This is a genomic window from Sporomusa sp. GT1 (assembly GCF_014634905.1).
In the GTDB taxonomy this organism is placed as follows: Bacteria; Bacillota; Negativicutes; order Sporomusales; family Sporomusaceae; genus Sporomusa; species Sporomusa sphaeroides.
The window spans coordinates 1-115,343 of the sequence record NZ_BMBX01000007.1 but is presented as its reverse complement, the minus strand read 5'-3'; the positions used below and the strand labels follow the sequence as shown (position 1 = coordinate 115,343).

Here is a 115,343-nt window from a genome sequence, read left to right as displayed (position 1 = left end):
GCCAGCAGAAGATAGCCATCAGGATAATCTGACCAACCAAAATGGTCAACAGAGGAAGCGCCAGGTTAACGAGTTCCCACAATTTAAGACCATTGATTGCCATTGTCAGATAGACGGCCAGTGAAATGTCGGAAATAACTTCAAGCGCACGGCCGTTGATTTTGTAAGACTTGGAAAAATCACCAATATTACGGACGAATGCAGCCGCAATCATGGCACCGATATAGGCAGGCAGCGTAATGCCGGCTTTGGTCAGATAGAAGCTGATAATGGAACCAATACCCATGGCAAAGATTACCCAGCCAAGAGTTTGCATTAAGGTTTCGCCGCTGAAGGTTTCTTCTTCTTCCACAAGCAGGCTGTCGTCTCCGTCTGTAGGAGCACCATGCAGCTTAGGTGTAGGGATGTTGTTCTTTTTAATCAGCCATTCACCGAATGGTCCGCCCATCAAGCTGCCGGCAACCATACCGAAGGTTGCGCAGGCGATAGCAGCAGTGGTAGCACCTTGTACACCCCACTCTTCAAAGAGCGGTCCAAAGGCGCCGCCGGTTCCCAAGCCGCCCATCAGGGTTACCGCACCACTGATAATGCCTAAGAGAGGATCAATACCGGTAAGCTTGGCCAGCGCAATGCCGAGAACGTTTTGCGCTACTGCCAGTACAACCGCTAACAGGAAAAAGATAATTAAAGGCATGCCGCCTTTTTTAAGCAGTGTTAAACTGGCACCCATACCAATTGTACAAAAGAACATAATCATAAGGGCTGTTTGCATTGTGCCATCCAGTTCAAACCCGAGGATCCCCTGGGTACGCAGGAAGGTGGACAGTGCAGCGAAGATCAAACCGCCGATAACAGGTCCTGGTATGCTAAGACGCATAAACAGAGGCACGCGATGTCTGATAAAATTACCGATAAAGTACATTACGAGGGCTAAAGCAACTGTTTGAATCATGTTGAGTTTGTAGACTAAAAGGCCTGCTACAATTTTAGATTCCATTAAGTAACCTCCACTCTTTGAATTTTCGAATCACAAGCCGGCATTAAGGCTTCATAATTCAATTCTCATTATAGACAAGCATTCCGTAAAAACTACAAGAACTGACAGAAAATTATATTAGAAAATATTGATTTGTTTACAATATTCAGAGAGAAAGCAAATGTATGCAGTACGCGCATTTCCTGATTCTGTTGCGGCGGTTTTGGGCCGAAAAGCAGTGAGTATGTAAATGCCAGCTATGATGATTGGCAGGAGGTTAGTCAAACCTGCAGGATGACTTGCTATTGCGAGATTAATATAAGCATTCGCGAAAAAAAATATGCAGAAAAATTGTTCCATGGACTTTGCAAATGCCATTTCCGGGCGTATTATACTATACATAGGCACTACTATTATTTTTAGGGACTGGGGGTATTTATGGTAAATTCGTGGAAAAGCTTTGTGGCTGGCGCCCTGACTATGCTGGTGGCCGGCATGATTGGTTATCTAGTTTTTACAGGGATGGAAAAGGGTACTCCTCCTGAGCAGAAATCAGCAGACACCACTGTTCCTGCTGATATAATTAACATTACACCTTTGCCGCCCTTATTAATTCTTAGCGGAACCGAGGTGCCTTTTGAAGGTAAGGTGGAGCTGCGTCAAGCCATTGCCGGAAAAGCTGCCCAAAATATATCGATTGTCAATTTTCAGGCCACAGGGGAGCAGGCCCAAAAATCAAGTATCAGGATTGTCTGGGAAAATGGTGAGGTTGAAACCATTTACCCTGGTACCAAGGATAAACAGTTTTCACCTGAGCGACGGGCTGTGGAAATTTCCGTAACCGGCTACAGTATGCGTGAACGGCGTATTTTTCAGGATTCGCGCCGTAAGGGAACATTAACCTGGGAAATACGTTATGAGCCGTTTCAATAGTAATTAACCACCGCCTGCAGCGGCAGGCGGTGGCTTCACGTACTAAGGATAAATAATGGGGTGACAGAATGGATGTACGGGCCGGAGGGCTGGTTAAAAAAATAGTGTTCTTGCTTTTGCTTGCTTATTTTTCCACCACAGCTTCAGCCGGGTATGCGATAACCCCGCTCAGGGTAGCGGTTATGCCGCCCATGAATACGGCTGATTATCACCCGCAGCAGGATATTCAAATCCTGCAGGACACCATAAAAAAGCCTTTTAAATATCCTTATTATACCTTGCTGCCTGCCGACATGACGGCCGAGGCCGCGCAAAGCCTGCTGACGGAGAATAAGCAGGCAAGATTATCTGACGAAACAATCCTGTCAGCCGTTGCCGACGCGCTGTCGGCCGATATTGTCGTGGTTGTTGAGCTGGACCGCGCCAGGCAGCAGCGGTTTTATTCCCATAGGCTTGACGATACCTATGTTCAATCAGATATAACAATAAAATGCTACGCGTACTCGGCGGCAACAAAACAATATGATATAATGAAGGCAAATAAAAATTCCGTGGAAGGGGAGAGTATCCAAACAAGCCCGGAGGTAATCTTTAAGGACCTTGCTGAAGAAATACTGATTAAATTACCCTACAAACGGATTCCGCCGGCTCAGGGTTCCCATTCGGATACAGTGAAGAAGAGAGAGGGGTGATGGCTTGTTAGCCTGGCGACAGTGGATTTGTTTATTGGCGGTACTGGTCATCTCTATGGCTGCAAATACTGCGGCGGCACAGTATCAAAATGGTATACCGGTGCTGCTGTATCATCATGTAAGTGAGGACAAGCGCGACCTGCCCCGTCTGACAGTGACACCGGCGGAATTTGAACGCCAGCTGGCATTGTTGAAACATGCCGGCTTTCAGACCATTTCACCTGGGCAGCTATTAGCCTATATGAAGCAAGAGCCGGTGGTGCTGCCGGAGAAGCCGGTGCTTATTACCCTTGACGACGGTTATGAAGATAATTATACCAACGCATTTCCGATATTAAAGCAATTTGATTTTAGTGCGGTAATTTTTATGGTCGGGGTCAATATTGACAGGGAAGAGCGGCTCTCAAGCCGGCAGATTGGGGAAATGTCGGCTGCCGGTATCAGTTTTGGCGGTCATTCGGTGACCCATCGTGATATGACGGTTTTAACAGGACCAGAGCTGGTGCGGGAGACCAAAGACATCAAGAAGCTGCTGAAAAAAGCCGCCGCCAAGGATGTGGACGTATTCTCCTATCCTTATGGCTCCTATGATCTTGCTGCCTGGGAAGCGGTGGCTGCAGCCGGGTATCAGGCGGCTTTTACCGTACTGCCCGGCCTGAACAAACCCGGCAGGGACAATGTGTATTTGCTCAGACGTATACCGATATATGACAATACCGATTTTAATGCGTTATTTAGGCTGCTGGATGCCAATCAACCCAAGACCAAGCTGCTGGAATACTCGCCGGAATACAGCGAGTAGGCATAGCGAAAATAGGCGGCACGCCAAACCGGACTAAATCGCAATAATAAAGGGGCGCTGAACTATCAGCGCCCTTTCCTTATGCTAAAATATCTCCAGTCCGACAGGGCAATGGTCGCTGCCCATGATGTCAGGATAAATGACAGCCTCTTTTACCGAATCCTTTAGCCGGCTGGAGACGACAAAATAGTCAATACGCCAGCCGATATTGCGTGCTCTCGCATTCATCATATAAGACCACCAGGTATAGGCATTTTCTTTGTCAGGATATAAAAGGCGGAAGGTATCGGTGAAGCCGGCCTGTAACAGACAGGTCATTTTTTCTCTTTCTTCGTCGGTAAAACCGGCGTTTTTGCGGTTGGACTTGGGATTTTTAATGTCGATTTCCTGGTGGGCGACATTGAGATCGCCACACATAATGACAGGCTTCAGTTGATCAAGGCGCAGGAGGTAGGCCCTGAAATCATCTTCCCACTGCGTCCGGTAACTGAGGCGCATAAGCTCGCGCTGGGAATTGGGAGTATAGACATTGACCAGATAGAACTCTTCAAATTCCAGGGTAATAATCCGGCCTTCCTGATCATGCTCCTCCATATTCATGCCATAGGCAACCGACAACGGTTTTAACCGGGTAAAAATGGCGGTGCCGGAGTAGCCTTTTTTTATCGCGCTGTTCCAGTATTCCTCATAGCCGGGCAGCACCAGCTCAGACTGGCTTTGCTGCATCTTGGTTTCCTGAACACAGAAAATATCGGCCTGAATGGTATGAAAAAAATCTTCAAACCCTTTACCGAGACAGGCCCTAAGGCCATTTACATTCCATGATATTAGTTTCATAACAACCTCTTTCTTCAGATTCCGGATTTGACAGGGTGCTAATAACGCGCACAATGCCGACTGCTGCAAATCCTATGATGATAATTCTCCATGGCACGTGGCTTCTCCTTTGTGGCCGGAGGTTAACATTTGTACAAAAAAGAAGGTATTGGCCGTTTGGTGTCGAAATATACTAATTCTTAACAGCGGCAGCTATGTACTGCAAACTTTTGCTCTTTATCCTGAGACTAACCTGCTCAAAGACTCTTGGTTGCTGTAAGGGAGGTTATGCCCCTGCAGGCAAGGGTGAGCGGTTAAGTACCTGGAAGCTGGGCAGCTAACCTTCGGCTGGGGTTACAACCCTGCCTGAAGCTAAGTCTACTTTATAAGCAGACATAATTATAGCCATATCAGGAGGTAACGATGAGTCAGAAGATACGTATTGGAATTGTCGGCTATGGCAATCTGGGAAAAGGTGCAGAACTGGCAGTTCAGCAAAATACCGACATGGAACTGGTGGCCGTGTTTTCCCGGCGCCGTCTGGAGAAAACCCTGAGCGGTGTACCGGCGCTGCTGGTGGACGAAGCCGAAGCATACCGGGACAAAATTGATGTTATGCTGCTTTGCGGTGGTTCGGCCACCGACCTTATTGAACAAGGTCCCCGGTTCTCGTCCTTGTTCAATACTGTTGACAGTTTTGATACCCATGCCAAAATTCCCGCCTATTATGCGGCCATGGAGCAAAGTGCCAAGGCTTCAGGCAAAGCTGCCGCCATCTCGGTTGGCTGGGATCCGGGCCTTTTCTCGCTTAACCGTTTGCTGGCAGGGGCGGTTTTGCCGCAGGGAACTGATTATACGTTCTGGGGCAAAGGCGTTAGCCAGGGACACTCGGATGCAGTTCGCCGCATTCCGGGAGTTAAAACTGCAAAACAGTATACGGTTCCCAAACAGGAAGCTATTTCCGGCGTACGTTCCGGCACCTTGCCGCCGGTAAATGCACATGAGGTGCATGTCCGCGATTGCTATGTCGTTGCCGAACCCGGGGCCGATCTCGCGGCTATTGAAACGGCAATCAAAACCATGCCGCATTATTTTTCCGACTATGAAACCCATGTTTCTTTTGTATCAGAGCAGGAGTTTGAGGCCAGTCATGCCGGCACTCCCCATGGGGGCTTTGTCTTTCGTACCGGCCAAACCAGCCCTGATGTCAACCATGTGATGGAATTTGCCCTGAAGCTTGACAGCAATCCCGAGTTTACCGCCAGTGTCCTGGTGGCTTATGCCCGGGCCGTATTCCGGCTGGCCCAGCACGGTGGCCGGGGAGCTTACACGGTATTTGACATTCCTTTTGGCTGGCTCTCACCCAAGTCAGCCGCTGAACTGCGGCAGGAACTGTTATAGTCCGCCAGGCAGGTGCCCCAGTAAAAAATGCCGATAAAATAAAAAACGGCAGCCGGTCTATCCATTTGATAGCCGGTTGCCGTTTTTTTATTTTAGGCTGTTATGCAATACCGATAATTTTAAACCAGGTAAATATCGCCAAACTAATAATAACAGCACCCACAAAACAAGTGACAACCGCGTATTTCACCTGGTCCAGCACGGAAAAATAACCGGTTCCGAAATATAAGGTGTTTACCTTGGAATGGGGCGGCAGCGTAATCGTATAGGTCATAGTCATGGCCGAAGCCAGAGCAAGCGCTACCGGGTTCATGCCCAGCGTTTTGGCCAGGGTGATGAATGCCGGTATCAGAATAGTTACCCTTACCGTCTTGCTGGTAAAGATAAGATGGCTGTACATGCTGATGAATACCACAATGACATAGACCCAGAAATGGCTCATATTTTGTAGTCCGAGCCCGTTAACCAGTTGCGTTATCAACCATTCCGCACCCTTGGATTTGTCCAGGGCGCCGCCAACCGCGTAGGCACCGGCAGCAAAAATCATCAAATCCCACTTGATGTTGGCTTCTTTCCAGGTAAGCAGTCCCAGCTTGGGCAGGAGACAGAGCAGTGCGGCCAGAACAGCAGTCTGCTCGGTACTGATTTCATAGCCGACCCAGTGCTTATGATAATCTCCTGTTGCCCATAGCACCACTGTCAACAAGAAGATAACCATGGCTTTTTTCTCTGCAAGGGAGAAGGAGCCGAGCTTTCTTAGTTCTTCCTCCAGTGTGCCGATAGCTTTTTCAAAATTAAATTCATCCTTAATTGAGAAAATTTTGAGTCCGAGGAAAAAGACAATGATCATGGTGATAATTGCTGTTGGCATAGAGGCCAGCAGCCACTGCATATAGCCGATGTTTCCCCCGGCCTGCGAGTTAATAAATCCGACGGCAATAATGTTGCCAGCCGTAGCCGTCATAACTCCCGAGGTGGCCAAAGCATCTGCCTGTAAACCCTGAAGCATCATAACCCGGCCCAGATTGCTCTCACCGGGAATGGCCTTGTAAACCTCCAGTAAAATAAGGCAAATAGGAACCATCAGTGTGGCCCGGGCCGTTGTGGACGGAACAAAGAAGGCGAGTACAAAGTTGATGACGATCAGCGTAAATAATGTCATCTTGGGTGTTTTTCCGAACTTGGTTATCATCCATAATGCAAACCTTCTTCCCAACTGGGACTTAACAATAGCAGAGGTGAGAACAAATGCCGACACCATAAGCCAGATAACGTCATTGCCCAGCATGCCAAAGGCATCCTTCTGGTCCTTGACGGCTCCTATCAATGGCAGCAGTAAAATCGCTAACATCGAGGTAAGGTAAATCGGAATAGGTGTTGTTACCCAAAGGATCAGAGCAGCTGTAAAAACAGCTAATGAACGCTGTGCCGCCAGCCCCAGACCTTCCGGTGTGGGCATAAGCAGCAAGAAGAGAAACACCGCAATGGCGAGGGGAATTCCCCACTTTTTCATTAATCGCTCAACCTGTCCCGGCTTTTTTTCGGGCGAATCGCCGGAAACTTTTCCTGTTTTTTCTTGAGACATTACACAAGCTCCTTTCTGTTTTGTTGCGTCGCTATTTTGCTGCCTCCTTTCTGGCATTCAGCTTGCGTGACGCAATCAAGCACCAAATTTTTGTGAGAATCCCATGAGATCAATTAATATGTGAAAATAATTGTTGCCGGTAATTCTGCCTAATCCACCGTGAGAACAGGACGTTTCACCATAGGTTACTTGTTTATCCGCCCTGACCCCTTTGCCCCAAATTACTGCCGGCACCGGGTCGCCGCTATGCTCCTTTACTGCGCAGGGAGTGGAATGATCGGCGGTTATGGCAATAAGGGTATCTGGCGGGATATTTGCCTTGATCTGTCCGACCATTGTATCGATTTGCTCAATGATGTTTTTTTTCTGGTCCCACCGGCCGTCGTGTCCGGCTAAATCCGTAGCTTTTATATGTACCAGTACCAGATCGTTATCCGCCAGCAGCTCAAGTACCGCAGCCGCTTTGAGTTTGCCGTTAAAATCATACGAGCCGGTGATGCCCGGATGGGTATAGTTTTGCATGCCTGCCATTTTGGCTATTGCCTGCACGGTTGCTTCACCTGATACGGCTGCGCACCGGAGTCCTTTAAAGCGCTCCCTCAGCGGGGTACAGTAAGTGACAATACCCGCACCCCGGGTTAGGATGGCGTTTGCCGGAAGCTGTCCTGACATAATCCGTTGCCGGTTAAGCGGATGTTTACCAAGCACCTCCCTGGCAATGGCAAGATATTGCTCCACGGCCTGTGCCGTCCTTATCGCCGCATCGGTTTTATCAAGCGGTTGTACCTTTTGCATCGCCATGCCTTCGTTATTTCCGCCCGGATCGGAATCCGACACCTGGGGCGACAGGCCCTTTCCCCTTAATACCAGTACTGCTCTGTGATCGGTAGCTGGCGCAAAATTAGCAATGATATCTTCGTTCAGGGAAATGTTATCCAAAAGACGCGCTAATTCAGCTACTCCGTCCCTGATTCTGCCTGCGCGTCTGTCGCTTACTTTACCATCCTGGTCTACTGTCGCAAAATTGCAGCGAAAGGCGACATCCCCGGGGAATATTTCGAGTCCGGCACCTAATGCCTCAATGGGTCCCCGGCCGGAGTACACTTCGTTGGGGTCATACCCCAGCATGCATAAATGTCCCACATCAGTCCCGCACGGTATGCCTGGAGCGTACGGGTCAACCAAACCGGTCAAGCCTTCACTGGCGATTCTGTCCAATGTAGGGGTTGCAGCAGCTTCGAGTGGCGTGAGTTCCCCTAGTTCGTGTATCGGTCTGTCACCTAATCCATCTATGCTGACAAGTATGGCCTTACGTTTCAAGTTATCTTCCTCCTGTCCAAGCTTTCTGGCATGCTCTGCGCTTATTCATGGGTGGCACAAAACGCAGGAGGCAGCTTTTTTCTGATTAATTTAATTTTAACTGAAGGATTATAGCTAAACCATGCATAATAATTAACCAAAATGATAAGGTGAATATTATCAAGGAGGCACTATGACGATTCAGCAGCTCCGAACTTTTTGTGCAGTAGTGGAAGATAAGTCGTTTCACCGGGCGGCTGACCGCCTGTATATGGCCCAGGCCTCAGTGAGCCAGCAAATAGCTGCTTTAGAAAAGTACTATGCTGTTTTGCTTTTCATCCGGAGCGGGAGGTCTTTTTCCATTACGGCAGAAGGGCTTTCCCTTTATAAATGGGCGAAAGAAATACTTGCGCTGATTGATGCCATTCCCGATAAGTTTAAGGAATTGCACAGGCAGTCAGAAGGTAAGCTGGTTCTTGGAGCCTCCACCCTTGCCGGCAACTTTATTCTCCCTCCTATCCTGAAGCAGTTTAAAGAAACCTACCCCAAAGTTGAATTATCGGTTCATATCGGGTATGGTAACGAAATGGTGGAGCGGGTACGAAACGGGACTTTAGATTTGGCCATTGTCGGCAAAAACTTAAACTGGGTCAATGAAGCTGAGGTAAAATTTCTTCCGGTAGCAATCGACCATCTCTCTTTAATTGCTGCCCAGGGACATCCCTTAACGAAAAGAAAAATAGTGTATCCCCAGGAACTTGTCGGTCCATATACCTTTATCCACTCCCGCCCCGGTTCTGCCATGAGGTCAATGGTTGAGGATTATTTAAAACAGGAGAATGTCACACCTAATTCGATACTTGAAATGGGGAACCACGAAACAATCAAAAGAGCGGTGGAACAAGGACTGGGCATTGCCCTTATCAGTACGGTTTGTATTTCACGGGAAATTGCGAGCGGTCAATTGGTGAATATCCCCTTACTTAACCTTAGCAAGGTTTCCCGGCAATTTATCCTAGTATCGAAGCAACGGCAGGAATATAACAATGTAGAAAGATCGTTTATTGACATCTTAGCCGGACTGATACCCCCTGACATAAAAGCCTAAGCTCTAGGCAGAAGGGGGGCTGTCACAGTAAGATCGGCAATAAATAAAAGACGGCAGCCGGCTATAATCGCCGGCTGCCGTCTGTATGCCAAAAGGACGTGCTGCTTTATGTTTGCGGCACGTCCTTTTATTGATTGTTTGCTTGTTACGCTGCTGTGGATCAGGTTACCGGGGCGGGGTTAAACAGACACAGGTCATTATGAATACCCCAATGGTCGGCCCAGGTTTGTTTGCGGCCGCTGGCAACCTCCAGCAGCAGGCGGAAAATTTCCCAGCCCACCTCTTCAATCGTGGCTTCGCCGGTAGCAATACGTCCGGCGTTTACATCCATAATGTCAGGCCATTGCTCGGCCAGGGCATTGCGGGTGGCTACCTTGATTACCGGTGCCATTGCCAGGCCATACGGTGTGCCGCGGCCGGTGGTAAAGACCTGCAGATGGATGCCTGATGCCAGCTGTAAGGTACCGCAGACAAAATCGCTGGCCGGTGTGGCCGCATAAATCAGACCTTTTTGGCTGGCTTTTTCACCAGGCGACAAAACACCGTCGATGGCGCTGGAACCTGATTTGGCAATAGAGCCCAACGCTTTTTCAACAACATTGGCTAATCCGCCTTTTTTGTTGCCTGGAGCCGGATTGGCGCTGCGGTCGGCTTGGCCGAGGGCTAAATAGTTGTCATAATACTTCATTTCGCGCAGCAGGGCGCGCCCTACTTCCTCATTTACCGCCCGGGGGGTCAGCAAATGAATGGCATCCCGCACCTCGGTGACTTCCGAGAACATGACGGTTGCACCGGCACGTACCAGCAAGTCTGCGGCATAACCTACCGCCGGATTGGCGGTCACGCCGGAAAAGGCGTCACTGCCGCCGCATTGCAGGCCAATGACCAGATCAGACACAGGACAGGTAACCCGCCGGCGCTGGTTTAATTGCAGTAAGCGTGCTTCAGCCATCGCGAGAATGGCGTCCACCATTTTGCTGAAGCCCTGCTGCTCCTGCAGCACCAGGATACTGGACTTGTCATGGCCGGGAATCACCTGTTCGGGCAGCAGTTTTTCACAGCCCAGGCCAACCACCATTACCTGGCCGCCAAAGTTGGGATGCAGGGCCAGATTGCGGATTGTGCGGATGGGGACAACGGCTTCCGGGGCATTAATGGCCACCCCGCAGCCGTAATTATGATTTACCGCCACAACATCATCAACATTAGGGTATTTTGGCAAAAGCTCTGTTTTGATCTTGTTAACCGCATAATTGACAACCCCGGTGACACATTGAACACTTGTGATTATGCCCAGCAGGTTTTTGGTGCCGGCACTGCCGTCGGCGTTGCGGAAGCCTTCGAAGGTACAGCCTGCTAATGGCGGCAGCGGCGCAGGCACTTTGGTGGCCAGCGGCAATTCCTCCAATTCAGGCGGAGTGGGTAAGGTCACTAACGACTCTTCAATCCAACTGCCCTGGGCAATCGGGCGAACGGCATAGCCGATAATTTCGCCATAACGGATAATGGCTTCACCCTGAGGCAGGTCGGTTAAAGCCACTTTATGGCCCTGGGGTACATGTTCTTTTAGCGCAAGCCCGCAGGGAAATACCGTGCCTTCAGGCAAACCGCCGGTATTGACAATAATGGCGACATTGTCTGCTGTGTGCACCTTGATGTAGAGCGGCGCTTCTGGGGAAATCGATGACATAGCAATTCTCCTTTTAGCAAGTTAATCAAGCTATTCTATTACAGGTTTACGGGGAACGGCTTGCATTGTTGTTTGTTGTACCTATTTCTCTTGCAATAATTATGCCAAGCCGGAATTTGCTGCATCTCCGGCAGGGCAAGCTGACTAAAAGCAACAAATGTTGTTGTTTTGTTGCAAAAGTTGCGTTAGAATGAGCATAGTACTTATACTGGCAAGGAGTTGCTGTATGGTTAAAATTGCGTTTATTGCTCCGGATAAACAATTGTTTTTACAGGGCAGGAAAATCATCCATGAACTGGGGATAGCAGACCGTGTGGTCATCTATCTGGCAAGGCTTAAACGGGCGGTCCGTCTGGCCAAAGCCTTGGAACAGCAGGATGTTTCTGTTATTATCAGCCGGGGCGGTACCGCCAGGGTTATTATTAAAGCCCGGATTCAGATTCCTGTTGTCGAGATACCCATCAGCGGCCAGGATTTGGCGCAGGTTTTTTATGAAGCCAAAAAGATTACCGCCTTGGACCGTCCACAAGTGGCGATGGTGGCTTTTGACAATATGGTCTATGATATTGAAAGCCTTTCGGCGATACTGGGCATCAACCTGACCATCTATCGCCTGGAAACAAGTGAGGACATTCCTGCCCGGATCGCGGAAGTGGCCCAATCGGACGCCGATATTGTGGTAGGCGGCATCAAGACAGTGCTGCTTGCCGCCAAACAGGGGCTGACCCATCATCTTATCCGGTCAGGGGAATTTTCCATCAGGACGGCTTTTGCTGAAGCCGAGAAGATCATTCAGGCCAGAAAGATAGAAAAAGAACAGGCGCAAAAATTCAAAGCTTTAGCCGATTATTCCCTGGAAGGCATTATTAGTATTAATCCGCAAAAGACGGTGGAGGTTTTTAATCCGGCTGCCGAAACTTTGCTGAAAATTTCTGCACCGGAGATTGTCGGCAAGCAAATTGATCAGGTGCTGAGCGGCATCGAGGTGGACCTCTGTCTGGCCAAACGGAAGCGCATTACCGGCCAAACCGTGCAGCAAGGCAGCATTTGGCTTACGTATAATATTGCGCCTGTTATTGTTGACAGCCAGCTGACAGGCGCTATCATTACTTTTCAGGATATTACGCATATTCAGGAGCTTGAGGCCAAAATCCGCAACCAGGTGCTTGCCAGGCGGTTTGTCGCCAGCTATCGTTTTACCGATATTATCGGCAGCTCCCCGCAGCTAAAGGAAAGCAAGCGCATTGCCCGGGAGATGGCGCTGGTGGATAATGCCACGGTTTTGATTTTTGGCGAATCGGGAACAGGCAAGGAATTGTTTGCGCAAAGTATTCATAATGAAAGCTGTCGCAAACACGGACCGTTTGTTGCCGTCAATTGTGCCGCCTTGCCTGCCAATCTGTTGGAAAGCGAGCTGTTTGGCTATGTCGAGGGAGCGTTTACCGGCGCCGCGAAAAAAGGCAAACCGGGGTTATTTGAAATGGCGCACCGTGGCACGATTTTTCTTGATGAAATATCGGAAATGGATAAATACGGACAAAGCCGCCTGCTAAGAGTATTGCAGGAACGGCAGGTTATGCGGCTGGGTGACGACAAATATATTCCGATAGATGTCAGGATTATTGCTGCCACAAATAAGAAGCTGGGCGATTTGGTCAAAGAAGGGCAGTTTCGCCAGGATTTGTTTTACCGGTTTAAAGTGCTGACCTTGAACCTGGCGCCGCTGCGCAAAAGGAGTGCCGATATTGCCTGCCTGGCACAGTATTTCGTCCGTCAGTTTACGGCAAAGTACAATAAACAAGTGGAAATAGTACCGGCAGTATACCGGTATTTACAGGAGTATGACTGGCCCGGCAATGTCCGGGAATTAATGTATTTCCTTGAGCGGCTGATTATTATTTGCAACGAACAGGTCATCACCGTTGATGTGGTGAAGCAATACTGGGATGACCGGGAGGACACCGGCCCCGATGCGGCTGTGACGGTCAGAAGGCCGGAGGTGGCGGAAATTGTAGCGGCTTTGGAAAAGTGCAATTCCAATATCTCGCGCACGGCAGAACTGCTGGGGATGGACCGGAGTACCTTGTATCGTAAACTCAAAAGCTACAATATTGAAACAAAAAAAACATATTAGTCCTATGGAGCTGCCGCGATGGCCGGGCTGCCCCACAGGGCTTGCAAACGGAGTAGGAGAGGAGTCCTGTAGTTGAAGTGGCGCAAGAATCTCTGGACCCTGGCTTTGGCGGTTATGCTGTCAGGGGCCAGCTATACCATGCTGGTACCCTTCCTGCCTTTATATCTTTTGGATATTGGCGCAAGTCCGGAGAATGTAAATATGTGGTCAGGTCTGGTGCTTTCCAGTTCCTTTTTGGTGTCGGCTTTTCTGGCTCCCTACTGGGGACGGTGTGCCGATAAAAGCGGGCGGCGGCGGATGCTGCTGCGGGCAGGGTTTAGCCTGGCCTTTGTCTACTTTTTAGGGTATTTGGTTAGAAATCCTGTTGAATTATTGATTGTCAGACTGCTGCAGGGGGTTGCCAGCGGGTTTGTGCCGGCAGCTATGGCCATCGTGGCGGCGTCAACGCCCAAAGAGCATATGGGCTTCAGTCTGGGAATTATGCAGACAACCCTGCTGATTGGCGGTATTGTCGGCCCCTTGCTGGGAGGGAGTCTGTCACATATTTTTGGTATGCGATTTTCTTTTGTTATTGCTGCGGCGATTATTTTCGGGGGAACCGTTATTGCCGGGATGCTGGTGAAAGAGCCGGAAAATAACGCAACTGCCGTACAGGAAGGCGGTATGCTGGATGATTTGAAGACAGCGTTTGCCAATCGCCAGCTGGTGCAAATGCTGTGTTTGCTGTTCGCGGTGCAAACCGTCGCCATGCTGTTGCAGCCACTGATTGCCCTGTATATATCCGAATTGCAGGGGACAATGGAAGGGGCTGCGCTGACAGCCGGCATCGTGTATAGTTTGGCCGGTATTGCCGGGGCGATTGCAGCGCCGCTGTGGGGACGGATCGGCCAGCGGCGGGGGTTTGCCCAAGTATTGACCATCGCCTTTCTGGGGGCCGGTATGTTTAGCTTTTCCCAGTATTTTTCCGCCGATATTTATCAGTTTAGCGTACTGCAATTCCTGTATGGATTATTTGTTGTCGGTGTTTTTCCCGCTATTAATACCATTGCCGTTTCCTGCACCGATCCGAATTCGCGGGGGCGGGTATTTGGCCTGACGACAACAGCCAACCACCTGGGCTCGATGACCGGGCCGCTGATTGGCGGTATGGTCAGCTTCTGGATTGGCATCAGGCCGGTGTTTCTCATTACCGGGGGCGTACTGCTGGCGCTGGGGGGGCTGGTCTTTTTGAACTGGCACAAAAGGGATGACGCCGGCGAGTGTCCTGTGGCCGCTGAAAGAGAAAAATAATATTTGGTGCTTTTTTCTAATGAAATTATAAAATCGGCAGTTCATAATACAATCATACCCGAAAAAAAGTGATGAGAGGATGGTTGATTGTATATGAACAAGAATAAAAAATGGTATGTGGCCCTTGGTATTGCCGCCATGATTACGGTAAATGGTATCGCAATGGCGGCGGTAACTGCAGACCAGCAAGATATAGCAAATGGCAAAAGAAGCGGTATTGCCCACAAAGCCGACAGACCTGACCGGCATGGCATGAAAGGTTTTAAAGAAAGCCAGACTAAGTTATTGGCTTTTCTGAAAATGGATGAAGCAGCGTTTCGTGCTGCCATGAAAGAGGGCAAAACCCTGGCAGCTATTGCGAAAGAGCAGGGGGTGTCGGAACAGTCACTCCAAAATTTCCTGATAGAACAAATGACCCAGCGGCTTGACGAAGGCGTAAAAACAGGTAAGCTGACAGCGGAAAAAGCTGAGAAAATCAAGGCCGATATGCCTGCCCGGGTTGCCGATATGATTAATGGCAAAGGGCCTATGCATATGGGACCGGGACATATGCGGGGGCATGCGTTTGACAACAGCAAACTCTTAGCACTGCTTAAAATGGATGCCGCAACCTTCAAAAATGAGCGGCAGGCCGGGAAAACCTTAGCAGCTATTGCGAAAGAGCAGGGGGTGTCGGAACAGTCACTCCAAAATTTCCTGACAGAACAGATGACTCAGCGGCTTGACGAAGGCGTAAAAACCGGTAAGCTGACAGCGGAAAAAGCTGAAAAAATCAAGGCCGATATGCCTGCCCGGGTTGCAGCTATGATTAATGGCCAAGGGCCTATGCATATGGGACCGGGACATATGCGGGGGCATGCGTTTGACAACAGCGAACTCTTAGCACTGCTCAAAATGGATGCCGCAACCTTCAAAACTGAGCGGCAGGCCGGAAAAACCTTAGTGGCTATTGCCAATGAACAGGGCGTTTCTGAACAGGAGCTTAAAGACTTCCTGGTTGCCCAGATGACTCAGCGGCTTGATGAAGGCGTAAAGGCTGGTAAACTGACGGTGGAGAAAGCCGACAAAATGAAGGAAAAGATGGAGCAACGGGTGGATAACATGATTAACAGCAAAGGCCATATGCATAAAGGCCATGGCCTCAAACCCGGACCTGAGGGACAGCCTGAATAACAGTGAAAAGAGCACCTGCAGAAACTGCAAGTGCTCTTTTACATGTACGCCTTTAATCCTCAATATTTTCGTTAATCCACAGATTCGCCAGCTGTACAGCGCCGCGAAAACCCATCAAGGGCGGTTCATACGGGTGCAGCCGCCATTTTATGTCCGGGTTGGAAATTTGCAGCTCCGGATTGCGGTCCGCCCAGGCCAGCGCTTCGCCGCTGGCCATAAGTATACCCTGCTTGTGTTCCCGGACGGCCCGCGTCCACTCGGCCTCCGCAAAATAGGGGATATCCCCGCTGGCCATCCCGGGACAATCGCACCAGCAGGTTCCTTTGGCAAAGGCAAGTTCGCCGCAGCCAAAAGCAAGAATGCCTTTGACCACATCTGCGTGCCCGCCTAAAGACAGGGCGGTTTCAGCCGGATGCGCTCTAACCATGTGCGCGAAGGCCGGCATAATAGCTGCAAGCTGCTGCCGGCAGAGCTCCTGCTGGGCCCTGAGGAAAGCGGAATCGGCCGTCAGGCCGGCCAGTTGCGCGATTTCCTCCAGCCACCGCCTGGTTCCGTCAAGGCCGTAGGGCCGCCCTAAAAGATAAGGGGTCCCGAAGCGCTGCTGCAAATGCCTGGCTGCAGGTTCACCCTCGCGCCGGATGACAAGGTTAATATGGGCGCCGCCCATCTGCTCAATGTCGGCAACAGACGCAGCCGAGGTCAGCACGCACAGCGGTTTGATGCCGAATGTGCCCTCCAGTATCCGGACCAGCTCGAGCGCGTCGGCCTGAAAGCGAAACAGATCAGCACAGGAGCCAATAATATTAAACGTCGGCTGTGGTGTCGGCCGTACTTCCACCGGCAGCGTTTGGGCCAGCAGCAGCAGCGCTTCCTGTACGCCGCGGTGCTGGGTGATATTAAATCCGCCGTAGCCGAAGGGCAGCAGGCGGACGTCAGGATATTCGGGCTGCAATTCCTCACAGAGAGCAGGAAGATCTGTTCCGATCACCTCGGGAATCGACGAGGGCAAAAGGAAAATTACCCGCGGCTGATCGCGTTTTATCACATTGTCGAGGGTATGGTTAAGCCGCTCGGTACTGCCAAGGGCGATATCCGTTTCGTCGATATGCGTGGAGTAAAGCCGGCAGGCATCATGTACGCCGGCGCGCTTGAGCGTTACACCGCTGTAAAGCATATGTCCCATACAGCCAAATTCCACCAGGGCGGCGTCACGAATGGTGGCAAGTGTCCACAGAATACCCATGCGGCCCGAAGGCAGCGGCTTAAAACGATGCAGACCCATAGGCGGTCCCTCCTTTTCCAGCGGCGTCCATTTCGTTCATTACGCCTAAGATTCTTTTTAACAGATGACTGGTCCGGGCATAGCCCACTTGTCCGTAAAAATCAAGCAGCTCCGGTACGCAGGGAATGGGTTGGTGGGCAGCAGGCAGGTAACCAAAGCATAAATCCGGCGCCAGCTTTTTCAAAACCGGCAAATCGGCTTGGGCATTTACCATCCGGCAGACCCAGGGATTATGGCCCAGGGAGTTAAGCTCCCGGGCATAGTCCCTGTCCTCCGGATAATATTCCTCCAAATGTAAAAGCAGCGGTTCCATGCCAAGCCCGGTAAGATAGACGGCCAGCGGCAGGGGAATGTCAATGCGGGGACAAAATATATACCGGAGGCCTTTAAGCCTAGCAGCTGCCTGGTTTTGCCAGGCCAGGGCCTCCTGCCGTTCCTGGGCAAAGGCATCGCCCCAGGCAAGGCCGAAATGTTCTGCCAGGGCGGCATAAGCCTTGTCGATGCTTTCCACAGCATATAGTGTATGCAGGGCAATATAGGGTATGCCAAATTCCCGTTCCATTCTGGCGGCCAGCGGCTGCATGAAGGGAGAAACCACCAAATTCAGGACAGCGTCCGACGCGCTTTGGAAATCCTCCAGGGAGGCGCCCGGTGCCAGATAGCGCAGCTCCAGGCCTTGTCCGGCAAGCGCCGGCAATAGGGACGGCAGGGGGATATGTTCTTCCCCCGGAGCGCGGCCCAGCACGTTAACACGGCTGGAGTCCGGTGTTTTTGCCGCCATCAGCGTGCCCATCGCTTCCATCGTTTTCCACGAACCGGGCGGATAGCTGATGTTTTTGAACTGGCCCAGCAGCACGAAGGTGACGCGGGCAGACAATTCCGGCTGCACTTCCCTGACAATTGCCTGGATGTCCTCCCCAATCAGCTCCGGCACGCAGGTGACAATCAGCAGAATGGCCTTGGCCCCGGCTTTGTCCATTGTCCGGAGGGCAGCGATCAACCCGTTCCGGCAGCCGAACACCACCTCCTGCGCATCCAGCACATACAGCCAGTGCAGCTCGCCCTGCGGGCCCTCCGGCCGGGGGTTGAACAGCCGCGAGTGGGTGGTGCATTCCGGCATTCCCACCAGTAAAGAAGACAAGCCTCTGATATTTTTCACATTTACCGACGCGATGCGCATCGGGCAGTGGTTGCCGGGGGAAACAGCGGGCGTCAGGAATTTTATGCCTGTATTGGACTTCACTGCCGACAGGCGTTTCAAGTGTTTCAACCCGTTTATCGCATTTCGCCCCCTTCCAGCAGCAGTTTGGCAAGCGATTGGTAATGGGCCGCCATCGGGCAAGCCGGGAAAGCCTCCACCACCGTTTTGCCCTGCGCTTCGGCCTGCTGCACAAACGGATCGCGGGGCAGCCGGTAAATGACCGGTGTTTGGATCTCTGCCGCCGCCTTGTCCACCAGCTCCTGTTCGTCCGCAATGTTCTTGGCGTTAAGGATCAGCCCCCGCAGCGAGGCGTAGCCGCGCTTGCCAAAGCTCTTGACGGCGTGGGCGATATTGGCTGCGGCGTAAAGGGCCATCATCTCGCCGGAGGTGACAATGCACACCTCGTCGGCATAGCCGCCCCGAATGGGCATGGCAAAGCCGCCGCAGACCACGTCGCCCAGCACGTCGTACAGCACTACGTCCGGTTTGTAAACTTCGTAGGCATCCAGTTCCTCCAGTTTTTCAAAGGCTGTGATGATGCCGCGTCCGGCACAGCCCACGCCGGGAACCGGTCCGCCTGACTCTACACACAGCACGCCGGTGCTGCTTTTGACCACAAGGTCGTCCAGCGCTGCGTCGCCGTTTTGCCGCAGGGTATCGAGCACGGTGGCAATGTTTTCCCCGCCGGTCAGAGTGCGGGTGGAATCGGCCTTAGGGTCGCAGCCGACTTGCAGCACGGTCAGCCCCAGCGCCGCCATGGCTGCCGCCACATTGGATACGGTGGTTGATTTACCGATACCGCCTTTGCCGTAAATTGCAATCTTTTTCATCTGGCACCTTCTTTCATGTAGGAATGTTATCTTTAATCAGGTCGTAGGAAATGCAGGTGGGCCGACCGGTGCGGGGTTCTGTAATGATCCGGGCGTCGATGCGGAACGTATCCCGCAATACCTCTGCGGTCATTACTTCCTCAGGTGAACCGTGGCGGACAATGCTCCCGCAGCGGATGGCCACCATGTAGTCGGCAAAGCGGGCGGCAAGGTTGAGGTCATGGAGCACCATTACAATGGTGCAGCCCTGTTCCCGGTTCAGACGGTAGAGCAGCTCCAGCACTTCTAGCTGGTAGGACAAATCGAGATAGGTAGTCGGCTCATCCAGCAGAATCAAATCGGTCTGCTGTGCAAGGGCCATGGCGATCCAGACCCGCTGGCGCTGCCCGCCGGAAAGGGTGTCCACCGCCGTGGTTTCCAGCTCTGTAAGCCTTGTGGCCGCCAGCGCCCAGGCAATGATTTTTTGGTCCTCTAGGGTTAGCTTGCCTAAGCCCCGCTGGTAAGGAAAGCGGCCGTAGGCCACCAGTTCGCCCACCGTCAAACCGGCCGGGGACTGGGGCGACTGCGGCAGAATGGCCATTTTTTTGGCTACTTCCCTGGTTGTTAAGTGCCGGATATCCTTCCCATTCAGATATACCACGCCGTTTTTCGGTTTCAGGATGCGCCCCGCGGCCTTTAACACCGTGGACTTGCCGCAGCCGTTTGGACCGATGATGGTTGTAATTTTTCCCTGCGGGACCTGCATATTCAAACCATCCACTATCAGGTTATCCTCGTAGGCAACGGACAAATTCTCTGTTGCGATGCTGTTCAGATTGGATCATCCTTTCGTTAGCGGCTTTTCATCAAAAGATAGAGGAAGTACGGTGCGCCGATAATGGCCACCATGATGCCGGTGGGAATTTCCGCGGGCTGCAGGATCATCCGGGCTGCGGTATCTGCCGCCGAAACCAGCACCGCTCCTGTCAGCGCACAGGTGGGCAGCAAAATCCCATGCTTCGGGCCTACCAGCCGGCGCGCCAGATGGGGTGCAATTAGTCCCACAAAGCTGATGCTGCCGCTGACCGCCACGCAGGCGGCGGCCAGCGCGACCGCAGCGGCAAGCAGCCTGCGCCGTTCCCGCTCCACTGCCGCGCCCAGGCTATGGGCCACATCGTCCCCCAAATTCAGCACATCCAGCACGCGGGATTTGAACAATACATAGGGAATTAGGAGCAGCAGCCAAGGCAGCAGGGCCAGCACGAATTTCCAGTTGCTTGCCCAGATACTGCCTGCCTGCCAGGTTGCTACAAAGTCAAACTGAGTGTCAGCCAGCTTGACTACCAGCACGGTGGTCAGGGACGAAATGCCGGCCTGTACTGCCACCCCGGTTAAAATCAGGCGCAAGGGCGCTACACCTTCTGCTTTCTTGAAGGCCAGCGCATAGATAATCACCGCCGTTATGCCGGCGCCAAACAGTGCCAGAAACGGCAGCGTGAATACCGACAGCAAGGATTGGGTCCCGAAGAACAGCACATACATGATGACCATCAGGCCCGCGCCGGCGTTAATGCCGAGCAGGCCCGGGTCGGCCAGCGCGTTTTTGGCGACGCCCTGGATGATGCAGCCGGACAGCGCCAGCCCTGCCCCCACCAGGATGGAAATCACAATCCGGGGCAGCCGGAAATCGAATAGAATCAGGTTTTCCCTGGCCGTGCCGCCGCCGAACAGCGTACGCAGCGTATCCAGCGGCGCCAGTTTTGTGTAGCCGGTGTTCATGCTGATGATGAAAGAAAGTATGAGCAGCACCGAGCAGCCGGCAATCACGGCCGTGTGGCGCACAGCAATTTTTCTTTTATAGGTTTGGTTTGCCTGCAGCTGGTTTGTCATCATAGTCCCATCCTTTGCTTGCGGGCAAGATATAAAAAGAAAGGGACGCCGATTAGCCCGATCAGTGCGCCGATAGGGGTTTCAAAAGGCGGGTTGAGCGTCCTGGCGCCCAAATCGGCCAGTACCAGGAGCAGTGCGCCCAACACCGCCGAGGCCGGGATAACCCGGCGGTAATCGACGCCCACAAAATACCGCGCCAGATGAGGAATGATCAGGCCCACAAAGCCAACGGCACCCACGACGGCAACGGAGGCGCCCGCCAGTATCAGTACGGCCAGCAAGCACAGCACCTGATTCATCATCGTATTCAGCCCCAGTCCCTTGGCTACATCCTGGCCAAGGCTCAGCAGGGAGACGGAGCGGGCAAGGGCGAGGGCTCCCAACAGCGCGCCCAGTATCCAGGGCGCCATAATTTTGATTTGCTCCCAGTTGGAACCGGCCACGCCGCCGGCCGTCCAGAACATCATATTTTGAGCGACATTGAAATACAGGGCAATGCCCTGGCTGAGCGCCGCCAGCAGCGCGCTGACCGCGGCCCCCGCCAATACCAGCCGCATTGGGGTAGCGCCGCCGCGGCGCAGGGCAGCGATGCCGCCCACCAGCGCCGCACCCAGAGCCGCGCCCAAAAAGGAAAACAGGATAATTTGCAGATAGCCCAGGTGCGGAAAGAAGGCAAAGCAAATGGCCAGGGCAAAACCTGCGCCGGCGTTCAGGCCCATTAGTCCCGAATCGGCGAGGGGATTGCGGGTTGTGCCCTGCATGATGGCGCCCGCTACGGCCAGAGCAGCGCCAGCCAGGGCGCTGGCAATAACGCGGGGCAGGCGGAGATCAACAATAATCAAATGCCGGGTATTTTTTGCGTCAAAATGAAACAGGGCCTCCCATACCGCAGACAGCGGAATTTCCGCCGCCCCTTCAGTGATGGAAAACGCCATGAGCAGGGCCAGCAGCCCCGGTCCTGTTACGATGATGAGCCACGCTGTCCACGGGCGGCCTTTTTTACTTATTTGAGCCGTCCGGGCCGGTTTGGATGTCATTTTCATAGCCGGATTTTGCCTCTTTTCGTCAATGATAAAGCGTTCTTAACGAGCAAAAACAGGCACAGGCTATATAAACAGTCTGTGTCCGTTTTCATTATTTCTCTGAAAATATCTGTACCAGTTTGTCGGCCGCAGCCCGCATGGCAAGAGGTCCAAAGGTATTGAGGGAATCGTCAAAATAGATGACCTGTCCATTTTTCACCGCTTTCAGGGACAGCCAGACGGCGGAGGCTGCCTGCGCTTTTACAAATGTCTGCGCAGCCTGAGTGGAATCCTGAAAAACAATATAATCGGGATTCATCTCAGCGACAGCCTCCAGGGATAAGGTTTGATAATCATCCGGATAGCCCCGGGGCCTGGTAATTCCGAAAGTTTCGTAATACTCCTTGTTGCCGCGTGAGATAAATGATTTCCCATCTGTGCGGAACAGGGCAATCGTTTTGTTATGGTGGCCGCTCAACTTATCTTTGGCAGTGGCAATAATTGTCTCAGTTTCTGCAATGAAATCCCGGGCAAAGGCTTCTTTGCCGACAATTTCAGCGCAGGCCAGGGTCTGGTCCTGCCAGGAAGCGTTAAAATCAATTTGAATGACAGGCGCAATCTGCGCTAATTGGTCGTAAATTTCAGCTAAATGGCCCTGACCTTTAAAAGTAACAATAACATCCGGATTTGCTGCTAAAATTGCCTCCAGGTTCAGCTCGCGGGCACTGCCTAAGTCCATAATGGCGGCTGTGCCTGCATAGGGTTTAAGCGTCTCCCATTCTGCCAACGCCTTCATTGCGTTTCCCTTCGAAGCACCCATAGATGCAATTGGCGGTGTTCCCAGGGCAAAAAAGTATTCCAGATACAGGGAATGAAGAATCGCTATTCTTTGCGGCGGCTCTTTTAAAATAACTTTATTTCCGGCTGCGTCTGTAATCGTCCGCGGCCACGCGGCTTGTATCGCCGGCTCAGTGCGTTGTGCCGCCGGCTTGCCTGGCGCAGTTGCCGCAGGAGTGCCGGCGCAGCCGGTTAGCAGGCCTGTCAACAGCGCGAGTGAGACGATCAGTCCGATTAATCTTTTCATGCTGTTCCTCCGATATGAGTATGGTTGGAATGAACCCGCCCTGGATCGATTCCCGAATCTGCTGCCTTGCTCGTTTAGAACTGCATGGTTGCCGACAGCTTAACGGTGCGGGGGCCGCCTAATGTGGCAAAACCCTCCATGCTGAAAGCGCCTGCCCAGTATTTTTTGTCAAACAGGTTTTCCACACTGAGCCGGTAGGTGACCGGGAGGTTATTGATTTCGGTTTTATAGCGCGCACCGATGTCATACCGTACCCAGCTCGGCAGTTTGATGGTATTGGCATTGTTAATATACTGGGAGTCGGTGTACACGGCCCGCAGCGACAGCGTCAGATCCTTATTCCAGGGCGTGTCCCACTCGACACCGGCGTTCATCGTCCATTTGGGTATGCCAAAGGGGGTGTTGCCTTTCGTTGCGGCATCAGTGGCGTTAGTTATTTCACCCTGCAGATAGCTGATACCGCCCAACAGGCGTACATTTTCAGCGATTTCGCCAAAGGTGTTCCATTCCACGCCCCGGCTTTCCTGTTCGCCGTCATAGGTCTGGGTTTTTTGATTGAGGCTGTTGGTAACAATCATTGTGTTGGGCCGGTTGATTTGAAACACAGACAGCGTATTGGCGAATTTGCCTTTGTCCCATTTGACGCCGATTTCTTTTTGTTTGCTGATATACGGTGCCATTAGCTGGCCGGAGTTCGTATAGCCTAAGGTGGCGCCGACCTCCGCACCGGGGGAAAGGGCTTCCATGTAGTTGCCATAGAGTGCAACCGAGTTGCCCCAGGGTTTGACGACAAAGCCGACCAGCGGCAGCGTTTTATCGGCGTCATGCTCGGCGGTCCGGGCGCCGGTGACTGCATTGAAATTCTTCGTTTTGACGCTTTGCCGGCGCACGCCTAAGGTGAGCTGGACCTTGTCCTCCCGGAAGGAAAGGGTATCGGCCAGCAGATAACTGGTCAGGTCCGAGGTAGCTGTCTTGCCGCCTTTGCCTGTCCAGGCCACCTTGTCAAATAAATCGGCGAAGGAGAAGGAGTCATCATAAATACTGATAGGGTAACCACTCATGTAAGGGGTAGTAACATAACGGTTGAATGTACTCGAATACTCATTATTAAGAAAGCTGGAGCTCAAAACCAACTGATGCTTGACCGAGCCGGTCTGGTAATTGCCGCGCAATCCCAGTTCGGAAGAAGTGGCGTCGTTCCAAAAGTATTGTTTGAATAGATTGCGGGGATAGGCGGTTCCATCGGCTTGGACAAGCAAAATATGATTGCCGTTGACGAAGCCGGTAGCTCTGGAGGCGGCCTTGCCAAAGCTGAAGTAGGAGGTTAGGTTTTCCTGCAGGTCGTATTCGCCTTTAAACAAAATCCCATTATTCCGGATAGCGCCGGTAGTGCCTTTTAGCAGATTGGTCGAACCGTGAGGTGCTTTGATATTATTGCTCTGCAGCTGATACATGGAGATGAGGCCGTTTTCATAATAGTCCTGGGAGCCGTAAGCATCCAGGGACAGGCGCCAGCGGTCATGGCGGTAATCCAAACCCAGTGCGCCCAGCAGCCGTTCTCTCGACTGTCCGTCTGTTTCGGTGTTGCCGTCAGCGTACATGCCGCTGATGCGGATGCCCCATTCCTTATTTTTGCCGAAGCGCCGGCCAAGATCGAGATGTCCGCCCCAGTGGGACGAAGAAGTATAATTTGTCGTAAAACTGGTGACATCCTCGGCGCCGGCGCGTTTGGGAACAAGGTTGATTGCGCCGCCCACCGAGGCATTCACGCCGCCGTAGAGCAGGGAACCGGGTCCTTTGAGCACTTCAACCCGTTCGAGGAATTCAACGGGAACACGATAATATGGCGCCAATCCTGGCATACCGTTAAAATAAAGGTGTTCCATAGCTACGTCCAGGCCGCGGATTTTATAATATTCAGCAGCCTGGCCGGTGGGGGTGGTGAAGCGGACGGACGGATCGTTGATCAGCACATCGTACAGTGTATTGGCCTGCTGGTCTTCGATGATCCGGGCGGTGTAGCTGGTGACGCTAAAGGGCGTGTCCATAAAGTCCCTGTTGCCCAGTACGCCGAGACTGGCGCCGCGGGCTACCTGTCCGCCGGCGTAGGCCGGTGAAAGTGTTTGACGGCTGGCGGTTACTTCAATTCCCTCCAGCGTAAATTCATGCTGCTTGGCAGTTGGTTTAGCCGCCGTTTGGGTATCGGTCTGGCCGGCTGTGGGAACGATTTCCGGCGTATCTTCGGCATAGATAAATGCCGGCGTGTGCCAGAACAGGCTGCTGCCGACCAGGGCGTACAACAAGCGTTTTCTGGCTGGGGACAATTTTTTTTTCATACTGTCAACTCCTTTGCGGGTGGAAAAAGAGAATCAGGTGCTAGTTTCCGATTAATGCCTGTACAATAATGAGAGTGAGTATCAATATCAAATACCTAGTACTTATAGAATAGCAAATTAAAAAGGTGGCGTAAATGGAGAGATTCCAAGTAAAGGGCCTAAATAAATGGCGAAATTTCAGGTAAAAAGTTAAGTAAATGGAGATATTGCCAAAACAGTCTTATTCCAGCTTCCAAAAAGTTTGACATCCACTGCTAAAATTACTATAGTTATAGTAGATGATATTGATTATCATTTATTATCAGGCCATTACCTCTATAATAACGCTGCAGGTGTTACTGCCTGCCAATAAATATGTATAGCAAAGAGGGCCACAGGTGAGCAGGGAGGGAAAAAAATGCATGTGGATATTAATCAGCTGGCGGGAAACTTTACCCGCAATAGATTCCAAATTGTTGATGCGGTCAGAGCGATTGTGCCGCCGGGGGGAAGATGTTTTGGCATGTTTACGCCGCCGGTCTCGGGTTTGATTTTTCCCCTGAGGGGGCGGGCGAGAATGTTTTTTGACGGTGTGCCCTATACGATGGAACCGGGGAAAATTTTTCACGGCGGTCCGAATATATCAATGGACAAAGAAGTTGTGGGGAGTGCTGAATGGAATTATATGGTCATCCATTATCAGGTGGACAGCAGTGCCAAAAACGAGTTTCCCCAGGCATTTTCCCATTATCAGATTGATACAGGCTACAGTCCGCGCATTCATGATTTGCTGCAGCGCTTGTATGATGTTTGCATAACGCCCGGCAATCTGTCGGCGTTGCAGGCCCACTCGCTGTTTCTGAGCATTCTGGATGAAAGCCTGACCTGCGCCGGCAGCCGCCATAGCGAACCGGGCCGGGAACTGGTGGAGCAGGCCGTAGAATATATTAAGCATCATTACATGGAACCGCTCACTGTGGCTAAATTGGCCAGAAAGTATGGTTTAAACAGCAAACAGTTTGCCTATTTGTTTCAAAAGCATACCGGTATGGCGCCGCTTGAATATCTGATTGAGCACCGGGTGCGGCGCGCCCGCGAGATGTTGTATACCACAGCCTGCTCCATTACGGATATTTCCGCTTGCGTAGGTTACTCCGACCCTTATTATTTCAGTAAGCTATTCAAAAAACGTACAGGCTTTTCGCCCAGTACACTGCGCCCGGCCAGCTGCCGCTCCTGAGCTTCTGGCACTTTAACCAGGCCCTGCTTGGCTTGTCCGGCAGGCTTCTGCCACCCCAAAGTAGTGGTCTGGCAAGTAGTATCAAAGGGGATTGATGCAAAAAAAAATAAACCCGGCGCAATGGCCAGGAAAAACAAACAGGGACAGGCATCGTGTTTTGCCAAACACGATGCCTGTCCCTTATTCACCGCGCAGATATTTCTCATTATCCAAGGGGCCGGTCATCCAGCATCCCCCTAAGCCCAAAGCCGTTGCGGCCAAAAGCATGTTTTCCATTGCCGCATTGACGCTCTCTTCTACTATTTATCCACATATGAATTGAGCAACGTATATATTGCGGCTGTTCTGAAAAAAAATTAGCCCCAGAAACTGCCGGCGCTTGCCATGTCTGGTCACGGTATCCGTGAACCGGTAAACCGGTCGGGATAATCACTAAACAGGCCGTCGATATTCTGCGCACAGCTAAAATCAAATTCTTCCCGTGTATTTATCGTATAACTGTTAACGCCGATGCCTGCTTCATGGGCTGCCTCAATCCAGTTCCGGCTGAGGTAATGCCAGTGTGGATGGAGGTAGTCGGCGTTTGTTTGTTTAATCAGGCTGAGGACATTAACAGGATGGTCGGCAAATAGAACCCCAGTTTTAAACCGGTTGTCGATTTGTTTAATCTTAACTAATGACAGATGATAGAAAGAGGAGATTATAACGCGGTTATACATATCAAAATCTTTAGGGCAAATACGCTTCAGCAGATAGATAATTTGCTCTTCAATTCCTTTATAAACAACAGGGCCATTTTTGATTTCAATATTTAACAGAAGCGGTGTAGTTACATACCACCGGCAAAATTCCTCCAAAGTGGGAATGGACTCACCGGCAAAGGCCGGAGCAAACCAGGATCCGAAGTCCAGTGCTTTGAGTTCGGCTAACGTGAAATTTTTAATCCAGCCGGAGCCATTACTGGTACGGTCAATAGAGTGGTCATGACAAATTACAAGCTGACGGTCTTTGGTTAACTGAACGTCAAGCTCAATCCCATCAGCCTTACAGGCAAGCGCCTGACGAAAAGCCGCCATGGTGTTTTCCGGGGCATAACCCCGGGCACCACGGTGCGCATAAATGAGCATGGTAACACTCCTCGTTTCGCGACTTACGGGTATAAGCGGAGGCTTATATTATAGACCATATCTCCGTTGGCGCTCATTACCCTATCTGCGGTTATAACTAATTTTACCATAATATTGCTATGCAGGAATAAGTTAAAAAAGAATTGTCCGGCCGGCGATTTTATTTTTTGCCGGCAAGACTTTGTTGGCTAAGAGGTGTCAGTGGAACGGGGTTAATCTCTTTTTTGCGCGCGCATAGGTATTTGCCTGTTGGTGTCAAATCTAATAGAAAATCTGAATTGGATTTCATATAGCACCGGCTGCCGACATATGGTGTTAAGGGCAACTGTATGTTGGAGGGTAAAATATGAGCCATGTCTTACTGGGAATCGGTATGCTGCTTGGCGGTATTTTCGTCATGCGCTATGGTTTGAAGAAAGCCTTGTGGCATCAATTACAGGCGGCATTAGCCAGGCTGACAAACACCCCCTGGCGCGGTCTGGTGCTGGGAGCCGTTGCTGCCGCCCTGCTGCAAAGCAGCACCACCGTCTGTCTGATCACCATCGGACTTGTTGGTGCCGATTATATGACTTTCCGGCAGGCGCTGGGGATTGTGCTTGGAGCCAATATCGGCACCTGCTCTACCGTACAACTGGTGAATATGGCTGTACCGCTGGAGTATCTGCTGCCGCTGCTGCTGCTTTCCGTTCTGCTGTGTGTGTTCCGCAAGCTAAGATATGTGAGCCTGGCGTGTGCCGGACTGTTTGGCATGCTGGCCGGGGTCGATTTGCTGGTTACCGGCATTTCTGCCATGACACAGCTTCAGGCCATGAGCCAGTATCTGGTCCTGGCCCGGGAACAGCCGTTGTACGGCATCTGGGGCGGGGTGCTGGCGACGACGGTATTCCAATCCAGCAGTGCTGCTACGGCTCTCCTGATGCTGATGACCGACAGGGGGCTTGTTGATATCACGACCGCCGCCTATGTGGTATATGGCAATAACATTGGTTCCTGTATATCTTCCATCGTTTTCAGCGCTGCCGCGCCTACGGCGGCCAGGCAGGTTGCCTTGTCGCATATTCTGCTCAATGTGGCGGGAGCCGCGGTTTTCTTTCCGGCGACAGGGCTGTTAATTGCCGTTGCCGGCTGGTGTGCCACAGATTTCAGCAGCCAGGTTGCGGCCATTCATACGATATTTAACGTGTTGTCTTCGCTGCTGGTGCTGCCCTTTTTCAACCGGTTTGCCGGCCTGATTCTCCTGTTGATTCCGGAACCCAAGGCCAGAATCAAATAAAAATGCCCTGTTTGCCATGTGTGGATGGCAGACGGGGCATTTTTCTGTTACCCGGAGTTTTCTTTGGCCGTAAGCTTGGCCAGCAGGAAGAAATGGACGTTTTCGAAGCCTTTTTCCTGGCGCAGGGCCTGAAAAATACCGCATTGTTCGGCCAGCAGGCTGCCGATAATAATTACCCCCGGTTTTTCCTCCATGGCTTTGAGGATGGATTCGCGGCTGTCAGCTGTGCTGCAGACAGCAAAGCCGTTTGCGGTAAAGGCGGCAGTCAGGTGTTTGAGGGTGGCTTGATCATCATTAACCACCACAATGTTTTTGTATGAATTGCCGAGGGCAATCAGGTCCGTGATTTCCTGTAAGAGCAGATCCATATTTACCGGTTTGGTGAGATAGCGGTCAACGCCGATCAGTGAACTGCGCCGCTGGTCTTCCATGGCTGAGAGAATAACAATGGGGATATGCATGGTATCGGGATTGGTTTTGAAGGCGGCGGCCACGTCGAAACCACTCATATTGGGCATCATCACATCAAGGACAATCAGATCCGGGATCAGGCCTTTATATTTAATGGCGCTATAGACGGTATCCAGCGCGTGGAGACCGTCGGCGGCTTCGATTACCTGATAGCCGGCTCCTTCCAGTTCCTGAGCCAAGAGGACCCGTATGCTGGAATCGTCGTCGACAATAAGAATGGTTTTGGTTTTTTCCGGAGTAGGTTTTGCGGCCGGTGCCGGGCCGTTTGCCTGCTCGGGCGGGGGTTCCTCGCCGGGGCCGGCGGTTGCCGGTGCTGCCTGGACAGAGACAGGCAGGGTAAAGAAAAAGCTGCTGCCGACTCCGGGCTTGCTTTTGATCCAGATTTTTCCGCCATGGTGTTCGATAATCTGTTTGCAAATAGGCAGTCCCAGGCCTGTCCCCTTGGGTTTTTCGGTAAGGGTATCACCGATTTGCTTAAACTTTTCAAATATAATTGCCTGGGCTTCGGGAGCTATGCCGCTGCCTGTATCGGTAACACTGACGGTGACCTGGTTTTCCGTATGTTTGGCACGGCAGACAATGGAGCCGGCTTCGGTAAATTTAACGGCATTGGAAATGAGGTTGAGCATTACCTGGAGCAATCTGTCGTGATCACCCATAACCGGCGGCAGCTTGCCGGGGATATCGACGGTAACGGTGAGGTTCGGCTTTGATGACCACAGGGATTCGGAGGTCTTAATCGCCCGTTCCATGAGGTCTGGCAGCGACAGGGCTTCGGTTTTCCATTCCACTTTGCCGGATTCCATTTTGGCCAGATCGAGCACATCATTGATCAGGTTGGTTAACCGTTCGCCCTCGGTCACAATAATATCGATATTGCTTGATATCTGCTGCATGGTTTTGGCAGTGCGGCGGTCATCGGCCGGTACCTGGGGAAATATTACTTCATTCAGCTTTTTCTGAATGATTTTTGCAAAACCGAGTACCGAGGTCAGCGGGGTTCTAAGCTCATGGGAGACGGTGGAAAGAAAGCTGGATTTTAATTCGTCCAGCTGCTTCAGTTCGGCATAAGCCTGCTGCAGCTCAAGGGTGCGTTCATTGACCAGGGTTTCCAGGTTCTGGTTGTTGATGCGGAGTTTTTTGCGCATTTGGTCAAATGCCTGGGCGAGAAAGGCGATCTCGTCTTTGGTGTGGACAACAATTTCTGTATCCAGGTCGCCGGCAGCCAGGCGATTGGCGGCTTTGCCCAGTGAAGCCAGCGGTTGGGTCAGGGAAGTGGTAAGAAACCAGACAACAGACACGATAACCAGCCAGCCCATGAAAAAGGCCAGGCCGACATGCCGCAGGGTATCTTGCATAATGGTATCCACAAAGCCTTTATTAGCGCCAACATACCATATGCCGATAATTTGACCGGAGTCATTTTTCAGCGGCCGGTAGACTGTCTGGTATTTAATGCCGACGACATTGGCTTCGCCGAAAAACTCCCGGCCATCCCCCAGGACCACTTGGGCCACTTCGGGTGAAACCTTGGTGCCGACAGCCCGTTTACCGTCGCGGGCGATAGTGGTGGCAACCCGGGTATCGCCGAGAAAAATCGAACAAGTATCCCCGGTTTGCTGCTCTACTTCATCGACAAAGAAAAAATTTTCATTAATCAAGGTGTCGCCTTTGTAGAGTTTTCCGTTTCGCACCTGCCAGGAACCGGGAAAGCGGCTATCCAGCAGTGCGGCAGCCAAAGTGGAATCGGTTTTGACTTTTTCGACGGCCACCAGTTCAGTTTCCTGGCGAATTTGATATGTCGTCCATAATGCCGTGATGAGGCAGCCTAAAATGACTGCCAGGCTGATGAAGGTAATGAACCGCCACCTGATAGAGTGTGGCATAGCGTATTCCTCCCCTGCTAAAAATCACCTGTTAAGCAGTTTTATGGCTTTGTACAAGACCGCATCAGGATCAAAGGGTTTGAAAATGTATTCATCGGCCCCGGCCTCCAAGCCTTTTTGCCTGTCGGTTTCCTGTCCTTTGGCGGTTAACAGCACGACATAACTGGAGGTTTGCTGCTTGATCTGCCGGCAGGCGTCGTAACCATTCATTTTTGGCATCATAATATCAAGGAAAATAATTTCAGGCAGATGGTGTAAGGCCATGGCAAGCCCTTCTTCGCCATCTTTGGCAAAAAGCAGTTCTGTGCCATTGTCTTCCAGTGATTCCAGCGTCTGTTCCAATAAGGCCCTGATATGGGGTTCGTCATCGACGATCAGTATTTTCTTGTTGTTCACACTTGCTCCTCCTCAAATGGCAGCTTGGCGCCGGTTTTGGGTTTGGTGCCCGGTAAGGGGGTGATGAGGGTGTTCCACCATTGCGGGTTGCTTGTTACGAGAGTTGCCAGTGTGTCAACAACCAGCCTGTCCAAATGGCCGGCCTGGGCTTCGGCAAACAAGATTTCCAAGGCTTTTTCCGTACCTACAGGAGTACGGTACGGGCGGTCTGATGCCGTGAGCGCTTCAAAGACATCGGCTACGCTGATTATTTTGGCTTCAAGCAGTATCTCTTCTGTCAGTAAGCCGTTAGGATAGCCGCTGCCGTTCAAACGTTCATGGTGTTGATAGGCGATATAGGGAATGCGGTGTAAATGAGCCGGAAAGGGTATTTGCTTCAGAATTTTATAGCTTTTTTCGGCATGGCTTTGGATTTGCCGAAATTCTTGTTCAATTAAGTTGCCGCGAGGCACACACAGGGCTTCTTCTTCCTCAGGCAGCAAAAAGGGCTGAAGGTCTCCTGTCAGATCGGTATATTTTCTGGAGGCAAGGTTCCTGACAGACTGGGAATCAGCAGGCGACAGGTTGTGGACTTCATTTAATGCAGTGATTAGTGAGAATTCTTTGTCCAGACTTTGACCGGTAGTTGCCGTAATAAAATCAAACCGGGTTCTGATTGCCAGCATTCTATCCTGGGAAAGCCGCGTTCGCTTGGTCAGTACGGCTTCCGGTACACCGATTTTGCCGATATCGTGCAGCAAGGCGGCATATTTAATTTCCTGAAGCTTGATAAATGGCAGTTCTTTTTTGATGGCTGGTGAGGCTTCGCGCATTTGGTTCAGTTTGGTGGCAATGGCCAGGGAAATGGCGGCCACTCTGGTTGAGTGACCGGCGGTACAGGCATCGCGCTCGTCAATGGTAGCGCCTGCCGCCAGGATGATGGCATAGGCCATGTTTTCCATTTCCTTAAACAACCGGGCTGTTTCAAAAGCCTTGGCTGCCTGGGCGGCGATGACTTCTGTCAGTTTCATATCGGCAGCGGAAAAACAGAATTCCCCGGCTTTGCAGCCCAAATTAAGTACCCCCAGAATACGGTTGTCAATCTTGAGGGGGACACACAACAGCGGTTCCCAGCCGCGGGAAGCGGCTGCCAGGCGGGGGTCCAGCCGGGCATCGTCAATCACTTCCGGTTTGCCGGTAGCAAAGACCAGGTGGGCCAGCCGGCTGGCAGCCGGGGTAAGCTGACAGCCGGTTCCACCAGAGTCATAGCTTGCCACGACTGACAGCTTCTCGGTGTAAGGGCAGACCAGCAGCAGCGAACCGGCTTGGGCTCTGATGAAGCGGTGCACTTCCGACAGGACGATTTCTGCCAGCTCAGCAGGATCAAGGCAGGAATCCAGTTTGTCGCCTAACTGGTAAAGCAGTGCCAGTTCCCGGTAACGGGTCAGACTGTCCTGGGTAATACAGCGGCGCTCCCATTGCGCTTGCGCCAGGCTGGAAAGCAGCAGCCCCCAGAACCTGGCGGGGCTGTTTGACGGCTGTATACTTTGGATGCGGATTATACCGATGGTTTGATTATCAATAACAATCGGACTTTGGCAGACAGGGCCGCAAGCGGTTGCTTCACCGTATGTAAAAAACAGAGTATCGTTGCTATCATAAATTTCAATACTGACAGGTGATGGAATCCAATGAGTGTGATCCAGCAGCTGCCGGAGGAACTGCTTGTCCAACAGCCGGTTGAGTTTAGTGGTCGAAAGAGGATTCATCCACGGACAGCCCCTTTATCCAGAATATTTCGTTATCCTATGCCGTAGTTAAATATTTCTACTTGATGAAGATTTTACCTCCAAAGATTCATTGTTTTTTATAATAAAGCAGAAAAGATTTGCAGGAATAAAGAAAAAGTACCATTTCTCAGGCAGCTTCTAACTGTAAAAATCTATTTTACGGGAGAAAGGAAAATCGGCAATTTTCGCGAATAAGTAGTTGGATAATTTAATATCTTCTTATAGAAGGGGCTTGATAAAAGCCCATATGGAGACAAGAGTATGTTTGCCGAGAATACCATATATATCGTTGGCAATTCCAAGTCGCCGCAAAATAATCCGATTACGCAACAATATGGACAATTCTTTATCGGTTTTGTTGTTGACCGGGAAACCGGTGAGATTATTACCTGCGGCAGTTCGGCGACAATTGCTGTCACAGCCGAGTTTATTTGCAGTTTGTTTACCGGTAAGAGGTTGTCTGATGATTTTCAGGCTATTAAACAACATGTCGAAAATAGGTATTTCGGGTCATCACAAAAAGCTATTCTGGTAGCTTACAAGGATGCGCAAAAGAAATTTTTCCGGATAATGAATGGTCTGATGATTGATCTCAACGAATAGGCTGCCTCAAATGCCTGACAGTAGTAAATAAGGCTGCTTTGTTTATTTGCGCATGCCGGCAGAAAGTCACGCTGGGCGCAATCGTAAACAAGATCCAGCAAGATAATCCTTCAAACAGGAAGGTTTTATTTTTGCTGGATTTTTGTCGTTTTACCTGATAATCAGTATTTTGGAGGAATGTAAACAGTGAAAATCGCAGATATCAAAATTGGCAAGGTATGTATTCCGCTCAAAAAGACTTTTAAAACGGCCCTCCGCCAAGTGGATTTTGCCGAAGACATTATTATTAAGGTAATAGCTGACAATGGGGAAATTGGGTTTGGGAATGCGCCGCCGACAGCAGTCATTACCGGCGACAGTCAGGACTCCATTATCGCTGCCATTCGTGACACCATCGGGCCAAGAGTAATTGGTATGGAGGTTGACAATCTGGAGCAGATTATGACAGCTATTGATACATCGATGCTGCATAATAGTTCGGCTAAGGCGGCAATGGATATTGCTGTTTACGATTTATTCGGCAAACTGCATGATATGCCGCTGTATAAGTTATTTGGCGGCTACCGGAATGTTATTACCACCGATTTGACCATTAGTGTTAATGCTCCGGAGGAAATGGTGCGTGATGCCCTGGAGGCGGTGGCGGCAGGTTACACTGAACTGAAGCTAAAGGTTGGCACTGACGCTGCGCTGGATATTAAACGGGTGCAAGCCATTCGCGAAGCTGTCGGCGGTGACATTAAGCTGCGTCTTGATGCCAACCAGGGCTGGGCGCCCAAAGAAGCCGTGAGAGCCATTCACAAATTCGAGGCTTTGGGGCTGGATATTGAACTTATTGAGCAACCGGTAAAAGCCCATGATTTTACCGGACTTAAATATGTAACAGACCGGGTGGCAACAGATATCATGGCCGATGAATCGGCCTTCGGGCCCTACGAAGTCTTTCAACTGCTGACCATGGGAGCCTGTGATTTGCTTAATATTAAATTAATGAAAGCAGGTGGTTTGCACAAGGCTGTTAAGATTGCCGGCATGGCTGAGACGCTTAATATTCCGTGCATGATGGGCTGTATGCTGGAGAGCAAGGTGGGAATTAGCGCCGCTGCCAGTCTGGCAGCCGGGAAAAAAATTATCAGCAGGGCCGATTTGGATGCTGCCGTGCTGCTGGCTGAGGACCCGGTTGTGGGTGGTGTAAGCTTTACGAAAAATCAGCTTATCCTTCCCGAGGCTCCGGGATTGGGGATTACCGATGTACTTGGCTGGCAGGAAATCAGGGGTTGATGCGGCTTAGTTGCTCGCAGTGCGGAATTTGACTGACGAAAGGAGGAAAGGCTTTTTCGTGGCATGGCTGCTCTGAGTACTTTAAAAATATATAAGGAGGCAATTTTATGGGTATTGTGATTTCTTTACTCGTCACTTTTTGGGTTGGCTTTCTGATAGTCAAAAAATATAAGCCACAGCCTGTGCTGTTCATGGCCGGGCTAATTCTCATGTTTGCAGCCGTTGCGCTGGGGCTTGGCGAAATTTTGCCGGCAAAGAGCAGCACCGGCTCTGTTCTGTTTGATGCTTTCGAATTTATTAAGCAGACAATGAGTTCCCGGGCGGCCGGCCTCGGTCTTAATATTATGGCGGTTGGCGGTTTTGCCCGCTATATGGACCATATTGGCGCCAGTAAGGCGCTTGTTAAGTTGACAATCAGACCATTGCTGGCACTTCGCTCTCCCTATCTGGTTATGGCTGGTGCGTGGGTAGTTGGAATGTTTTTAGGCTTATGTATCAACAGTGCCTCCGGCTTGGCTATGTTGCTGATGGTTACCGTTTTTCCCGTACTTATCAGCCTTGGTGTCAGCCGCTTGTCGGCCACTGCTGTTATTGCGACCACACTTTGTCTGGACTGGAGCCCCAGTGATACCGGTACCATTCTGTCAGCCACCACGGCAGGACTTGATCCTGTCCTATACTGGACTAATTATCAGATTCCGATTGCCATCGCTGTAATACCGGTTGTGGCAGTACTTCACTATTTTGTGCAAAAATGGCTTGATAAGCGTGACGGACATGTTGTACAGGCAACAGAATTAGCGGCAACCGAAACAGCGGAAGATACCCCACCGATGATTTACGCCATACTGCCTGCCTTGCCGCTGGCCCTTATTCTGGTGTTTAGCAGTTTGTGGATCAGCTGGATTAAGATGGATATTATCAAAGCCATGTTTATTGGCGTAGCTATCGGCATGATTTTTGAATATATTCGCCACCGGGACGGCAAAAAAGTTTTTGCCGATGTACAATCTTTTTTTGACGGTCTTGGTATGCAAATGGCCAATGTTATTACCCTGATTGTAGCCGGTGAAACCTTTGCCAAAGGACTTATGACCATTGGAACCATTGACTCGATTATCGCTTCAGCCCAAGCTTCCGGTTTTGGTGCAGCAGGTATGATTCTTGTTATGGTAGGCATTATTGCCGTTGCCTCCGTTGTTATGGGCTCCGGTAATGCCCCTTTCTTTGCCTTTGCGGCCTTGACGCCGACCGTTGCCGCAAAGATGTCGGTGGCACCGGTTGTGATGCTGCTGCCGATGCATTTTGCCGCAAGTGCCGCCCGCGCAATCTCGCCGATTACTGCTGTTATCGTAGTTTCCTCAAGCATGGGCGGGGTATCGCCCTTTGATTTGGTGAAACGCACGGCTATTCCTATGCTGGGAGCTTTGCTGGTTATTATCGTTGCTAACTTTTGGCTTTTCTATTAGCGGGTTTGAAGTGCAACCGGCAAAAGCGGTTGAGAACTCGAAAAATTCCGGCTTTAATTATTGAGAAAAAAACCTATGCAAACTTATTTCAGTTGTGGTAACATGTAAGCGGAGCAAAACAATTCCGTCATGATAGCCGGTATTCCTGGAAACCGGACTGGCGGGCAAGTGAGCGCAAACAAAAAACGACTTATATCCCGGAGAGGAATAAGAACGGAGGTAATGAAAATGGAAAAGACGCAATCCCTGCGTTCGGCAGGCAAATTTGGTGTACGTCAGATTGCTATTATCGGCATGCTGGCGGCTATCTCGATCATGCTGGGTTTATCCGGTTTCGGCTTCATCCCGCTGCCTACGGCTAAGGCTACCATTATGCAAATCCCGGTCATTATCGGTGCTATTTTAGAAGGACCGCTGGTCGGCGCTATGATTGGCTTACTGTTTGGCCTGTTCAGCATTATTCAGAGTATAACCACACCGAATATTCTTTCCTTTGCTTTTATCAATCCTTTAGTGTCGGTGCTGCCCCGTGTGCTTATCGGTGTTACCGCGTATTATGCCTATAAGTGGACGCGGAGTGAGCGCGAGGGTGTGCGCATTGGTGTAGGGGCTGTGGTAGGCTCGCTCACCAACACCTTTGGTGTGCTGACCATGATATATGTGTTATATGCCGCTCAATTTGCTACCGCACGAGGCATTAGCCTGGAAGCGGCAGCCCAGGTGATTTACGGTATTGCCCTGGTTAATGGTGTCCCGGAGGCAATTATTGCCACGGCGATAACGGTACCCATTGTCCTGGCGATTAAAAAACGGCAGAAAAATTAATACCCGTTACAGCAAAGCCCCATAGCCTGTTAAATCAGGTTATGGGGCTTTTTAGCATGTACTCATGCTGCGAAAACTGTAATGCCGGTTTACATACGGGAAAATGGGCAGACTATTTGAGAGAAAACGGAGGTGATCCCATGCTGTTAAGCTGGATGATGATGAAACTGATGGACCCCATGGCTGACGAGGTTATGGCGAAAATGTTTACCGAGGATTATCCGGATAATCCGTTTCTGATGGTGACAGTGGCTGAAAAATTATCACCGCGTGCTATGATGGAGGCTGCTATGCGTGCCGAACTGGGTACGGAACTGACCCGTCCGTTAGGCAGTCCGCTGGTGCTGTCGCCATGGGACAAAGTACTGCTTAATCCCAAACAGCTGTTTCAATTACCCTATCCTGACTATAAGCAGGTTGCAACCAAGACCGTAATTGGTCCTGCTGCCAAGCGGCCGTTAGAGCTGGATATTCCCATTATGATTACCGGCATGTCTTATGGCGGCTCTTTGAGTCTGCCGATGAAACGGGCTTTAGCTCAAGGGGCGGCCCTGGCGGGAACGTCAACAAATACCGGAGAATCGGCAGTTACTGACGAAGAGCGGGAGGCCGCCAGATACCTGATCGGCCAGTATCACCGGGGAGGTCAGTTAAGCGGACAGGAACAACTAAGCCGGCTGGATGCTATTGAGATTCAATTAGGCCAGGGGGCCTGGGGCGGAGCTGTGGATGAGTCTATGGCTGCTGACAAAATTGGGCGGCATTTGCGGCAAGCCTGGCATTTGGAAGAAGGTCAGGGAAACACCGTCTATGCCCGTATGCCGGGCAAACAAACGCCACAAGACTATATTGCCATGGTAAATGAAATGAAAGCGCAATATGATGTACCGGTAGGAGTAAAGATTGCCGGAACCGATTACATCGAATACGAATTGGCCGTCATTGCCCAAACGCAGGCCGACTATATTGTTGTTGATGGTTCGGAAGGCGGTACGTCTGCCTCTAATCCCACCCTGCAAGACAATGTGGGCCTGCCGACCTTCCATACACTTGTGCGGACTGTGGATTGGCTGGAAGAAAATAACCTAAGGTCCCGGTTTAGTCTGATTGTTGCAGGCGGACTGACAACACCGGGACATTTTCTCAAAGCACTGGCGCTGGGGGCTGATGCCGTATATATCGGCACAATTGCCCTGATGGCAGCCCTGCAGGCTCAGGCGGCAAAAGCCCTGCCGCAGGCTCCGCCCACCCAATTGGCCATGTATACCGGGCAATTGGCTGATAAACTGAATGTTGAGCTGGCCGCCAACCATCTGGCGAATTTTCTCAGATCCTGCACTGCGGAAATGCAGCTTGCCGTCCAGGCTGTCGGTAAGCAAGCATTAGCAGCCCTGGATCGCAGTGACTTAGTAACAGTAGAAAGGGACTTGGCAGAGTTTGCCGGTATTCGCTATGCCGCCAGCCGCAGGCAGTATCGGCAGCCGGTTGCGGTAGAAGGCGTACAGTATCAACCGCAGGAACTGCAATTGCAGTAAACAATGGAACTGTTTTTCACAGGCTGCTGCCCGAATATTTTGTATTTTACAGAAAAATCATAAAAAATTGAATAATCATGCAAAGTTAAGACGCTATTATGCAAATAAAGCGTCTTTTAAAATTTTCCTTAAAAAAATCCACTTTGGGAAAAGTATACAAAAAACATTCATTTGTTTACTGGACGAAGAAGCAAAGTACGTGTATATTATACAATAGTTACATTTTTATGGATAAAAGCAAAAAGTTAAAGGAGGATGGTAAGACGATGATAATAACCAGGGGAAGTCCTGTATGAAAGAATTTGTCTGTTTTATGCAAGCAGGCTTGCTGCGAACAGTTAAAATCTAATACGCTTACAGAACATACATAGCGGGGGAAAAGAGGAGGATGCTACATGGCAATAAGTGCAAAACAGTACTGTGAAGAACTATATGAGCGGGTTGTAAAGAGAAACGCCTGTGAACCGGAGTTTCATCAGGCGGTAAAAGAGGTTCTGGAATCTTTGGAGCCGGTGCTGGAAAAACATCCGGAGTACATTACGATGGGAATTATTGAAAGTATTATTGAACCTGAACGGCAGATTGTATTTAGAGTTCCCTGGGTGGACGATTCCGGCCAGGTACAGGTTAACAGAGGCTTCAGAGTGCAGTATAATAGTGCGATCGGTCCATATAAAGGCGGCTTGCGCTTTCACCCTTCCGTATATCAGGGAATTATTAAGTTTTTGGGTTTTGAGCAAACCTTTAAAAATTCATTGACAGGCTTACCCATTGGCGGTGGCAAAGGTGGTTCCGACTTTGACCCCAAAGGGAAAAGCGATATGGAAATTATGCATTTCTGTCAAAGCTTCATGACCGAGCTTTACCGGCATATTGGTCAGGATGTCGATGTGCCTGCAGGCGATATCGGCGTTGGCGCGCGGGAGATCGGCTATATGTTTGGCCAGTATAAACGCATTGCCAACGCCTACGAAGCCGGCGTTTTAACCGGCAAAGGCCTGACATACGGGGGCAGCCTGGGAAGAAAACAGGCCACAGGCTACGGGCTTGTGTACTTTGTAAATGAAATGATGAAAGCAAAGGGCATGTCCATTGAGGGGAAAACCGTGCTTGTTTCCGGTTCTGGTAATGTGGCCATCTATGCTGTGGAAAAAATCGGCGAATATGGTGGCAAGGTTGTGGCGGTAAGTGATTCTAACGGCTATATTTATGACGCCAACGGCATTAATGTGGAAACCCTGAAGCAAATTAAAGAAGTGGAACGCAAACGGATTTATGAATATATAAAATACCATCCGACAGCTAAATATTATGAAGGCTGCTGCTCCGGTATCTGGACAATTCCGTGCGATATTGCGCTGCCCTGTGCAACCCAAAACGAAATTAACGAAGAGGATGCCAGGATACTTGTTAAAAATGGCTGCAAGGTCGTCGCCGAAGGGGCCAATATGCCAACCAATCTTGAGGGGACCAAGGTATTCCTGGACAATGGCGTTCTGTTTGGGCCGGCCAAGGCGGCAAACGCCGGCGGGGTTGCGACTTCGGCGCTGGAAATGTCACAAAACAGCATGAGACTCTCCTGGACTTTTGAGGAAGTTGATGCCAAGCTTAAAGATATTATGATTAATATTTATAAAAATGCCAGCAAGGCCGCAGCCGATTATGGCTTACAGGATAATTTGGTTGCCGGTGCCAATATTGCCGGATTTGTTAGAGTGGCGGAAGCCATGAAAGCCCATGGAGTAGTATAAAAGAGCAGTATTTTGCTACAATAAATAAAGGAAAATTGCTGCTGCATAACGAATCAGAGCCATAATTCCTCCTGTTAAGGGAGAGATTATGGCTCTTTATTTGTGGAGGGTAATAGTATGAGAAATGTTAAGATAGTGGATTTGACAGCAACAAAATATGAGGAAGCACTGGCGGTTTTTCGTCGCAGTGACTGGGATGAAACTAGCCTGATGTATGTAAAGGCCGAGATGAAGGCCTTTCTGAAAGGCGATATTGCAGGCTATGTACGGGCCCATTTTGTTGCCGCAATTGTGGATGACAGCATTATCGGCGTGGCTGCCTGGGCGCCGTCGATGTGCGCTTTTTCCGTGTATGAGTTATCCTGGGCGACCGTCCTGCCGGAATGGCGGCATCAGGGCGTTAATACCCTGATGCTGCAGGAACGTATTGAGAAAATCAAAGCCCATCATGGTGAGGGACGGTTTACTGTGCTTGTATATACCTGGGTCAATCCGATGTATGCCCGTGCCGGATTTGTACCGGTTACGGCCAACGGTGAGCGTTTTGTTGACAATAAGGGAAAATGCATGATGCTGGCCCAGTTTGCAGGGTGATTACAGAAAGTCGGCCTGGCCGTTGGTAAACGACTTTATCCGGGCCAGTGACTCAACGCGGTAGCCGGCGTCGGTTAATTTCTGCGCGCCGGGCTGAAATGATTTTTCAATGACAATACCGATGCCTACTACGTTAGCGCCGGCTTGTCTGACAATATTGGCCAGGCCGGCAGCGGCTTCGCCATTGGCTAAGAAGTCGTCAATGATCAGGACATTATCATCTTTTTGCAAAAACTGTTTTGATACCATGATGGTGTTGCTTTCCTGCTTGGTATAGGAATAGACTTTGGCGGTGTACACATCATCGCTTGCTACCTTGGGTTTTTTCTTGCGGGCAAAAATGACCGGCACCTTCAGCAGCAGACCGGTCATTACTGAAATGGCGATGCCGGAGGATTCGATGGTTAGTATCTTGTTGATGGCTTCGCCCTCAAACCGCCGGACAAATTCTTCGCCAATTTTCATCATGAGTTCCGGGTCGATTTGCTGGTTCAAAAAAGAATCAACTTTTAGTAACGAATTATCTAAAATCAGACCGTCGGTCTGAATTCTTCGTTTCAATAAATCCATAATAGCCTCCTATGTGTATGCGGACATTGTCAGTATTGTAGCAATCTGCTGCCAGGTTGTCAACAAATATGGAACAAAATTCGACATCTTTATCCGATGACTAACTCGCTCTAAGACTCCCACCTCTCCAGGTGGGAGTAAGAGCGACTAAGTCCCTGGATAAGGGCGACTTAGCTTCAGATGGGGTTAAAACCCACCTGAAGCTAAGTCTACTTTACCGGAGGCCTAAGTTTCGCACCAATTTGAGACAGGGAGTCGTTAGCATATGAGTTATCAAGTAATTTTATTTGATTTGGACGGAACACTTACCGATCCGAAAGTAGGTATTACCAAATCGGTGCAGTATGCACTGGCGAAATACGATATTCATGAACCTGACCTGGATAAGCTGACTGCGTTTATTGGCCCGCCGCTGGTAGAATCCTTCCAGGAGTTTTATTCACTAACTAACGAACAAGCCCATGCGGCAGTGGGGTATTACCGGGAATACTTTACCAAGGCAGGCATGTATGAAAATGCCGTTTATCCGGGAATTAAAGAACTGCTTGCCCGGCTGGCGGCTGTGGACAGGCAGCTTATTGTTGCCACCTCAAAACCGACGGTTTTCTCGGAACAGATTATGGCGCATTTTGGCCTGGACCGATTCTTTAGCTCCATTGTCGGCAGCAATCTGGATGGTTCCCGCATTCATAAGGCCGAGATTATTGACCATATATTAGCTTCCCTGCCGGGCTTTGACAGGCGGAATATCATCATGGTGGGCGATAGAAAACATGATATTCTTGGCGCTAAGCATAACCGGATTGATTCTGTTGCCGTTAGCTATGGCTATGGCGGACTTGCCGAACTGGAAGCGGCACAGCCTACTTATATTGTTTCCACAGTGTATGAATTGGAAAAATGTTTGTTAAAAACTGTTTAGCATGGAACCTGTCATTTGGCAAAAACTATAGGTAATCATTTGGACAAGGAGGCCAATCTGCATGAAACACAAACCGCATGGCAAATCGACAAAATCTTTGCGGCGCAGGTTCAAACGCATGGCCGCCGCTGCCGCAGTAGCCGGTGCTGCGTTTGTGACATCGGCATTCTTGCCAGGCATGCCCGCTACAGCTCACGCCTCAGCGGCTCCCGATGCAGCCACACGGCCTGATGCTGCTGTGCAGCAAACGGTGAAAACGCCTAAAGGACAGTTCAAAGTGCAAACAGATAGTAAAACCCCGTTGAAGAAAGCTGCCAGAATGCAGGCCAAAGCGGCAGCGGCAGAGCGCGCCCAACAAGCCCGGCAACAGGCTGTGGCGGAAAACGCGGCAGTGCCAAAGCAGGCTGTCAAGCAGGTTCAGGCTGCGCCGGCGGCTGCGAAACCGGCAGCCAATGCTCCTGACAATTTTCAGGATGTTTTGCATGTCAGAGCCACTGCCTATGCACCCGGTCCCCATGATAACGGACAGTGGGGCGATAAAACGTATATAGGCACAACTGTCCGCCCGGGCATTATTGCCGTAGACCCTAATATTATCCCGCTGGGCTCACGCGTATATCTGGAATATCCTGACGGCACCGGCCATTATGCGGTGGCGGAAGATACCGGCGGGGCCATCAAAGGCAACCGGATTGATATTGCCATGAGTTCGGTAGCAAAGGCCTATGATTTTGGCATTAAGAATGTTAAGGTGTATGTTGTCGGACAAAAGGCATAAAACCTGGCAGATTACCGGAGAAAAAACTGCAACCGGACAATTGACAACAATTATCCGGTTGCAGCTTTTTCCCCTCAATTAATGGATGGATTTCTTTTTTAAGTTACCACCCATCACATCATGCACTTCGCTGATGGTAACAAACGCGCTTTCGTCTTTTTCTTCCACTATTGTTTTGAGTTTGGCGATTTCCAGCCTGGTTATAACCGAATAAAGCACTTTTTTGGGAGAGCCTGTATAGGCCCCTTCGCCTTGGAGAATGGTCACTCCCCGGCCCAGCCGGGCCATGAGTGCGGCGGCAATTTCGGTATGGTTGTCTGAGATGATGAACACGCCTTTAGACTCATCCAGGCCCTGAATGGTCAGGTCAATTACCTTAAAGATGACAAAGTAGGTGACCAGCGAGTACATGGCTTTATCCCAGGTAAAGACAAGACCGGCACTGCCCAGGATAAACAGGTTGATAAACATGACCACTTCGCCTACGGAAAAGGCGGTTTTTTTGTCTAAAATAATGGCGACAATCTCAGTGCCGTCTAATGAGCCGCCGTTTCTAATGATGATTCCCACACCTAAGCCCACAATGATGCCGCCAAAGATGGCGGCTAAGAATAAGTCGTCAGTTAACTCCGGAATGGGGTGGAAGACGGAAACCCAGTAGGATAAAGAACAAATCGAGAAAATCGTGGAAAAGGCAAAAGTTTTTCCTATCTGGACATACCCTAAGTACAGGAAGGGCAGGTTGAACAAAACCAGATATGCGCTTAGTGACAGGGAGGTGAGATGGCTGGCCATTATTGACAGCCCGACAACCCCGCCATCAATGATTTGATTTGGCACTAAGAATATTTCCAATCCTATTGCCGTTAAAATAGAGCCAAAAAATAATGACAGGTATTTTTTCGCAGCTAGTATTTTGGGATTCCTGCCTGGCAAACTAAAACCTCCTTGAATAATAGGAATAGTGCCATGATAACAGATACTGACAACTTGTCCATGTGCAATTTTACCAAGTACAATATTTTCCAGAAATATAATAAATTAGTAAAAAATGTATACTGGGCTAAAAATATTGTAACAATGTTTTTGCAGAAGTGTCAACATATTAGAATAAAATTCGTTGTTTTTTTACAAAAAAATTGCGTTATAAGGCTGAAAGCACACAAAAAAGCTGTAACCGGCAAAGGATGAATATATACCGGTTACAGCTTTGGCGTTGTAGTTGAAAATGACTAGTTAGGAGTAGGGGCGTTTCTCTGGGGAAGTCCGGCAACGCCGTTGACGGGAAGGGAAAAGGTTATAGTTTTCGCCTCGGTTTGCAGACCTGCATTTTGTGTAATTGCGGTCATGATGTCCTGGCGCTTCTGCGTTTCTGTCAGAATGAACAGCATATCTTTTTCGTGCTGGATGGATATGCCGAAGAATTTCTCAGCCTTTTGCAGCCCAACACCTCTTGTGTGTAAAATAGTACCACCGGTTGCTCCTGCGGCTTTCGCAGCATCCATGACCTCATGAGCATAACCCTGGTTGGTGACAGCAATAATTAAATCATAATTATGTGGAATCTCCATAGCTATCCCTCCTTGATTTTGGGGAGCATCCTGTGTTTGTATCTTCGATGCGGCGTCTACAATACTGTTTATCGTGATGCAGAATGCAATGCCTTTGCCAGGCTTGCCAAGGTGTGTTTCCTCATTAAGATTTTTTAAGATAGTTCGTGATAGTTCGAATGGCATTGGGCAAAACAAAACATCTTTTTCTGTTTCACCGAGGCCCAAATAGGAGAGAAACTTTTTATCTGCGGTTCCTTTTCCCAGAGCCAGCAAGTCAAATTTTATGCCAGCATCAGCAAAAAGCTCTGACATTTTTTGGCCTTTGCCTCTGTTTACAATCGCCACTACAAACACCAGTGATAGAGTTTGCGGCATGTTTTTATTTCTCCTTTCGAGCCGTCAGGTTATTTTCTTGCTCGCATTCCGTGAGGTTTGCATCTTTTTGGTCCTCTGTCAACTCTATTATATTATCATGTGTTGTATGCAAATCCAAGTCATTCTTATTATTTAGAGCAGAGGAATTTTCATCACCTTCGGCATAGGGCAATGGGGCGGTGGCACTATCGCTGCCGTCAGGTTCATCAAACGAAGTTGCGAATAGCAAATCGGTATGCAGATTTTCCTCCAGGTTTTTGTTGTGCATAAGCTTCATGTTGTAAATAACCCCAACGACCTGTATGGTTATCAATGGCATCATTGCCACCATGGCAATAATGCCAAAGGCATCTGTCATGACATTGCCGCCGACAGCTTCGCAGATACCCACGGCAAAGGGGAGCAAAAACGCCGCAGTCATGGTGCCGGCCGCAACCCCGCCGGAGTCAAAAGCAATGGCTGTAAATATTTTTGGTGTAAAAAAGGTTAACCCCAAAGCCAGCAAATATCCGGGAAGTAAGAAGTACCAAATGCTGATTTCGGTTAAAATTCGTACCACCGATAATATCAAAGCAGCACTTGTTCCTAAAGACAAGCCTGTCATCATCATTTTTTTGGAGATGGAGCCGCTGGTTATATCCTCAACCTGTTTGTTGAGTACATGAACGGCAGGTTCGGCGTAAACGACAAAGAAGCCGATGATTGCGCTCAGAGGAATCAGAATCCAATTATAAGGAAGGGTGGCAAGTTCTTTGCCGATATAAGTGCCTGCAGGCATAAAACCGATATTGACGCCAGTCAGGAAGATGGAGAGCCCGATCAAGGTGTAGACAATACCGATCAATATTCGTATTAATTTTGTTTTTGACAATTTCAAGCGAATGAACTGGAAAAGTATAAAAATAACCACAATGGGCAGAAGGATGGTTAAGACTTCCTCAAATAAGAGGACAAAGCCATGACGATAGGAATCTAATAATTCGCCAAGATTATTTACGCTGGCATTTGGTTCAAAGGCGAACCCGGAACCTGAGGCATCAAAAAACATACCCATAACTAAAACCGCTAAAACAGGACCGATGGAACATAACGAGCAAAGGCCGAAACTATCTTCTTCCGAACTTTTACCGCCTCTTACTGCGGAAATACCGGCGCCCAGGGCAAGAATAAACGGTACTGTGATCGGCCCGGTGGTTACGCCGCCGGAATCAAAGCCGACAGCCAGAAAATCGGGTGCCGTCAGTGCGGCGACAATGAACAATATCACATACGATACAATAAACATATAGGACAGTGAAAACTGGAATAGAATGCGCAGTAGTGCTAACACGAGAAACACACCTACGCCAAAAGCCACCGAACTTACCAGAACCATATCAGGCACCGCCGGTACCTGTTTGGTTAGTACCTGCAAATCCGGCTCGGCTATGGTGACAACCACACCCAGAATAAACGCGGAGCCGACGATCAGCCAGATGTTTTTTGATTTGGTTAATTCTGCGCCGATGGCTTCCCCGATAGGCATCATGGCAATGTCGGCGCCCATGGTAAAAATGCTCATGCCGATAATGAGCAGGAGGGTGCCTGTAAGAAACAGCATCAAAGACCAAAACGGCAGAGGAGATATCGTAAAATGCAAAGCAAGTACAATGGCACTGACTGGCAAGACCGATTGCGCAGCCTCTTTCAATTTTTCTAATAAGTCTGTCGTCATTAACAACTTCCTTTCCTGTTTCAACCATTTATGTGCATATCGTGATTGTGTGTTGTAAAACCCAGCCTTTAGGTAATTTACTCAATAAAATATGCATAAATTCATACAAAATATAATCCGCTCCCTTGATTAGGTAAAATCTTCGCCAACTAAAGCTACTATCCCACTAGGGCACTGACCGCATGTTTTTCCTATAGCTTCCGGCAATAGCAATGGATAAATTTCTGCCCGGCAAACTAACAACCTCCTTTAACTATAAAGTGGTATGTTTATAATAACACGGATTGGTAAAATGAGTAAAGAAGTCTCTTGGCCAAATTTACTACGTACTAGGTGGGTTATTTCACGAAAAAGATAAGCGAATTTTCGGTAAAGGGTAATAGGGGAGGACGAATAAGGGGTGTGTATTTGCAGGAAGTACAAATGGTGAAAAAAATAAAGATAATTAGTAATTGTGATGGTTGGTTATCTTGAAAAAGCCTGGGTAATGTAATATAATGTAGAACTAGAAGAAACAGGATTAAAAAAATACTATAAAAGTATATAGACAGTATACTTTTTGCCTGATTTTTCAAAAAACCAGGCAGTCTAATTTTTTCTGGTTAAGGGAGACTTAGCTTCGGATGGGCTGAAAACCCCCATCTGAAGCTAAGTTTACTTTATCCGATGACTAACTCGCTCTAAGACTCCCACCTCTCCAGGTGGGAGTAAGAGCGACTAAGTCCCCGGATAAGGGCGAACTAACCTTCAGATGGGGTTAAAACCCCACCTGAAGCTAAGTCTGCTTTATAAAAAATCGTTGCTTTTATTAGCCGGCCAAGTGCGAGCCTGGCAAAAAGCAAGCGGTTTATGGGTCAAAAAAAGGGAGGAGAAATTGGGTAATGCGTAAAACAAGTGTAAAATTAGTAGCCGTACTAACTGTTGTGCTGTTAATGGCAGGAGTTATGGCAGGCTGCGGCGGGACCGCTTCCAATGACATCAAAATTGGTGTTCTAAATGAAATGACTGGCGGTAACGCAACCATGGGTACTTCTTCTGCTAATGGTGCCAGAATGGCTATTAAAGAAGCCAATGCCAAAGGCGGAGTGCTTGGCAAACAAATAACCGCCGTTGTTGCCGATAATAAGAGTGAACCTTCTGAAGCCGCCAACGCTATGACCAAACTGGCAACTCAGGACAAGGTAGTCGCCATCACAGGTATGTTTGCCAGTTCGAACGCCATTGCTGCCTCCAGTGTAGCTGAAGCAACCAAAGTTCCGCTTTTAGCAGTAGGGGCAACCAATCCGAAAGTAACTGTGGATGAAAAAACCAATAAGGTAAAAGACTATACTTTCCGCGTCTGCTTTATTGATCCGTTCCAGGGGACGGTAGGAGCTAATTTTGTCCTCAATAGCTTAAACCTTAAAAAAGCCGCTATCTTAGTGGATAATAGCAGTGATTACAGCAAAGGACTGTCCACCTTCTTTGAAGAGGCCTTTACTAAAGGCGGCGGCGTGGTTTTGTCCAAAGAAGCCTATTTGCAAAAGGACCAGGATTTCAAGACTATTTTAACCAAAATAAAAGCCCTTAATCCTGAAGTGCTGTATGTGCCCGGATATTATGAGGAAGTAGGCAAAATTGTAAAACAAGCGCGCGAATTGGGCATTACTGTTCCCATTATCGGCGGTGATGGCTGGGATTCGCCTAAACTAATAGAAATTGGCACAGCCGCCGCGTTAAATAACACCTACTTTACCAACCACTACTCGGTGGATAACACCAGTCCCACCTCACAAGCTTTTGTTGAAGCTTACAAAAAAGAGTATGGATTAGTGCCGGATGCATTGGCTGTTTTGGGTTATGATGCCGCCAATCTGCTGATTGACGCCATCAAACGCGCTAACAGTGTGGAGCCGGCTAAGATCCGTGAGGCGCTTGCCGCCACCAAAGATTTTGCTGCTATCACTGGTGCGACGACCTTAAATGCCACCCATGATGCAGAGAAAAATGCCGTTATTATTGAAATGAAAGATGGCAAGCAAGTCTTTAAAGACACCATTAAGCCGTAGCCAGGTTCTGCGGATAATCATGCTTTCAGAAAACAGGCCGGGAATATTCCCGGCCTGTTCATATTGACGGTATTTACAGGACTCTGTTATAATTAAGGAAATTTTGCATAATACGGTTAAGGTGCCGCCGGCTAGTATCTTGTGTCACTTAAAATTTGAGATTAGATGGTGACACAAGGTACTACTACCGGGGGAGAATAGGGAAGTCTGAGTATGGCCACACCATACATAAGCGCGGGCCCGCCACTGTACCGGAGGAGAGCTTACACAGGCCACTCGTCAAGGGGAAGGCGTAAGTATTGATGAACCGGGAGCCAGGAGACCTGCCTTACACCGTTTTACATCCTTCATGGAAAAGAAGGCTTTTTTGGGATTGCCCAAAAGAGCCTTTTATTTTTGCCCCCTGTTTTTTGCCTAAGGTTTGGCGCAAGCCGTGTTTTCTTTACTTAACATAATTGGAGGTTGCTATGAGTTTACTGCAAGATACCTTAGTGAAAATTACTGCCCCGGATACTGTGATTATGCAGCAGGTACAGGATAAGCTGGATAGTCTGATCAAGCCGGCAGGCAGCCTTGGCCGGTTGGGAGACATGGTCAGACAGTATGCAGGCATCACCGGTGAGACCGAGCCGCGCCTGCCCCGCAGCTGCATGGTGGTAACATCTGCAGATCATGGAGTTGCCCGGCAGGGTATCAGTGCCTATCCGGTGGAAACTACTATGCATATGACAGCCAATTATCTTATCGCCAAAGGGGGCAGTGCCAACGCTTTTGCCAATTTCAGCGGTTCTGACCTGGTGGTGGTGGATGTTGGGGTGGCAGGTGACTTATCCTATGTTCCCGGACTGTGGCACCGGAAGATTGCTTATGGAACTCAGGATTTTACACAAGGGCCGGCCATGAGCCGGGAGCAGGCTGTACAGGCAATCGAAACCGGGATTGAGATTGTCAACAGTAAGGTGAGTGAAGGCTACAATTGTTTTAGCCTGGGGGAAATGGGCATTGGCAATACGACGGCCAGTGCTGCCATTGTCGGTGCGTTTACCGGCCTGGAGCCGGACAAGATTACCGGGCGGGGGACCGGCATATCGGACAGCCGCATGCAGGTAAAACTTGCCATTGTCCGCCAGGCGTTGGCGGTTAATAAACCGGATGCCAAAGACGGGCTTGATGTATTGGCCAAGGTTGGCGGGTTTGAGATCGGAGCCCTTGCCGGGGTTGTTCTTGGTGCTGCCGCTAATCGCTGTGCTGTCATAATTGACGGCCTTAATACCACGGCGGCGGCTTTGATTGCCCATGCCATCCAGCCTGTAAGCAAAGAATACCTGTTTGCGTCCCATTTATCCGGTGAACCGGCCCATATCATTGCCTTGCGCTGTCTGGGGCGGGAAGCGTTTGTCGACATGGGGGTCCGGCTGGGAGAAGGCATCGGCGCTTCAGTCGCCATCGACATGTTGAAGGCAGCCGTTACCTTGCTTGATAACAGTAACCGGGGAGGGCAGACTCATGTTTAACGATATTCTGGCAACCATCAAACCCTTGGATGAGCAGGCGATGGAGCGCTGTCAACTGCGATTGGATAACCTCACCAAGCCGCTTAACAGTTTACATTCTTTTGAACATATCGCCCGGCAGCTGGCTGGGGTTACAGGCCATCCCCGTCCCCGCAATCTGGAAAAAAGCATTATCATTATGGCTGCCGACAGCGAAGCCGCCCTGGCAGCCAGAGGCAGATATGAGCAGACACCAACCGTCCAAAAGATTAGTAATTTTTGCCAGGGCCGGTCTGTGATTAACAGCTTTGCCGAACATGCGCAGGCCAAGCTGGTCCTGGTGGATATCGGCGTTGCCGCCGAGCTGCCGCCATACGCGCAAGTCCGGCATGAAAAAATTGCTTATGGTACGGCAAATATGCTGCAAGGTCCGGCATTAACCAGAACGCAAACAATACAGGCCATCAAGGTGGGAATCCAAACGGCTTCAGAGGCCATCGCCAGCGGTGTGCAGGTAATCGGACTGGGTGAAATGGGCATAGCCGGCACAATTTCCGGTTTGGCGGTTGCCTCCTGCTATAGTGAACAGCCGCTGGAAAACCTCACCGGCCGTGAGCGGGTGATTATCCGGCGGTCCTGGGTGGTAAATGAGCCTGATAAACAGGATCCTCTGGATGTATTGACAAAAGTAGGCAGTTTGTCAATGGCAGGCCTGGTGGGAGTAATTATTGGGGCGGCTGCCGGGCGGGCCGCCGTAGTGCTGGATGGCCTTGTCACCAGTGCAGCCGCCCTGCTTGCCGTACAAATGGCGCCGGCGGTGAAAGCCTATCTGATTGGTTCGCATTTTGCCGCCGAGCCGGGACATAGGGAAGTTCTCGGTTTGCTGGGACTTCCGGCCTATCTGAAGCTGGACATGAACCTAGGTGAAGGGACAGGCGCCGCATTAGGAATGTCGCTTATTACCGCTTCGCTCCATGTAATCAATGATATGAAAACCTTCGGCGAAGCCGAAGTGGCCGTGGCGCAGGACGGACCGGGCGCTTTGAAACAAAACAAGGCAGTCAGAGATTAAGTGTAATTTTCAGAGGACAACAGACAAGAGCTGTTGTCCTTTTTATGCATTTTATCCGATGACTAACCTTCAGATGGGGCTAAAACCCCACTTGAAGCTAAGTCGACTTTATCAGTAACCGGTGCAGATGTATGTAAATCAAAATGGTTTGTAATTTTTTGTATTATCTCAAAATTAAGTGAATGGGAAATATAAATTTTTTTTATTTATAAAAAAATAACGACATATCTCAACATGAATCTCATTATTTTTCGCTGAAATAAGAACCTGATATGACAAAATATCCAACCATGTGATAGAGTTCTCTAAAATTCTATGCAGAGCAAACTTTATGTCGAAGAACCAGGACTAAAGTCCTGAAGGAAATTTTACATAAAAGGTAAATTATGGTGGATATGTCTTTAGCAATACAAGCTTACCGGCAGAAAGTGCCGGCGGCCAATTCAACGTTCGAAAATAGGAAGATAATGATTATTTTAGTAAAAGTATGAGGTATTTTATGAAGCTACAAAAAATAAGCAAAGCAATCATTTTTTGCACTATCTTAGGGATAAGCGGCAATGTGTCGGCCACACCGGACACGAATGAGATATTGCAGCAGCAAGAAAGCATCATTCAGCAAAAAGAACAGGAGCTTGGCGCAAAACGCGCGGAAGCGGAAATGGCAAGGCAAAGCAGGCAGCAGATGACAACTTTGCATAAGCAAACAAACAATCTTGCTGTCTTTACTTTGCCGGAAGAGCAAAACAGTTTTAAAATAGAGCACTTTTATTTAAAAGCAGACCGGTTTGCCCATAAATTTGGCTGGATCGACGAGTACCTTCAGCAATTCGCCGGTCAGAAAATTGGTGTACAAGGCATTAATATGCTGATGAACAAAATCAATACCGAGATCGTTGACCGCGGGTATGTAACAACCAGAGTGTATGTGGAAGAACAGGACCTGTCACAGGGCAGGCTGTTTTTTACGCTGGCACCAGGAACAATCGCCGACATCCGCTTTGCCGAGCCCGGCACCTGGGGAACCTACGGCAACGCTTTACCCATGGGCAAAGGCAGCCTGCTCAATATCAGGGATATTGAGCAGGGAGTGGATCAAATGAAGTACATTCCTTCCCAGGATGTGGATATCAAAATCGAACCGGCACAGGAAATGGGAAAAAGCAACCTGGTCATTCATGTCCAAAGGAGTAAACCATGGTCGCTGGTCTTGACGCTGGATGATTCCGGCACCAGAGAAACCGGCAAAATGCAAATGTCGGCGGCGTTGGAGCTGGATCAGCTGCTTTCCGCCAATGATCTATTCTATATTTCCTGGAATAGTGATGCCGAGCAAGCCGGAGAACGAAAAGGCACACGGGCAAACAGCCTCTTTTACTCCATCCCTTTCGGCAATGACCGTGTTTCCTACAGCCACTCCCATAACGAATACCGTCAAACAGTTACCAATGCTGTACTTCCCTTTGTCTCTTCCGGGGAATTTACCAGTGACCAGCTGAGTATCAGCCATTTATTACAGCGAAACCAAACCAGCAAAACCGATTTAGAGTTGGCTATCCTTCATAAAAAGCGCCGCAGCTATATTAACGGTACGGAAATAGAAGTGCAGCGGCAGGATACTACCGCCATACAAACAGGGGTGTCCCACCGGCAATATATCGGCAAAAGCGTTTTAGACACATCCGTGAAATGGCAAAAGGGCGTACCTTGGTTTAAGGCGGTGCCGGGACCGACTGATAGCCTGGCAGGTGAGGCTACAACGCAGTACAACATGTTTCTGTGGGGTCTTAGCATTACCGCGCCTGTTGATTATGGAAAATTTACCGGGCAGTACAATTTGAGCATTCGCGGCCAGGCGACCGGCGACCGCATTTACGGTTCCGAATTTCTCAGTATTGGCGGACGCTACAGTGTCAGAGGCTTTGACGGGGAACAAACCTTATCTGCTGAAAACGGTATCGTCATCAGAAATGAACTTCGTTTTCCGCTTGCGCCCAGTCATCAATTGTATACAGCTGTTGACTATGGCAAAGTGAGCGGTCCGGCAACCGAATACCTGTCAGGCACTGAACTGGTAGGCGGCGCCATCGGCTTCCGGGGCAAAGTCAGTGCCCTTCAATATGACGTATCGGTAGGCCGGCCGCTTAAAAAACCAAAAGGTTTTACCACTGCGAAGCAGGTTTATGGCTTCCAGTTAGTAACACAGCTTTAAAATACAAATAAGGACGGAATCAGGACATGAATTTTTTAAGTAAAGGCAAACAAAAAATTATTGCCTATCTAATCATTGGGGCCTTGCAATGCCCAACCCTTGCCGGGTATGCGGCGGCAGTTGAGCCGGATGCGTCGGCTGGTGCTAATGCGCCCGCAGTAACCGGGCAAAATGGCGTTCCTGTCGTTACTATCGTTAAGCCCAATGAAACCGGCCTTTCTCATAATAAATTTACCGATTTTAACGTAGGCATTCCCGGACTGATCTTCAACAATAATGCCGGCAATACCGCTGTGGCCTCAAAACTGGCCGGACCGGTGGGTCCCAATACCGGCCTGGGCGGTCAGGCAGCCGCCATCATCCTCAATGAAGTAACAGGCGGCAATATTTCCAACCTAAACGGGATGATGGAAGTGGCCGGGACCAAGGCCGCCATTATCATTGCCAATCCCAACGGCATTACCGGCAACGGCTTTGGTTTTATCAACACCAGCCGGGCTTCTCTGGTTACCGGCACCCCCAATATTGTCGGCGGGCATATCGACAGCTTTACGATTACCGGCGGCAGGGTCACGGTGGAAGGCAGCGGCAATGCCCCGGAGTTGGATGATGCAACAGGCAAGTATGTACATGAGCCGGTATCAAAGCTGGATATTATGACAAGAGCCGCTGCCATTAATGCCGATTTGTGGGCGCAAGATGAAATCAACATAATCACCGGCGCCAATACGGTAAACTACCAGACACTAGCGGCAGCACCAATCGAGAATCCGCTTGCGGACAAGCCGGACATAGCCTTGGATATTGCCGCCTTAGGCGGTATGTATGCAGGGAAAATACAACTTGTCGGTACGGAAAAAGGGCTGGGCTATAACATACAGGGCGATATCTATGCCAATAACAGCTTGGAAATTACCAATGACGGCAAAATTACGTTTATTCAAAATGATAAGCAGTATATTGAAGACGGCGAGCTGTATACTGACGAAACCGGCATTGTTTCTGACGGCGGCATCCGGATTGCCGCTGCCGGTGACATTGAAAATAAAGGACAGCTTGTAGCCAGAAAAGACATAACCATCAGTGCCGCAGGCGCTGTAACCAATGAGGGAATCATCCAGGCCGGAGTGCCTTATGAAGAAAATGAGGATAATCCCGACTCTGTTGAAATTACTGAACCAGCCGACCTGATAATGACCGGCGGCGGTAAAATCGTCAATACCGGCGTGCTGGAGGCCAGCAGCAAGGTCATGGTTACCGGCGAGGATACGTTTTCTAATTCCGGTCAGGTTACGGCAGGAACCGACCTCAATATTACCGCTGCCGGTGCGGTTACCAGCACCGGCGTGTTAGCCGCCGACGGCGCCGTTACTCTAACCGGTGACAAGGTAAAATACACTCCGTTGGGCGTTACCGGCGCCAGCGTTCAGGTCATACAAAACAATCCTGACCCTGAGCCGGAAGAACCCCCCGACCCGGAAGAGCAAGGCCCGGTGACAACCGCCCCGGATACGCCCGCCATCCCTGACTTACCGGACATCGCAGAGAATTCTGCGCCTGCTGCCACCGTCCATGTTGCCAAAGACGATAACCTGCGCCTTACAGCCGACGCCAATGCCGCCGGCCAGTACCGTCCAATCATTGACAAAGCGGCCAATGGCGTGGATTTGGTGCAAATCTCCGAAGCCAATGCAAACGGAGTCTCCCGCAATTTATATACCGATTTTAACATCAAGTCGACCGGCCTGATCTTGAATAACTCCGAAAAGTACGTAAAGACCGAACTCGGTGGCTATATCGACCGTAATATGAATATTGCCGGTAACGGAGCCAGTGTAATCTTAAATGAAGTCACCAGTGCCAATAACAGTGTTTTAAACGGTTATCTGGAAGTCGCCGGCAATAAAGCCAGTGTGGTTATTGCCAATGCCAACGGCATCAGTGTGAATGGCTTGGGGTTCATCAATACAGCCAATGCCGTTCTGGCTACCGCCAAAGTCAGCCAATGGGAAAATAGCAACATTACCTTTGGCGCTCCCACAAGTGATTTACTGCTGCAGGGCGACGGCCTAAATGCCAGGACCACCACCGGCCTGAGCCTCATCACCCGGCAGTTTACCGCAGAACAATCGGAAATCTGGGCGAACAACCTGGACATTGCCGCCGACGGTACACTGAAAAATACCGGTAAGATTTCGGCAGACCAAAATATAACCGTCCGGGCCGGCCGTTTTACTAATACGGAAAACGGCTATATAGAAGCCGCCGGCGATATCGCGGTTGCCGTAAACCAGGACGTAACCCAGGATGCCGCAACCCTGCTGGCCGGCGGCGATATTACCATTAGCGGGCAGCAACTGCAAAATAAAAACAACTCGATGATAAGCGGTAAAGGCAATATCGCCATTGCCGTTGCCGGCAGTGTTGACAATACAAAATCCATTGTGCGGGCAGAACAGAATCTTGCGCTGCAGGCCGCCGATTTTGCCAATACCGGTACGGCCCTGGTTTCCTATGGCCAAAATGGGCAATTCGACCTGCAAAATCAAATGGTCAATGACAATGCGACCATTATCGGCAATGGCTCAACCTTTATCCGGGCAGGTGCTGTGGAAAATACCAATCATGCAATTATAAACACCGGCAAGGATGTAAACGTACAGGCCACCCGGGACATCGTACAAGACCACGCTGTCTGGACTGCCGGCGGGGATGTCGATATGGAGGCGGCTTCCTTTAGCAATACCAACAATTCCTTCCTGGCGGCCGATGGTAATGTAACAGTAAAAACCAGCGGCGATATCCTGAATGATGCTGCCACCATCAGGGCCGGTCAGACAGGCAGCTTTGCCGGTGATAATATTACCAATCGGAATCAGGGCGCCTTCCTTATTGACGGTGCTCTGGCCGGCAACGCCAAAAAGACCTTTGCCAACACAACGGGCCTGATTGCTGCCGGCAGCACCGCGTCGGTCACTGCCCAAACCATCAACAACACCAAAAATTCCGTTTTCTATGCCGGCGGCGACCTTACGCTTACCGCAGCCGGCACGGTATTAAACCAGTCGTCCGACATCGAAAGCCGGGGCAATATCAATATTAAAGCCAAGGAGCTAATCAACGAAAAAGAAATTTTTGAAACCGCCTGGATCGTAACCAATCAGCGGATTTCCTACAAAATTCCCTATTCGCATATGGGCGGCGACTACTATAACGGCATGAGAACCTTTAACCGCATTATCCATACCGGCAACATTACCGAGGAAACCGCCGGATCCCATATCCTGGCCAATGGAAATATTGATATTGAAGGCAATGTTGCCAACCGCTACAGCACCATTTCCGCCGGTAAAGACCTGACCATTACCGGGGATAAACTGGAAAACCTGGGTTATCAGGGCACCATCCACCATGACGATTACGGCAACAATACGTACTACTGGAAATACAAAAAACACCGGAGAGCCCACATACGCTGCCGCATGAAATATGGCACAACCATACTGCCCTACGAAGACCACAACGTCTATGAACAGGAAGTTGAACGCTTAAGCGTTCTCAGTGCCAACGGCAAAGTAACCCTGAATGCCACCACCATCGACAACAAAACCGTTGAAGCCGGCGGTGAAGTCATAACCTTCAAAACCAAAGACATCAAAGCCGACCTGACCGATAAACTGAGCGGGGCCGGTAACACAGAACTGGATATCAGCAATCTGAAAATCAATACCCTGATTTTTACGCTCAATCAGGACCCCAGTGCCAAATATCTGGTTGAAACCAACAAACAATTTGCAGATTATCATAACTTCCTGTCCAGCGACTACCTGCTCGACCGTGTAAAAGCCGACCCGGCTAAAGTAGCTAAACGCCTGGGTGACGGGTACTATGAACAAAAACTGGTGACCGAGCAACTGACCGGACTCACCGGCAAACGCTTCCTCGACGGCTACAGCTCCGACCTGGAACAATATAAAGCCTTAATGGAAAATGGGGCGGTTGCCGCTGAGGAAATGGGCCTTACCATCGGCGTTGGCTTAACCGCCGAACAAGTGGCTTCCCTGACCAGCGACATCGTCTGGCTGGTGGAAGAAACCATTAACGGTCAAAAAGTATTGGTGCCGGAAGTGTATTTGTCATCCCTAAGAGCAGAAGATCTGAGCGAAAGCGGCGCTCTCATCATTGGCGGTGATATCGAGCTTTACGCCAAACAGGACATCACCAACCTCGGCACCATCAAAGCCGATAAAACCGTAGTGGCCGACGCAGAAAACATCACAAACCTGTACGGGAAAATAAAAGGCAATGATATCAACTTTACTGCCCAGGAAACCATCCAAAACATCAGTGGCGAAATCCGCGGTCAAAACGATGTTTCCTTAACCGCCAACGATATCGTCAATCAGACTGAAACCAAAACAACAACATACCGGGAACTGGAGCAGACCGTAATCGGTGATACTGCTCTCATCACAGCCGGCTTAGGCTCTTTGAGCCTGGAAGCGAAAAATGATATTGTTAACCACGGGGCTGCGTTAAGCGCGGGCCAGGACGTTACGCTGAAAGCCGGCAACAATATTGACATTGCCAGTGTTGCCGCCGAAAAACATGTAGCGGTTACCTATCCGAAATCAAACGTAGTCATAGACACCGTAACCCATCAACAAAGCGTCATCGGTGGCAGCAACATAACCATAGATGCCGGGCAGGACATCAACATGAGCGGTGCGCTGACTGCCGCCGAAGATAAGACCACCCTTACTGCCGGCCGGGATATTACCATCAGTGCCGTAAAAGATCTGGACAGCCTGGACAGCAGTGTTGGCAGACGCGGCGGCAGCTACTTTACCCGTGACAAAACCGTGGACGAGACCGTAGTAGGCACTCAGCTCGGCGCAGGTCAGGACATCACCGTCCAGGCCGGCCGTGATCTCACCGTCAAAGGCAGCGGCATTGCCAGTGAACAAGGCAAAGTGGAACTTACAGGTGAAAACGTCAGCATTAGCGGCGAAACCGAATACCACGAACGCCTGCACGAAGAACACCGGGAAAAAGTAGGCTTCCTTTCCTCCACCAAGACCGACGTCTATGACCGTCAAACCCTGGAAGCAGTAGCTGGCAGCAGCATTTCCGGCGACAGTGTGGATATCACCGCCACCGGTAAAGACATAATCATCAGCGGTTCCAGTGTTGTGGCCGATAACGACGTCACCCTCAAAGCCAAAGAGAACGTCACCATCACCTCCCAGGAGGAAACCAGCAGCAGCGACTATCAAAAGCAAGTCAAGAAATCCGGACTGTTATCCGGCGGCGGTCTCAGCTTTAGCATTGGCAAAGAAAAACAAAAAGACACCTACGCCAACCAAAATATCGAACAAGCCGGCAGCATCGTCGGCAGCATAGACGGCAATGTGACCATAGAAGCCGGTAAAGACGTAACCGCTCAAGCCAGTGATGTCATCGCCGGCCAGGACATCAGCCTGACAGGTGAAATCGTAACCATAGAAAGCAAAGACAACACCTACAACGCCCAGGAAAAACACGAATACAAAAAGAGCGGCTTGACTGTGGCCATCGGCGGTAAAACCGTGGAGGCCATCAATAAAGTAGTCGCACCGCTTGAGCGCGCCACCCAGGTAAAAGATGAACGCCTGGCCGCCCTGTACGGCTACAAAGTCTATGACGAACTGACAGATAAAAACACACAAAAAGACTTGGCAGGCGTAAAAGACCCCCAAAAGAACTTTACCGTCGAAGTCAGCCTTGGCAGCCAAAAATCCGAAAGCAAATCCCAAAGCAGCACCACGCTGGCCCAGGGCAGTAATGTAACAGCCGGGGGAGACGTTACCATCCAGGCCACCCAAGATGACATCAACATCCACGGTTCCAACGTCAGCGGTGAAAATGTCACTCTGAAAGCCCAGGAAAACATCAACATCACCGCCAGCGACAATACCAACACCACAGACCAGACTTCGAAGAGCAGCAGTGGCAGCATCGGGGTCAGCATTTCCGCAGGGGGAATCAGTGGCATCAATGCAGGGTATAACAAAGCCAAAGGAGAAGTTAAAGAAAATAGCACCGCCTATAATCCCAGCAGCGTAACCGCCAGCGATACCCTGACCCTGGAATCCGGCAAGGACACCAACATCATCGGCTCCAAAGTAAGCGGTGACACCGTAAAAGCCGATGTGGGAGAAAACCTCAATATAGAAAGCCTGCAGGAAAAAGAGAGCTATGATGAAAAGAACAGCTCCAGCGGCCTGAGCATCAGTGCTGACATTTCCAAAAATGACCTAGGGAAAACCGTTACAGGCAAACCTGGTATGCAAGGTTCTGCCAACAAAGGTAAGATTAAGTCCGACTACCAAAGCGTCACCGAGCAGGCCGGTATCTATGCCGGTGAGGGCGGATTTGATATTGAAGTCGGAGGTAATACTGACCTGAAGGGTGCGGTCATTAGCAGTGAGGCTGATGCGGATAAGAACAGGATCAGCACCGATACACTGACTTGGTCGGATATTGAGAATAAGGCGGAGTATAGTGCGAGCAGTTCGGGAGTAGGCTATTTAAGCGATAAAGGAGTTAGCCCTGTTCCTAGTATTCCAGTTAGTGGTGAAGCTGAAAGCACAACCAAATCAGCCATAGCTGAAGGCACCATTGAAGTAAGGTCAGGCAATACGGATATAAGCAAAATAAATCGTAATACCGACCAAGCTTTGAATGCTTTAGGTAAAATCTTTGATAAAGAAAAAGTTGAAGAACAACAAGAATTAGTTAACCTGTTTAGTCAAGAAACCAATAAAATAATTGGTGATTTTGCTGAACGCATGAGGGAAAAGGCATCAACGCCAGAAGAAAAGGCAAAATGGGGTGAAGGTGGAGAATATAAGGCTCTTCTCCATGCTGTAGCTGCAGGAATTACCTCTAGCCTTTCTGGAAATGGTTTTGCCTCTGGAGCAGCAGGGGATGGTCTAAGCCAGCTTGTTCAAGGTGAATTATCTAAAATCACCGACAAAAATCTGCGGCTTATTGCCAGTTCTATAGTTGGAGCGGCAGCAGCTAAAGCAGTAGGTGGCAATGCCCAGGTTGGAGCCGGTGCAGCCTATAATGGAGTTAAGTACAATGATTATGCCCATAGGACCCATCGTGAAGGTGAGATAGTTCATACAAAAGATGGATTCTTCATGGTAATAAACGGAGTTGATACTGCTATTGAACCGCCACCAGAGGGAGTATATTTCTGGGAGCAAGATGCAAATAACCCTGATTACGGTTGGGATTATCAAAAGGGAAATGGAATAAGCTCAGTAGATACCTATTTCCCTGGAGTAGTCCAGTATCAAACTATCTTGTTTGAGTTCAATGGCAAAGCAATAGGAATTGCTATTACCGATGATACCGATGCCCAGAAGAAAGAGTCAATCCTTGCTAAAGCGCGAGAGTGGGCAGAGGGTGTAATTGCATTAGGCTTGGGATATTCTGGTGGTAGCCTTGCAGGGGGAATTGGAACTGGTGTAAGGACAGCAGAAGAAGCGGCAGCAGCTGCAAGAGCAGCAGCTAAGGCGGCAGAGGGGTCGGGTAAGGCTACACGAGACATTTTATTGGAGAATGTTTCTAATCAAAAACTCAAAAACGCAGTAGATCAAATCTATCGTCCTGGTGCTAGTGTTGGTGATGGTGGATTGGCGGACGCTATTAAACATGAACTAACAACTGGTCAATTAGTGGGTGGAAAAAGCCACATCCAGAAAGGTATTGAGAGGGTAAAAAATCTAGAAAATATCTTGTCTAAAGAAAACCTCAGTCAATCAGACAGAGGAATTGCTGAAAAGTTGCTAAATGATTTAAAAGATGCATTGAAGGGAGCTGCGTCGTGACGTATGATTCTTTAGTTAGAGAGTTAATTGTCGAGTTACCTGAATTTCAAGAAGCCTATGAAAAAGAAGTTGAGTGGTGGGATGGCCAGGAACCAAGTCCGCACAACTTTTTTGGAGATGTAGTTACACCATATCTTCTGAACCTGTTGAATAAAGAAAAAAACGAAGAAATTACTACCCGTATTTTCAGATTTTTTACAGATATGGCTTCTTCCGAAGATGTGAAAATACAAGAGGTACTGGCTCAAAGTGTTTTGGAAAGATTAGGTGATGAGAAAGTACTTCTAGCAAAAGCGTATCCTTTTATGAGCGACAATGTTCGGAAACTCAGCAGAGAAGCGGAAAAGTTCTGGGGAAGGTAATTGGTAATATAAAATAGGCCAGCGGACGTATGATATGCTCCCCTTATGGTCAATGTCATTAAGTTAATGCCTGAAAAACACAACCATCCAGATTAAGATGGTTGTGTTTTTCTTAAGGGGGGACAAAAGGGGACGCTCCTTTTTTGTCACGCTATGATATTATATATGTGTAAGAAATATAGTAAGATTCTTTTAGAGGAAACCGGCAGGACAAATATAAGCGAAGAAGAAATACGATGAAGAATAATGTAGTATACAGGTGGGCGAGAAATTCGCGAAATAGTAAGCTGGCCTAAAATAGAACGAGAGTACGTAATTCGTAAGTTAAAAGAAAAGAAAGTTTACCTATTCGTCAAATTGCAAGGACAGAGGGGACGTTCCTTTTTTGTCACGCATATGATATTATATATGTGTGACAAATATAGTAAGATTCTTTTAGAGGAAACCGGCAGGACAAATATAGCGAAGAAGAAATACGATGAAGAATAATGTAGTATACAGGTGGGCGAGAAATTCACGAAATAGTAAGCTGGCCTAAAATAGAACTAGATTACGTAATTCGTAAGTTAAAAAGAAAAAGAAAGTCTACCTATGCGTCAAATTGAGCGGGCAACAGGAATATCACGCGGCGTAATAACAATGGTTGTCAAATAAGGACCGTCCGAAACCACTGAAAAACCCTAGTTTTTAAATTGTCAGGCTAGCAATCCGCCTTGATTATGGCCCCCCTCGTGCCTTTTAAGGAAAAAGCAAGTAAAGGATAGCAATATTGGAGTTGCCAATGCTGCTATCCTTTTTAAATTAACCGCCAAAGCCGTCAACTTAGCTTGCAGGTTCACACTTTTTAGACCATACCCACGGGCACGGTCTAGCCCATGAAATCGTTTCATTTCCCCATTCTTCCATTCATGGCTGGCACGTTTTTTGTACTTTTCCTTAAAGGCGTCGGTCTGGGCTACCTGACTGTATTCATAGTATTCACTAGCATGGAGTCCGACCCTATATTTTCTGGGGCCTCTCTCTTTACCGGCACACTCAGCTCGTTTTGTACATTGTTGGCATACTGTTTTATCAAAGGTGTACCGATAGCATTCATGGCCTTTTTGGGTTTTTGAGTACACTTTTTTAACCGTAACATTGCCCATTTCACAAATCCATTGGTCACTATCTTTGTTATAGCTGAATTTGTTTTCGTCAATTTTATATACGCTGGCACTAACGGGAATAATGGCTTCCACTTGGTCTTCTTTCAAGGTATCCAAAATGGCTTTACGAAAGTAGGCTTTATCACCATAGGCTTGCTTTATTGTCAGTCCGCAAGCTTTCGTGCGATTGTAAAGTTCGTCAAAGTCAGTGCCGTCTACATAGGCTCCGTCAAAAACTTTGACCGCTGTGATGATTCTTTCTTCGGGGATCATCATATATTCTACTTTATAGCCGAAAAAACTATCGGTTTGCGTTTTATAGCCAACTCGCGCATCTTTGTCGATGAGAGAACGAAGCCCTTTTTGCAAGATGAATTTTTCATCTTTGAGTATCTCTTTAGTTTCTTCTAGAACCTTTGCCGTTTCTGGAGCGCAAGCAGTCTCAATAGCGTTTTCGACTTCTTGCATCATGGTTTCCAGATACTCTTTCATGGTGGCTTTGGCTTCTTTGGGATCGGTGATTTCCTTATATTCGGGAATGTCGGGATTCACCTTGTCGGGAAATACACCCTGTTTCTTTTTCTAGATTGCGCAGGATTTTACGGGCGAGATGTTTCATGACCCGTTCGGGCATTTTTTTGACGGTGTTGGCTAGGGTATGGGTAGCATCAATGCTAGCGCCGGTCCCTTTAATGATTCCTTTGTCCACACACTGGCGGACGACTTCTTGGATGATGTCATCAATACTGGTGTCTTTTAGCCTTTGGGTGCGGAATTTTGCCAACAGGCTGGCGTCGGGCAGTTCTTCTTCGGGATTTATGCCCACAAACCACATGTAGGCTAAATTCAGGCGAGTTTCTTCGATAACACGGACATCCGAAAAATTGTATAGATACTGCAAGATGAGAAGTCTGGCCATCATTTCCGGTTCTTTAGCCGGACGGCCTAAGTCTTTGCTGTATGAGCTGGCAAGCTGCTTGTTGATAAAACTTAGATCCACAGCATTGTTAATGACTTTTAAAATATGGTCGTTCGAAATTTTGTCGTACAATATGGAATACAGGCTTAATTGCTTTGGCTGTTGTTTTAATATACGAACCACCGCCTAGCTTATTAATTCCCTTATCCATATTATACCATAAAATGACAGGCTTCAGGGATTTTTTCAGTGGTTTCGGACGCTCCTTTTTTGTCACGCATATGATATTATATATGTGTGACAAATATAAGCGAAGAAGAAATACGATGAAGAGTAATGTAGTATACAGGCGGGTGAGAAATTCACGAAATAGTAAGCTGGCCTAAAATAGAACGAGATTACTAATTTGTAAGTTAAAAAGAAAAAGAAAGTTTACCTATTCGTCAAACAGTATGGTAACTAAAGATACTAGAGACTCCTTTGCGAATAATCAATATACTGTTATAACAGCTGATGGAGGCGAATTGATACAAGGAAGGATTGGTGTTGCAGTTGATAAATTTGGTAATGTATTTGAGTTGATAGGGATTGGTGCCGGAGGATCTGTATTACCAGCAACATTGAACCTTACCACGGGCATAGTTGCAGATAGAGCTGGTAAATCCTTTAATAGGGATAGCATGAGAAATGCAATGGAAGGAATTAGTATTGGGTTTAGTGCTCAAGGAATTGTTCAAGGCGGCGTCTCAGCGTCCATTTCCTTCCCACCAATAGTTACAGCTGAAGCTGGAGGCGCTACAAATGCTGGAGCCGGTGTCATGGTAGTAAGAGCAAAATACATTTAATCTTGATAATTAGTTAGAGGTTATAATGAAGAAGATAAATCTACTAGGGATATGTTTAATAATAGTCATATTGGGGTATTGGGTGTGGAATAATGAAGATGGGAAAAGTCGTGAAATTAAGCTGATTGCAGAATATCAATCTATTCAGCAACCACAAGGAACGGAAGTGGTTTTTCACCGACAAGAAAGAAAGATAATTAAAAGATGGATTTTTAGCTGTTATAAATATCCAATGTCAACACAAAAGGTTTTGGATTATTTTGATCAGTCTTTAAGAGAAAGAGGGTGGAAGAAAAAAGACATAAAGGCAAGAGGAGAACGTGTTGATGAATTTTATGAAAAGGAGAATTTAGAATTTGAGTTATCGCTAAATGAGAATAATACGTGGACTATTACAATGACATATAATGACGCGCATTATTAGTGGATTAATATATGTCATTGTGTCAAGGGAATGAGTTCATTGACTAGTTTGCAAATCACTAAGATTATCTCAAATAGAAGCGAAGACCAGCTAACTACAGGAAAACCTTTTTAAAAAGAAGTATAAACAGCCGGACGAGATATTGATATATCCGGCTGTTTATTTATTCAAATTGCAATGAATATGGGGAAATATAGGTAAATCTCTTTGAGCAATATGCACAGTTTTGTCCAGATATGGTTTCCGCGTTCCAAGGTGATTCCCGCCGCAGAGAAGGGCTAATGAAACCTGATTTTAGGTTGCTTCTTTATTCCTTGATGACAGTAATGCTGGGCTTTGTACCAATACTTTTTGGCGCTACCAGAGAGAGTGCAGGATCAGTGTCGGTAAATATGCGCAGGATGTGAGGCGTGGCTATAACTATCGGGGTGTTTCCGTCGGTATCAGACAGTACCAAAACACCGTATTCATTGCGATAGATATCGCCGGATGCAGATACAGAGGGACCTAGGCGGATGTTGACACTAGTACCCAAGGGCAAATAGGATTGGATCGCTGTTATTTGAGTGGTATCGCAGCCAGGTGGCAGCGGAACGGGCGGAGGAAGAAAGGTAAACGCTGGATCGTACACTGTTCCGGCGCCTGGATAAATGGCGGTTATATGGGCAATGGAAAGCGCCTCGTAGTTGCCATTTGCGTCCACCAACCGTAAAAGCCCTGGGCCTGTGGCCTGGGGAGACGTATACAGGTCTAGCGGCGTTCCGGAATAAGAAGCCAGGGAAGTGGAGAAAACCGACCATGTAGTGGTAGAATATGCGGCTATCATCTGGGACAGGATATGAGTTAATTGGGCTACTGCGAAGCAACCCATGGTATCCACCGTCCCGCCGTTGCGAACGGCTATTAGTGTTGCCTTCAACGGAACCTGGGCAGAATAATAGAAGGTGGTCAGGCTGCTGTTAATCAGGGAAAGGGTAAATGGAGGTACGGCTACGTCTATGACACCTGTTCCGGAGACCGTTCCTGTTTTTAGCGGCGAGTTTCCCACAAGAGTATTTCCCAGAGAAGGGGACAGGGCGAAAACCGTTTCCGGAGAAGTGGATGACTGGGTGGCAACCCACCAAGTGATTACATAACTTCCCGTTTGATTAAAGGTTATGACGCCTGTCGAACTGTCATAACCAATATCCGCATCGGAGTGCACAATGGTATCAAAAAGCACATTGCTGCCAGCCATGACCGTGCCGGTCGACTGTAGCTCAATTTGCAGCGCTATTTTGCTCATCTCCTTTCTCCTGTTTAGGGAAACGTGCACATAAATACTTATGTCTGTTTTATTTTATGGTATCTATCACCAAGATGTGAATTCCGCTGTATGGTTTATGCGAAGCAAAATGAATGTCCCCTCTGCTTCGTCTTTGGATATTAAGTACCAGCTGCAGCTGCTTGCCACGGTCAAATCCCTGGGAATTGGTGTATTGGCTGCGTTGCATGACCTTAGCCTGGCAGCTATGTACTGTACCAAGCTCTATGTTTTAAAAGACGGAGAAATTGTGGTAAGTGGCCCGCCTAACAAAATCCTTACCCCGGAGTTAGTGCGCACAGTGTACGAAATAGGCTGCGACATCCGGGAAAATCCCGACAACGGCTACCTAACGATTACATATTATCCGGAACCCGGTCAGCATATTTAGTCATAACACATAAACCCAAAGACAGAGACAGGTTAACACAGCAGAAGATTATCAAGGGAGCAGTTATGCTGCACATACTACCGGAGGACTGTTACTTTGTCCTACGCAATAAACCAGCCCGGAGAATTCTCCCGGCTGGTTTTGTTTATGAGTTTCGAACGGTTCCGCGATCTGTTCACATTGTGTATTTCAGGAGCGTCAATAATTTTAAAATAATGCTTGCAATATGCACTTATTAGTATTATACTGCTAAGTATAAAAGAACTTAGTAGTATAATACTAATAAGTAAGGTGAGTCTAATGAGAATAGGGATTTATGGTTCTTCATTCAATCCTCCAACGAATGGGCATCTTTGGTCAGCAAACACGATCGCCCAAAGAGAAGAATTAGATAAGGTTATTTTGCTTCCTTCCTCATCCAAACGATCAGATAAGAATATCGAGGTAGCAGATCGCCATCGGATGGAAATGCTCAGATTAGCTGTGGCTGACAGCAACATATTCGAGATTGATGCTTACGAAATGAAGGCTGTTGCCGGCAAACAATATAGCTATTTTACTATGGAACATTTTCGCGAAAAGTATCCGGGCGATGAACTGTTTTTTCTAATGGGCGCCGATCTTTTAGCAGAGTTACCTAATTGGACTTATGGAGAAAAATTTATTCAGTCTACTAAGTTTATCGTGATTGAACGTCAAAACATTCCTATGGGTGAGATAATCGCCAAATCCCCCATGCTCCGCAAGTATCATAGGAACTTTAGCCTAATTTATAAAGGAATAGTAAACGAAATTAGTTCCAGTTACATAAGAGCAGAATTTAAAAGCGGTGCAGACCCCCGGTATTTGCTTCCCGAAGCTGTGTACTGGTATATCAGAAACAATAATGTTTACTAAAAAGAGGAAAGGAAAGATTATAATGGGTTACAACAAAGACATTCAACAAAAAATCATTGAGGAAGTAAAATCTCTCCCGGAGATTAACCCAGGCCGGGAAATTTGTGAGCGAGTCAAGTTTTTACGGTCTTTTTTGCAGAAAACCGGGCTTAAAGGATTTGTTCTCGGGTTATCTGGCGGGCAAGACTCGACGCTGTCCGGCAAACTGGCTCAAACAGCTGTAAGCGTGGAGGGAAAAAAATTTATCGCTATGAAGCTTCCTTATGGAGAGCAAAAAGATGCAGAAGATGTTGAACTCGCTATTGATTTTATTAAACCGGACAATGTGTTCAACTTTGATATCAAGCCTGTCGTCGATGCTTTTTGCCACGAATATGAACGAGCTACAGGTGAAATTCTTACAGATTATCATAAAGGTAATGTAAAAGCCCGGATTCGCATGGTGGCTCAATATGCGGTAGCTGGAATGAAGAGTCTTGCGGTACTGGGAACTGATCACGCATCTGAAAACTGTACCCGTTTTTTTACTAAATTCGGAGATGGAGCCGCTGACATCCTGCCGCTATTCGGATTAACTAAATTCCAAGGTGCAGAATTGCTTAAAAATCTGGATTCTCCTGACAGGTTTTATAAAAAAACTCCTTCCCCGGACCTTTTGGACAATACCCCTTGTAGACCTGACGAGGATGAGCTTGGGTTTACTTACCAGGACATCGAGGACTTTCTAACCGGAAAAGAAGTTTGCGATGAAGTATTTGATAAGATTTATGCCTTTTATTTGAAGGGCGACCATAAGGCAAAACCACCGATAACAATCTACGATAACTATACTTTTTAGAAATACAGGAGGTTAATAATGAACGAATCAAAAGAATTTCTTAAAGAGTATGATGACAGCAAATATAAAAAACCGTCTGCGACCGTAGATATGATAATTTTGACAGCTGTAGATGTTGAAACTAAAGCCCGGTCTGTTCCGGATAAAGTTTTACGGGTTCTGCTTATTAAACGTAAGGGCGACCCTCTTGTTGTTGATATAACCGATCCTTATAAAGGGAAATGGGCCTTGCCGGGTGGCTTTGTTAATTATTATGAAGACCTTGATGCAGCGGCAATCCGGGAGTTGCGGGAAGAAACTAATATTTCTGATGTTTATATGGAACAGCTGTACACTTGGGGCAAGGTTTACCGCGACCTTCGCCGCAGAGTTATCAGCACTTCCTATATGGCACTTGTAGATAGTTCTAAACTAAACATAAAAGCCGGAGACGATGCTGAAGATGCCTGTTGGTTTGATGTAAAAATCACACTTCTTGAAGAAGTAAAAACTCAAATAAAAGCAGGTTATATCCGCAAAACAACATATGAACTTTCCCTGGTAAATAGTGAGAACGAAATAAAAGATACTGTAATTGTTACTAAGAAGATGGAAGGAAGAACTTCTAAAATTGACCTTGAATATGTGGATAATCCTTCAGGGCTTGCCTTCGACCACGCCACAATTATCTTTTATGCTCTTGAACGGTTAAAGAACAAAGTAGAATATACTGACATTGCTTTTTCTCTAATGCCGGAAATGTTCACCTTAACTGAGCTAAAGAAGTTGTATGAAGTAATCACCGGGAAAGTTATCTACAGCAGAAATTTCCGGGATAAAATGGAGAAACAGAAAAAGATGGTAATCGAGACAGATGAATGGGAATCCGGTAAGCCTTATAAGCCAGCCAGATTATTTCGGTTCAATCCTGATTGGGTAGAAGACCAGTAAATCGCAATTTGTTCAAAAGAAGGCGAGGTGTATTTTATTGAAGGTCGGCATTGTGCTCAATAGCTCTAAAGGACTCAAAACCTCTGCTATTGAGACTATCATAAGACATATCGAGAACCAGGGAAGCAGCGCCGAACTACTGAATTTCAATAATCCCCTTCCCGAATTAGATATAGTCCTTTCTTTAGGGGGGGATGGCACAGTATTAGGTTCAGCCAGATATGTAGGGGAAATTCCTATATTCGGGATTAATATCGGACACTTAGGTTTCTTAACCGGAATGGAATATAACCTTCCCAAGGTAATTGAGGCGATTACTTTGATTCTAAATAATCAATTTACCATCGATAAACGTAAACGCTTAGAGGCACAGGTATATCGATGCAAGAGAAATGTTGCGTACTGCACTGCTCTTAACGATATAGTTGTCAAAGGAGCTATAGCTAAACTGGTAAGACTCAGAACCCATATCGGCGGGGATTATGTAGGGACCTTTCCAGCAGACGGAATCATCATAAGCACAGCTACCGGCAGCACCGGCTACTCCATATCAGCCGGAGGTGCAATTATTCCGCCTGATCTTGGAATCAATGTAATTACTCCTATCTGTTCTCACTTACTTAACGTAAGATCGATGATAGCTTGTGACAGCAAAGAAATTAAAATCGCGGTCAAATCATATCATAAGGGACTTCTGCTTTCGGCAGATGGGCAAGTGGATATTGAACTGGAAAATGATGATTGTATTATCATTAATAAAGCGTCTACTGTGACTAATTTGATTCGGCTCAGCAATGAAACCTTCTATCAACTTCTTTCGCGAAAAATGAAATGGGAATAAGGATAAAGAATTGGAGGGAGTTATTATGAGCATATTCAATAACAAACGACTACCTGAAGAATTATTTCTGATTGATGCGGAACGTATCCGCCAGGGTTGGTATTCTGATAAATATTTTTGTAACAACGTAGAACTACTCGAGAAACTGGCTGCTGAAAAGTACCATTTTCAGGGAGAAAGTGACCTCAAAGACATAGATTGTTCAGTAATTTGTACTGGGAACATTGAGGTTGAAATGCAATTTTTTACTCGCCGCCGCCCATTTAGTGTTGTTGCCGGGGTTGATGAAGCACTGGCAATCCTGAAACAATGTGCCGGATATTATGCCGAAAATGGCCAATTTGTAAATACATATGATGAACTTGAGGTTGAAGCAGTACAAGATGGTACATTTGTGACCTATGACGGAGATCCAAAGCAGGTAGTTCCTGTGATTAAAGTGCGGGGAAACCATCGCTACTTCGCAAAATTAGAAACCGTTATGCTGGGAGCTATAGCTGAACCTACAAGAATTGCCACCAATGTATTTAATACTTTAGTAGCCGCGCGTAACAAAGAAGTCTTGTTTTTCCCGGCCCGGTTCACTCCATATAAAATCCAGGCGCTGCATGGTTATGCTTATTCGCTGGGGATTGATGCTTATAATAAAAAATACGGCAAGAAAAATGGTGCTTTTGTATCTACTGATAGTGGTGCAGCTTATTGGTCGGGTAGTGGAGTCGGAACTATTTCACACTCTACTATTGCAAGCTTTTGCGGAGATACCGCAGAGGCGATGTATCAATTTGCCAGGCTCTTACATCCTGCGATAAACCGCATTGCCTTAGTAGACTTTCATAATGACTGTGTTGGTGAATCTAAAAAAGTTATGAAAAGATTGTGGGATAAATACTTGGAACTATACCAAAATGGGAACCTGGAAGAAGCCAGGCAATATAAATTATTCGGAGTGCGTCCAGATACCTCCGCAACCATGAGAGACAAGTCGATTGTTCCGACAGGAAATAAATCACTTGATATGGGGGTATCTCCTAAATTGGTCTGGAACATCAGAGAAGGACTCGATAACGCTTATCTGGAATGGAATGTTCCGGCAGAGTATCTTGAGCTTGCTAAAGAATACTGTAAAGATGTTAAAATTTTCGCTACCGGGGGTTTCAACGTAAAGAAAATCAGAGAGTTTGAGGAGAAAGATGTGCCTGTAGACTTCTATGGTGTAGGGTCCAGTTTAATTGAAAATTCGCCTGAAACTAACAATGATTTTACGGCCGACATCGTAAGAATTAAGGTTGGTAACGATTGGCACAATCTAGCTAAAATTGGCCGTTGTGCCTGCACTAACCCGGAATTGGAACTTATCCGATGATATAATTGAAAAAGGGGTTGATTATAATGAAAAGGCCAAGCTTTTATTCGCCTGATCGTGCCGGAAATTTATACTTGCCCAGATATAATCTCATCCAAAAAGAGGCACAGGAACTTCATAAGGAATTCAAACCAGTCGAAGATAGTGAAATGATAGCTCTCTTTTTGATTGATCCGCAGGTGGGATTTTGCATCCCTGGTGCAAGTCTATACGTTGACGGGGCTGAAAAAGATATAGAACGAATTTGTGATTTTATCTACCATAATCTTGAACGGATTGACGAAATTCTGGTATCTCTTGATACTCACACAGTATTTCAAATACATACACCGGGATTTTGGGTTAACGATCAAAATGAAAGCCCTGATCCGTTTACGATTATTACATTAGAAAATGTTAAAGAGAAAAAGTGGAGACCATATGCGGAGTGGATTCCGATTGAGCTCATTGAAAGCTATCTTGAACAGCTGGAGAAAAGTAAAAAATACATTCTAATTACCTGGGAGTATCACACTCAGAAAGGTTCTGTTGATAATGCGGTAGTCCCAATGCTGTATGAAATGCTATTTTTTTACTCTTTAATGAGAGGTAAGGAAATAAAATGGGTTATCAAAGGGGAAAGCCCCTGGACGGAAAATTACAGTGTATTATCACCCGAAATCCCAAATCTTTACTTTAAAGATGGTTCACTGAAGATTGTGGGAAACTTTGATGAGAATCTGATGACAGATCTGATGGGTTTTGACCGTATATACGTTGCGGGAGAAGCATCAAGCCATTGTGTAAAAGCGACACTTGAAGATATGCTTAAATCCATTCAACATGAGCAAAAGCGTGTCCCTGATACTTTCTATGGGTATAAAGAAAGTAAAATTTATATCCTTGAAGATTGTATGTCTCCTGTCAAGCCAACGCCCGGCAGTCCTGATTTTCCCGCCATTGCTGAGGAAGCCTTGGCTAATTTCAAATTAGCAGGTATGAAGGTTGTAAAATCAACTGATGATTTTGAACGACAAAGATAATATAAAGAAGCGAAGGGACGCTCATTTTGCTTCTTTAATCAAACTGTAATACAAAATCCTGTTCTCTGTTTTGCCTATGGTATTGATACATAAGTCCTGTAATAATAGAAAAAATGTAAAGTGCGGTGCGGTTTTTAGATATAATATTGAGAAAATGTTAAATAACATCAATAAAACTGATTAAATTTATCACTGCACAAACTTAATCAGGTGTGATATTATTCAATTAGTAATCAAGTATGATAAAAAGTACATAAACCCTTTTGAAAAGCTATGAAAAGGAACAGTAGCCGCAACGTGATTTCAGAAAGCTGTTGGTTGATGCGAAACAGTATGAGCAATGCGGTGAACTCGCCTGGGAGCTTCCGGCTGAAAATTAAGTAGGCTGTGACGGTATCCACCGTTACCGGGATAGGCATGAAATGTGCCGATAAGAGTGTGTTACGCATGAAGTAGAGTGGTACCGCGGGAGCTGTGAGCTTTCGTCTCTATAATCGTTATGATTATGAGACGAAAGCTCTTTTTGCGTATGCCGCATCAGAATGGAGGATATATAATGAAAAATTTTCAAAAGTATGAGCGGGCGTATTTTATGCCGCCGGTAGTATCCTATGACTGGGTAAAAAAAGATCATATCGATAAACCGCCAAGCTGGTGCAGTGTTGATTTGCGGGACGGGAACCAGGCGCTGATTGAGCCAATGAGCCTGGAAGAGAAATTAGAGTTTTTTGCCATGCTGGTTAAGATTGGCTTTAAGGAAATAGAGGTGGGCTTCCCGGCAGCATCGGAGACCGAATACAACTTCATCAGGACATTAATTGAGAAAAATATGATTCCCGCTGATGTTACCATCCAGGTGCTGACCCAGGCGCGGGAGCATATTATCAGAAAAACCTTTGACGCGGTTAAGGGTGCGCCGCATGCGGTAATTCACCTGTATAACTCCACTTCTGTCGCCCAGCGGGAGCAGGTATTCGGCAAAAGCAAGGAAGAGATCAAACAGATCGCGGTTGACGGTGCAGCATTATTGAAGCAGTTGGCTAATGAAACAACCGGCAACTTTTCTTTTCAGTACAGTCCAGAGAGCTTTCCCGGGACAGAAGTGGACTACGCCCTCGAAATATGCAATGCCGTATTGGATGTGTGGCAGCCGACACCTGCCAGGAAGGCTATCATCAATCTGCCCACAACGGTGGAGAATGCCATGCCGCACGTATTTGCCGGACAGGTGGAATTCATGAACAAGCACCTTAAATACCGGGATGCCGTTATTTTGTGTCTGCATCCTCACAATGACAGGGGCTGCGGTGTCTGCGACGCTGAATTCGGCCTGCTTGCGGGCGCTGAAAGAATTGAGGGAACCCTGTTTGGCAACGGCGAGAGAACAGGCAATGTGGATATTATCACCCTGGCGATGAATCTCTTCTCCCATGGTGTTGACCCCGGGCTGGACTTCAGCAATATGCCGGAAATATGCCAGAAGTATGAGCTGTTGACCAGAATGCAGGTACCTGCCCGCCAGCCGTATGCCGGCGAACTGGTATTCACTGCTTTTTCCGGCTCGCACCAGGATGCTATTGCTAAGGGTATGCAGCATCGCGAGGAAAAAAGCAGTGCTGCCTGGTCGGTTCCTTATCTCCCCATCGACCCGAAGGATGTGGGACGGCAGTATGATTCGGATGTCATCCGGATTAACAGCCAGTCAGGCAAAGGCGGCGTCGGCTATATACTCAAACAGCATTACGGCATGAGCATTCCCGCGCAGATGAAGGAAGAAGTCGGCTATGCCGTCAAGGATGTTTCCGACCGTGAGCACAAGGAGTTATCACCGCAGTGGGTATATCAGATATTTGAGGATAAATATATAAATAATACACCCTGGTTTTCTGTTGACGAATGCTACTTCAAACAACTTGACGGTATTGTGGCCCAGATCAGCATCCGGCATAACGGCCAGGTCAGAACCATTATCGGCCATGGCAACGGGCGTTTGGATGCCGTCAGTAATGCGCTTAAACAACACTTTGACATTCACTATGAATTGACGGTTTACGAAGAGCATGCCCTTTCCCGCGGTTCCTCCTCGAAAGCAGTGTCCTATGTTGGCGTTAGCTATCGCAACAAGCTATATTGGGGTGTCGGCATTGACGATGACATAATCAAATCTTCGATTAACGCCCTGGTGGTGGCCGTCAATCGCCTGGAGGAAATACAGGACGAAGGCAAGTCCCAGGATGAGAGAATTGATGAAATCATGAATTATGTTCAGACCAATTACTTGACAGTCACTTTGGAGGAGCTTTCCCGCCATATGCACCTGACCCCTCCCTATCTGTCTAAATATATCAAAGAGAAATCAGGGGACACTTTTGGTGGAATTGTAAGAAATGTCCGTATGAAAAAGGCCTGTACCCTGCTCAAAAACGGCAACATGACAGTTGAGACCATTGCCGACAGCGTGGGTTATCCCAATGTGGAGCATTTCAACAGACTTTTCAAGGAAAAATTTGGTATGACGCCTGTTCAGTTCCGCAATAAAAAGCAGGCACAGTGATGAATGGTTGAAAAAACGGCAAGAGCTCCGGGTTATCCGGAGCTCTTGCCGTTTTTTAATATTCCCGGAACATTCTTTGAATGTCTTGCGGGTTATTGGTCTTGGTTAGTGCCAGCATTAAAAGGATGCGGGCTTTCTGCGGGTTCAGGTTGTCGCCGGCGACAAAATTGTATTTGTCATCATTGGCTTCACCGTTACGGGCAACAATACCGTTGCCGACACGGGCGCTTCTAACGATGACTACGCCTTTTTTCTGGGCGGCTTCAATGGCCGGATACTCGGCTTTGCCAATGCTGCCGTTACCGGTACCGGCATGGACAATGCCCTTTACGCCTGCCTGGGTGAGAGCTTCTATCACAACGCCGGTATTGTTGGCATAGTGGTAAACAATATCAACCCGTGGCAGAGCATTTAGTCTGCTGATATCAAATTCGGTATCGGTAGTGTGCTTGCGTAACGGAGCCCGGTAAAATTCCGGCTTATCCCCGGTGAAAAAGCCAAGGGGGCCGATTTCCGGAGCTCTAAAGGTATCGACGCGGTCAGTAATTGTTTTGGTTACATCCCGGCTGGCATGAATGGTATCGTTCAGCATAACCAGGACACCTTTGCCAACCGCTTCTTTGCTGCCTGCAAGAATGGTAGCACGGTAGAGGTTGAGCATGCCGTCGGCGCTCATAGCTGTGGGCGGACGCATGGAACCCACAACAACCACCGGTTTATTGCTTTTTACGACTAAGTTAAGGAAATAGGCCGTTTCTTCTAATGTATCGGTACCGTGAGTAATGACAATGCCGTCTACATCATCTTGAGCAAGTAACTGATTAACACGTTTAGCAAGAGTAAGCCAAACTTCATTGGTCATGTTTTCGCTGGCAATTTGGGCTACCTGTTCGCCGCTGACATTCGCAATCTTTTTTAACTCAGGTACATTGTTGATCAAAGCATCAACAGGCGCCACCGCAGCAGTGTAACCTACCGTCGTAGTGCTTGTTGCGCCAGAGCCGGCAATGGTGCCGCCGGTGGCAAGAATCTTAACGTTCGGGAGCCTGGCAGGTGCTTCTGCGAAGCATATGGCTTGCAGACTAAATACCAGCAAGCAGATGATCGTGAGCACGCAATAAGTTTTCCGGTTCAATTAGGACCCCTCCTTAGTATAATGGATTCCAAATCAATTATAATTAATTTGGAAAAAAATTCAAAGAGGCGTATAAGGTAATATTTGTAAATTATGTTTCATTCTCGAAGTTTGTCCTCTGATGACGCGATATTTTGAAATATTCTGGATTTATGGTTTTTGACAGTTACCTCGCACAACCTGATGTCTCCTTTGTAAAGAATATTTCTGTAAGAGTTTGGTAAGAGCGGCTCTATATAATGAGAATAATAAAGATAATTTGAGAGGGTGAGGTAGTATGCTTAAATTGTCAGAACACGCAATCGGTATGTTGGTTTCCAAATACCGGGCGGTTTTAAAACGCATGCTCATCAGGAATACAGCCGCGTTTGCGGCCTGTTGTGTAATTTTCGGTGCACCGGCGGCTGGCGGTGCTGCTGGTATCACGTACACCGGCGACGGGGCGGATTTACAGACTGCGCCCATCGGCGGCGCGAGCTCGCCCAGTCTGATCCCACCCGGTGTGTCCGGCAATACTGTCACTGTAGACTATACAACCGGCACAGATCCGTGGCGGGTTTTCGGCGGCCTTTCGGACAGCGCGGCAGTAACCGGCAATAGCGTATATTTTAAAAACGGTGCCGTGTCAAACAACTTCTATGGCGGTTATGACGCCGCTGGCACCGGCGGCTTTGGAGCCGGCTATAACACTGTAACTATTTCCGGCGGCACAATTCAGGGATTTGTTATCGCCGGCATAAGCCTCAACGGAAACGCCACCGACAACAAAATAACAATGTCCGGCGGCTCTGTTTTGACGCAATTGCGTGGCGGATCTGCCAACGCTGCCGGTGACGCAGTCGGCAATAGTGTCGTCATTACCGGTGGCACTGTGGGCGACGGTTTGGGTTCCCTGGCCAACGGCTGGGTGTTAGGCGGCTATAGTAAAGACGGCACTTCGTCCGGCAATATGGTAACCATTAGCGGTTCCGCCGTAGTCAATTGTGTTGATGCGGGGGAAAGTACCAATGGCCCGGTGACGGGCAATAAACTGTTCATTACCGGCGGTGACATACTGGGCGGCCCGGCCAGAGCAGGCTGGAGCGATACGGGTCTGGTTTCCGGCAACAAAGCGTACATGTCCGGCGGCGTGATTCATGACAATGCCCTGGATCATTCTGTCGGACATCTGGACGGTGGACTTAGCATTTCCGGTAATTCGGAAAATAACGCTGTAACCGTGAGCGGCGGCAGCGTCACCAACGTATACGGAGGCTCGTCGGTTTCCGCTGATGCCACAGGCAACAGGGCCGTGATTTCCGGTGATGCGCAGGTTCGTTGGGTCATTGGCGGCAGAGCGGGCGGCACTGCTGGCAATAACAACGTTCTGGTTGCTGGCGTGGCGCAGGTTGCAGGCAATGTGTATGGAGGACATAGCGACTCCGGCGGCGCTGCCACAGGCAACAGAGTGGTTATTGCAGGCGGCACGGTAGGCGGGGAAGTCTACGGCGGTTCGAGCAGTAACGGTTCGGCCACAGGCAACAGCGTACTGCTGACAGGTGGTATGGTTAACGGCAGGATATACGGCGGTTTTAGCGACATCAGTTCGGCCAATGACAATACCGTTACCATTGACCGCCATGCGCAACTCGCGACCACCTCTTCTATTTACGGCGGCTGGACCAATCCCAGCTTCAGCGGCACTTCGGCCGGCAACACCCTGAACGTCAACGGCTTCCGGGGAACGCTATATGATGTTAACAAATTCCAAAACTATAACTTCTTCCTGCCTGCCTCCCTCAAGAATGGCGGTACTGTTCTTACCGTTACCAACAGCCAGACAGACCTTGCGGGCACTCATGTCGCTATTACTGGCATGGAGGGCGGCATTCTCCTGGCTCCCGGCAATACAGTTACGTTGATCAGTTCCACGCAAAATGCTCCGGGCAGCTACACTGCGACCAATGTCCGGTCAGGTATTTCGATACTTTATGACTTCAGCCTTGAGGCTGCGGGTACAGCTCTGACCGCAACCGTAAAATCTGCCGGCGTGAACCCCCAGACTAAGGCGCTAGTCGAAGGATATGCCGCCAATATGGCGTTTGTGAACCAGGGCGCTGACCTTGCCGGCGGAACGGGAATGGCTGACGCTATAGCAAAAGCTAAGGCAGCCAATGGAAATATTGCCTCTTTCGGCGCGGTCTCCAGCGGTTCATCCCGCTATAAAACAGGTTCGCATGCTGATGTGGACGGCACCTCCCTCATGACTGGCTTTGTCACCAAACGTGATATAGAGAACGGTTCGTTGGTCAAAGGACTTTTTCTGGAGGCAGGCAGGGGCAATTATGATACCTACAACAGCTTTGCCAATATGCCCAGCGTCCGTGGCGACGGCGACACCAGCTACTATGGCTTAGGGGCACTCCTCCGGCATGACACGCCGGACGGCCGCTACCTGGAAGGCTCGGTGCGGGGCGGAAAAAGCCGGACGACTTTTGGCAGCGGCGACTTAAATAACGCTTCCTACACCACTAACTCCGGCTATTATGGCGCACACATCGGCATTGGGAAGCTTAAAACCGAGGGCGGTAAGACGGTGGATTACTACGCCAAATATTTCTGGACACACCAAAACGGCAGTGATGTAAGAGTGGCAGGCGAACCGTTCAGCTTCGCCGGTGTTGACTCCAGCCGTCTGCGGGGTGGGGTGCGGCTGAGCCAGGAAAAGCCTGACGGCAAAAGAGCCAGCTATGTGGGACTGGCGTATGAATACGAATTTGACGGCAAGGCTAAAGGCAGCGTCTATGGTTTAGACCTGGAAGCGCCAAGCTTGAAGGGCGGCACAGGTATTGTTGAGCTTGGCATGAGCTTCAAAAGTCGCCCGGCGAGCAGCAACACACTTGAACTCGGTCTCCAGGGATATGCCGGGAAACGGGAAGGTGTAACCGGGACGGTGCAGTTCAAAAGGGTGTTCTAACCAGCTTCTTAAAGTAACAAGAAACGGCGACAAGGCAATTTAACTTGATCCTAAGAATGCACAAGCGCTGACATATATTCTGATATTCCTGCTAATATAACGGCGAAAGTAAGTGCAAGGAAAAAATAAGAAGATTGCCTTTATAATAGACATAATAAGGCAATCTTCTTTAGCTTTGCATGCGAGGTTTCTCAAAATTAACTGACAGGATATCTAGTCCCAAGTCACTGCCCATTGGCGTCTGTGAGGAGGAAGGTGCATATATCTTTAGTAACCGACTGCCGTTCCGTCGCTGCGCGGGTCGGCGCCGCCGTATTTGATGTTGGTATTGGAGTTGATGAGGATAGCGCCGGCATGCCCCATTATGTCACTATAACTGTCTACTACTTTGACAGGATGGCCGCGGTTTGAAAGTTCATCTATCACATTTTGCGGGACTCTGCTTTCGATTTTTAGATCATTGGAAACAGCGCCCCAGGTACGTCCATGCAGCCAGCGAGGTGCTTCAATAGCCGCCTGGACGCTAAAATTAAAATCAACAATCCGGGTTACAAGGGCAGCCTGAGTCTGGGGTTGACCTTCACCGCCCATAGTGCCGTAAATGAGGTAAGGCTGGTTGTTTTTGAACAGCATGGCCGGGTTTAAAGTATGGAAGGTGCGTTTTCGGGGTTCAAGACGGTTAATATGGTTCGGGTCCAGCGAGAAGAAACTGCCTCTGTTTTGCAGCAATACACCGGTATCTTTTGCAACAATCCCGGAACCGTAGTCGTGGTAGATACTTTGAATTAGCGAGACGGCGTTGCCGGCTTTATCGACAACTCCGATCCAGATGGTATCACCTTTCGGATCAAGTGGATTTTTCTCTATGACAGCTTTTTGCAGATCGATTCTGGCGGCCAGTTCGGTCCCGCGTTCTTTTGCAAGCAGAGACGCAACCGGTATGCTGACAAAGTCCGGATCAGTTACCCATTTATCGCGGTCGGCAAAAGCTTGTTTCGTGGCTTCGATTATTAAATGATAATAATCGGCGCTGCCTTCCGTCATTGAGGCCAGATCAAAGTTGTTCAGGATGTTCAGAATGGATAAAGAAGCTATGCCCTGAGTGTTAGGCGGCAGGTTGTAGGCTGTATAGCCGCGGTAATCTGTCGAAATGGCTTCCACCCAGTCGGCCCTGTGACAGGCAAAATCCTCTAACGTCAAAATTCCCCCGTTTGCTGTAAGATCGGCAACGATTTTTGCGGCGATTTCACCTTTATAAAAGCCGTCTGCTCCGTTGCGGGCAATGATCTTTAAGGTGTTGGCCAGATCTTTTTGTTTAAAAAGCTCACCTGCATAATAAATGTTGCCATCAGGTTTCAGGAAGGTTTTCCTAAAGCCGTCAAAACGTCCAAGATCGCGAATTTCATTGTTTGTTTTATCAATATTAACTTTTGTATAATACTCTTGGTTTGGCGTAACCGAGAAACCATTCTCGGCATAACTAATCGATTTCTCTAAAAGATTTGCCCAGGACATCGAGGCGTTCATATTCTTTTGTGAATAGTTATAAACCTCCCACCAGCCGGAAACTACGCCAGGAACCGTATTCGCTGCCAGATACCCTCTGGTGGGGATTTTACCCAGGCCCAGGGCTTTATACAGCTCGATAGTCGCCTTTTCGCCGGACCGGCCACTGGCGTTTAAAGCTTTTAGCCGCTGGTTTTTGGCATCATAAAGAAGCCAGAAGTTGTCTCCGCCGATTGTATTCATGTGAGGATAGACGACATTCACTACCGCAGCGGCGGCAATGGCTGCTTCTGCAGCATTTCCGCCATTTTCGAGGATTTGAAGGGCTGCTTGTGAGGCAAGATAGTGCGGCGTCACCACCATGGCGTTAGGCGCCATGGTGGTTGGCCGCCCGGCTGCATGTAAAGGCAAGGTGGATAAAGAAACCATAGTAACCATTCCTTTCGCATTTTATCAAGCGCAAAATGGAATCAATCCGTTGCCTGTGGGCAGTTTATAATTATGAGTCCATTATAAATTGGATGAAATTGGAATGAAATTTAAAGTAAATAAAGTAAATATTCTAAATAATTATTAGGGACAAGGGGACAGGTTCCTTGTCCCTGAAATGGAAGAATGGTATACTAGGCCTAAGATGATAAAATGCCAAGAACAGCCAGAGAGAAAAATAAACCAGAGCTTATATCATACGATTACAACAGCTAATTAAAAAGCAGTATAATGAAGTAATATGGCAGGGGAAAGTACAAGAAAGTATATAATAAGGACTTAAGCTGGCATAACGGGGATATAGAAACGCGTAATAGCTGGAGGAAAAGTGGGACAAGGGACCTGTCCCCTTGTCCCAAGGTGGTAAGAGATGAAATATACATGGACGATTGGTGAAATGGCAAAACTGTTCGATGTGTCAACCGATACGCTGCGCTATTATGAGAAGGCGGGGCTATTTTCGTCGGGAAGGCATGGTGACAATGGTTACCGGTATTATTCCTATGATGATCTTGTGCTTCTTATGGATATTTTGCTTTTCCGCAGCATGGAGGTAGCTGTTAAGGATATCCGGCCGATGGTAACAACGATGGATCTCGGTGATATCAAACAACTGCTGCTGCAAAATGACAGGCTTGTTGCGGAGAGAATCGAAGCGTTGGTCAGGCAGCGGGCACTGCTGGCGCAAATGATTGCCCAGTATGAACTCTGTGAGCAACAGCTTGGCAAATTTTCGCTGGTGCCGGCACCTGCTTTTAAGTGTAAATTCTGGGGAGTACAAGAGGAGGATATGCTTCAGATCATTCGTCAGTACAAAAAGCCGGACCGGAGTTGGCTGCATAATGTTCGCTACACCTTACTGCTGCCGCAGGACGAGCTGCTGAGCAGGCAGAGTTTTGATTCGGCGCAGATTGGAATCAGCTTTGAGGAAGAGATTCTCAGCAAGCTGGAGATTGCTGAACAGCAGCAATTTGCTGCTTTACCGGCAAAAGAATGTCTGTATACGGTACTGGGGACGGATTATTCCGGACGGGAAACTGCGGTATTGGTTAAAGCACTGGCTTGGCTGCAAGAGCAGGGCAGGCAAGTGGAGGGGCCCTTGCTTGGACGGTATCTGGCCAGTGTTCATAAAGACAGTCTGGATTACTACGAAATTTGGATATTTTTACACTCTACTTGACCTTGGAGTTACTCCAAGGTTTATTATTTTGAGTGGGGTGAGATATATGAAAGAAAATATTTTGGGGACAGAAAGTGTTAGTAAGTTGTTTTTTCAATATAGTATTCCGACGATTGCGGCCATGTTGTTTTTAGGCCTGAATACGATTGTGGACGGATTATTTGTAGGACACTATATAGGGGCTGACGCTTTGGCTGCCGTTAATATAGCGATGCCTTTCAGCAGTTTTTTGTTTGCCCTTAGTGTGGTTATTGGCATTGGTGCCCAAAGTATGATTGGCAGAAAATTGGGGGCAGGCCATGCCGGGGAAGCCAATACTGCTTTTACGACGGCAGTGGTGCTTGCCGGCAGCATTTCACTGCTGTTTGCATCGGTTGCCGTGGCCTTTCCTCAACCGATTGCATATGCCTTAGGTGCGAATGAGCATTTAATGCCGCAGGTAGCCGCCTATATTCGCTGCTTAGGGTTATTTCTGCCTTTTTTGGCGATGATGATGGTGTTCGATTATGTCCTGAAAACCATGGCTATGCCTGTGTATGCCATGCTGGCTCTGGTAGTTGCCATCAGCAGCCATATGCTGCTGAACTGGCTGTTTCTGGCTCAATTGTCATTAGGCATTACCGGAGCGGCGCTGGCTGCCGGTATTAGTTATTGTATTGCCTGTGGTATGGCAGCTTTGCCTTTTTTCTATAAAAAAGCCGGGCTAAAACCGTTTGCCGGTAGTTTTGATAAACAGGCTGCCGGACATATTCTTTATAGCGGTTCATCAGAAGGGCTGAGCGAACTGGGTACAGGGATTACCACTTTTTTATTTAATATTACGCTGATGCGTTATGTGGGTGAAATGGGGGTAGCTGCCTTTACTGTTATTAGCTATCTGGCGTTTATTGGCAATAATGTACTGATTGGCCTGTCTGACGGTGTGGGAGCCATTATCAGCTATAATTATGGCAGCCGCCAGCTGGAACGGGTAAAAAAGGCATTACAGCTTGTTGCCGCTGCGGCTATTGTGATTGGCATAGGATTTTTTATTGCGATTTTTGTTTTTAGCAAAGAAGTCATTGCGTTATTCTTTAATGACGGTAATGAAGAATTGCTTGCTTTTGCCGTGTATGGCGCAAAACTGTATGCGTTTGCCTTCCTGGTTAATGGGTTAAATATCGTTACAGCCGGTTATTTTACCGCTATTGGCAGTCCGAAAAAGGCGGTGCTCATTGCTTTGAACAAAGGGATTATCTGGATCGCGATCGGCATTGTTGTTTTGCCGCTGCTGTTTGGGATTCACGGCATCTGGCTGACGGTGCCTATTGCCGAGATTGTTACGGTTGTATTATCCGGATTCTTACTGCATAGCCAATTTAAACATAAATTTGTTTAAGTAAAAGCATACCAGGGAACGCAAAGAGACGGTTATTGTGGAAATAACCGTCTCTTTTTTTACGTTTTCTGTAAATTTTCATTGAATTAAAAAAGCATTATCTTTAGAGGATAATATTTGGTGATTTATCGGGGAAATGTTTTCCTATGCAATATATTGTAATATTTTTCAGACAAAACTATAATTAACTTGACAACATCGAAAATAACTTATGTAAGAATCATTCTCACAAAAACATGATTGTTAAAATCGACAGTATGATAAAGTGAGGTATTTGTAATGGTGCAGGAAACGGTATATGTAGCGCGTCAGCCAATTTTTAACCGAACCCAAAAGGTTTTTGCTTACGAGTTATTATTCCGTAATGATTTCAGTAATGTTTACGCGGCCTTAGACGGCGACCAGGCAACAACTAAAGTAATAAACAACAGTTTTTTAATTTTTGGAATTGAGACTTTAACTGCCGGCAAAAGGGCGTTTATAAATTTTACAGCAAATTCACTGATAAATGATATACCCTCACTCTTGCCACAGGAATTGGTTGCTGTGGAGATACTGGAAGATGTTTTTCCTGACGAAAATATTGTCAGTGCCTGCAAAAAGCTTAAAAGCAAAGGGTATTTAATAGTTTTGGATGACTTTATCTTTAAACCGGTCTACGAGCCATTCATTAAATTGGCAGACATTATTAAAGTGGATTTTTTGAGCACCTCGCACCAGGAACGCTTAGATTTAATTGAGCGGTGTAAGCAGTATCCAATTAAGTTTTTAGCTGAAAAAGTGGAAACACATGAGGAGTTCCAACTGGCATTAAAAGAGGGATTTTCTTATTTCCAGGGATATTTCTTTTGCAAACCGTTAATGATGTCTTCGAAAACTCTGCCTGAGTATAAAATGAATCATTTGCAAATTTTACAGGAAATCCATAAACCTGAATTAGAATTTAATACGATTGAGAGCATTATAAAACGGGATGTTTCCTTATCTTATAAATTATTAAAGTTTATTAATTCTCCCCTGTTTGGTTTTAGAAACAGGATTAGTTCTTTGCGGCAGGCTTTGACACTGTTAGGGCAAAAAGAAGTGGCAAAATGGATATCCATAATTGCATTAAAGAATGTCGCTGATGATAAACCCGGAGAATTAATATTGAGTTCACTTATCAGGGCACGGTTTGCAGAAAGCCTGGCATCTGGTAAAGTTCTGCAACAAAAGATTAACAATGCCTTTCTCATGGGGATGTTTTCGCATATTGACGCTTTGCTTGACCGGCCCTTGCAAGAAATACTTGAGGAAATATCCCTTGATGAAGAGATTAAGCACGCACTTCTTGAAACGAGAAATAATCGCTTGCTCCTTCTATACAAATTAATCAAAAGCTATGAAGAGGCTGATTGGGAAGCACATTCCCTGTATGTAAGGGAAATCGGAATTAAGGAGAAGGATGTTTTGCAGGCATATCGGGAATCCCTGAGCTGGGCTCACGATTTGCTGCTGATTAGTTAAGCGGAATGTTTGCCTGCCGGATTGCAGGGTATATAACAGGTGTTTTGCTTTATGAAATTGGTTTAAGGTATTACTTTGTTCTGGTCTACCAGCAGCAGCAAAAGGCGGCAGATTATCATATCATCCACAGAATGGCAGGGAGCCAGCCCGGTTTCAGCTTCAAGCCGGTTTAGTCTGTACAGCAAGGTGTTCCGATGGATGTGAAGCATGCTGGCGGCAGCATTAATATTCAGGTTACATGCAAAAAGTGCGGACAGTGTGCTGCAAATTTCTTTGTTGCTGGTAATCATGTGATGGAATTTCTCCTGCAATGTGCTTATTGCCGACAGTGTGGAGCCGCTAAGCGCTTCGCAAAGGACGTGGTGTACCAGGATATCTTTTGCTGATATTTGTATGATTGATTGATCTTTGCTGCAACGACGCAGGCAAAAATGGGCTTGCTTATAGGATACATGATATTGTGTAACCGCATGGGCGACAGCTCCTACTCCACAAGTCAGTGGTCCTCCAATTGCGTCTGCCAAAAAGGTTACCAATTGTTCAGCCGCAGAATTGTTTTGGCATAACCGGTCTGTGGTTATCGTGGTCTTAAGAATTATGAGCTGATCGCCAATTAAGCAAGCGATATCCTGTTCAGACAATAATTTGCCGGTTTCAATGCAGGAAAAGAGGATATCTTCCACGCGTTCCACTACCAGTTCAGATGAACCATATTCTAGCGTTAATTTCTGTAATACGACGGAAACATCAATGATCATGACTGTTCGCGGTTGTAGAAGGTCGATTTCCAGGTTTTTTGCAAGCCGCTTTAGTTTGGGCAACAGTTCGGTAACAGGCTTGAGCACCGAGGCTTCGATGAATTGTTCCCGTAACCGGGTTTTGGTGCGCATTTCCCTTTGTACAAGGTCTCTTTCCAGAATCAACTCTGTAATCATTTTAACCAGAAAACCGATGTTCCGAACTTCATCAGGATGACCGAACACCCCAACAACCCCTACGACCTGGTCATCGAATACAATAGGCAGGTTAACTCCCTGTAAGGCACCGGGGTAAAGCGCCAATTCGTGCGGGTATATTTCGATAATAGTGCCGGTTTCTATAACATCTTTTGCCCCTTTATGCAGTGTCCGATAGCGGTGTGGATGGCCGGTCGCAATGATCGTGCCGTCCCTGTCCATAATGTTGACATTCCGGTGAACCAAACGCATGGTTGTGTCGACAATTCTTTGTCCCAAACTTTCCGGTATAATCATAACATTACCTCTCTTTGTACTGTTTGCACAAAAAAACTATAATTTTCACATGAAAGTTCTCTTTTTCAGATAATTGAAATAAATGCTATAAAGGCCTACTATTATTATAAAGGATGCGGTGAGATTGGGAAAGAATTTCACGGCTGAATGAAAGCGGCTTTGTGCTCTTTTACAGTCAATACCGCAAAATTATAATAATAAGGAGGTAACTATGGGTACAACAGGTTTAATGATGGTTGTTCTCTTGCTAGCGATTGCATTAATTATTTTTCTTACGATTCGACTCAAAGTTCATGCTTTTGTTGCACTGCTGACCGCTTGTCTGTTTATTGGATTTGCAACAGGAATGCCTCTGGATAAGATGCTCAAATCTATTGAACTGGGAATGGGCGGTTTCCTGGGGATGCTGGCACCTATTCTGGCTCTCGGGGCCATCGTTGGCAAAATGATGGAAATATCAGGTGGCGCCGAAAGACTGGCTCGCACTATGATACAGGCTTTGGGTAAAAAGAATTCTCACTGGGCAATGATGCTTGTTGGCTATATCTGCGGGATTCCGGTTTTCTTTCAGGTAGGAATTGTATTATTGATGCCGTTACTGTTTTGCGTTGCTATTGAAGCCGGCATGTCGCTGGTAATGGTCGGCATTCCCATGATAATCGGCCTGCTGACTGTTCACTGCATCGTTCCTCCCCATCCGGCAGCCATGGCGGTTGCTGTAGGGTTAAAAGCAGATGTTGGTAAAGTCATTCTTTACGGCCTGATTGTCGGCTTACCGGCGGCAGCTCTGGCAGGTCCTGTTTTTGGGAAACTGGTTGGCAACAAATTTAAGTTGAATCCGCCGGAACATCTCTGCCAGGCAGAGCCTACTCCTGATGAAAAACTGCCCCCGTTCGGCATTACGCTGTTTACCATCTTATTTCCCTTATTGCTGATGATTTCAAAAACGGTTTTGGAATTTGTTCTCGGAAAAGCACATCCAGGTATGGTGTATGTAAACTTTATTGGTGATCCTGTCACCGCACTATTCCTGGCTGTGATCTTATCCTATTGGACCCTGGGCCTCAACCGGGGCATGAATATGGAAAAAATCCAGAAGCTGAGTGAAACGGCTATTGGTCCGATGGCAGCTATTTTGCTCATCATCGGTGCCAGCGGCGCGTTTAATAAAATCCTTATGGATAGCGGTATCGGGGATGCCATTAAATCGCTGCTCATGTCCTGGAAGATTAACCCGCTGATTCTTGCGTGGAGTGTAGCCGCCATCATGCGTTTCGCCGTAGGCGGCGCAACGATTGCCATGATTACGGCAGTGGGGCTGGTTGTGCCGTTATTGCCGCTGTATCCCGGAATTGATACAGCCCTCGTCGCAGTTGCCATCGGTACGGGAGCCATCGGCTTTTCCCATGTCAATGACCCAGGGTTCTGGTTTGTGAAAGAATACTTCGGCATGCCCATGAGCGACTTATTCAGAACCTATACCCTGTCCACTACCATTGCGTCCGTTGTCGGACTTGTTACGCTGCTAATCTTCAGTCAGCTTGTCGGTTAACTATTTAATTAGTAGGAGGTGTCTATGATAAAAGTTACTGTTGTTGTTGATAATTCAGTCCCCATTAGTGCCAAAAAGCCCTTTCTCGGTGAGCATGGCCTGTCGCTTTTATTAGAAATGAATTCCCGCAAACTGCTGCTTGATGCAGGTCAATCAGCTATTGTTGTCCATAATTTAAGCCTGCTTGGTGTTCACCCGCTGCAGCTGGATGCTATCGCGATTAGCCATGGACATTACGACCATACCGGCGGGCTGCCACACATTCTCAGACACCGGCGTAAACCCATTCCTATCTATGCCCATACCCGGATATTTGGTGAACGTTATTCGGTTTCCGGTGAGGGACGGGAACACATTGGCATTCCCTTTACAAAAGAGGAAAGTATTAGCCTGGGAGCCGAGTGGCAATTCAAGAATGAGCCGGTTGAGATAGCACCCAATTTATGGTTTAGCGGCAGTATGCCGCGAACAACTGCTTTTGAAAAAGGGGATACCAAGCTGGTTGTTTGTGATAAAACAGGTTGTGACTGCCAGGACGAGATTCCTGATGACACCGCCCTTTACTATGCGAGTGACAAAGGGTTAGTGGTTATCGGCGGCTGCAGCCATTCCGGACTGGTTAATACATTGAACAGAGGTTTTCAAATAACCGGACAAACCCGTCTGGCAGGTTGGATCGGTGGAACTCACCTGGGTCCGGTTTTGCCCACCCAGCAAGAAATCAGCTTAACAACCTTGGCACAATATTCTCCTGATTTTGTCGCCGCCAATCACTGTACCGGTTTTGAGATGATGGCCGAATTAAGAGCCTGCTTCGGCAAAAAATTTATACCCGCCTTTGTTGGCACCGTAATTGAATTCTAAGAAAAACGCAGCAAAAATATGATAGTAGCGGCATTGCAGCGGCAAAAGAAAAATAGTTGACAAAATATTTCATATAATCTACAATATAGTTGCAGTTGCGAAAATTGAATCAATAATAGATAAATGCCTACAGCTATTAGATATTAGGGGGCAAAACTCTTTTTGAGTTTTGCCTCTTTTTATTTTGTTCAGACAGGTTCAGCAGGGCTTCTGAAACATCATGGACCACTGGCAAACGATAATAAAAAGAGGGGGAAACAAAGTGTCCGAACATGCTAAGGATGAAAGCTCCTGTTTGGCTTGTTGTTCTGTGGCTTGGGTACCAGCAATGCGGGTAGATTGTACACCTGACTTTTTGCTTGACTTTTGCCATAATCCAGCTTATCATGCAAATAGAATGCTGCCGCAGATATGAGACATGAGAGCGCGGTGGTAAGGACTGCAAATCTGAAGAAAGTTGTAGGCAATCCGATGATGAGTTTAGGTAAAGCGGCGGTTTTGCTGGTTCTGCATTCGGGTGCCGAAGAAGCGGAATTTTTGCAGCAGGGTATACAGGGCAGATATCGTACCTTCAAAGGTAAAGTTGGCTCTATGGATTCGTCTAAAATTTTTGCGTCTGTAGAAACGGCCGCCAAAAGAGAGGGACTTATAGGCGATAATTACCGGGAGGAACATGCCTTATACCATAGTATTCTGGAGGCCTACCACGGTATTTGCCGGGGACATGTGGGGTTAGGCAATGTATTGCGCAGCGCCGGTCTGTTGTTTAGCGTAATCCGGGGACCTAAGGAGCCGGGCGGCGACGATGACGGAGACTGGATTGCTGTTGCCATGTATGGGTATATGGGGGCTCCGATGAAAGGCTTTGAGCATGAGGTGCTCGGGCTGGGGATGAACCCTATCTAAAAAGCATAAACTAAAAACCAGTAACAGTTAAATAAAACGGTTGCCCAAAGTTATGAGATATAAGGGGGTAAACTCAAAAATGAGTTTACTCTCTTTTTGTATTATTTTAACAGTATGTGCAAAGCAGCCAAACTCCGCTGGCCGGTTTGTTGCCGGCCGCAGTAATACCAAGTAACAGAAATAAATATAATAAAGCTGAATAAGCAGTAGGAGGATAAAATAGTGGTACTATTAGATGGATATTCATTGACACTGGATGAAGTGGTAAAGGTAGCACGGGGATATGAGCAAGTAGGTTTGCATGATGAAGGGCGCGAACAGATCGTAGCCAGCCGCAAAATTGTTGATAAAATTTTGGAAGAGGAAAGTCCGGTATACGGTATTTCCACAGGGTTTGGTGATTTTAGCCGCATCTTTATTTCTAAAGAAAAAAGGGAAAAACTACAGAAGAATCTGATTGTAAGTCATGCTACCGGTGTGGGGGAATACCTGCCGGAGGATGTTGTGCGGTCAGCCATGCTGCTTAGGGCCAATTCGCTGGCAAAGGGCTATTCGGGGATTAAGCTTTCCACTGTGGAGATGCTTATTGCGATGTTAAACCGGCGGGTCTATCCGGCTATCCCGGCCAAAGGCTCGGTAGGCGCCAGCGGCGATTTGGCACCCTTGTCCCACATGGTGCTGGTAATGCTGGGTGAGGGGCAGGCATTTGTGGCAGGAAAACTGGTGAGCGGTGCGGAAGCTTTGGCCCACAGTGGTCTTCAGCCGGTAACACTGGGAGGGAAAGAAGGCTTAGCCCTCATTAACGGTACTCAGATTATGACTGCGGTAGGTTGTATGGTTTGGCAGGACGCCGTTACTCTGATGAAAGCCGCAGATATTGTTGCCGCTTTGTGTGTAGAAGCGCTGCGGGGAACTCGGACGGCCTTTGATCCCCGGATCAGCCAGGTCAGGCCACATGCCGGTCAGGTGGCGACAACCAACAATATGCTGCGCCTGACGGCCAATAGTCCGATTATCCAATCACATGCCGACTGCGATAAAGTTCAGGATGCTTATTCCTTGCGGTGCGTGCCCCAGGTTCATGGAGCGTCAAAAGATGCGCTAAGACGGGTGGAAGAAACTTTGCTGGTGGAAATCAATGCGGCAACCGATAATCCGCTGATTATGCCTGATACCGGCGAAGCTATTTCCGGCGGTAATTTTCATGGCCAGCCTATCGCCTTGGTGATGGATTACCTGAAGCTGGCACTTGCGGAGCTTGGCAATATTTCTGAGCGGCGCACCAATCGTTTGCTGGATGCGCATTTAAGTGAGCTGCCGCCCTTCTTGACAGCATACCCCGGCGAGGATTCCGGGCTGATGATTACCCAATATACGGCAGCTTCCCTGGTATCGGAAAACAAGGTTCTGGTGCATCCGGCCAGCGCTGATTCCATTCCGACCTCTGCTAACCAGGAAGATCACGTAAGCATGGGGACAATTGCCGCCCGGCAGGCGCGGGAAATTCTTGAGAATGTGCGGTATATCCTGGCAATTGAATGTCTGGCAGCCGCTCAGGGGATTGACTTTTTGGCTCCTTTGGTTCCCGGGACCGGAACCGGTGCCGCCCATCGGGTTGTGCGTCAGGCTGTTTCCCATTTGGACGAAGACAGGATACCGGCCCCCGATATCCAAAGCATTTATCGCTTGATTGCTGGCGGAGAACTGGTAGCTGCCGCTGAAGGCGCTGTGGGCCTGCTAAGAATATATTAATATCTGCCGGTATTTCCCTTTATCGCAAGGATGGTTGAGGATTGCTACTTATATGGGAGAGGAACGAACATATTATGATAAACTTAGACCGAAATATCAGTATCGGAAAAATGGCAGTTTTACTTGTAATGTATCCCGGCGGGGCGGAAGACAGCCTATGCAAGCAGGGACAGGAGTGCGGCTACCGGCTGTTAAGAGGTAAAGTGGGGTCTATGGATTCAGCCAAAATTTTTGCGGCAGTGGAAACCGCCGCAAAAAAAGAGGGGCTGATTGATCAGCGTTACCGTGAGGAACATGCGCTCTATCACTCGGTGCTGGAAGCTTACAGCGGTATGTGCCGGGGGCAGGACGGGCTTGGCGCTATTTTGCGCAGTGCCGGTTTGCTATTCAGCATTGTACGGGGAAAACGCCTGTCAGACAAGGGCGACGACGGTGAATGGATTTCCGTAGCTTTGTATGGCAATATGGGAGCTCCCATCAAAGGCTATGAACACGAAGTTCTGGGTCTGGGAATGAATCCGATATAGTTTGCCGGAAGGGGCGGGATTATTGCCGAAACGGACTACTCTCGGATAAAGACGCGTTTTGACCAGGGCTGGGTCAGCAGGCAAAATAATGGAGTAAGGAATTTCGCGGGGGAGCATATCAATAATCTGATATGCTCCCCCCTTTTTAGTTTCGCCGGTGCGCAGAACGGCTCCTGCCGGCACTGACTGCTGCTATTCACCCTCCCCCGTATCTCACAGGATTATTTGACAATAATAGATATTATTGTATAAAATGGTAAGAGTGTATGATATAGTATGACTGATTATGACTGAACAACCTCTGTGCGAGGATTCGGTCTTATATTTTAGTTATAGATTTTTTTTAGGGGGGGAGAAGTATGTCGATTAGAACTAAAACCATTACACTGCTCATAGTTTCCCTGTTGGTTGTAGGTATGATTATTGCCGGTTCAGGCATGTACGTTTTATACCAGCAGACGCTGAACAGTACGGAAGTTACTATGGGTAACCAGGCAACACAGCTCGCGGGACAGGTTACAGATCTATTTAATTCCTTTGAAAAAAGCGGCAAGGTATATCAGCAGGACAGTGACTTGCAGTCCGGCGATCAAATTCGTATCCAGACCAAGATCAACACCTATTTCGGTGCCGCCTGGGGAATTGACAGGCTGAATTTTTTGGATACTGCCGGTAAAAGGATAGCCATTGCTCCTTATGATGCCAAAGTCATCGGGGATAATCTCTCAGACCGGAAGTTTTACAAAGATACTATGGCGGATAAAAAATCGCATATTAGCGATATCATTATCAACAGGGTTACCGGTGTCCCTTCGGTAATTGTCACCCAGCCGGTAATCGGTGACAACGGTCAATTGACGGGGATGGTACTGCAGGCGGTCAATCTGGAAACCCTGCAGAACTATCTGGCTCAGGTCAAGGTTGGCTCAACCGGGGTATCGGTCATTGTTGCCCATGACGGCACAATGATTGCGCATTCTGATCGGGAAATCATCAAAGAGCAGAAAAAAATTCCGGAGGAACTGGCAGCCCAGTTAAGCAGCAGTTCCGGACGGCTGCTTAACTATACCGACTTGCGCGGACATGAAGCGGTAGCTCTCGCTGTCCCTGTCAAGGGGACAGACTGGTTTGCCATCGTATCTCTGCCGACAAGTGAGTTTGAGGCCGGGTTTTTCAGCAGTTTGCTGTGGATGCTCACTGCATTGGGAATTGGGCTTATTTTCGTAGGTGTCATTGGCTGGCGGTATTTGCTTAAAACCTTGCGCCCGATCGAAAGCCTGGTGCAGGAAGCCACCCGGATTGCCGCCGGTGATCTTACACTTACGAAAATGAACCTGGATTCTAATGATGAAATCGGGCGGTTGGCCCGCAGTTTTGAGGAGATGACCAAAAATCTGCGAACCTTGATGCTCCAGGTTGCGGAGGCGACTGAACAGGTTAGCGCCTCTTCCGAGCAATTGAATGCCAGCGCCGAACAGTCCGCGCAGGCCGCAAACCAGGTTGCTGCCGCCAGTGCCAGTACCGGTGCCGGTGTCGAACAGCAAACCTCAGGCGTGGCCAATGTACTTTCCTTAATTGAGGACATTGCCAGTGGCTCCCAGGAAGGGGCCAAGGCTACTAAACTTGCCTCAGATATAACCAGCCAGGCGGTACTTGCCACTAATGACGGCAGTAAGGCTGTGGAAAATGCTATCCTCCAGATGAATCGAATTCAAAATACCGTCAATGATTCGGCAGCTGTTGTGGCCGAATTGGGCACCAGATCCCAGGAGATTGGCGTAATTGTCGAAACAATTGCCGCTATTGCGGGACAAACCAATCTGCTGGCTTTAAATGCCGCGATTGAAGCGGCGCGTGCCGGGGAACAAGGCCGGGGATTTGCTGTGGTTGCGGAAGAGGTGCGCAAGCTTGCTGAACAATCACAGGAGGCGGCCAAGCAGATTTCGGAGCTGATTGCTGAGATTCAGGGTAAAACCGGGCAGGCTGTTGCGGCTATGTCTGCCGGTACGGAAGAGGTGCAAAAAGGAACGACGGTTGTTGATAAAGCCGGCTTAGCCTTTACCGAAATTGAACGCCATGTTAAAGAGGTGGCTCAGATCAGCAGCGCTATAGCCGCCGGGCTGAATCAGTCGGTTGCTGCCAGCAGTCAGGTGCTTGCAGCCATTAAAGCAGTTGCTGCCGTCAGTAAGGAGATTGCGGGTCAGTCGCAGAATATATCGGCCGCGACAGAGGAACAGTCGGCATCCATGCAGGAAATTGCATCTTCAAGCCAATCTTTATCCCGGTTGGCGGAAGAACTCCAGCAGGCTGTCCGGCAGTTTAGAATCTAACGCAGAATGGTGGAAGCCTGAAACAGCACCTAAGGTGCTGTTTCAGGCTTCTTTTGGTTTGTTGCCCCGGTGCATAGACTGGGGCAACAAATGTAAATTGTTGTTTGCCATGACAAGCGGTATTCCCGCCTTATTGGGCTGCTATAACAGGAAATCGGTTGATAAAAATTTGGACTTATCTCCTCTGACAATCTCGGTAATTAACTGCTTATTGGCTGGTGTGGTTTTTGCGGCTACCAGGGTCCGGATGGAGAATACCCGCAAAGCGTCTGTTACCGACAAGGTGCCTTCTGCCGAATCTTTTCTGCCGGTGAACGGGAAGCTGTCCGGTCCCCGCTGGCACTGGCTGTTGATATTCACCCGGCAGACCTGGTTGACCAGCGGATCAATCAGACTGGCCATCAAATCCGGGGCTGTTCCGAAAATACTGACCTGTTGTCCGTAATTGGACTCAATAACATACCGGATGGGCTCTTGAATATCGTCATAGCCGGCAATGGGTACCACCGGCCCGAATTGCTCTTCCGCGTAGACCCGCATGGTGTCCTTGACCGGATACAAGATGGCAGGCTTGACAATGGAACCGGCATTTTCTCCGCCGTCCGGGTTTACAACCGAGGCTCCGTGGGCGACTGCGTCCTGGATGAGTTCCTGCAAATACCCGATTTTGTTTGCTTCCGGCAGTGGCGTGATTTTGACTCCGGGTTCCCAGGGCATGCCTAGTTTGAGGCTGTTTACTTTAGCGGCAAACTGTTTCATAAAGGTATCGATAATCCGGTTATGCACAAACAACATTTTCAGTGCGGTACAACGCTGCCCGTTATATGACAATGACCCGGCCAGGATTTCCTCGACCGTATGCTCAATATCTGCGTCTGGCAGTACAATCGCGGCATTTTTGGCCTCCAGCCCCAGTACACTGCGCAGCCGGTGCGGTTTGGGATGCTGCTGTTTTAGGGTGTCGGCCACCGTGCTGGAACCGATAAACGCCAGTACATTGATTTTGCCGGAACGCATAATCGGGCCCACCACTTTCTGGCCGGAACCGTATACGGTGTTGACTACGCCTGGCGGAAAAGCCTCGCGGAAGGCTTCCAGCAGCGGATAATGCAGCAATACCCCCAGCTTGGGCGGTTTGAAGACTACCGTATTCCCCATAATGAGAGCAGGAATCAGGGTAGTAAAGGTCTCGTTAAGCGGATAATTGTAGGGGCCCATGCATAGTACCACCCCTAGCGGGGCGCGGCGGATCTGGGCCAGGATTCCCTGCTCGATGGTAAAGCGGGAGGAGGTTCTGTCCAGCTCCTTGAGTGCTTCGATGGTATCACGGATATATTCCACCGTGCGGTCAAATTCTTTTTCCGAATCGGGCAATGTTTTCCCAATCTCCCACATGAGCAGTCTGACAACTTCTTCCCGCTTTTCAAGCATTTTGCGGACAAACAGCTCCATATGGCGGATTCGGCCTTCCACCGGCATAGTAGGCCACAGCCCGCAGCCATTGTCATAGGCCCTGACGGCAGCCTCCAGGGCTTCCAGGGCTTCTTTCTCATTCAGGACAGGATAACAGCCAAGAATCACCGGCTGAAGGGTGCCGTCTTTTTGCACCTGCACCGGCGAAATGACCTCCTGGCATGGACCTTCCCACCGTTTGAGCTCACCGTCAGCCAGATACTGCCTTTGCTGTACCGGTTGTGTCAGCCGAAATGGCTCCGGAATATCTGCCTCACTGGGAAAAACAGCTTTTAGTTGCTCATTCTGTCCCAAATGCTTCACACTCCTTCAACAACATATTGCCTATATGAATACCACAATTCGCCAAAAACTATCCGTTCCCCTTCCTGATATTTGCAGTCAGCCGTTTCAGTACCATATTATACCTATTCCGGGCTTCCTTCTATCTATGCAGATTAATGGAATTACGCTTCTGCTGCAAAGCAGAAAGACTTACCCTGTCTCCTAGTGGAAGATATTTATCAAATTTATTTGTAACAAGTTATGTTGGTTACCGCCAGAATATGGTATCATGGAAAATAAAGTGCGCTATGTGCTTGCTGTGAGGGGAGGGGTATTTATGCGCTTATGTATGCCTTGTACGGACAGAGTGGGCCTCTTGCTGGATGTTTCCCGGGTGTTGGCCGAATCGGGGATAAATATTGCTTCGGTTGAGATGGAGCGGGGGGCTGTGTACCTGAAATGCCAGACCGTATATGATGAGCAAAAACAAGAATTGATGCATGCCTTGCAACAGGTGGACGGAATATACAAAGTCATCGAGGTTTCGTACATGCCGTCGAAGGAACGGGCCGAGCAGCTGGATGCTATCCTGGCTTCTGTACAGGACGGAGTTTTGGCGGTGAATGAGCTTGGCATTTTGAAACAATGCAATACTGCGGCGGCCAGTATTCTTGGGCTGGACGACAATGGGCTGGAGCAGCCTCTGCCCAGTCAGCTGGCAGATAGCCTGCTTATTACCCGCACGCTGCAGGAGGGCCGCTCTTTCCGCAACCGGGAAGTATTCCTTGACAGCATTGGCGGCTATTGTGTTGTCAGCACCCGCCCGCTGCGCAATGATGCCGGCGGGGTGGTTGGGGTGGTCGTCATGCTGCGCGATAGCCGGGATGTCCGGGAAATGATTCAGAAGCTTACCGCTTCCCTGCCTGTCACCTTCCGGGATATTTCCTGTGTCAGTCCGGCGATGGAAAAAGTACTGGAGCAGGCGCGGCGTTATGCCGGCAGTTCCTCCACCGTGCTTATCCGCGGTGAAACCGGTACCGGCAAGGAGCTGTTTGCCAGGGCGCTTCACAGTGATTCGCCACGGGCCAAACAAACTTTTATCCCTGTTAACTGTGCCGCCATTCCTGAAGCTTTGCTGGAAAGTGAATTATTCGGTTATGAAGAAGGCGCTTTTACCGGGGCGGCCAAAGGCGGCAAGCCCGGCCTGTTTGAACTGGCTAACGGCGGCACGCTGTTTCTTGACGAAATCGGGGAAATATCGGTGCATCTCCAGGCAAAATTGCTGCGTGCGCTCCAGGAAAAACGTGTTCGCCGGCTGGGCGGTTCGCGTGAGCTGCCGGTGGATGTGCGGATTATCACCGCCACCAACCGTGACCTGGAAGATATGGTGGCACGGCAATTATTCCGGGAAGATCTGTATTACCGTTTGAATGTTATCCCGCTGTTTCTGCCGCCGTTAAGAGAACGTGCCGAGGATATTCCCTTGCTGGCCGAACAGTTTCTCAAACGGTTTGCCGCCAAACTGCAGTCGCCGGTATATCGCTTTTCGGCCGAAGCCCGGGAGAAGCTGCAGGCCTATTCCTGGCCGGGCAATGTGCGGGAACTGGAAAATATTATTGAACGGGCGGTTAATCTGGTGGATGGCCCGGAAATTCAGCCGGAGCATCTGCATATCGGGAAAAAGTCTACAGATAACAAGCCGGTAAAAGTACAATTTGAAACCTATCAGACGCTGGAGGAGCGTGTGGCTGAAGTAGAGCGTGAGATTTTACGGGAAACCATGAAGCGGTTTCGCTCTTCGCGGCGGGCCGGAGCGGCACTGGGGCTGTCCCATACCGCTGTTATCAAAAAAATGAAAAAGCATGGGTTATGGCCGGATAGTCCCGGTAAGGGCAGTGAATTCCCTGGCGAAAAACTGTAAACCAAGAGCAACAGTGTAAACCATCTTGTAAACAAAAGATTACGAAATGCTTGATTTTTCTTATAAATCCTTCTTTTTTGGGTTGGCATGCATCTTGCAATATAATAGGGCGAAGGCAAGATCTGCTTCCAACCAACGTTTTATATTCAGAAGGAGGATTTATTCATGGAAAAGAGAACTATCGCCGAACCGTTTAAGATTAAGGTGGTTGAACCCATCAAAATGACAAGCCGGGCACAGCGGGAAGAAGCCATTAAAAAAGCCGGCTACAATACTTTTTTACTTAATTCCAAAGATGTGTATATTGACCTGCTCACCGACAGCGGCACCACCGCCATGAGTGATAACCAATGGGCCGGCATGATGCTTGGCGACGAAGCCTATGCAGGCAGCGTTAATTTTTATAATCTCGAAGCCGCCGTACGCGAGCTTTATGGCTTTAAATATGTAGTGCCGACCCACCAGGGGCGCGGTGCGGAAAATATTTTGTCCAAGATTACCATTAAGCCTGGCGATTGGGTTCCCGGCAACATGTACTTCACTACAACCCGGGCGCATCAGGAAATGAACGGAGCCAGCTTTGCCGATGTGATCATTGATGAAGCGCATGACTCCCAAGCCGACCATCCCTTCAAAGGCAATATTGATTTAAATAAATTCCAGAGCCTGATTGACCGTGTCGGCGCCGAAAACATCCCGTATATCTGCGTAGCCGTTACCGTTAACCTGGCAGGCGGCCAGCCTGTCAGCATGCAGAACCTGCGCGAAGTCTCTGCCTTGGCTCACAAGCATAATATCAAGGTGATGTTTGATGCCACCCGTTGTGTGGAAAATGCCTATTTCATCCGGGAACGCGAAGAAGGCTATCAGGAAAAGTCAATAGCCGCTATCGTGAAAGAAATGTTCAGCTATGGCGACGGTGCTACCATGAGCGGGAAGAAAGACTGCCTTGTCAATATCGGCGGTTTCCTGGCTCTTAATGACGAGAAACTGTATCAAAAAGCCACCGAGCTGGTTGTTGTTTTTGAAGGTATGCCCAGCTACGGCGGTCTTGCCGGGCGCGACATGGAAGCCATGGCTCGCGGCATGTACGAATCTGTTGATTTCCATTATATCCAGCACCGTATCGGCCAAGTCCGTTATTTGGGAGAAAAGCTGGAAAAAGCCGGTGTGCCGATTGTAAAACCCATTGGCGGTCATGCCGTATTCTTAGATGCCCGTCAGTTCCTGCCGCATATTCCCCAGGATCAGTTCCCGGCGCAAATGCTGGCAGCCCAGCTCTATCTGGAATCCGGCGTGCGCAGCATGGAGCGCGGTATCATTTCGGCAGGCCGTGCCAAAGATGGCAATCACCATTATCCTAAACTGGAGCTTGTCCGCTTAACCATTCCGCGCCGTGTTTACACCTATGCCCATATGGATGTTGTTGCCGAATCGGTTATTGAACTGTATCAAAAACGCGACTCCATCAAAGGCTTGGAAATGGTTTACGAACCGCCTGTTTTACGTTTCTTCACCGCTCGCTTCGAACCACTTGCCTAGTGCTTTCGAGCCTGAAGGGTTACGTACACTAGCAAATAGGCCGAATAAGCTGTCGTTACTTATTCGGCCTATTTTTCTGATGCGAATTAACACACAATATTTAATTTTCAATAAAATGGAGGAATGTCTATGCACAAAAAAGTGATTCATACCCATGACGCACCTGCCGCTATCGGTCCTTATTCTCAGGCCATTGCCGCTCACAACCTGCTCTTTATCTCAGGCCAGCTGCCGGTAGATCCCGGTACCGGGGAAGTAGTTGCCGGAGGCGCTAAAGAGCAAGCACTGCAGTCGTTAGCCAATCTGCTGGCCATTCTCAAAGCCAGCGGCACAGATGTACATGCTGTTGTCAAAACCACGGTGTTTTTGAAGGATTTAGCGGATTTTCAAATTGTCAACGAAGTGTACGCCGGTGTTTTTACCAAAGACTATCCGGCGCGTGCCTGCGTGCAGGTAGCAAAATTGCCGAAAGACGTTCTGGTTGAAGTCGAGGCTATCGCCATCCTGGAAAATTGAACTTCTTATACCCGGTAAGAAAAACAAGGGGGAGATAATTGATGAGCATCTTTCGTACTAAGAGTATTGAATTGTTAAAACAGGAGGCAAGCAAGCACTCGCTTCGTAAATCATTAACTGCCATAGATATTATTATGCTTGGCATTGGGGTTATTATTGGCACAGGCATCTTTGTGCTTACAGGGGTGGCAGCAGCCAAATACGCAGGTCCCGGTCTTATGCTTTCGTTTGTATTGGCAGGTATTACCTGCGCCTTTGTTTGTCTCGCGTATTCGGAGCTGGCCTCGATGGTGCCGATTGCCGGCAGTGCCTATACGTATACCTATACGTCGCTGGGCGAGTTTATCGCCTGGCTGGTTGGCTGGAATCTCATTCTGGAATACTCTGTCGGCGCCAGTGCCGTAGCCGGCGGCTGGTCGGCCTATACTGTCGGCATCCTAAAGACCACAGGCATTGAAGTACCCAAGGCCCTGACAGCAGTACCTGCCGACGGCGGTATCGTCAACCTTCCTGCTGTCCTCATTACTTTATTCCTGACGTTTCTCTTGGTAAAGGGTGTCCGGGAAAGTGCCAATGCCAACCGTATTTTGGTTGCTATTAAGCTTGCCGCCATCTTCCTGTTCATCTTCCTGGCCGGGCCAAAAGTCAATGCCGCCAATTGGGAACCGTTTTTGCCGTATGGCTGGGCCGGTGTATCTGCCGGAGCAGCATTCATCTTTTTTGCCTATCTTGGTGTGGACTCTATTGCCACGGCAGCTGAAGAAACTCATAACCCCAGCCGCGATATGCCAATAGGCATCATCGGTTCGTTAGCTGTTTGCACCGTCTTATATATCACGGTTACAGCCATCATGACAGGTGTTGTCCCCTATAGCCAGCTGAATACGGCCGAACCTGTTTCTTATGTATTAAGAAGCATTGGTTATAATTTTGGCTCGGCGCTTGTGGGAACCGGTGCCATTGCCGGGCTGTCCACCGTGCTGCTGGTTATGATCTATGCTCAGACCCGTGCCTTTTTTGCCATGTCCCGGGATGGTCTGATTCCGTCCAAAGTTTGCAAAGTCCATCCTAAGTACGGTACGCCTCATATTATCACCATCATTGTCGGCGTAGCTGTTGCTCTTATCTCCGGCTTTACCCCCATTCATGTTGTGGCTGAAATGTGCAGCATTGGCACCCTGTTTGCGTTCATAATTGCGATGATTGGTGTTATGGTGCTGCGTAAAACCAAGCCTGACGCCGAACGTCCTTTTCGCTGCCCTTCACTTACCTTTGTTGCTGTTTGCGCCATCCTCTTTTGCCTCTATATCATGATTAACCTGGCGACAGGCACCTGGATCCGGTTTGTAGTCTGGAGTCTCATTGGTATAGCCATCTACTTCCTGTACGGACGTTCGCACAGCGCATTAAATAAGGATAGTGAACAATCCGATACCAAGGATAAGTAGACTGAGGCTGTTTAGAATCCTGGGAGGTTCCTCTCGATGAAGATAAGGGAAAAACTAATCATACTATTTTCAGTAATAACGGCAATGGTGGTACTGACTGTCTCGCTGCCGGCTTACTACTATACCCGGCACACGGTTGTTAACAGTATCGAATCAGAGATGAGCGCCATTGTAAGTAATGAAGTACAGGCAATTGACAGCTGGCTGAGTAAAAAGACCAAGGTCTTGGAAAACACAGCCAATCTGATTGGCAGGACAGTTGCCGTCGGCGAGATTCCGGTTAGTTACCTTCAGGCGGCTGAGGCTGATAAGGATATAAGGATTTCCTATATAGGTCTTAGCGACGGCCGGTTTATCAATAGTAAAGGGGAAACCCCGTCGGCCGGTTATGATCCGCGAACCCGCGGCTGGTATAAGCAAGCCCTGGAGACACAAGCGCCAATCTATAGTGAACCTTATATTGATGATTATTTAAAAGACTATGTCGTCTCGGCCGCAATACAGTTGAGGGATGAGAACGGGAACATTCGCGGTGTATTAGGACAGGACATTCACTTGGTTACCTTGTCCAACATTGCTAAAAACGTTAACCTGCATGGCAAGGGCTACGGTTTTATTGTCGATAGCAACGGTGTCCTGCTGGCTCACCCTGATAAGGAATTGCTGTCCGGAAAGCTGTCAGAGTTACCGGCATTTTCTAAACTGGCAGCCAATATGCTGGTGCAGGATTATGGTATCGAAACCTACAGGGAGAATGATGTTTCCAGAATCATGCTCTACAAAAAGATGCCCTCTACCGGCTGGGTGATGGGTATTACCGTGTCAGAGGCGGAAGCGTACGCCGAGTTATCCCAGCTCCGGACAAAAATTATCATGGTAAATATTGCAGCAGTCTTTTTAGTTGCAGTGGTGGCGTTTTTCATTGCCGGCAAGTTTACCAGGGCGCTGAATGGGCTTGCTGAAAATGCCAGGAAATTCGCCACCGGCAATCTTACTGTCACCATGGAAGTTGCCGGCAAAGATGAAATAGCTGTAGTGGCTGCGGCCTTTAACCAGATGGGCATGAGTTTGCGGACACTAATCAGGGAGATCAATTCATTAGCCCATACAGTGGATACGACAGCTAGCGATATGCAGGTATCGGCCCGGAAAGCCACCGATATTGCCGAGCAAATCGCAATTACTGTTGATGACCTGGCTGCCGGCGCAGGTACCCACTCCGAGTCGGTACAGCAAGGTGCGCTGCTAGTTGAAAAAGTGAACAAGGCCATAACCCTGGTGACGGAAGCTGCTGCCGAATCAGCCAGTATGGCAGCAAAAGTGGAGGATTTTGTCGGGAAAGGCTACCAGGATGTTGCCAACCAGATGGAATTAATGCACAGGAGTAAGGCGGCGACTACCGGCGTAGGGCAAGCTATTGCCGAACTCGCAGATAACTCCCAGAAGATAGGGCAAATCGTGGAAGTGATAACAAGTATTGCCGGACAGACAAATCTATTAGCCTTGAACGCGGCCATTGAGGCTGCCAGAGCTGGTGAGCAAGGGCGCGGTTTTGCCGTGGTAGCTGAAGAAGTGCGCAAGCTGGCCGAGCAATCGGCTGCTTCCAGCCGGCAAATTGCCGATTTAATCCGGGAAATCCAGCTTGGGACCGACCGGGCGGTAAAGGAAATCGGCATGACGGAAACTACTGTTACTGAGCAGGAACAGGCTGTGGCGCACCTGACAGAACAATTTAATGATATTAAACATGCTATAGCGAATATGGCAACAAGAATTCAGCAAGTAGCGTCAGGCACCCAGGCGATAAACGCCGAAGCTTTGCAGGTGGGGAACCTAATTACCGATATCGCGGCTGTCTCTGAGGAAAGTGCTGCCTCGACAGAAGAGGTGGCGGCAGCGACTAATGAACAGCAAAGCAGACTGGCAGAGATAGCTACCCAGGCAGATGCATTGCTGGCAAAAGCAAACATGCTGAAAACTGAGGCTGAACGGTTTATTATTTAAAGCAACTAAAGCATTATTCGAGTTGAACGGTATATAATCCCCTAAAGCTCTCTGCCAGGAGTAGCGCTGTTTTTGACGCAATCTTGCTGAAAGCCGGCAGGGGATTATATATTTCGAGAGGCACAAATACAAGACAACTTTTAGGATTTATTGAAGGAGGAGTACTTTAATGAAAAAAACTGTTGCCACATCCCTCGCTGCCGTGATGCTGTTAAGCGCCGGCACAGCCACGGCTGCCTCGTTTCCCGAGTTCAAATTCAATGGTGATGTGAAGCTTCACTACCGCTGGCAAACTGCCGATGGTGGACCCGATACCGAAGGCGGCAAATTCTGGTTCCGCTTGAATGCTGCTTCAGAAGTGGCTAAAAATCTCACTTTCTACACTCGTTTGACCACCCAGCATCTTAGTGGCGATAACATCGGCGCCGACTTTGATCAGGACCATTATCATGCCGACCATGCCACAACCCTGGATCGCATCGGTTTCATTCTCAAAGGTAAAAACTTTGACTATACCCTTGGCCGTCAGGATGTATTCTTAGGCCAGGGCCTGCTGATGGACTCCACCGGTTATTTGGGTACTAACAGGGGGGCTATTGACGGCCTTACTGCCACCGGTAAAGCCGGTGTCACCAACCTTACCTTCGTAGCCGGCCAGGCTTGGATGGATGGCGACGAGGCGAAGGTTTATGCTGTTGATGCTTCCTACAGCCCGGCAAAAGACTGGAAACTGGGCGCCACTGTGGCAGGGGTTACAGACCGTGACGCGGGCGAAGATTCCACACATTACGGCATAAATGCCGCCTACACGGCAGGCAAGGCAACCTATTTCGGTGAATACGGCAAATCAGATGCCGACTCTCAGGATAAAGGCTATGCGCTTGGCATAAGCTACGGTTTTGACAAGAAAAACTCCGTATTTGCCATCTACAACCGGGTGGAAGGCAATGCTGATCTTATTCCCAATACAACAACCTATGACAACAACGGCAAAGGCATGTACTACGGCTTCTCCCACAAACTTAAAGCCGACACAACCTTAGACCTGTTCTACAAAGATATGAAATATATCAGCGGTGACGACGCCGGCAATGCGTACACCTCCCTCCGTACCACCGTTACTTACAAATTCTAAGCTCCACAAGAAAACGCTGACTCCGGTCAGCGTTTTCTCGTGGGACAAGGGGACAGGTTCCTTGTCCCACATGGAAAAAAATGCTATACTAGCTTTGAGGTGATTGTATGCCAAGACAAGCTAGAGTGAAAAGTGAAAGTGGAATATATCATCTAGTGCTCAGGGGAATTAATAAACAAAATATCTTTGAGGACGAAGAAGATCGAAAAAGATTTTTAGAAACACTTGATTTTTATAAAAATAAGAGCGGCTATTTGTTATATGGGTTTTGTTTGCTGGATAATCACATACATTTGCTAATGAAGGAGCAGGCGGAATCAGTATCGCAAGCAATAAAGCGGATAAGCAGCAGTTATGTGTATTGGTACAATCAGAAATATGAACGATGTGGACACTTATTTCAAGAACGCTTCAAGAGTGAAGCGGTGGAAACGGAAGAGTATTTTCTGGTAGTTTTGCGATATATTCACCAAAACCCGTTAAAAGCGGGGATTACCAAGCAGATAAGAAAGTATTTATGGAGCAGTTATCAAGATTACGTCAAAGGTTCGGGTATTACGGATATAGACTTTGCTTTAGATGTTTTTTCAACAGACAGAACAAAGGCGGTAGCGCTATTTAAGGATTATACCAGTGAAAATAACACAGATGAGTGCTTGGATTATGCAGAAAAAGTAGTTGCATCAGATACAGCCGTAATGGAATGTTTAAATACCATGGGAATTGCAAGTATTAGTCAGTTACAGCAACTGCCGAAAGAACAGCGCGATGAAACACTACGGCAGATGAAAACAATAGCAGGGACTACGATAAGGCAATTAGCAAGAATGACCGGAATCTCTAAAAGTGTGATTAATAGAGTCTAGATTGGGACAAGGGGCCTGTCCCCTTGTCCCTAAGCAGATCAGTATAGCGTCATGGTTCAGTCAACTGACGTTTGCGCTTAAACAGGGATTAGAAAGGATAGTTGCTGAAGGTTAACCCAGGAATCCGGTAAATCAACAAAATGCCAAGCCGGTCGAAAGACAAGGCTTGGCATTTTTGTTGCTGTCAATAAGGTAATTAGCAAGGATTACCGGAAGCTCTAAAAGTGCGATTAACAGAGTCTGCATAGCAACCATATTAGTATTACTGTACAGATGGGACTAATAAGCAAGGAACCTATGCCGAGAGCACAATCTGTGAGCATATAAATCCCCCGGTACATCATATGCAAGGTGGCGGAAAAAAGAATTGTAGTATTTTCCAGGGACAATACCTGTAAGAGAGTATTGACAGTGTTACAGCATTCAATTACTATATGTAAGTAATAAAGCGTAGTAAATGGACAACTGGCTGGGTAAAAAAGACAAAGTAAAAAACCAGCTGCCAATGGAACCCGGAATTTTTTTGCAGCATGTTGGGACAAGCTTTCGTATCAGGGACTTTATTTTAGTTTTTAAAAGTATTGAAGGAGGAGTATCCCAATGAAAAAAACTGTTGCCACATCTCTTGCTGCCGTAATGCTGTTAAGCGCCGGCACGGCCGCAGCTGCCTCGTTTCCCGAGTTCCAATTCAACGGTGATGTAAAGCTTCACTACCGCTGGAATACTGAAGAGGGTAAAGACGACACTGACGGCGGCAAACTTTGGTTCCGCCTGAACGCTGCTTCGGAAGTGGCTAAAAACCTTACGTTCTACACCCGTTTGACTACCCAGCATCTCTCGGGCGATAACGTCGGCGCCGACTTTGATCAAAAGCATTACCATGATGACCATGCTACAAGTTTGGATCGCATCGGCCTTATTCTCAAGGGCAAAGACTTTGATTATACGCTTGGCCGCCAGGACTTATTCTTAGGCCAGGGTCTGTTGATGGATTCCACCGGTTATATGGGTAAAAACATGGGTGCCATTGACGGTCTTACTGCCAGAGGTAAAACCGGTGTCACCAACCTCACTTTCGTAGCCGGCCAGGCTTGGATGGATGGCGACGAGGCGAAGGTTTATGCTGTTGATGCTTCCTACAGTCCGGCAAAAGACTGGAAACTGGGCGCCACCGTGGCTGGGGTTACAGACCGTACTGCGGGTGACGATTCCACCCACTATGGCATAAATGCTGCCTATACGGCAGGCAAGGCAACCTACTTCGGTGAATACGGCAAATCGGATGCCGACTCTAATAACAAAGGCTATGCGCTCGGTGCAAGCTATGATCTGGATAAGAAAAATTCCTTATTTACTGCCTACAGCCGTGTAGAAGGCAATACTGATATCCTAGACGGTATGACTACCTATGACAATGGCGGTAAAGGTATGTACTATGGTTTCTCCCATAAGATTGATGCAGACACAACCCTGAACTTGTTCTATAAAGATATGAAAGCCATCAGTACTAACGCCGATTACACCTCCTTCCGCACCACAGTCACTTATAAGTTCTAAGTGCAACAACCCGCTGACTAAAATCAGCGGGTTGTTTGTTTACACGGCATGGACTTTTCTGAAAAATACTTCTTTTATATTCTATAGCGAATTTTTAATCGGCATATGGTAGAATTAGTTAGGTTGGGTAGCAAGCGATTATTTGTAAAAGACTGAGGAAGAGGCTGAACAAATGGCGTGGACGATATTTGAGATTACGGGAATCATAGCATTTGCTGTCTCCGGCGCGTTGACCGGGATTCATAAACGTCTGGATGTCTTCGGCGTATTGGTATTGGCCATAACGACAGCGATTGGCGGCGGGATCATGCGGGATGTTATTATTGGTAATACACCGCCGTTAACCTTCCGGGACCCTACTTTTTTCATGATTAGTACTTTGGCTACCATTGGCGTTTTTTTTACTTATCGCTGGCTGGAGCGATTTAAACATACCATCAAGGTATTTGACGCTATCGGACTGGGTGCCTTTACGGCCACCAGCGCTAATCTTGCCGTTCAGCATAACCTGGATTCACTGTGGATTGTCACAACCGTTGCCGTAATCACCGGCATTGGCGGTGGTGTGCTGCGGGACGTATTTGTCCAGGAAATTCCGCATGTATTTCGCCAGGAGGTTTACGCAATAACTACCATTGTGGGAGCTGTTGCTTTTTATTATTCCCAGCAGTACTATACCGGCAATATTCCTATGTATCTCAGTTTTTGTATTACTACAGGCTTGCGGCTTTGCTGCATTAAATATGGCTGGAACTTTCCGGTGCTTGGCATGGATTCGAAGAAGGCAGTGTCCGGCAACCGCAATCCGGGAAACTAAAGCGCGATTTGGCAGCAAAATACAGAGGCTGTTCATCCTGGGGATGGGCAACCTCTGTATTTTTACTCCATATTCAAAGCCGGCTTGAGATGTTCCTGTGAAGAGGCTACCGGCAGCTTTGTTATTTTAAGGTAAAGCGATTATCTCTGGGATGCCAGCCTTTTTTGCCAATAAGGATTTGCTGGTTCGGCATGTCACGGCCGTCTCGCTTGAGATCAAACTTGAGGGTATCTCCCTTGCGTACTTTGAAGCTAAACTCGTCAAAGCCGCGGCCGGTTAAGCGAAAACGGATGGATTTACGGTTACGATCCAGTTTGATGAAATCGCCATTTCCCATGCTTTTTTCATTAATATCGTAAAAACGCCCATCTGTTCGAATTTCACCGGAAAATACATGCTGGCCGCGTAAGTTTGCTGATTTTACATGGAATTCGTCATTTCGCTCATGCCAGATGGCCAGGCTGGGGGGAGCGAGAAAACTTTGATAGGGGCGGCCTGCGGAACGGTCGCTCCAGGCAAACGCTGTTCCGGACAAAGTGACCAGAAAGCAGGTAAGTACAACTAAACAGGCAATTTTTCTCATGAAACTCATCTCCTTAATATGGTTTTACTAGTACTATATAACAATAATTTGACAAAAGTATGACAATGAAAAAAATAGCAAGACTGGCGGCATATTCCTGTGGGCGTCCCGGTTTCGCGTTGTGGTATATGGTGCTGACAGTGCAGATGACAACTCTGGTTAACGGTGAACCGGAGTGAATAACAATAAACAGCGAGAAAAATGGCTAAATTATGACAACTTATGTCAAATATGGTTCCGTATAGGGTGGGGATGTGTTAAAATGGTGCTAAGATTTTAACGTAGTCGCTGCTGAAAGGAGAGGTATCATGCCTGAGTCAAGATTTCGTACCCAGATGCATATGTTTCTTGATATCGTTTTGGATATCATACCATATTTTATTTTTGGCGTTGGCACGCTTGGAATTACAGTGCTGATTTTATATCTAATTGGGCCTAAATAATTATGTTTGCATTTGGTACAGGCAGGGCAAATTTACCTCTTTTATCCCGTAGGGTGTAAGGCCTGGCAGGGACTGTTCGCTCGTCTTGCGTGTAAAGATAGAAATAATCCGGCAGTGAAAAAGATCGCTTTTCCTTGAGCACAAGGTTAGCGATCTTTTCTTTACCCAATGCACCACAAGCTCCGGCACGGGTTATTCTATAATGCAGCGCCGCTGGCGCTTTAATGCCGTATCTTTCTAAACAAAAAAGGTTTTTACCATAAATTGGAGAAGACAAAGAGGGGGGAAAGTTCGGCATTTAGGGGGAGATAGCTTTGCGGAAGCCGTCTATTAAAGGTCTGTTCATGTTTGGGGTCTTTTTAGCTTGCACCATCCCTTTTATTTTAGGCTGTTTGTATGTTCAGATGATGGTTGCCGATGAAACCAGACAGGATTTTGAAAAAACTGCATTTGATGCGATGGAGCGGGTAGCTGCGAGTGTTAATAATCAGCTTCAACCTGCCAATCATCTGATAAGCTCATTTGCTAAAGACGAACGGACAGTACAGCTTTTTGGTGCTATTGGCAGGCGTATTATAGCAGATTCTTCACAACTGGCACCGGAGGAGTACCAGCATATAATGGTAGCCGATCAGGTTTATCGTGAAAGTTTACATATCGCATTGGTGACAAATACCGACGGTTATATCAGATATCCGGATTTTTTGGCAAAACCGGAGTTTGACCCTCGCAAGCGGGACTGGTATCGGCAGGCAGTCATGAACCGGGGGCGGCCTTATATAACCGAGCCTCATTTGCAGCCTGACGGGGAATACGCTGTTTCGGTTGTTCACACCGTCGAGCAGGATAATGAGATAGCCGGGGTAGTGGAATTTAGCTGGAGTTTGCGGACTTTACAGCAGGAAATAGAAAAAATAGACATAGGGGAAAATGGTTATATAGTAGTTCTTTCTCAGCAGGGTAAAATAATTGCCTGTCCCAAACACCCGGAATGGCTGCTGCAGACTTCGTACGAACTGAATGTTCCGGAATTAATGTATCTGGACAGGCAGGGGAATTTTGCGGGCCGGGAAGCCGAAACCGGTAATGGAGAACTCCTCTATGTTGATGTACTTCCCAATACCGGCTGGAAGGTGGTAGCCGTTTTTGACAAATTTGCCTTAAGCAAACGTGTCGGCGACCGGCTATATCCGATACTATACATTTATTGTGCCGTTATGCTGTGTGTGTTGCTGTTTATTTATTTACTGGCGCAAAAAAAGGTGATCGAGCCGATTCGTTATTTAATCAATGGGGCGCAGGCTATCACCGACGGCTCCAGCTATGTGCCGATTTCCATCCGGGCCAATGATGAATTCAGTGTGCTGGCTAATACGTTTAATAAAATGATACATGTGTTAAAAAAAAATACAGATAAAGTCGTAGAGCAAAACCTGGAAATTAAAAAGCGTGAGCGGGAATTTAAGACCCTGGTGGAAAATGCGCAAGATATTATATTCAGGCTGTCGAAGAATAGTAATGTTGTGTATGCCAATCCGGTGTTGGGAAATTATACAGGTATGCCGTCACGCTGGCTTATCGGCAGGCATATCCAGGATTGTGGATTTTCAAGCCTGTTTGCCAGTACGGTAAGAAATATTGTTGATGGAAAAGCAAAGGATGGATCTTTGGAAATCGAGCTGCTTAACAAAAATGGTGAAACTGAGTATTTTTATGCACATATTATACCGGAATACAATGACAGCCAAACCGTTGAGACTGTGCTGTGCGTATTGCGCAATGTTACGCATAAAAGGCTTATGGAAAAGGAAATGCTTCGTCTGGACCGCTTAAATATCATAGGGGAAATTGCTGCTGCAATTGCGCATGAAGTGCGTAATCCGATGACAACCGTACGTGGATTTTTACAATTGCTGAGAAAAAAAGAGCGCGACGGTGAGCGCCAGTCTTTCTATGATTTGATGATTGAGGAATTGGACCGCGCCAATGAAATTATTACTGAGTTTTTATCTTTGGCCAGAAATAAAACTATTAAATTAAACACAATGAACTTAAACGGTATAATTGATGCTATCACACCGCTGATTAGGGCAGATGCACTAATGACAAATAGACGTTTGCGGCTGGAGCTTGGCGAGATTCCCGATTTGGAACTTGACGCCAAAGAAATACGGCAGCTGATTTTAAACCTTGCCCGTAACGGCTTAGAGGCGATGACAAGCGGCGGCACGCTGACAATAAGTACCTGTGAGGAACAGGGAAGTGTTATTTTAAAGGTCAGCGACCAGGGCTCAGGCATTGATCCTAAAGTGCTGAAAAATTTGGGCATGCCGTTTATAACGACCAAGGAGAATGGCACCGGTCTGGGGTTGGCTGTTTGCTACAGTATTGTGGAACGGCATCAGGCGCGAATACAGGTTGAATCAGGCAGCGGGGGAACGACTTTTTGTATCCGGTTCAGCCAGGTTTTGGCCTAAGCTGCAATTCGCGGGAAGGATGAGGATGAAAATATATAATAGCAATTTAGCAATAAAATGCTGACAAGTGTAAAACTTGATGATGCTTATAAAGAATAATGTTGACACGGAATGGATCTTTTTGTATCATGTATGTATAATACTATAAACCAATGACGATGAACGGAAGAGTAGTTATATCCCGGTACTTACAGCGAGCTGGAAATGGTGTGAGCCAGCAGTAGCGAATATAATGAAAATCATCCGCGAGTTGCGGGCTGAAGGTTTAGTAGGCTGCGCCGGGTTCTCTTCGGGAGAAATTGCCGCCCGTTACTGCGGCGAGGTATCGAGTTTATACTCCGTACCTATGAGCGGCTATGGGTAATACCATAGTAAATTGGGTGGTATCGCGGATTAATCTCCGTCCCTTGTGAAAGGGATGGAGATTTTTATGTTTTCAATTAGTAATTTTAATTAGGGTAAAGTGACAGAAGGAGGTAATTGAATTGAAAATGTTAGGGGCGGAAGCTGTTATTGAATGTTTGAAGGCCGAAGGCGTGGAGATGGTATTCGGCTATCCGGGAGGCTGTGTGCTGACACTGTATGATGCATTGTTCAAAGCCAACTTTCCCCATGTTTTAACCCGTCATGAACAAGGGGCGGCTCATGCTGCCGACGGGTATGCACGCGCAACAGGAAAAACCGGAGTTTGTATTGCAACATCAGGCCCGGGGGCAACCAATCTGATAACCGGAATTGCCACCGCGTATATGGATTCTGTCCCGTTGGTGGCGATTACCGGCCAGGTCGGAGTACCGGTAATCGGCAAAGATGCTTTTCAGGAAGCCGATGTCTGTGGTATTACGACACCGGTGACTAAACATAATTATTTAGTTAAAAAAGTGCAGGATTTGCCAAGGGTCATGAAAGAAGCTTTTTACATTGCCCGCACCGGACGGCCGGGACCGGTTGTTGTCGATATTTCCCGGGATGTATTTAACGCTACCCTGGATTTCGTGTACCCGGAGACGGTGAACCTCAGGGGTTACCGTCCGTTGTTTGACGGTGACGCGGCAGATGTTGAACTGGTTGTGGAAGCATTGGCAGCAGCCCGGAAACCGGTAATTTTTGTCGGCGGTGGTGTCACTCTTTCTGATACGGCGCAGCAGCTGCGCAAGTTTGCCGGGTTAACAGGCTTCCCGGTGATTTCCAGCCTGATGGGACTTGGCTGTATTCCGGCCGATTCGCCGCAGCATTTGGGCATGGTGGGGATGCATGGTACTTATGCCGCCAACATGGCTACGATGGAGTGCGATCTCCTGCTGGGAATCGGCGTTAGATTTGATGACCGGGTAACCAGTCTGGTTAAAGACTTTGCGCCGCAGGCCAGGATTGTGCATCTTGATATTGATCCGGCTGAAGTAAATAAAAATGTACGCGCCGAGCTGCGTGTAGTCGGAGATCTTCGCTGGTCGCTGCCGCTGCTCTGCGACAAGGCGGCAAGGCGCAGTCCACAGGAATGGCAAAGCGACATTGCCGAATGGACTCAGCTTGTACAGGAGTGGAAACATACTAAGCCGTTAACCTATACTCAGGCTAGTAAAAATATCATGCCGCAGGCCGTTATTGAACAGGTAAGTCGGCTGACCCAGGAGAATACTATTGTAGTGACCGATGTCGGGCAGCATCAGATGTGGACGGCGCAATTTTACAATTTCCCGCGGGAGCGTTCGCTGCTGACTTCAGGTGGTTTAGGTACGATGGGCTATGGTTTGCCGGCAGCCGTCGGTGCTCAGTTGAGCATGCCTGATAAGCAGGTGGTGCTCTTTACCGGTGATGGCAGTATCATGATGAATTGCCAGGAACTGGCCACCGTCGCAGACCATGGACTGCCAATCAAGATTGTTGTACTGAACAATCAGGTATTAGGCATGATCAGTCAATGGCAGCGGATGTTCTATGGACAGCGTTACTCTCACTCCAGCTTCAAGGGACGTACCGACCTGGTGAAGCTGGCTGACGCCATGGGGATTAGGGGCTTAAGGGTTAGTGAACCGGAAGAATTAGCTTTCGCCCTGGAAGAAATGCTGCGGATGCCAGGGCCTGTATTGCTCGAAGTGCTGGTACCGCCTGTGGAAGATGTACTGCCGATGGTTCCGCCGGGTGGGCGCCTGGATCAAATGCTGTTGGGAGGATAAAAAGATGAAATATACTTTGGCTGTATTAGTTGAAAATAGGCCGGGTGTTCTGACCCATATAGCCGGCCTGATTAGCCGGCGGGCATTTAACATTGAAAGTATTGCCGCCGGTTACACCGAGGAGCCGGATACAACCCGGATTACGATTAGTGTGGAAGCGGAAAATGAGGTCGAGCTGGAGCAGGTAGTCAATCAACTGTCAAAACTGGTGGATGTTATCAAAATCGTCAACCTTACCTATGTTGAGTCCATTGAGCGGGAATTGGCGCTTATTAAGGTAAAAGCCAGCAAAACCAACCGTTCTGATTTAGTCAATGTCGTAGAAATCTTCCGGGCCAAGATTATTGATATCAACCGGGAAACAATGGCGATCGAGCTTACCGGTGAAGAAAGCAAAATCGACGCTTTTTGCGAGGTGCTGCTGGACTTCGGTATCATTGAGATTGTCAGAACCGGTAAAATCGCACTTTCACGGGGACCGGTTCCGGCAAAAGAAATGTAGGGCTGGGCAGCGGGTGGGACAAGGAACCTGTCAGACTGTGTGAAAAGTGCATTTAAAAATTATATGAAATTACAAATATGTTAAAATATAGTTGTATACTGATTGAGA

General features: G+C 48.3%; 87 protein-coding genes, 2 pseudogenes, 1 riboswitch and 2 other annotated features (1 of these 92 running past the window's edge). Of the genes and pseudogenes, 58 read left to right on the top strand and 31 right to left on the bottom strand.

The genetic code is table 11. The features are described from left to right. Positions 1-997: the 5' portion of a sodium/glutamate symporter gene (gene gltS / locus GT1_RS10750; protein ID WP_188398700.1), read on the bottom strand. The gene continues 230 nt to the left of window position 1, outside the view; the window shows 997 of its 1,227 coding nt (coding positions 1-997); the start codon lies at positions 995-997; its stop codon lies off the left edge, out of view. A gap of 417 nt (positions 998-1,414) precedes the next feature. On the opposite strand from gltS, the gene GT1_RS10745 reads away from it, so the two are divergent. The 3 genes from GT1_RS10745 (at position 1,415) to GT1_RS10735 (ending at position 3,403) form a co-directional block, all read left to right on the top strand. Continuing rightward, positions 1,415-1,909, top strand: coding sequence for a hypothetical protein (locus tag GT1_RS10745; RefSeq protein ID WP_188398699.1), 495 nt, complete (start codon positions 1,415-1,417; stop codon positions 1,907-1,909). 68 nt (positions 1,910-1,977) lie between these two features. Then, positions 1,978-2,601 (top strand): hypothetical protein, encoded by a 624-nt coding sequence (locus GT1_RS10740; protein WP_188398698.1) that lies wholly within the window; start codon positions 1,978-1,980, stop codon positions 2,599-2,601. Positions 2,602-2,656: 55 nt separating this feature from the next. After that, a complete protein-coding gene (locus GT1_RS10735) occupies positions 2,657-3,403 on the top strand; it encodes a polysaccharide deacetylase family protein (RefSeq protein WP_188398697.1) in 747 nt (248 codons plus the stop codon). Between the two features lie 84 nt (positions 3,404-3,487). Here the strand turns inward: GT1_RS10735 and GT1_RS10730 are convergent, their stop codons facing one another. Continuing rightward, entirely contained in the window at positions 3,488-4,240 is a 753-nt protein-coding gene (locus tag GT1_RS10730; RefSeq protein WP_188398696.1) for an exodeoxyribonuclease III, read from the bottom strand. Positions 4,241-4,642: 402 nt separating this feature from the next. On the opposite strand from GT1_RS10730, the gene GT1_RS10725 reads away from it, so the two are divergent. Further along, complete coding sequence (locus GT1_RS10725) at positions 4,643-5,620, top strand: diaminopimelate dehydrogenase (protein ID WP_188398695.1); 978 nt, start codon at positions 4,643-4,645, stop codon at positions 5,618-5,620. Between the two features lie 100 nt (positions 5,621-5,720). On the opposite strand, the gene GT1_RS10720 is transcribed toward GT1_RS10725, so the two are convergent. Together GT1_RS10720 and GT1_RS10715 are read right to left on the bottom strand one after the other, a co-directional pair. Continuing rightward, complete coding sequence (locus GT1_RS10720; RefSeq protein WP_188398694.1) at positions 5,721-7,205, bottom strand: DASS family sodium-coupled anion symporter; 1,485 nt, start codon at positions 7,203-7,205, stop codon at positions 5,721-5,723. 75 nt (positions 7,206-7,280) lie between these two features. After that, the gene (locus tag GT1_RS10715; protein WP_188398693.1) at positions 7,281-8,525 is read right to left on the bottom strand and encodes a 2,3-bisphosphoglycerate-independent phosphoglycerate mutase; all 1,245 of its coding nucleotides are present in this window, start codon (positions 8,523-8,525) and stop codon (positions 7,281-7,283) included. Positions 8,526-8,697: 172 nt separating this feature from the next. Between GT1_RS10715 and GT1_RS10710 the strand changes: the two genes are divergently transcribed. Continuing rightward, positions 8,698-9,612: a LysR family transcriptional regulator gene (locus GT1_RS10710; protein WP_188398692.1), complete on the top strand. Its 915-nt coding sequence runs from the start codon at positions 8,698-8,700 to the stop codon at positions 9,610-9,612. A 160-nt stretch (positions 9,613-9,772) separates the two neighbouring features. Here GT1_RS10710 and garD read toward each other — a convergent pair whose 3' ends face one another. Further along, positions 9,773-11,302, bottom strand: coding sequence for a galactarate dehydratase (gene garD / locus GT1_RS10705; protein ID WP_223226175.1), 1,530 nt, complete (start codon positions 11,300-11,302; stop codon positions 9,773-9,775). A gap of 226 nt (positions 11,303-11,528) precedes the next feature. Between garD and GT1_RS10700 the strand changes: the two genes are divergently transcribed. From GT1_RS10700 to GT1_RS10690, 3 genes are all read left to right on the top strand, one after another. Then, the gene (locus GT1_RS10700; protein ID WP_188398691.1) at positions 11,529-13,436 is read left to right on the top strand and encodes a sigma 54-interacting transcriptional regulator; all 1,908 of its coding nucleotides are present in this window, start codon (positions 11,529-11,531) and stop codon (positions 13,434-13,436) included. 72 nt (positions 13,437-13,508) lie between these two features. Next, positions 13,509-14,726 (top strand): MFS transporter, encoded by a 1,218-nt coding sequence (locus GT1_RS10695; protein ID WP_075757731.1) that lies wholly within the window; start codon positions 13,509-13,511, stop codon positions 14,724-14,726. Between the two features lie 93 nt (positions 14,727-14,819). Further along, positions 14,820-15,899, top strand: a complete 1,080-nt coding sequence (locus GT1_RS10690; protein ID WP_188398690.1) for a hypothetical protein — start codon at positions 14,820-14,822, stop codon at positions 15,897-15,899. Between the two features lie 52 nt (positions 15,900-15,951). Here GT1_RS10690 and GT1_RS10685 read toward each other — a convergent pair whose 3' ends face one another. The 8 genes from GT1_RS10685 to GT1_RS10650 form a co-directional block, all read right to left on the bottom strand. Beyond that, positions 15,952-17,181 (bottom strand): nitrogenase component 1, encoded by a 1,230-nt coding sequence (locus GT1_RS10685; RefSeq protein WP_188398689.1) that lies wholly within the window; start codon positions 17,179-17,181, stop codon positions 15,952-15,954. Further along, positions 17,162-18,442 carry a nitrogenase component 1 gene (locus GT1_RS10680; RefSeq protein ID WP_223226174.1) on the bottom strand — a complete coding sequence of 427 codons (1,281 nt, stop codon included), beginning with the start codon at positions 18,440-18,442 and terminating at the stop codon, positions 17,162-17,164. Before GT1_RS10680 ends, GT1_RS10685 begins: the two co-directional genes overlap by 20 nt. Positions 18,443-18,456: 14 nt before the next feature. Then, entirely contained in the window at positions 18,457-19,212 is a 756-nt protein-coding gene (locus GT1_RS10675; RefSeq protein ID WP_188398688.1) for an AAA family ATPase, read from the bottom strand. A 13-nt stretch (positions 19,213-19,225) separates the two neighbouring features. Further along, positions 19,226-20,026: an ABC transporter ATP-binding protein gene (locus tag GT1_RS10670; protein ID WP_188398756.1), complete on the bottom strand. Its 801-nt coding sequence runs from the start codon at positions 20,024-20,026 to the stop codon at positions 19,226-19,228. Between the two features lie 17 nt (positions 20,027-20,043). Beyond that, positions 20,044-21,081 (bottom strand): iron ABC transporter permease, encoded by a 1,038-nt coding sequence (locus GT1_RS10665; RefSeq protein ID WP_188398757.1) that lies wholly within the window; start codon positions 21,079-21,081, stop codon positions 20,044-20,046. Continuing rightward, a complete protein-coding gene (locus GT1_RS10660; protein WP_376742005.1) occupies positions 21,081-22,118 on the bottom strand; it encodes a FecCD family ABC transporter permease in 1,038 nt (345 codons plus the stop codon). The genes GT1_RS10665 and GT1_RS10660 overlap by 1 nt, the downstream gene beginning before the upstream one ends. 97 nt (positions 22,119-22,215) lie before the next feature. After that, complete coding sequence (locus GT1_RS10655) at positions 22,216-23,187, bottom strand: ABC transporter substrate-binding protein (RefSeq protein WP_188398686.1); 972 nt, start codon at positions 23,185-23,187, stop codon at positions 22,216-22,218. A 74-nt stretch (positions 23,188-23,261) separates the two neighbouring features. Next, positions 23,262-25,523 carry a TonB-dependent siderophore receptor gene (locus tag GT1_RS10650; protein WP_188398685.1) on the bottom strand — a complete coding sequence of 754 codons (2,262 nt, stop codon included), beginning with the start codon at positions 25,521-25,523 and terminating at the stop codon, positions 23,262-23,264. 397 nt (positions 25,524-25,920) lie between these two features. Between GT1_RS10650 and GT1_RS10645 the strand changes: the two genes are divergently transcribed. Next, positions 25,921-26,742, top strand: coding sequence for an AraC family transcriptional regulator (locus GT1_RS10645; RefSeq protein ID WP_188398684.1), 822 nt, complete (start codon positions 25,921-25,923; stop codon positions 26,740-26,742). Positions 26,743-26,922: 180 nt separating this feature from the next. On the opposite strand, the gene GT1_RS10640 is transcribed toward GT1_RS10645, so the two are convergent. Both GT1_RS10640 and GT1_RS10635 read right to left on the bottom strand, forming a co-directional pair. Then, positions 26,923-27,009, bottom strand: a complete 87-nt coding sequence (locus tag GT1_RS10640) for a nitroreductase family protein (protein WP_255430432.1) — start codon at positions 27,007-27,009, stop codon at positions 26,923-26,925. 125 nt (positions 27,010-27,134) lie between these two features. Then, positions 27,135-27,869, bottom strand: a complete 735-nt coding sequence (locus GT1_RS10635) for a glycerophosphodiester phosphodiesterase (RefSeq protein ID WP_188398683.1) — start codon at positions 27,867-27,869, stop codon at positions 27,135-27,137. Between the two features lie 346 nt (positions 27,870-28,215). Here GT1_RS10635 and GT1_RS10630 point away from each other — a divergent pair, with 346 nt between their 5' ends. Then, complete coding sequence (locus GT1_RS10630) at positions 28,216-29,142, top strand: Na/Pi cotransporter family protein (RefSeq protein ID WP_188398682.1); 927 nt, start codon at positions 28,216-28,218, stop codon at positions 29,140-29,142. A 47-nt stretch (positions 29,143-29,189) separates the two neighbouring features. Here GT1_RS10630 and GT1_RS10625 read toward each other — a convergent pair whose 3' ends face one another. From GT1_RS10625 to GT1_RS10615, 3 genes are read right to left on the bottom strand one after another with little or no spacing between them, the layout of a single operon-like run. Then, positions 29,190-31,499 (bottom strand): cache domain-containing protein, encoded by a 2,310-nt coding sequence (locus GT1_RS10625; RefSeq protein WP_188398681.1) that lies wholly within the window; start codon positions 31,497-31,499, stop codon positions 29,190-29,192. A 24-nt stretch (positions 31,500-31,523) separates the two neighbouring features. After that, positions 31,524-31,895 carry a response regulator transcription factor gene (locus tag GT1_RS10620; protein ID WP_188398680.1) on the bottom strand — a complete coding sequence of 124 codons (372 nt, stop codon included), beginning with the start codon at positions 31,893-31,895 and terminating at the stop codon, positions 31,524-31,526. Continuing rightward, the gene (locus GT1_RS10615; RefSeq protein WP_188398679.1) at positions 31,892-33,643 is read right to left on the bottom strand and encodes an HD domain-containing phosphohydrolase; all 1,752 of its coding nucleotides are present in this window, start codon (positions 33,641-33,643) and stop codon (positions 31,892-31,894) included. Before GT1_RS10615 ends, GT1_RS10620 begins: the two co-directional genes overlap by 4 nt. Positions 33,644-33,925: 282 nt before the next feature. On the opposite strand from GT1_RS10615, the gene GT1_RS10610 reads away from it, so the two are divergent. The 7 genes from GT1_RS10610 (at position 33,926) to GT1_RS10580 (ending at position 41,722) form a co-directional block, all read left to right on the top strand. After that, positions 33,926-34,267, top strand: a complete 342-nt coding sequence (locus GT1_RS10610) for a DUF3870 domain-containing protein (protein ID WP_188398678.1) — start codon at positions 33,926-33,928, stop codon at positions 34,265-34,267. A 186-nt stretch (positions 34,268-34,453) separates the two neighbouring features. Further along, positions 34,454-35,548, top strand: coding sequence for a mandelate racemase/muconate lactonizing enzyme family protein (locus GT1_RS10605; RefSeq protein WP_188398677.1), 1,095 nt, complete (start codon positions 34,454-34,456; stop codon positions 35,546-35,548). A 107-nt stretch (positions 35,549-35,655) separates the two neighbouring features. Then, complete coding sequence (gene dcuC, locus GT1_RS10600) at positions 35,656-37,017, top strand: C4-dicarboxylate transporter DcuC (RefSeq protein ID WP_188398676.1); 1,362 nt, start codon at positions 35,656-35,658, stop codon at positions 37,015-37,017. Positions 37,018-37,245: 228 nt separating this feature from the next. Beyond that, a complete protein-coding gene (locus GT1_RS10595; protein ID WP_075757749.1) occupies positions 37,246-37,842 on the top strand; it encodes an ECF transporter S component in 597 nt (198 codons plus the stop codon). A gap of 116 nt (positions 37,843-37,958) precedes the next feature. Next, complete coding sequence (locus tag GT1_RS10590) at positions 37,959-39,377, top strand: FMN-binding glutamate synthase family protein (RefSeq protein WP_223226171.1); 1,419 nt, start codon at positions 37,959-37,961, stop codon at positions 39,375-39,377. 395 nt (positions 39,378-39,772) lie between these two features. After that, positions 39,773-41,128, top strand: coding sequence for an NADP-specific glutamate dehydrogenase (gene gdhA, locus GT1_RS10585; RefSeq protein WP_188398675.1), 1,356 nt, complete (start codon positions 39,773-39,775; stop codon positions 41,126-41,128). A 117-nt stretch (positions 41,129-41,245) separates the two neighbouring features. Beyond that, positions 41,246-41,722, top strand: a complete 477-nt coding sequence (locus GT1_RS10580) for a GNAT family N-acetyltransferase (protein WP_188398674.1) — start codon at positions 41,246-41,248, stop codon at positions 41,720-41,722. Here GT1_RS10580 and GT1_RS10575 read toward each other — a convergent pair whose 3' ends face one another. Then, positions 41,723-42,292, bottom strand: coding sequence for a xanthine phosphoribosyltransferase (locus tag GT1_RS10575; RefSeq protein WP_075757753.1), 570 nt, complete (start codon positions 42,290-42,292; stop codon positions 41,723-41,725). It abuts the gene before it with no gap. A gap of 265 nt (positions 42,293-42,557) precedes the next feature. Here GT1_RS10575 and GT1_RS10570 point away from each other — a divergent pair, with 265 nt between their 5' ends. After that, positions 42,558-43,214, top strand: coding sequence for an HAD family hydrolase (locus tag GT1_RS10570; RefSeq protein ID WP_188398673.1), 657 nt, complete (start codon positions 42,558-42,560; stop codon positions 43,212-43,214). Positions 43,215-43,275: 61 nt separating this feature from the next. Continuing rightward, the gene (locus GT1_RS10565; protein WP_223226170.1) at positions 43,276-43,992 is read left to right on the top strand and encodes a 3D domain-containing protein; all 717 of its coding nucleotides are present in this window, start codon (positions 43,276-43,278) and stop codon (positions 43,990-43,992) included. A gap of 78 nt (positions 43,993-44,070) precedes the next feature. On the opposite strand, the gene GT1_RS10560 is transcribed toward GT1_RS10565, so the two are convergent. The 3 genes from GT1_RS10560 to GT1_RS10550 form a co-directional block, all read right to left on the bottom strand. After that, positions 44,071-44,928 (bottom strand): YitT family protein, encoded by an 858-nt coding sequence (locus GT1_RS10560; RefSeq protein ID WP_075757756.1) that lies wholly within the window; start codon positions 44,926-44,928, stop codon positions 44,071-44,073. A 296-nt stretch (positions 44,929-45,224) separates the two neighbouring features. Continuing rightward, the gene (locus GT1_RS10555; RefSeq protein ID WP_188398672.1) at positions 45,225-45,890 is read right to left on the bottom strand and encodes a P-II family nitrogen regulator; all 666 of its coding nucleotides are present in this window, start codon (positions 45,888-45,890) and stop codon (positions 45,225-45,227) included. 34 nt (positions 45,891-45,924) lie between these two features. Beyond that, a complete protein-coding gene (locus tag GT1_RS10550) occupies positions 45,925-47,634 on the bottom strand; it encodes a DUF1538 domain-containing protein (protein ID WP_188398671.1) in 1,710 nt (569 codons plus the stop codon). A gap of 881 nt (positions 47,635-48,515) precedes the next feature. Between GT1_RS10550 and GT1_RS10545 the strand changes: the two genes are divergently transcribed. From GT1_RS10545 to GT1_RS10520, 6 genes are all read left to right on the top strand, one after another. Further along, positions 48,516-49,682: an ABC transporter substrate-binding protein gene (locus GT1_RS10545; RefSeq protein ID WP_075757759.1), complete on the top strand. Its 1,167-nt coding sequence runs from the start codon at positions 48,516-48,518 to the stop codon at positions 49,680-49,682. A gap of 159 nt (positions 49,683-49,841) precedes the next feature. Continuing rightward, positions 49,842-50,028: riboswitch (cobalamin riboswitch) on the top strand. A gap of 121 nt (positions 50,029-50,149) precedes the next feature. After that, the gene (cobT, locus tag GT1_RS10540; protein ID WP_188398670.1) at positions 50,150-51,196 is read left to right on the top strand and encodes a nicotinate-nucleotide--dimethylbenzimidazole phosphoribosyltransferase; all 1,047 of its coding nucleotides are present in this window, start codon (positions 50,150-50,152) and stop codon (positions 51,194-51,196) included. Then, positions 51,189-52,247, top strand: coding sequence for a nicotinate-nucleotide--dimethylbenzimidazole phosphoribosyltransferase (locus GT1_RS10535; protein ID WP_188398669.1), 1,059 nt, complete (start codon positions 51,189-51,191; stop codon positions 52,245-52,247). Before cobT ends, GT1_RS10535 begins: the two co-directional genes overlap by 8 nt. A gap of 499 nt (positions 52,248-52,746) precedes the next feature. After that, positions 52,747-54,459 carry a ShlB/FhaC/HecB family hemolysin secretion/activation protein gene (locus tag GT1_RS10530; protein ID WP_188398668.1) on the top strand — a complete coding sequence of 571 codons (1,713 nt, stop codon included), beginning with the start codon at positions 52,747-52,749 and terminating at the stop codon, positions 54,457-54,459. A gap of 26 nt (positions 54,460-54,485) precedes the next feature. After that, positions 54,486-62,339: a hemagglutinin repeat-containing protein gene (locus tag GT1_RS10525; RefSeq protein ID WP_188398667.1), complete on the top strand. Its 7,854-nt coding sequence runs from the start codon at positions 54,486-54,488 to the stop codon at positions 62,337-62,339. Continuing rightward, positions 62,336-62,701 carry a hypothetical protein gene (locus tag GT1_RS10520; protein ID WP_083945711.1) on the top strand — a complete coding sequence of 122 codons (366 nt, stop codon included), beginning with the start codon at positions 62,336-62,338 and terminating at the stop codon, positions 62,699-62,701. Before GT1_RS10525 ends, GT1_RS10520 begins: the two co-directional genes overlap by 4 nt. A gap of 695 nt (positions 62,702-63,396) precedes the next feature. Here the strand turns inward: GT1_RS10520 and GT1_RS10515 are convergent. Further along, positions 63,397-64,939, bottom strand: a pseudogene (locus tag GT1_RS10515) (IS1182 family transposase). Positions 64,940-65,217: 278 nt separating this feature from the next. Here GT1_RS10515 and GT1_RS10510 point away from each other — a divergent pair. Together GT1_RS10510 and GT1_RS10505 are read left to right on the top strand one after the other, a co-directional pair. Further along, positions 65,218-65,610 carry a hypothetical protein gene (locus tag GT1_RS10510; RefSeq protein ID WP_188398666.1) on the top strand — a complete coding sequence of 131 codons (393 nt, stop codon included), beginning with the start codon at positions 65,218-65,220 and terminating at the stop codon, positions 65,608-65,610. 82 nt (positions 65,611-65,692) lie between these two features. Continuing rightward, positions 65,693-66,034, top strand: a complete 342-nt coding sequence (locus GT1_RS10505) for a hypothetical protein (protein WP_188398665.1) — start codon at positions 65,693-65,695, stop codon at positions 66,032-66,034. A 307-nt stretch (positions 66,035-66,341) separates the two neighbouring features. Here GT1_RS10505 and GT1_RS10500 read toward each other — a convergent pair whose 3' ends face one another. Continuing rightward, positions 66,342-67,319 carry a hypothetical protein gene (locus GT1_RS10500; protein WP_188398664.1) on the bottom strand — a complete coding sequence of 326 codons (978 nt, stop codon included), beginning with the start codon at positions 67,317-67,319 and terminating at the stop codon, positions 66,342-66,344. A 40-nt stretch (positions 67,320-67,359) separates the two neighbouring features. On the opposite strand from GT1_RS10500, the gene GT1_RS10495 reads away from it, so the two are divergent. The 9 genes and pseudogenes from GT1_RS10495 (at position 67,360) to GT1_RS22190 (ending at position 76,176) form a co-directional block, all read left to right on the top strand. Next, entirely contained in the window at positions 67,360-67,728 is a 369-nt protein-coding gene (locus GT1_RS10495) for an ABC transporter ATP-binding protein (RefSeq protein WP_223226169.1), read from the top strand. Positions 67,729-68,028: 300 nt separating this feature from the next. Further along, positions 68,029-68,625 carry a nicotinate (nicotinamide) nucleotide adenylyltransferase gene (gene nadD / locus GT1_RS10490; protein WP_188398663.1) on the top strand — a complete coding sequence of 199 codons (597 nt, stop codon included), beginning with the start codon at positions 68,029-68,031 and terminating at the stop codon, positions 68,623-68,625. A 22-nt stretch (positions 68,626-68,647) separates the two neighbouring features. Beyond that, positions 68,648-69,463, top strand: a complete 816-nt coding sequence (gene nadE / locus GT1_RS10485) for an ammonia-dependent NAD(+) synthetase (RefSeq protein ID WP_188398753.1) — start codon at positions 68,648-68,650, stop codon at positions 69,461-69,463. A gap of 18 nt (positions 69,464-69,481) precedes the next feature. Beyond that, a complete protein-coding gene (locus GT1_RS10480; protein ID WP_188398662.1) occupies positions 69,482-70,393 on the top strand; it encodes an NUDIX domain-containing protein in 912 nt (303 codons plus the stop codon). Positions 70,394-70,430: 37 nt separating this feature from the next. Beyond that, positions 70,431-71,234 (top strand): NAD(+)/NADH kinase, encoded by an 804-nt coding sequence (locus GT1_RS10475; protein ID WP_188398661.1) that lies wholly within the window; start codon positions 70,431-70,433, stop codon positions 71,232-71,234. Between the two features lie 25 nt (positions 71,235-71,259). Further along, complete coding sequence (locus GT1_RS10470; protein ID WP_188398660.1) at positions 71,260-72,600, top strand: nicotinate phosphoribosyltransferase; 1,341 nt, start codon at positions 71,260-71,262, stop codon at positions 72,598-72,600. 26 nt (positions 72,601-72,626) lie between these two features. Continuing rightward, positions 72,627-73,622, top strand: a complete 996-nt coding sequence (locus tag GT1_RS10465) for a nicotinamidase (protein ID WP_188398659.1) — start codon at positions 72,627-72,629, stop codon at positions 73,620-73,622. Positions 73,623-73,886: 264 nt separating this feature from the next. Next, positions 73,887-74,115, top strand: a binding site (T-box leader). A 63-nt stretch (positions 74,116-74,178) separates the two neighbouring features. Beyond that, positions 74,179-75,828 (top strand): annotated as a pseudogene (locus GT1_RS10460) (2-isopropylmalate synthase); the annotation flags it as partial. Between the two features lie 48 nt (positions 75,829-75,876). Beyond that, positions 75,877-76,176 (top strand): AraC family transcriptional regulator, encoded by a 300-nt coding sequence (locus tag GT1_RS22190; RefSeq protein ID WP_223226183.1) that lies wholly within the window; start codon positions 75,877-75,879, stop codon positions 76,174-76,176. Between the two features lie 55 nt (positions 76,177-76,231). Here GT1_RS22190 and GT1_RS10455 read toward each other — a convergent pair whose 3' ends face one another. Continuing rightward, complete coding sequence (locus tag GT1_RS10455; RefSeq protein WP_188398657.1) at positions 76,232-77,311, bottom strand: type II asparaginase; 1,080 nt, start codon at positions 77,309-77,311, stop codon at positions 76,232-76,234. Between the two features lie 277 nt (positions 77,312-77,588). Between GT1_RS10455 and GT1_RS10450 the strand changes: the two genes are divergently transcribed. Next, entirely contained in the window at positions 77,589-80,267 is a 2,679-nt protein-coding gene (locus GT1_RS10450) for an autotransporter outer membrane beta-barrel domain-containing protein (RefSeq protein WP_188398656.1), read from the top strand. A 267-nt stretch (positions 80,268-80,534) separates the two neighbouring features. Here GT1_RS10450 and ggt read toward each other — a convergent pair whose 3' ends face one another. Beyond that, a complete protein-coding gene (gene ggt / locus GT1_RS10445; protein WP_223226168.1) occupies positions 80,535-82,202 on the bottom strand; it encodes a gamma-glutamyltransferase in 1,668 nt (555 codons plus the stop codon). A gap of 430 nt (positions 82,203-82,632) precedes the next feature. On the opposite strand from ggt, the gene GT1_RS10440 reads away from it, so the two are divergent. The 3 genes from GT1_RS10440 (at position 82,633) to GT1_RS10430 (ending at position 86,326) form a co-directional block, all read left to right on the top strand. Further along, the gene (locus tag GT1_RS10440; RefSeq protein WP_188398654.1) at positions 82,633-83,442 is read left to right on the top strand and encodes a MerR family transcriptional regulator; all 810 of its coding nucleotides are present in this window, start codon (positions 82,633-82,635) and stop codon (positions 83,440-83,442) included. Between the two features lie 46 nt (positions 83,443-83,488). After that, positions 83,489-84,820, top strand: coding sequence for an MATE family efflux transporter (locus GT1_RS10435; RefSeq protein WP_188398653.1), 1,332 nt, complete (start codon positions 83,489-83,491; stop codon positions 84,818-84,820). Between the two features lie 279 nt (positions 84,821-85,099). Then, a complete protein-coding gene (locus tag GT1_RS10430; protein WP_188398652.1) occupies positions 85,100-86,326 on the top strand; it encodes an EAL and HDOD domain-containing protein in 1,227 nt (408 codons plus the stop codon). Between the two features lie 62 nt (positions 86,327-86,388). On the opposite strand, the gene GT1_RS10425 is transcribed toward GT1_RS10430, so the two are convergent. After that, positions 86,389-87,579 carry a sugar diacid recognition domain-containing protein gene (locus GT1_RS10425; RefSeq protein WP_188398651.1) on the bottom strand — a complete coding sequence of 397 codons (1,191 nt, stop codon included), beginning with the start codon at positions 87,577-87,579 and terminating at the stop codon, positions 86,389-86,391. Positions 87,580-87,790: 211 nt separating this feature from the next. Between GT1_RS10425 and GT1_RS10420 the strand changes: the two genes are divergently transcribed. Together GT1_RS10420 and GT1_RS10415 are read left to right on the top strand one after the other, a co-directional pair. Then, positions 87,791-89,131, top strand: a complete 1,341-nt coding sequence (locus GT1_RS10420) for a gluconate:H+ symporter (RefSeq protein WP_188398650.1) — start codon at positions 87,791-87,793, stop codon at positions 89,129-89,131. A gap of 24 nt (positions 89,132-89,155) precedes the next feature. Continuing rightward, positions 89,156-89,995 (top strand): MBL fold metallo-hydrolase, encoded by an 840-nt coding sequence (locus GT1_RS10415; protein ID WP_223226167.1) that lies wholly within the window; start codon positions 89,156-89,158, stop codon positions 89,993-89,995. A 136-nt stretch (positions 89,996-90,131) separates the two neighbouring features. On the opposite strand, the gene GT1_RS10410 is transcribed toward GT1_RS10415, so the two are convergent. Continuing rightward, entirely contained in the window at positions 90,132-90,368 is a 237-nt protein-coding gene (locus GT1_RS10410) for a hypothetical protein (protein ID WP_188398649.1), read from the bottom strand. Between the two features lie 38 nt (positions 90,369-90,406). Between GT1_RS10410 and GT1_RS10405 the strand changes: the two genes are divergently transcribed. The 4 genes from GT1_RS10405 to GT1_RS10390 all read left to right on the top strand — a co-directional run bounded on the left by GT1_RS10405 (position 90,407) and on the right by GT1_RS10390 (position 95,510). After that, on the top strand, positions 90,407-90,901 hold the full coding sequence (locus GT1_RS10405; RefSeq protein ID WP_284708108.1) for a HutP family protein: 495 nt from the start codon (positions 90,407-90,409) through the stop codon (positions 90,899-90,901). Between the two features lie 222 nt (positions 90,902-91,123). Next, positions 91,124-92,653, top strand: coding sequence for a histidine ammonia-lyase (hutH, locus tag GT1_RS10400; protein WP_188398648.1), 1,530 nt, complete (start codon positions 91,124-91,126; stop codon positions 92,651-92,653). A gap of 74 nt (positions 92,654-92,727) precedes the next feature. Beyond that, positions 92,728-93,180, top strand: coding sequence for a HutP family protein (locus GT1_RS10395; RefSeq protein WP_075757968.1), 453 nt, complete (start codon positions 92,728-92,730; stop codon positions 93,178-93,180). Between the two features lie 359 nt (positions 93,181-93,539). Next, positions 93,540-95,510 carry a methyl-accepting chemotaxis protein gene (locus GT1_RS10390; RefSeq protein ID WP_188398647.1) on the top strand — a complete coding sequence of 657 codons (1,971 nt, stop codon included), beginning with the start codon at positions 93,540-93,542 and terminating at the stop codon, positions 95,508-95,510. Between the two features lie 141 nt (positions 95,511-95,651). Here GT1_RS10390 and GT1_RS10385 read toward each other — a convergent pair whose 3' ends face one another. After that, a complete protein-coding gene (locus GT1_RS10385; protein ID WP_188398646.1) occupies positions 95,652-97,277 on the bottom strand; it encodes an NADP-dependent glyceraldehyde-3-phosphate dehydrogenase in 1,626 nt (541 codons plus the stop codon). A 307-nt stretch (positions 97,278-97,584) separates the two neighbouring features. Between GT1_RS10385 and GT1_RS10380 the strand changes: the two genes are divergently transcribed. The 9 genes from GT1_RS10380 to GT1_RS10340 all read left to right on the top strand — a co-directional run bounded on the left by GT1_RS10380 (position 97,585) and on the right by GT1_RS10340 (position 109,053). Continuing rightward, positions 97,585-99,168 carry a sigma 54-interacting transcriptional regulator gene (locus tag GT1_RS10380; protein ID WP_188398645.1) on the top strand — a complete coding sequence of 528 codons (1,584 nt, stop codon included), beginning with the start codon at positions 97,585-97,587 and terminating at the stop codon, positions 99,166-99,168. Positions 99,169-99,333: 165 nt separating this feature from the next. Further along, a complete protein-coding gene (locus GT1_RS10375) occupies positions 99,334-100,710 on the top strand; it encodes a tyrosine phenol-lyase (protein WP_075757964.1) in 1,377 nt (458 codons plus the stop codon). 129 nt (positions 100,711-100,839) lie between these two features. After that, positions 100,840-101,226, top strand: coding sequence for a RidA family protein (locus tag GT1_RS10370; protein WP_188398644.1), 387 nt, complete (start codon positions 100,840-100,842; stop codon positions 101,224-101,226). Positions 101,227-101,267: 41 nt separating this feature from the next. Next, positions 101,268-102,674: an amino acid permease gene (locus tag GT1_RS10365; protein WP_188398643.1), complete on the top strand. Its 1,407-nt coding sequence runs from the start codon at positions 101,268-101,270 to the stop codon at positions 102,672-102,674. Positions 102,675-102,710: 36 nt separating this feature from the next. Further along, complete coding sequence (locus tag GT1_RS10360; protein WP_188398642.1) at positions 102,711-104,678, top strand: methyl-accepting chemotaxis protein; 1,968 nt, start codon at positions 102,711-102,713, stop codon at positions 104,676-104,678. A gap of 169 nt (positions 104,679-104,847) precedes the next feature. Next, positions 104,848-105,813 (top strand): hypothetical protein, encoded by a 966-nt coding sequence (locus GT1_RS10355; RefSeq protein WP_188398641.1) that lies wholly within the window; start codon positions 104,848-104,850, stop codon positions 105,811-105,813. A gap of 107 nt (positions 105,814-105,920) precedes the next feature. Beyond that, complete coding sequence (locus GT1_RS10350) at positions 105,921-106,679, top strand: transposase (protein ID WP_188398640.1); 759 nt, start codon at positions 105,921-105,923, stop codon at positions 106,677-106,679. Positions 106,680-107,279: 600 nt separating this feature from the next. Then, positions 107,280-108,236, top strand: coding sequence for a porin (locus GT1_RS10345; protein ID WP_188398639.1), 957 nt, complete (start codon positions 107,280-107,282; stop codon positions 108,234-108,236). Positions 108,237-108,408: 172 nt separating this feature from the next. Then, positions 108,409-109,053 (top strand): trimeric intracellular cation channel family protein, encoded by a 645-nt coding sequence (locus tag GT1_RS10340; protein ID WP_075757957.1) that lies wholly within the window; start codon positions 108,409-108,411, stop codon positions 109,051-109,053. A gap of 121 nt (positions 109,054-109,174) precedes the next feature. Here the strand turns inward: GT1_RS10340 and GT1_RS10335 are convergent, their stop codons facing one another. After that, the gene (locus tag GT1_RS10335) at positions 109,175-109,636 is read right to left on the bottom strand and encodes a hypothetical protein (protein WP_075757956.1); all 462 of its coding nucleotides are present in this window, start codon (positions 109,634-109,636) and stop codon (positions 109,175-109,177) included. Between the two features lie 435 nt (positions 109,637-110,071). Then, positions 110,072-110,377 carry a hypothetical protein gene (locus tag GT1_RS10330; RefSeq protein ID WP_188398638.1) on the bottom strand — a complete coding sequence of 102 codons (306 nt, stop codon included), beginning with the start codon at positions 110,375-110,377 and terminating at the stop codon, positions 110,072-110,074. Positions 110,378-110,393: 16 nt separating this feature from the next. Between GT1_RS10330 and GT1_RS10325 the strand changes: the two genes are divergently transcribed. From GT1_RS10325 to ilvN, 3 genes are all read left to right on the top strand, one after another. After that, on the top strand, positions 110,394-112,556 hold the full coding sequence (locus tag GT1_RS10325) for an ATP-binding protein (protein ID WP_188398637.1): 2,163 nt from the start codon (positions 110,394-110,396) through the stop codon (positions 112,554-112,556). A 149-nt stretch (positions 112,557-112,705) separates the two neighbouring features. Beyond that, positions 112,706-112,967, top strand: a binding site (T-box leader). Positions 112,968-113,041: 74 nt separating this feature from the next. Then, positions 113,042-114,733, top strand: coding sequence for a biosynthetic-type acetolactate synthase large subunit (gene ilvB / locus GT1_RS10320; protein ID WP_075757953.1), 1,692 nt, complete (start codon positions 113,042-113,044; stop codon positions 114,731-114,733). A gap of 4 nt (positions 114,734-114,737) precedes the next feature. Further along, on the top strand, positions 114,738-115,235 hold the full coding sequence (gene ilvN / locus GT1_RS10315; RefSeq protein ID WP_075757952.1) for an acetolactate synthase small subunit: 498 nt from the start codon (positions 114,738-114,740) through the stop codon (positions 115,233-115,235). Positions 115,236-115,343: the final 108 nt, after the last annotated feature.

Bases quoted from the DNA above. Each gene is read 5' to 3' on its own strand.
- GT1_RS10675 (WP_188398688.1), bottom strand. From the start codon at position 19,212: ATGAAAAAGATTGCAATTTACGGCAAAGGCGGTATCGGTAAATCAACC.
- GT1_RS10530 (WP_188398668.1), top strand. From the start codon at position 52,747: ATGAAGCTACAAAAAATAAGCAAAGCAATCATTTTTTGCACTATCTTA.
- GT1_RS10610 (WP_188398678.1), top strand. From the start codon at position 33,926: ATGTTTGCCGAGAATACCATATATATCGTTGGCAATTCCAAGTCGCCG.
- GT1_RS10665 (WP_188398757.1), bottom strand. From the start codon at position 21,081: ATGACAAACCAGCTGCAGGCAAACCAAACCTATAAAAGAAAAATTGCT.
- GT1_RS10595 (WP_075757749.1), top strand. From the start codon at position 37,246: ATGGAAAAGACGCAATCCCTGCGTTCGGCAGGCAAATTTGGTGTACGT.
- GT1_RS22190 (WP_223226183.1), top strand. From the start codon at position 75,877: ATGAATTATGTTCAGACCAATTACTTGACAGTCACTTTGGAGGAGCTT.
- GT1_RS10345 (WP_188398639.1), top strand. From the start codon at position 107,280: ATGAAAAAAACTGTTGCCACATCTCTTGCTGCCGTAATGCTGTTAAGC.
- GT1_RS10340 (WP_075757957.1), top strand. From the start codon at position 108,409: ATGGCGTGGACGATATTTGAGATTACGGGAATCATAGCATTTGCTGTC.
- GT1_RS10500 (WP_188398664.1), bottom strand. From the start codon at position 67,319: ATGAGCAAAATAGCGCTGCAAATTGAGCTACAGTCGACCGGCACGGTC.
- GT1_RS10545 (WP_075757759.1), top strand. From the start codon at position 48,516: ATGCGTAAAACAAGTGTAAAATTAGTAGCCGTACTAACTGTTGTGCTG.
- GT1_RS10550 (WP_188398671.1), bottom strand. From the start codon at position 47,634: ATGACGACAGACTTATTAGAAAAATTGAAAGAGGCTGCGCAATCGGTC.
- GT1_RS10380 (WP_188398645.1), top strand. From the start codon at position 97,585: ATGCGCTTATGTATGCCTTGTACGGACAGAGTGGGCCTCTTGCTGGAT.
- GT1_RS10580 (WP_188398674.1), top strand. From the start codon at position 41,246: ATGAGAAATGTTAAGATAGTGGATTTGACAGCAACAAAATATGAGGAA.
- GT1_RS10375 (WP_075757964.1), top strand. From the start codon at position 99,334: ATGGAAAAGAGAACTATCGCCGAACCGTTTAAGATTAAGGTGGTTGAA.
- GT1_RS10415 (WP_223226167.1), top strand. From the start codon at position 89,156: ATGATAAAAGTTACTGTTGTTGTTGATAATTCAGTCCCCATTAGTGCC.
- GT1_RS10435 (WP_188398653.1), top strand. From the start codon at position 83,489: ATGAAAGAAAATATTTTGGGGACAGAAAGTGTTAGTAAGTTGTTTTTT.
- cobT (WP_188398670.1), top strand. From the start codon at position 50,150: ATGAGTTTACTGCAAGATACCTTAGTGAAAATTACTGCCCCGGATACT.
- GT1_RS10625 (WP_188398681.1), bottom strand. From the start codon at position 31,499: ATGCCACACTCTATCAGGTGGCGGTTCATTACCTTCATCAGCCTGGCA.
- GT1_RS10365 (WP_188398643.1), top strand. From the start codon at position 101,268: ATGAGCATCTTTCGTACTAAGAGTATTGAATTGTTAAAACAGGAGGCA.
- GT1_RS10510 (WP_188398666.1), top strand. From the start codon at position 65,218: ATGGTAACTAAAGATACTAGAGACTCCTTTGCGAATAATCAATATACT.
- GT1_RS10350 (WP_188398640.1), top strand. From the start codon at position 105,921: ATGCCAAGACAAGCTAGAGTGAAAAGTGAAAGTGGAATATATCATCTA.
- nadE (WP_188398753.1), top strand. From the start codon at position 68,648: ATGGGTTACAACAAAGACATTCAACAAAAAATCATTGAGGAAGTAAAA.
- GT1_RS10410 (WP_188398649.1), bottom strand. From the start codon at position 90,368: ATGGCAAAAGTCAAGCAAAAAGTCAGGTGTACAATCTACCCGCATTGC.
- nadD (WP_188398663.1), top strand. From the start codon at position 68,029: ATGAGAATAGGGATTTATGGTTCTTCATTCAATCCTCCAACGAATGGG.
- GT1_RS10565 (WP_223226170.1), top strand. From the start codon at position 43,276: ATGAAACACAAACCGCATGGCAAATCGACAAAATCTTTGCGGCGCAGG.
- GT1_RS10735 (WP_188398697.1), top strand. From the start codon at position 2,657: ATGGCTGCAAATACTGCGGCGGCACAGTATCAAAATGGTATACCGGTG.
- GT1_RS10395 (WP_075757968.1), top strand. From the start codon at position 92,728: ATGATAAACTTAGACCGAAATATCAGTATCGGAAAAATGGCAGTTTTA.
- GT1_RS10535 (WP_188398669.1), top strand. From the start codon at position 51,189: ATGTTTAACGATATTCTGGCAACCATCAAACCCTTGGATGAGCAGGCG.
- GT1_RS10740 (WP_188398698.1), top strand. From the start codon at position 1,978: ATGGATGTACGGGCCGGAGGGCTGGTTAAAAAAATAGTGTTCTTGCTT.
- GT1_RS10465 (WP_188398659.1), top strand. From the start codon at position 72,627: ATGAAAAGGCCAAGCTTTTATTCGCCTGATCGTGCCGGAAATTTATAC.
- GT1_RS10470 (WP_188398660.1), top strand. From the start codon at position 71,260: ATGAGCATATTCAATAACAAACGACTACCTGAAGAATTATTTCTGATT.
- GT1_RS10355 (WP_188398641.1), top strand. From the start codon at position 104,848: ATGAAAAAAACTGTTGCCACATCCCTCGCTGCCGTGATGCTGTTAAGC.
- GT1_RS10650 (WP_188398685.1), bottom strand. From the start codon at position 25,523: ATGAAAAAAAAATTGTCCCCAGCCAGAAAACGCTTGTTGTACGCCCTG.
- GT1_RS10425 (WP_188398651.1), bottom strand. From the start codon at position 87,579: ATGATTATACCGGAAAGTTTGGGACAAAGAATTGTCGACACAACCATG.
- GT1_RS10615 (WP_188398679.1), bottom strand. From the start codon at position 33,643: ATGAATCCTCTTTCGACCACTAAACTCAACCGGCTGTTGGACAAGCAG.
- GT1_RS10405 (WP_284708108.1), top strand. From the start codon at position 90,407: ATGAGACATGAGAGCGCGGTGGTAAGGACTGCAAATCTGAAGAAAGTT.
- GT1_RS10390 (WP_188398647.1), top strand. From the start codon at position 93,540: ATGTCGATTAGAACTAAAACCATTACACTGCTCATAGTTTCCCTGTTG.
- ggt (WP_223226168.1), bottom strand. From the start codon at position 82,202: ATGGTTTCTTTATCCACCTTGCCTTTACATGCAGCCGGGCGGCCAACC.
- GT1_RS10420 (WP_188398650.1), top strand. From the start codon at position 87,791: ATGGGTACAACAGGTTTAATGATGGTTGTTCTCTTGCTAGCGATTGCA.
- GT1_RS10575 (WP_075757753.1), bottom strand. From the start codon at position 42,292: ATGGATTTATTGAAACGAAGAATTCAGACCGACGGTCTGATTTTAGAT.
- GT1_RS10660 (WP_376742005.1), bottom strand. From the start codon at position 22,118: ATGACATCCAAACCGGCCCGGACGGCTCAAATAAGTAAAAAAGGCCGC.
- GT1_RS10630 (WP_188398682.1), top strand. From the start codon at position 28,216: ATGAGCCATGTCTTACTGGGAATCGGTATGCTGCTTGGCGGTATTTTC.
- GT1_RS10745 (WP_188398699.1), top strand. From the start codon at position 1,415: ATGGTAAATTCGTGGAAAAGCTTTGTGGCTGGCGCCCTGACTATGCTG.
- GT1_RS10690 (WP_188398690.1), top strand. From the start codon at position 14,820: ATGAACAAGAATAAAAAATGGTATGTGGCCCTTGGTATTGCCGCCATG.
- GT1_RS10525 (WP_188398667.1), top strand. From the start codon at position 54,486: ATGAATTTTTTAAGTAAAGGCAAACAAAAAATTATTGCCTATCTAATC.
- GT1_RS10450 (WP_188398656.1), top strand. From the start codon at position 77,589: ATGCTTAAATTGTCAGAACACGCAATCGGTATGTTGGTTTCCAAATAC.
- GT1_RS10330 (WP_188398638.1), bottom strand. From the start codon at position 110,377: ATGCCGAACTTTCCCCCCTCTTTGTCTTCTCCAATTTATGGTAAAAAC.
- GT1_RS10730 (WP_188398696.1), bottom strand. From the start codon at position 4,240: ATGAAACTAATATCATGGAATGTAAATGGCCTTAGGGCCTGTCTCGGT.
- GT1_RS10430 (WP_188398652.1), top strand. From the start codon at position 85,100: ATGGTGCAGGAAACGGTATATGTAGCGCGTCAGCCAATTTTTAACCGA.
- GT1_RS10480 (WP_188398662.1), top strand. From the start codon at position 69,482: ATGAACGAATCAAAAGAATTTCTTAAAGAGTATGATGACAGCAAATAT.
- GT1_RS10725 (WP_188398695.1), top strand. From the start codon at position 4,643: ATGAGTCAGAAGATACGTATTGGAATTGTCGGCTATGGCAATCTGGGA.
- dcuC (WP_188398676.1), top strand. From the start codon at position 35,656: ATGGGTATTGTGATTTCTTTACTCGTCACTTTTTGGGTTGGCTTTCTG.
- GT1_RS10635 (WP_188398683.1), bottom strand. From the start codon at position 27,869: ATGCTCATTTATGCGCACCGTGGTGCCCGGGGTTATGCCCCGGAAAAC.
- GT1_RS10335 (WP_075757956.1), bottom strand. From the start codon at position 109,636: ATGAGAAAAATTGCCTGTTTAGTTGTACTTACCTGCTTTCTGGTCACT.
- GT1_RS10640 (WP_255430432.1), bottom strand. From the start codon at position 27,009: ATGCTTTTGGCCGCAACGGCTTTGGGCTTAGGGGGATGCTGGATGACC.
- GT1_RS10700 (WP_188398691.1), top strand. From the start codon at position 11,529: ATGGTTAAAATTGCGTTTATTGCTCCGGATAAACAATTGTTTTTACAG.
- GT1_RS10655 (WP_188398686.1), bottom strand. From the start codon at position 23,187: ATGAAAAGATTAATCGGACTGATCGTCTCACTCGCGCTGTTGACAGGC.
- GT1_RS10440 (WP_188398654.1), top strand. From the start codon at position 82,633: ATGAAATATACATGGACGATTGGTGAAATGGCAAAACTGTTCGATGTG.
- GT1_RS10710 (WP_188398692.1), top strand. From the start codon at position 8,698: ATGACGATTCAGCAGCTCCGAACTTTTTGTGCAGTAGTGGAAGATAAG.
- GT1_RS10645 (WP_188398684.1), top strand. From the start codon at position 25,921: ATGCATGTGGATATTAATCAGCTGGCGGGAAACTTTACCCGCAATAGA.
- ilvN (WP_075757952.1), top strand. From the start codon at position 114,738: ATGAAATATACTTTGGCTGTATTAGTTGAAAATAGGCCGGGTGTTCTG.
- GT1_RS10570 (WP_188398673.1), top strand. From the start codon at position 42,558: ATGAGTTATCAAGTAATTTTATTTGATTTGGACGGAACACTTACCGAT.
- GT1_RS10495 (WP_223226169.1), top strand. From the start codon at position 67,360: ATGTCTGTTTTATTTTATGGTATCTATCACCAAGATGTGAATTCCGCT.
- gdhA (WP_188398675.1), top strand. From the start codon at position 39,773: ATGGCAATAAGTGCAAAACAGTACTGTGAAGAACTATATGAGCGGGTT.
- GT1_RS10685 (WP_188398689.1), bottom strand. From the start codon at position 17,181: ATGGGTCTGCATCGTTTTAAGCCGCTGCCTTCGGGCCGCATGGGTATT.
- garD (WP_223226175.1), bottom strand. From the start codon at position 11,302: ATGTCATCGATTTCCCCAGAAGCGCCGCTCTACATCAAGGTGCACACA.
- GT1_RS10360 (WP_188398642.1), top strand. From the start codon at position 102,711: ATGAAGATAAGGGAAAAACTAATCATACTATTTTCAGTAATAACGGCA.
- GT1_RS10720 (WP_188398694.1), bottom strand. From the start codon at position 7,205: ATGTCTCAAGAAAAAACAGGAAAAGTTTCCGGCGATTCGCCCGAAAAA.
- GT1_RS10370 (WP_188398644.1), top strand. From the start codon at position 100,840: ATGCACAAAAAAGTGATTCATACCCATGACGCACCTGCCGCTATCGGT.